At 52.0% G+C, this 114,453-nt stretch carries 114 protein-coding genes, 2 tRNA genes, 3 rRNA genes, 3 pseudogenes and 1 riboswitch (1 of these 123 only partly in view); of the genes and pseudogenes, 81 read left to right on the top strand and 41 right to left on the bottom strand.

Going from position 1 to position 114,453, the window contains the following annotated elements:
• From mrcB to fhuB, 4 genes are all read left to right on the top strand, one after another.
• On the top strand, positions 1–1,549 hold the 3' portion of the coding sequence (gene mrcB / locus AC3RPL_RS16685; RefSeq protein WP_490740872.1) for a bifunctional glycosyl transferase/transpeptidase. Its footprint begins 968 nt before the window's first position; only the last 1,549 of its 2,517 coding nucleotides appear in the window; its start codon lies beyond the left edge, outside the window; its stop codon occupies positions 1,547–1,549.
• Between the two features lie 328 nt (positions 1,550–1,877).
• Entirely contained in the window at positions 1,878–2,672 is a 795-nt protein-coding gene (gene fhuC / locus AC3RPL_RS16680; protein WP_379891646.1) for a Fe3+-hydroxamate ABC transporter ATP-binding protein FhuC, read from the top strand.
• Between the two features lie 15 nt (positions 2,673–2,687).
• Positions 2,688–3,569 (top strand): Fe(3+)-hydroxamate ABC transporter substrate-binding protein FhuD, encoded by an 882-nt coding sequence (gene fhuD / locus AC3RPL_RS16675; RefSeq protein ID WP_490740871.1) that lies wholly within the window; start codon positions 2,688–2,690, stop codon positions 3,567–3,569.
• Positions 3,566–5,545, top strand: coding sequence for a Fe(3+)-hydroxamate ABC transporter permease FhuB (gene fhuB / locus AC3RPL_RS16670; protein WP_490740870.1), 1,980 nt, complete (start codon positions 3,566–3,568; stop codon positions 5,543–5,545). The genes fhuD and fhuB overlap by 4 nt, the downstream gene beginning before the upstream one ends.
• 70 nt (positions 5,546–5,615) lie before the next feature.
• Here the strand turns inward: fhuB and hemL are convergent, their stop codons facing one another.
• Positions 5,616–6,899 (bottom strand): glutamate-1-semialdehyde 2,1-aminomutase, encoded by a 1,284-nt coding sequence (gene hemL, locus AC3RPL_RS16665; RefSeq protein WP_490740869.1) that lies wholly within the window; start codon positions 6,897–6,899, stop codon positions 5,616–5,618.
• A gap of 410 nt (positions 6,900–7,309) precedes the next feature.
• Here hemL and AC3RPL_RS16660 point away from each other — a divergent pair, with 410 nt between their 5' ends.
• The 3 genes from AC3RPL_RS16660 (at position 7,310) to erpA (ending at position 9,828) form a co-directional block, all read left to right on the top strand.
• Positions 7,310–7,759 (top strand): cupin domain-containing protein, encoded by a 450-nt coding sequence (locus AC3RPL_RS16660; protein ID WP_490740868.1) that lies wholly within the window; start codon positions 7,310–7,312, stop codon positions 7,757–7,759.
• A gap of 202 nt (positions 7,760–7,961) precedes the next feature.
• Positions 7,962–9,395, top strand: a complete 1,434-nt coding sequence (gene clcA / locus AC3RPL_RS16655) for a H(+)/Cl(-) exchange transporter ClcA (RefSeq protein WP_490740867.1) — start codon at positions 7,962–7,964, stop codon at positions 9,393–9,395.
• Positions 9,396–9,483: 88 nt separating this feature from the next.
• Positions 9,484–9,828 carry an iron-sulfur cluster insertion protein ErpA gene (erpA, locus tag AC3RPL_RS16650; protein ID WP_034937268.1) on the top strand — a complete coding sequence of 115 codons (345 nt, stop codon included), beginning with the start codon at positions 9,484–9,486 and terminating at the stop codon, positions 9,826–9,828.
• A gap of 130 nt (positions 9,829–9,958) precedes the next feature.
• Here the strand turns inward: erpA and btuF are convergent, their stop codons facing one another.
• Entirely contained in the window at positions 9,959–10,762 is an 804-nt protein-coding gene (btuF, locus tag AC3RPL_RS16645; RefSeq protein WP_490742071.1) for a vitamin B12 ABC transporter substrate-binding protein BtuF, read from the bottom strand.
• Positions 10,746–11,444, bottom strand: coding sequence for a 5'-methylthioadenosine/S-adenosylhomocysteine nucleosidase (mtnN, locus tag AC3RPL_RS16640; RefSeq protein WP_490740866.1), 699 nt, complete (start codon positions 11,442–11,444; stop codon positions 10,746–10,748). The genes btuF and mtnN overlap by 17 nt, the downstream gene beginning before the upstream one ends.
• Before the next feature lie 176 nt (positions 11,445–11,620).
• On the opposite strand from mtnN, the gene dgt reads away from it, so the two are divergent.
• The 3 genes from dgt to AC3RPL_RS16625 all read left to right on the top strand — a co-directional run bounded on the left by dgt (position 11,621) and on the right by AC3RPL_RS16625 (position 16,111).
• A complete protein-coding gene (gene dgt, locus AC3RPL_RS16635) occupies positions 11,621–13,135 on the top strand; it encodes a dGTPase (protein WP_490740865.1) in 1,515 nt (504 codons plus the stop codon).
• A 146-nt stretch (positions 13,136–13,281) separates the two neighbouring features.
• The gene (gene degP / locus AC3RPL_RS16630) at positions 13,282–14,715 is read left to right on the top strand and encodes a serine endoprotease DegP (RefSeq protein ID WP_490740864.1); all 1,434 of its coding nucleotides are present in this window, start codon (positions 13,282–13,284) and stop codon (positions 14,713–14,715) included.
• Between the two features lie 238 nt (positions 14,716–14,953).
• Entirely contained in the window at positions 14,954–16,111 is a 1,158-nt protein-coding gene (locus tag AC3RPL_RS16625) for a CdaR family transcriptional regulator (RefSeq protein ID WP_490740863.1), read from the top strand.
• 127 nt (positions 16,112–16,238) lie between these two features.
• On the opposite strand, the gene AC3RPL_RS16620 is transcribed toward AC3RPL_RS16625, so the two are convergent.
• The 4 genes from AC3RPL_RS16620 to map form a co-directional block, all read right to left on the bottom strand.
• Positions 16,239–16,631, bottom strand: coding sequence for a DUF3461 family protein (locus tag AC3RPL_RS16620; RefSeq protein WP_034937276.1), 393 nt, complete (start codon positions 16,629–16,631; stop codon positions 16,239–16,241).
• Between the two features lie 318 nt (positions 16,632–16,949).
• Entirely contained in the window at positions 16,950–17,774 is an 825-nt protein-coding gene (dapD, locus tag AC3RPL_RS16615; RefSeq protein WP_034937278.1) for a 2,3,4,5-tetrahydropyridine-2,6-dicarboxylate N-succinyltransferase, read from the bottom strand.
• Positions 17,775–17,885: 111 nt separating this feature from the next.
• Positions 17,886–20,531: a bifunctional uridylyltransferase/uridylyl-removing protein GlnD gene (glnD, locus tag AC3RPL_RS16610; RefSeq protein WP_490740862.1), complete on the bottom strand. Its 2,646-nt coding sequence runs from the start codon at positions 20,529–20,531 to the stop codon at positions 17,886–17,888.
• A gap of 208 nt (positions 20,532–20,739) precedes the next feature.
• Positions 20,740–21,534: a type I methionyl aminopeptidase gene (gene map / locus AC3RPL_RS16605; protein ID WP_490740861.1), complete on the bottom strand. Its 795-nt coding sequence runs from the start codon at positions 21,532–21,534 to the stop codon at positions 20,740–20,742.
• Between the two features lie 319 nt (positions 21,535–21,853).
• Between map and rpsB the strand changes: the two genes are divergently transcribed.
• From rpsB to AC3RPL_RS16515, 18 genes are all read left to right on the top strand, one after another.
• The gene (gene rpsB, locus AC3RPL_RS16600; protein ID WP_034937284.1) at positions 21,854–22,579 is read left to right on the top strand and encodes a 30S ribosomal protein S2; all 726 of its coding nucleotides are present in this window, start codon (positions 21,854–21,856) and stop codon (positions 22,577–22,579) included.
• A gap of 316 nt (positions 22,580–22,895) precedes the next feature.
• Complete coding sequence (gene tsf / locus AC3RPL_RS16595) at positions 22,896–23,747, top strand: translation elongation factor Ts (protein ID WP_034937286.1); 852 nt, start codon at positions 22,896–22,898, stop codon at positions 23,745–23,747.
• 151 nt (positions 23,748–23,898) lie between these two features.
• The gene (gene pyrH / locus AC3RPL_RS16590; RefSeq protein ID WP_034937288.1) at positions 23,899–24,624 is read left to right on the top strand and encodes a UMP kinase; all 726 of its coding nucleotides are present in this window, start codon (positions 23,899–23,901) and stop codon (positions 24,622–24,624) included.
• 135 nt (positions 24,625–24,759) lie between these two features.
• Positions 24,760–25,317, top strand: a complete 558-nt coding sequence (gene frr / locus AC3RPL_RS16585) for a ribosome recycling factor (RefSeq protein WP_034937424.1) — start codon at positions 24,760–24,762, stop codon at positions 25,315–25,317.
• Positions 25,318–25,451: 134 nt separating this feature from the next.
• Positions 25,452–26,654, top strand: a complete 1,203-nt coding sequence (gene ispC / locus AC3RPL_RS16580; RefSeq protein ID WP_490740860.1) for a 1-deoxy-D-xylulose-5-phosphate reductoisomerase — start codon at positions 25,452–25,454, stop codon at positions 26,652–26,654.
• A gap of 178 nt (positions 26,655–26,832) precedes the next feature.
• Positions 26,833–27,588, top strand: a complete 756-nt coding sequence (gene ispU / locus AC3RPL_RS16575; protein WP_490740859.1) for a (2E,6E)-farnesyl-diphosphate-specific ditrans,polycis-undecaprenyl-diphosphate synthase — start codon at positions 26,833–26,835, stop codon at positions 27,586–27,588.
• A gap of 18 nt (positions 27,589–27,606) precedes the next feature.
• A complete protein-coding gene (gene cdsA, locus AC3RPL_RS16570; protein WP_490740858.1) occupies positions 27,607–28,464 on the top strand; it encodes a phosphatidate cytidylyltransferase in 858 nt (285 codons plus the stop codon).
• Between the two features lie 9 nt (positions 28,465–28,473).
• The gene (gene rseP, locus AC3RPL_RS16565) at positions 28,474–29,823 is read left to right on the top strand and encodes a sigma E protease regulator RseP (RefSeq protein ID WP_490740857.1); all 1,350 of its coding nucleotides are present in this window, start codon (positions 28,474–28,476) and stop codon (positions 29,821–29,823) included.
• A 55-nt stretch (positions 29,824–29,878) separates the two neighbouring features.
• Complete coding sequence (bamA, locus tag AC3RPL_RS16560; RefSeq protein WP_367167094.1) at positions 29,879–32,281, top strand: outer membrane protein assembly factor BamA; 2,403 nt, start codon at positions 29,879–29,881, stop codon at positions 32,279–32,281.
• Between the two features lie 161 nt (positions 32,282–32,442).
• A complete protein-coding gene (skp, locus tag AC3RPL_RS16555; protein WP_034937304.1) occupies positions 32,443–32,940 on the top strand; it encodes a molecular chaperone Skp in 498 nt (165 codons plus the stop codon).
• A gap of 3 nt (positions 32,941–32,943) precedes the next feature.
• Positions 32,944–33,966, top strand: coding sequence for a UDP-3-O-(3-hydroxymyristoyl)glucosamine N-acyltransferase (gene lpxD, locus AC3RPL_RS16550; RefSeq protein WP_490740856.1), 1,023 nt, complete (start codon positions 32,944–32,946; stop codon positions 33,964–33,966).
• A gap of 218 nt (positions 33,967–34,184) precedes the next feature.
• Entirely contained in the window at positions 34,185–34,640 is a 456-nt protein-coding gene (gene fabZ / locus AC3RPL_RS16545) for a 3-hydroxyacyl-ACP dehydratase FabZ (RefSeq protein WP_034937310.1), read from the top strand.
• A gap of 3 nt (positions 34,641–34,643) precedes the next feature.
• Complete coding sequence (gene lpxA / locus AC3RPL_RS16540; protein ID WP_490740855.1) at positions 34,644–35,432, top strand: acyl-ACP--UDP-N-acetylglucosamine O-acyltransferase; 789 nt, start codon at positions 34,644–34,646, stop codon at positions 35,430–35,432.
• A 1-nt stretch (position 35,433) separates the two neighbouring features.
• Positions 35,434–36,633, top strand: coding sequence for a lipid-A-disaccharide synthase (gene lpxB, locus AC3RPL_RS16535; RefSeq protein WP_490740854.1), 1,200 nt, complete (start codon positions 35,434–35,436; stop codon positions 36,631–36,633).
• A complete protein-coding gene (gene rnhB / locus AC3RPL_RS16530) occupies positions 36,630–37,253 on the top strand; it encodes a ribonuclease HII (RefSeq protein WP_490740853.1) in 624 nt (207 codons plus the stop codon). Before lpxB ends, rnhB begins: the two co-directional genes overlap by 4 nt.
• 32 nt (positions 37,254–37,285) lie before the next feature.
• Positions 37,286–40,768 (top strand): DNA polymerase III subunit alpha, encoded by a 3,483-nt coding sequence (gene dnaE, locus AC3RPL_RS16525; RefSeq protein WP_490740852.1) that lies wholly within the window; start codon positions 37,286–37,288, stop codon positions 40,766–40,768.
• Positions 40,769–40,779: 11 nt separating this feature from the next.
• On the top strand, positions 40,780–41,739 hold the full coding sequence (gene accA / locus AC3RPL_RS16520; protein ID WP_490740851.1) for an acetyl-CoA carboxylase carboxyl transferase subunit alpha: 960 nt from the start codon (positions 40,780–40,782) through the stop codon (positions 41,737–41,739).
• Between the two features lie 652 nt (positions 41,740–42,391).
• On the top strand, positions 42,392–43,216 hold the full coding sequence (locus AC3RPL_RS16515; RefSeq protein ID WP_490740850.1) for a prepilin peptidase: 825 nt from the start codon (positions 42,392–42,394) through the stop codon (positions 43,214–43,216).
• Here AC3RPL_RS16515 and AC3RPL_RS16510 read toward each other — a convergent pair.
• A complete protein-coding gene (locus AC3RPL_RS16510; protein ID WP_490740849.1) occupies positions 43,194–43,562 on the bottom strand; it encodes a hypothetical protein in 369 nt (122 codons plus the stop codon). The two genes, AC3RPL_RS16515 and AC3RPL_RS16510, sit on opposite strands and share 23 nt — an antisense overlap.
• 893 nt (positions 43,563–44,455) lie before the next feature.
• Between AC3RPL_RS16510 and AC3RPL_RS16505 the strand changes: the two genes are divergently transcribed.
• From AC3RPL_RS16505 to tilS, 6 genes and pseudogenes are all read left to right on the top strand, one after another.
• Positions 44,456–44,788: a hypothetical protein gene (locus AC3RPL_RS16505; RefSeq protein ID WP_490740848.1), complete on the top strand. Its 333-nt coding sequence runs from the start codon at positions 44,456–44,458 to the stop codon at positions 44,786–44,788.
• Positions 44,760–44,831: pseudogene (locus AC3RPL_RS16500) on the top strand (hypothetical protein); the annotation flags it as partial. The gene AC3RPL_RS16505 and the pseudogene AC3RPL_RS16500, both read left to right, overlap by 29 nt.
• A gap of 33 nt (positions 44,832–44,864) precedes the next feature.
• On the top strand, positions 44,865–45,011 hold the full coding sequence (locus tag AC3RPL_RS16495) for a hypothetical protein (protein ID WP_490742142.1): 147 nt from the start codon (positions 44,865–44,867) through the stop codon (positions 45,009–45,011).
• 194 nt (positions 45,012–45,205) lie between these two features.
• Positions 45,206–47,344: a lysine decarboxylase LdcC gene (locus tag AC3RPL_RS16490; RefSeq protein WP_490740847.1), complete on the top strand. Its 2,139-nt coding sequence runs from the start codon at positions 45,206–45,208 to the stop codon at positions 47,342–47,344.
• Between the two features lie 68 nt (positions 47,345–47,412).
• Entirely contained in the window at positions 47,413–47,802 is a 390-nt protein-coding gene (locus tag AC3RPL_RS16485) for a VOC family protein (RefSeq protein WP_261643904.1), read from the top strand.
• 60 nt (positions 47,803–47,862) lie between these two features.
• Positions 47,863–49,254 carry a tRNA lysidine(34) synthetase TilS gene (gene tilS, locus AC3RPL_RS16480; RefSeq protein ID WP_490740846.1) on the top strand — a complete coding sequence of 464 codons (1,392 nt, stop codon included), beginning with the start codon at positions 47,863–47,865 and terminating at the stop codon, positions 49,252–49,254.
• Positions 49,255–49,357: 103 nt separating this feature from the next.
• Here tilS and rof read toward each other — a convergent pair whose 3' ends face one another.
• Both rof and AC3RPL_RS16470 read right to left on the bottom strand, forming a co-directional pair.
• A complete protein-coding gene (gene rof, locus AC3RPL_RS16475; protein WP_261643902.1) occupies positions 49,358–49,621 on the bottom strand; it encodes a Rho-binding antiterminator in 264 nt (87 codons plus the stop codon).
• The gene (locus AC3RPL_RS16470) at positions 49,608–49,808 is read right to left on the bottom strand and encodes a YaeP family protein (protein ID WP_034937331.1); all 201 of its coding nucleotides are present in this window, start codon (positions 49,806–49,808) and stop codon (positions 49,608–49,610) included. The genes rof and AC3RPL_RS16470 overlap by 14 nt, the downstream gene beginning before the upstream one ends.
• A gap of 130 nt (positions 49,809–49,938) precedes the next feature.
• On the opposite strand from AC3RPL_RS16470, the pseudogene AC3RPL_RS16465 reads away from it, so the two are divergent.
• The 3 genes and pseudogenes from AC3RPL_RS16465 (at position 49,939) to AC3RPL_RS16455 (ending at position 51,316) form a co-directional block, all read left to right on the top strand.
• A pseudogene (locus AC3RPL_RS16465) lies at positions 49,939–50,480 on the top strand (YaeQ family protein).
• Positions 50,477–50,899, top strand: a complete 423-nt coding sequence (gene arfB / locus AC3RPL_RS16460) for an alternative ribosome rescue aminoacyl-tRNA hydrolase ArfB (protein WP_490740845.1) — start codon at positions 50,477–50,479, stop codon at positions 50,897–50,899. Before AC3RPL_RS16465 ends, arfB begins: the two are co-directional and overlap by 4 nt.
• Positions 50,900–50,914: 15 nt before the next feature.
• Positions 50,915–51,316: a copper resistance protein NlpE N-terminal domain-containing protein gene (locus AC3RPL_RS16455; protein WP_490740844.1), complete on the top strand. Its 402-nt coding sequence runs from the start codon at positions 50,915–50,917 to the stop codon at positions 51,314–51,316.
• A 69-nt stretch (positions 51,317–51,385) separates the two neighbouring features.
• Here the strand turns inward: AC3RPL_RS16455 and proS are convergent, their stop codons facing one another.
• The 6 genes from proS to metN form a co-directional block, all read right to left on the bottom strand.
• A complete protein-coding gene (proS, locus tag AC3RPL_RS16450) occupies positions 51,386–53,104 on the bottom strand; it encodes a proline--tRNA ligase (protein ID WP_490740843.1) in 1,719 nt (572 codons plus the stop codon).
• A gap of 110 nt (positions 53,105–53,214) precedes the next feature.
• Positions 53,215–53,922 carry a tRNA (N6-threonylcarbamoyladenosine(37)-N6)-methyltransferase TrmO gene (gene tsaA, locus AC3RPL_RS16445; RefSeq protein ID WP_490740842.1) on the bottom strand — a complete coding sequence of 236 codons (708 nt, stop codon included), beginning with the start codon at positions 53,920–53,922 and terminating at the stop codon, positions 53,215–53,217.
• On the bottom strand, positions 53,919–54,323 hold the full coding sequence (rcsF, locus tag AC3RPL_RS16440) for an envelope stress sensor lipoprotein RcsF (RefSeq protein WP_034937346.1): 405 nt from the start codon (positions 54,321–54,323) through the stop codon (positions 53,919–53,921). Before rcsF ends, tsaA begins: the two co-directional genes overlap by 4 nt.
• 142 nt (positions 54,324–54,465) lie before the next feature.
• The gene (locus AC3RPL_RS16435) at positions 54,466–55,281 is read right to left on the bottom strand and encodes a MetQ/NlpA family lipoprotein (protein ID WP_034937350.1); all 816 of its coding nucleotides are present in this window, start codon (positions 55,279–55,281) and stop codon (positions 54,466–54,468) included.
• Positions 55,282–55,312: 31 nt separating this feature from the next.
• Positions 55,313–55,966 (bottom strand): methionine ABC transporter permease MetI, encoded by a 654-nt coding sequence (locus tag AC3RPL_RS16430; RefSeq protein ID WP_490740841.1) that lies wholly within the window; start codon positions 55,964–55,966, stop codon positions 55,313–55,315.
• Complete coding sequence (metN, locus tag AC3RPL_RS16425) at positions 55,959–56,990, bottom strand: methionine ABC transporter ATP-binding protein MetN (RefSeq protein WP_490740840.1); 1,032 nt, start codon at positions 56,988–56,990, stop codon at positions 55,959–55,961. The genes AC3RPL_RS16430 and metN overlap by 8 nt, the downstream gene beginning before the upstream one ends.
• 181 nt (positions 56,991–57,171) lie before the next feature.
• On the opposite strand from metN, the gene gmhB reads away from it, so the two are divergent.
• From gmhB to rrf, 6 genes are all read left to right on the top strand, one after another.
• A complete protein-coding gene (gmhB, locus tag AC3RPL_RS16420; RefSeq protein WP_034937355.1) occupies positions 57,172–57,732 on the top strand; it encodes a D-glycero-beta-D-manno-heptose 1,7-bisphosphate 7-phosphatase in 561 nt (186 codons plus the stop codon).
• Positions 57,733–58,110: 378 nt separating this feature from the next.
• Positions 58,111–59,652, top strand: a 16S ribosomal RNA gene (locus tag AC3RPL_RS16415).
• Between the two features lie 74 nt (positions 59,653–59,726).
• Positions 59,727–59,803: transfer RNA gene (locus AC3RPL_RS16410), tRNA-Ile, on the top strand.
• Positions 59,804–59,943: 140 nt separating this feature from the next.
• A tRNA-Ala gene (locus AC3RPL_RS16405) sits at positions 59,944–60,019 on the top strand.
• A 336-nt stretch (positions 60,020–60,355) separates the two neighbouring features.
• Positions 60,356–63,259: ribosomal RNA gene (locus tag AC3RPL_RS16400) — 23S ribosomal RNA — on the top strand.
• A gap of 205 nt (positions 63,260–63,464) precedes the next feature.
• Positions 63,465–63,580 (top strand): 5S ribosomal RNA (rrf, locus tag AC3RPL_RS16395).
• The 16S, 23S and 5S rRNA genes sit together here with 2 tRNA genes alongside, the layout of an rRNA operon.
• Before the next feature lie 106 nt (positions 63,581–63,686).
• Here the strand turns inward: rrf and AC3RPL_RS16390 are convergent.
• Positions 63,687–63,800: pseudogene (locus AC3RPL_RS16390) on the bottom strand (molybdopterin-guanine dinucleotide biosynthesis protein B); the annotation flags it as partial.
• 292 nt (positions 63,801–64,092) lie between these two features.
• On the opposite strand from AC3RPL_RS16390, the gene metA reads away from it, so the two are divergent.
• The gene (gene metA, locus AC3RPL_RS16385; protein ID WP_490740839.1) at positions 64,093–65,022 is read left to right on the top strand and encodes a homoserine O-succinyltransferase MetA; all 930 of its coding nucleotides are present in this window, start codon (positions 64,093–64,095) and stop codon (positions 65,020–65,022) included.
• 136 nt (positions 65,023–65,158) lie between these two features.
• Here metA and AC3RPL_RS16380 read toward each other — a convergent pair whose 3' ends face one another.
• Positions 65,159–65,893, bottom strand: coding sequence for a UTRA domain-containing protein (locus AC3RPL_RS16380; protein ID WP_034935065.1), 735 nt, complete (start codon positions 65,891–65,893; stop codon positions 65,159–65,161).
• A 208-nt stretch (positions 65,894–66,101) separates the two neighbouring features.
• On the opposite strand from AC3RPL_RS16380, the gene AC3RPL_RS16375 reads away from it, so the two are divergent.
• The 6 genes from AC3RPL_RS16375 to AC3RPL_RS16350 all read left to right on the top strand — a co-directional run bounded on the left by AC3RPL_RS16375 (position 66,102) and on the right by AC3RPL_RS16350 (position 72,370).
• Entirely contained in the window at positions 66,102–67,163 is a 1,062-nt protein-coding gene (locus AC3RPL_RS16375) for an ABC transporter substrate-binding protein (RefSeq protein WP_490740838.1), read from the top strand.
• A gap of 9 nt (positions 67,164–67,172) precedes the next feature.
• On the top strand, positions 67,173–67,985 hold the full coding sequence (locus AC3RPL_RS16370) for an alkaline phosphatase family protein (protein WP_490740837.1): 813 nt from the start codon (positions 67,173–67,175) through the stop codon (positions 67,983–67,985).
• Positions 67,985–68,824 (top strand): ABC transporter permease, encoded by an 840-nt coding sequence (locus AC3RPL_RS16365; protein WP_490742070.1) that lies wholly within the window; start codon positions 67,985–67,987, stop codon positions 68,822–68,824. Before AC3RPL_RS16370 ends, AC3RPL_RS16365 begins: the two co-directional genes overlap by 1 nt.
• A gap of 12 nt (positions 68,825–68,836) precedes the next feature.
• Positions 68,837–69,622: an ABC transporter permease gene (locus tag AC3RPL_RS16360; protein ID WP_490740836.1), complete on the top strand. Its 786-nt coding sequence runs from the start codon at positions 68,837–68,839 to the stop codon at positions 69,620–69,622.
• Positions 69,623–69,624: 2 nt separating this feature from the next.
• Positions 69,625–70,620, top strand: coding sequence for an ABC transporter ATP-binding protein (locus AC3RPL_RS16355; RefSeq protein ID WP_261644241.1), 996 nt, complete (start codon positions 69,625–69,627; stop codon positions 70,618–70,620).
• 124 nt (positions 70,621–70,744) lie between these two features.
• On the top strand, positions 70,745–72,370 hold the full coding sequence (locus AC3RPL_RS16350; protein WP_490740835.1) for a Na/Pi cotransporter family protein: 1,626 nt from the start codon (positions 70,745–70,747) through the stop codon (positions 72,368–72,370).
• Positions 72,371–72,401: 31 nt separating this feature from the next.
• On the opposite strand, the gene panS is transcribed toward AC3RPL_RS16350, so the two are convergent.
• From panS to AC3RPL_RS16330, 4 genes are all read right to left on the bottom strand, one after another.
• Entirely contained in the window at positions 72,402–73,319 is a 918-nt protein-coding gene (gene panS / locus AC3RPL_RS16345; protein WP_490740834.1) for a ketopantoate/pantoate/pantothenate transporter PanS, read from the bottom strand.
• Positions 73,320–73,458: 139 nt separating this feature from the next.
• The gene (gene aqpZ, locus AC3RPL_RS16340; protein ID WP_490740833.1) at positions 73,459–74,151 is read right to left on the bottom strand and encodes an aquaporin Z; all 693 of its coding nucleotides are present in this window, start codon (positions 74,149–74,151) and stop codon (positions 73,459–73,461) included.
• Between the two features lie 249 nt (positions 74,152–74,400).
• On the bottom strand, positions 74,401–75,756 hold the full coding sequence (gene lysC / locus AC3RPL_RS16335; RefSeq protein WP_490740832.1) for a lysine-sensitive aspartokinase 3: 1,356 nt from the start codon (positions 75,754–75,756) through the stop codon (positions 74,401–74,403).
• Positions 75,757–75,851: 95 nt separating this feature from the next.
• A riboswitch (Lysine riboswitch) is annotated at positions 75,852–76,100 on the bottom strand.
• Positions 76,101–76,154: 54 nt separating this feature from the next.
• Positions 76,155–77,957 (bottom strand): cation:proton antiporter, encoded by a 1,803-nt coding sequence (locus AC3RPL_RS16330; RefSeq protein ID WP_490740831.1) that lies wholly within the window; start codon positions 77,955–77,957, stop codon positions 76,155–76,157.
• A 217-nt stretch (positions 77,958–78,174) separates the two neighbouring features.
• On the opposite strand from AC3RPL_RS16330, the gene pgi reads away from it, so the two are divergent.
• The 9 genes from pgi (at position 78,175) to ubiA (ending at position 87,184) form a co-directional block, all read left to right on the top strand.
• Complete coding sequence (gene pgi, locus AC3RPL_RS16325; protein ID WP_034935040.1) at positions 78,175–79,824, top strand: glucose-6-phosphate isomerase; 1,650 nt, start codon at positions 78,175–78,177, stop codon at positions 79,822–79,824.
• Positions 79,825–80,365: 541 nt separating this feature from the next.
• Positions 80,366–80,614 carry an exopolysaccharide production protein YjbE gene (gene yjbE / locus AC3RPL_RS16320; protein WP_034935035.1) on the top strand — a complete coding sequence of 83 codons (249 nt, stop codon included), beginning with the start codon at positions 80,366–80,368 and terminating at the stop codon, positions 80,612–80,614.
• A gap of 79 nt (positions 80,615–80,693) precedes the next feature.
• Positions 80,694–81,341, top strand: a complete 648-nt coding sequence (locus tag AC3RPL_RS16315) for a YjbF family lipoprotein (protein WP_490740830.1) — start codon at positions 80,694–80,696, stop codon at positions 81,339–81,341.
• Complete coding sequence (locus tag AC3RPL_RS16310; protein WP_490740829.1) at positions 81,338–82,090, top strand: capsule biosynthesis GfcC family protein; 753 nt, start codon at positions 81,338–81,340, stop codon at positions 82,088–82,090. Before AC3RPL_RS16315 ends, AC3RPL_RS16310 begins: the two co-directional genes overlap by 4 nt.
• Positions 82,090–84,186: a YjbH domain-containing protein gene (locus tag AC3RPL_RS16305; protein WP_490740828.1), complete on the top strand. Its 2,097-nt coding sequence runs from the start codon at positions 82,090–82,092 to the stop codon at positions 84,184–84,186. Before AC3RPL_RS16310 ends, AC3RPL_RS16305 begins: the two co-directional genes overlap by 1 nt.
• Before the next feature lie 250 nt (positions 84,187–84,436).
• Entirely contained in the window at positions 84,437–84,835 is a 399-nt protein-coding gene (psiE, locus tag AC3RPL_RS16300) for a phosphate-starvation-inducible protein PsiE (RefSeq protein ID WP_034935027.1), read from the top strand.
• Positions 84,836–84,992: 157 nt separating this feature from the next.
• Positions 84,993–85,580, top strand: coding sequence for a nucleoside deaminase (locus tag AC3RPL_RS16295; RefSeq protein WP_490740827.1), 588 nt, complete (start codon positions 84,993–84,995; stop codon positions 85,578–85,580).
• A 190-nt stretch (positions 85,581–85,770) separates the two neighbouring features.
• Positions 85,771–86,298 carry a chorismate lyase gene (ubiC, locus tag AC3RPL_RS16290; RefSeq protein ID WP_490740826.1) on the top strand — a complete coding sequence of 176 codons (528 nt, stop codon included), beginning with the start codon at positions 85,771–85,773 and terminating at the stop codon, positions 86,296–86,298.
• A 19-nt stretch (positions 86,299–86,317) separates the two neighbouring features.
• The gene (gene ubiA / locus AC3RPL_RS16285; RefSeq protein ID WP_490742069.1) at positions 86,318–87,184 is read left to right on the top strand and encodes a 4-hydroxybenzoate octaprenyltransferase; all 867 of its coding nucleotides are present in this window, start codon (positions 86,318–86,320) and stop codon (positions 87,182–87,184) included.
• A gap of 134 nt (positions 87,185–87,318) precedes the next feature.
• Here ubiA and plsB read toward each other — a convergent pair whose 3' ends face one another.
• Positions 87,319–89,742: a glycerol-3-phosphate 1-O-acyltransferase PlsB gene (plsB, locus tag AC3RPL_RS16280; protein WP_490742068.1), complete on the bottom strand. Its 2,424-nt coding sequence runs from the start codon at positions 89,740–89,742 to the stop codon at positions 87,319–87,321.
• Positions 89,743–89,870: 128 nt separating this feature from the next.
• Between plsB and AC3RPL_RS16275 the strand changes: the two genes are divergently transcribed.
• The 4 genes from AC3RPL_RS16275 to AC3RPL_RS16260 all read left to right on the top strand — a co-directional run bounded on the left by AC3RPL_RS16275 (position 89,871) and on the right by AC3RPL_RS16260 (position 92,809).
• Positions 89,871–90,239 carry a diacylglycerol kinase gene (locus tag AC3RPL_RS16275; protein WP_490740825.1) on the top strand — a complete coding sequence of 123 codons (369 nt, stop codon included), beginning with the start codon at positions 89,871–89,873 and terminating at the stop codon, positions 90,237–90,239.
• A gap of 107 nt (positions 90,240–90,346) precedes the next feature.
• A complete protein-coding gene (gene lexA, locus AC3RPL_RS16270; protein WP_034935016.1) occupies positions 90,347–90,955 on the top strand; it encodes a transcriptional repressor LexA in 609 nt (202 codons plus the stop codon).
• Between the two features lie 92 nt (positions 90,956–91,047).
• Positions 91,048–92,367: an MATE family efflux transporter DinF gene (gene dinF, locus AC3RPL_RS16265; protein WP_490742067.1), complete on the top strand. Its 1,320-nt coding sequence runs from the start codon at positions 91,048–91,050 to the stop codon at positions 92,365–92,367.
• 232 nt (positions 92,368–92,599) lie between these two features.
• Positions 92,600–92,809 carry a CsbD family protein gene (locus tag AC3RPL_RS16260; RefSeq protein WP_034935013.1) on the top strand — a complete coding sequence of 70 codons (210 nt, stop codon included), beginning with the start codon at positions 92,600–92,602 and terminating at the stop codon, positions 92,807–92,809.
• Between the two features lie 101 nt (positions 92,810–92,910).
• Here AC3RPL_RS16260 and zur read toward each other — a convergent pair whose 3' ends face one another.
• Positions 92,911–93,429, bottom strand: coding sequence for a zinc uptake transcriptional repressor Zur (gene zur, locus AC3RPL_RS16255; protein ID WP_261644224.1), 519 nt, complete (start codon positions 93,427–93,429; stop codon positions 92,911–92,913).
• A gap of 475 nt (positions 93,430–93,904) precedes the next feature.
• On the opposite strand from zur, the gene AC3RPL_RS16250 reads away from it, so the two are divergent.
• Positions 93,905–95,179 (top strand): conjugal transfer protein TraF, encoded by a 1,275-nt coding sequence (locus tag AC3RPL_RS16250; protein WP_490740824.1) that lies wholly within the window; start codon positions 93,905–93,907, stop codon positions 95,177–95,179.
• Positions 95,180–95,317: 138 nt separating this feature from the next.
• Here AC3RPL_RS16250 and AC3RPL_RS16245 read toward each other — a convergent pair whose 3' ends face one another.
• The 14 genes from AC3RPL_RS16245 to AC3RPL_RS16180 all read right to left on the bottom strand — a co-directional run bounded on the left by AC3RPL_RS16245 (position 95,318) and on the right by AC3RPL_RS16180 (position 103,100).
• Entirely contained in the window at positions 95,318–95,659 is a 342-nt protein-coding gene (locus tag AC3RPL_RS16245) for a hypothetical protein (RefSeq protein WP_490740823.1), read from the bottom strand.
• A 344-nt stretch (positions 95,660–96,003) separates the two neighbouring features.
• Positions 96,004–96,339: a hypothetical protein gene (locus AC3RPL_RS16240; protein ID WP_490740822.1), complete on the bottom strand. Its 336-nt coding sequence runs from the start codon at positions 96,337–96,339 to the stop codon at positions 96,004–96,006.
• A gap of 525 nt (positions 96,340–96,864) precedes the next feature.
• Positions 96,865–97,116, bottom strand: a complete 252-nt coding sequence (locus AC3RPL_RS16235) for a pyocin activator PrtN family protein (protein WP_490740718.1) — start codon at positions 97,114–97,116, stop codon at positions 96,865–96,867.
• 50 nt (positions 97,117–97,166) lie between these two features.
• Positions 97,167–97,505 carry a hypothetical protein gene (locus AC3RPL_RS16230; RefSeq protein WP_490740719.1) on the bottom strand — a complete coding sequence of 113 codons (339 nt, stop codon included), beginning with the start codon at positions 97,503–97,505 and terminating at the stop codon, positions 97,167–97,169.
• A complete protein-coding gene (locus AC3RPL_RS16225) occupies positions 97,498–97,914 on the bottom strand; it encodes a hypothetical protein (protein ID WP_490740720.1) in 417 nt (138 codons plus the stop codon). Before AC3RPL_RS16225 ends, AC3RPL_RS16230 begins: the two co-directional genes overlap by 8 nt.
• Positions 97,907–98,317: a hypothetical protein gene (locus AC3RPL_RS16220; RefSeq protein ID WP_490740721.1), complete on the bottom strand. Its 411-nt coding sequence runs from the start codon at positions 98,315–98,317 to the stop codon at positions 97,907–97,909. Before AC3RPL_RS16220 ends, AC3RPL_RS16225 begins: the two co-directional genes overlap by 8 nt.
• Positions 98,307–98,855, bottom strand: coding sequence for a YfdS family phage-associated protein (locus AC3RPL_RS16215; RefSeq protein WP_490740722.1), 549 nt, complete (start codon positions 98,853–98,855; stop codon positions 98,307–98,309). Before AC3RPL_RS16215 ends, AC3RPL_RS16220 begins: the two co-directional genes overlap by 11 nt.
• Positions 98,856–98,931: 76 nt before the next feature.
• Complete coding sequence (locus tag AC3RPL_RS16210; RefSeq protein WP_490740723.1) at positions 98,932–99,414, bottom strand: class I SAM-dependent methyltransferase; 483 nt, start codon at positions 99,412–99,414, stop codon at positions 98,932–98,934.
• Positions 99,411–99,602: a diguanylate phosphodiesterase gene (locus AC3RPL_RS16205; RefSeq protein ID WP_490740724.1), complete on the bottom strand. Its 192-nt coding sequence runs from the start codon at positions 99,600–99,602 to the stop codon at positions 99,411–99,413. The genes AC3RPL_RS16210 and AC3RPL_RS16205 overlap by 4 nt, the downstream gene beginning before the upstream one ends.
• On the bottom strand, positions 99,599–100,255 hold the full coding sequence (locus AC3RPL_RS16200) for a hypothetical protein (protein ID WP_490740725.1): 657 nt from the start codon (positions 100,253–100,255) through the stop codon (positions 99,599–99,601). Before AC3RPL_RS16200 ends, AC3RPL_RS16205 begins: the two co-directional genes overlap by 4 nt.
• Entirely contained in the window at positions 100,248–100,685 is a 438-nt protein-coding gene (locus AC3RPL_RS16195) for a hypothetical protein (protein ID WP_490740726.1), read from the bottom strand. Before AC3RPL_RS16195 ends, AC3RPL_RS16200 begins: the two co-directional genes overlap by 8 nt.
• A 260-nt stretch (positions 100,686–100,945) precedes the next feature.
• Positions 100,946–101,377 carry a LysR family transcriptional regulator gene (locus AC3RPL_RS16190; RefSeq protein WP_490740727.1) on the bottom strand — a complete coding sequence of 144 codons (432 nt, stop codon included), beginning with the start codon at positions 101,375–101,377 and terminating at the stop codon, positions 100,946–100,948.
• A complete protein-coding gene (locus AC3RPL_RS16185; RefSeq protein WP_490740728.1) occupies positions 101,374–101,961 on the bottom strand; it encodes a 3'-5' exonuclease in 588 nt (195 codons plus the stop codon). Before AC3RPL_RS16185 ends, AC3RPL_RS16190 begins: the two co-directional genes overlap by 4 nt.
• Before the next feature lie 479 nt (positions 101,962–102,440).
• A complete protein-coding gene (locus AC3RPL_RS16180) occupies positions 102,441–103,100 on the bottom strand; it encodes a LexA family protein (RefSeq protein WP_490740776.1) in 660 nt (219 codons plus the stop codon).
• Positions 103,101–103,192: 92 nt separating this feature from the next.
• On the opposite strand from AC3RPL_RS16180, the gene AC3RPL_RS16175 reads away from it, so the two are divergent.
• From AC3RPL_RS16175 to AC3RPL_RS16110, 14 genes are all read left to right on the top strand, one after another.
• Positions 103,193–103,396, top strand: a complete 204-nt coding sequence (locus AC3RPL_RS16175; RefSeq protein ID WP_490740729.1) for a Cro/CI family transcriptional regulator — start codon at positions 103,193–103,195, stop codon at positions 103,394–103,396.
• A gap of 22 nt (positions 103,397–103,418) precedes the next feature.
• A complete protein-coding gene (locus tag AC3RPL_RS16170) occupies positions 103,419–103,943 on the top strand; it encodes a YmfL family putative regulatory protein (protein ID WP_490740730.1) in 525 nt (174 codons plus the stop codon).
• A gap of 23 nt (positions 103,944–103,966) precedes the next feature.
• Complete coding sequence (locus AC3RPL_RS16165) at positions 103,967–104,152, top strand: hypothetical protein (protein ID WP_490740731.1); 186 nt, start codon at positions 103,967–103,969, stop codon at positions 104,150–104,152.
• Positions 104,149–104,418: a hypothetical protein gene (locus tag AC3RPL_RS16160; protein WP_490740732.1), complete on the top strand. Its 270-nt coding sequence runs from the start codon at positions 104,149–104,151 to the stop codon at positions 104,416–104,418. Before AC3RPL_RS16165 ends, AC3RPL_RS16160 begins: the two co-directional genes overlap by 4 nt.
• Positions 104,411–104,593: a DUF4222 domain-containing protein gene (locus AC3RPL_RS16155; RefSeq protein WP_490740733.1), complete on the top strand. Its 183-nt coding sequence runs from the start codon at positions 104,411–104,413 to the stop codon at positions 104,591–104,593. Before AC3RPL_RS16160 ends, AC3RPL_RS16155 begins: the two co-directional genes overlap by 8 nt.
• Positions 104,590–105,651, top strand: coding sequence for a conserved phage C-terminal domain-containing protein (locus tag AC3RPL_RS16150; protein WP_490740734.1), 1,062 nt, complete (start codon positions 104,590–104,592; stop codon positions 105,649–105,651). Before AC3RPL_RS16155 ends, AC3RPL_RS16150 begins: the two co-directional genes overlap by 4 nt.
• Complete coding sequence (locus tag AC3RPL_RS16145) at positions 105,648–106,091, top strand: PerC family transcriptional regulator (RefSeq protein WP_490740735.1); 444 nt, start codon at positions 105,648–105,650, stop codon at positions 106,089–106,091. The genes AC3RPL_RS16150 and AC3RPL_RS16145 overlap by 4 nt, the downstream gene beginning before the upstream one ends.
• Entirely contained in the window at positions 106,091–106,213 is a 123-nt protein-coding gene (locus AC3RPL_RS16140; protein WP_490740736.1) for a hypothetical protein, read from the top strand. Before AC3RPL_RS16145 ends, AC3RPL_RS16140 begins: the two co-directional genes overlap by 1 nt.
• A complete protein-coding gene (locus AC3RPL_RS16135; RefSeq protein ID WP_490740737.1) occupies positions 106,210–107,037 on the top strand; it encodes a ParB/RepB/Spo0J family partition protein in 828 nt (275 codons plus the stop codon). The genes AC3RPL_RS16140 and AC3RPL_RS16135 overlap by 4 nt, the downstream gene beginning before the upstream one ends.
• Positions 107,034–107,660: an MT-A70 family methyltransferase gene (locus AC3RPL_RS16130; protein WP_490740738.1), complete on the top strand. Its 627-nt coding sequence runs from the start codon at positions 107,034–107,036 to the stop codon at positions 107,658–107,660. The genes AC3RPL_RS16135 and AC3RPL_RS16130 overlap by 4 nt, the downstream gene beginning before the upstream one ends.
• A complete protein-coding gene (locus AC3RPL_RS16125) occupies positions 107,657–108,037 on the top strand; it encodes a RusA family crossover junction endodeoxyribonuclease (protein ID WP_490740739.1) in 381 nt (126 codons plus the stop codon). The genes AC3RPL_RS16130 and AC3RPL_RS16125 overlap by 4 nt, the downstream gene beginning before the upstream one ends.
• 80 nt (positions 108,038–108,117) lie before the next feature.
• A complete protein-coding gene (locus AC3RPL_RS16120; protein WP_490740740.1) occupies positions 108,118–108,921 on the top strand; it encodes a KilA-N domain-containing protein in 804 nt (267 codons plus the stop codon).
• 9 nt (positions 108,922–108,930) lie between these two features.
• Positions 108,931–109,956 carry a DUF968 domain-containing protein gene (locus tag AC3RPL_RS16115; protein WP_490740741.1) on the top strand — a complete coding sequence of 342 codons (1,026 nt, stop codon included), beginning with the start codon at positions 108,931–108,933 and terminating at the stop codon, positions 109,954–109,956.
• The gene (locus AC3RPL_RS16110; protein WP_490740742.1) at positions 109,949–110,320 is read left to right on the top strand and encodes an antiterminator Q family protein; all 372 of its coding nucleotides are present in this window, start codon (positions 109,949–109,951) and stop codon (positions 110,318–110,320) included. Before AC3RPL_RS16115 ends, AC3RPL_RS16110 begins: the two co-directional genes overlap by 8 nt.
• Before the next feature lie 410 nt (positions 110,321–110,730).
• On the opposite strand, the gene AC3RPL_RS16105 is transcribed toward AC3RPL_RS16110, so the two are convergent.
• From AC3RPL_RS16105 to AC3RPL_RS16095, 3 genes are all read right to left on the bottom strand, one after another.
• Positions 110,731–111,741 (bottom strand): hypothetical protein, encoded by a 1,011-nt coding sequence (locus tag AC3RPL_RS16105; protein WP_490740744.1) that lies wholly within the window; start codon positions 111,739–111,741, stop codon positions 110,731–110,733.
• A gap of 586 nt (positions 111,742–112,327) precedes the next feature.
• A complete protein-coding gene (locus tag AC3RPL_RS16100; protein ID WP_490740745.1) occupies positions 112,328–112,486 on the bottom strand; it encodes a hypothetical protein in 159 nt (52 codons plus the stop codon).
• A gap of 4 nt (positions 112,487–112,490) precedes the next feature.
• A complete protein-coding gene (locus tag AC3RPL_RS16095; RefSeq protein WP_490740746.1) occupies positions 112,491–112,943 on the bottom strand; it encodes an AcrIF11 family anti-CRISPR ADP-ribosyltransferase in 453 nt (150 codons plus the stop codon).
• A 194-nt stretch (positions 112,944–113,137) separates the two neighbouring features.
• On the opposite strand from AC3RPL_RS16095, the gene AC3RPL_RS16090 reads away from it, so the two are divergent.
• The 3 genes from AC3RPL_RS16090 to lysC (AC3RPL_RS16080) form a co-directional block, all read left to right on the top strand.
• Entirely contained in the window at positions 113,138–113,488 is a 351-nt protein-coding gene (locus AC3RPL_RS16090) for a phage holin, lambda family (RefSeq protein ID WP_261666908.1), read from the top strand.
• Positions 113,475–113,891 carry a structural protein gene (locus AC3RPL_RS16085; RefSeq protein ID WP_490740747.1) on the top strand — a complete coding sequence of 139 codons (417 nt, stop codon included), beginning with the start codon at positions 113,475–113,477 and terminating at the stop codon, positions 113,889–113,891. Before AC3RPL_RS16090 ends, AC3RPL_RS16085 begins: the two co-directional genes overlap by 14 nt.
• 306 nt (positions 113,892–114,197) lie before the next feature.
• Positions 114,198–114,453, top strand: a 256-nt coding sequence (gene lysC / locus AC3RPL_RS16080) for an Rz1-like lysis system protein LysC (protein ID WP_490740821.1), incomplete at its 3' end; no start/stop codon positions are given.

Genomic DNA, 114,453 nt, shown 5'->3' with positions numbered 1-114,453 from the left:
TGGCTTCCCGCTGGCCAGTCTCTATTATTTTGGGCGTCCGGTGGATGAGCTGAGTCTCGACCAGCAGGCGCTGCTGGTGGGGATGGTAAAAGGCGCTTCACTGTACAATCCGTGGCGTAATCCAAAGCTGGCACTGGAACGTCGCAACCTGGTGCTGCGTCTGCTGCAACAACAAAAAGTGATCGATCAGGAGCTGTACGATATGCTCAGCGCCCGTCCTTTGGGCGTGCAGCCTAAAGGTGGGGTGATCACCCCGCAGCCAGCCTTTATGCAGATGGTGCGCAACGAGTTGCAGGCGAAACTGGGCGATAAGGTGAAAGACCTGTCGGGGGTGAAGATCTTCACCACCCTGGATCCACTCTCCCAGGACGCGGCAGAAAAAGCGGTTGAAGAGGGCATCCCGGCGCTGCGTAAGCAGCGTGGCCTTAATGATCTGGAAACGGCGATGGTGATCGTTGACCGCTTTAGCGGTGAAGTCCGTGGAATGGTCGGCGGCGCAGACCCGCAGTTCGCCGGTTACAACCGTGCGTTGCAGGCGCGTCGCTCCATTGGTTCACTGGCGAAACCGGCTACCTATCTGACCGCCCTCAGCCAGCCGGATAAATACCGTCTGAACACCTGGATTGCTGACAATCCGATTGCGCTGAAGCAGCCCAATGGACAGGTCTGGAAACCTCAGAACGACGACCGTCGCTTCAGCGGCCAGGTGATGCTGGTGGATGCGCTGGCGCACTCGATGAACGTGCCAACGGTTAACCTGGGAATGACGCTGGGCCTGCCGCAGGTGGTCGATACCTGGACACGACTGGGTGTGGCAAAAGAACAGTTGCAGCCGGTTCCGGCGATGCTGCTGGGTGCACTTAACCTGACGCCGGTCGAAGTGGCGCAGGCCTTCCAGACTATCGCCAGCGGCGGTAATCGCGCCCCGCTTTCTGCGGTGCGCTCGGTCATCGCTGAAGATGGCACCGTGCTGTATCAGAGCTTCCCGCAGGCTGAACGGGCCGTTCCGGCTCAGGCGGCGTATCTGACGCTTTATGCCATGCAGCAGGTGGCGGAAGAGGGAACCGCCCGTGCGTTGGGTGCCCGCTATGCGAAAGCGCATCTGGCAGGTAAAACCGGTACCACCAATAACCAGGTAGACAGCTGGTTCGCGGGTGTCGATGGTAAGGAAGTGGCGATCACCTGGATTGGTCGGGACAATAACCAGCCGACCAAACTCTATGGTGCCAGCGGTGCGATGCAGATCTATCGTCGCTATCTGGATAATCAGGCGCCGATGCCGCTGTTACCGACTCCGCCGGAGGACATTGCGCCGATGAATATCGACTCTGCCGGTAATTTCGTTTGCGGCGGCGGCAGCAGCAGCTGGCGGACGTTGCCGGTGTGGACCACCGATGCGAATGCCCTGTGTCAACAACAGCAACAGCAGGTGCAGCAACAGCAGCAGTTACTGCAACAGCAACAGCAGCAGTCGCAACAGCCCGCTGGCGAACAGAAAGACAGCAATGGCGTGGCCGGTTGGATAAGGGATATGTTTGGCAGTAAATAACCGGGCGGGCCACTGTTAACCGTGGCCCGTGGCGTTATCGGGCATCAGGCTGGAGCCAAAGGGATATCCCGCTGAGAGCCGGAGGGGGTATTAAGCCTGAAGCCCTCTCCGTTACCTCTCTCTCACTGCAATACACTATTTTTCCATACTTTTTATCAGGTTAATCCGGCGCAGTCAGCGTCGGTGAGGCCTGATTTCTGCTTGCAGACCCTTCGACGATTCGCATATCATTTAATTGTGATAATAATTCTCGTTTATATTTACATTCGCGCTCTGCTACTTCCTGTATCGGGCACGTTGCAATCATGCCCCCAATCAGAAGAACGTTATGCACTCTTTGCAGGTAACCGAAAGCACCTTTTCTCTTCAGCAGGCGACCTTTGCCGTGCCCGGCAGGACCCTGCTGCAACCGCTGTCGCTGACTTTTCCTGCCGGTAAGGTCTGTGGCCTGATCGGCCATAACGGCTCCGGTAAATCTACGCTGTTGAAAATACTGGGCAGGCACCACGCTGCGACGGCAGGTGAGGTGCGACTCAATGGCAAAGCGGTCGCAGAGTGGTCCGGCAGGCTGTTCGCCCGTGAAGTGGCTTACCTTCCTCAGCAGTTACCGCCTGCGGAAGGGATGACTGTGCGGGAGCTGGTGTCAATGGGGCGCTATCCGTGGCACGGTGCGCTGGGACGTTTTGCCGCTGAAGACCGCCAGCGCGTTGAAGAAGCGATAGCGCTGGTGGGCCTGGAGCCGTTTGCTCAGCGCCTGGTGGACAGTCTCTCTGGGGGGGAGCGTCAGCGGGCGTGGATAGCGATGCTGGTGGCGCAAAACAGCCGCTGCCTGCTGCTGGATGAACCTACCTCGGCGCTGGATATTGCCCATCAGGTTGAGGTGCTGGCGTTGATCCAGCGACTGAGCCGTCAGCGTGGCCTGACGGTTATTGCGGTCCTGCATGATATCAACATGGCGGCCCGTTACTGCGATACCCTGGTGGCATTGCGTGATGGCGGGATGATTGCCCAGGGCGATGCCGCAGCGATTATGCAGCCCGATGTGCTCCAGCATATTTACGGGATCCCGATGGGGACCCTGCCTCACCCTGACGGCGGAACGCCGGTGAGTTTTGTTTACTGATGGAGTGGGGTATTGATGCCTGATTATTACCGTCGTCGCCTGCTGATGGCGCTGGCGCTTTCTCCGCTGTTACCGGCGTTGGCTGCGCGCGCGGCTTCCCCGATTGATACACAACGCATTATTGCGCTGGAGTGGCTCCCTGTTGAGCTGCTGATGGCGCTTGGGGTGACGCCGATGGGCGCGGCGGAGATGTACCAGTACAAACTGTGGGTGGGAGAACCGGCATTGCCCGCCTCCACGGTGGATGTAGGACTGCGTACGGAGCCCAATCTGGAGCTGCTGATCCAGATGAAACCGTCACTGATTCTATACTCTTCCGGCTATGGTCCCTCTGCGGGAAAAATTGCACAGATTGCACCGGGCATAGGCTTTCCCTTCAGCGATGCCAGTGGTAAACCGCTGACGATGGCGCGTAAATCGCTGATGCAGCTGGCTGAACCTCTGGATCGCGTCCCGCAGGCGCAACACCACCTTGCCTCTTTTGACGCCTTTATCGCTGCATCCAGAGCACGTATTGCCGCCAGGGTGCAGCGGCCCCTGTTGCTGATGTCGATTCTCGATCCGCGCCACGCACTGGTGTTTGGTAAGGGCAGTCTGTTCCTGGAAGTCATGACCTTGTTGGGTATTGAAAATGCCTGGCAGGGGGAAACCAACTTCTGGGGAAGTGCGATTGTTGGGCTGGAGCGGCTGGCCGCAATGCAGGATGTGGATGCGGTCTGTTTCGACCACGGTGATGACGCGCTGGTGGCCCAGGTTACCGCCACACCGCTCTGGCGCTCATTGCCTTTCGTCCGTCAGAACCGCTTCAGGCGCGTGCCACAGGTCTGGTTCTATGGCGCGACGCTCTCTGCGATGCGTTTTTGCCGTGAACTTGACGGCGCGTTGGGGGCAGCATGAAAACAGCCCTGCGTTTTCCGCTTGCCCTGCTGACGCTACTGCTGGCAGCGGCGGTCAGCCTGACAGGCTACAACTTCAGCCAGGCGTTGCCGCCGTCGCAATGGCTCGCTGTGCTGCATACTGCCAGCCCGGAGCAGGTGGATCAGATGGTATTTCATTACAGTCTGCTGCCCCGGCTGGCGCTCTCCTTACTGGTGGGGGCAGGGCTGGGACTGGTGGGAGTGCTGTTTCAGCAGGTGCTGCGTAATCCGCTTGCCGAACCGACCACGCTGGGGGTGGCGACAGGGGCACAGCTGGGGCTGACCGTTGCCACGCTGTGGAGCCTGCCTGGCGGGCTGGTAACCCAGCAGATGGCGGCGATGACGGGGGCGATACTGGTCGGGCTGATTGTCTTTGGCATTGCCTGGGGTAAACGTTTGTCACCGGTGACCCTGATCCTCGCGGGGCTGGTGATGTCGCTCTACTGCGGGGCGGTCAATCAACTGATTGGCCTGTTTAACCACGACCGTCTGCAAAACATCTTTCTCTGGAGCACCGGCACACTGAACCAGATGGACTGGAGTAACGTCAGCTTTCTCTGGCCGAAACTGTTGACAGGGCTGGTCTTGTCTCTGTTTTTGCTGCGTCCGATGACCTTAATGGGGCTGGATGACGGCGTGGCAAAAAACCTCGGTCTGGCGCTGTCGCTGACGCGACTGGCGGTGCTGTTACTGGCCATCGTGCTCAGCGCACAGCTGGTAAACGCCGCCGGGATCATCAGTTTCATAGGTCTGTTTGCCCCGCTGCTGACGAAGATGCTTGGAGCCAGACGATTGCTCAGTCGGCTGCTGCTGGCTCCGCTTATCGGGATGCTGTTGCTGTGGCTGGCTGATCAGTGCGTGATCTGGCTGACGGCTAACTGGCGTGAAGTGTCAACCGGGACGGCGACGGCGATTATTGGCGCACCTCTGTTGCTGTGGCTGTTACCGCGACTGAAAACCACTGCGGTGATGCCACCAATGGATCAGGGAGATAACGTACCGACTGAGCGCCATCAACTGCTGATGTGGGGAAGTCTGGCCCTGTTGCTGCTGCTGATACTAAGTGTTGTCGCCCTGAGTTTCGGTCGTGATGCGCACGGCTGGCAGTGGGCGACGGGCGAACTCTGGCAGCAGCTGCTGCCGTGGCGTTTACCACGTCTGGCCGCCGCCGTTGCGACCGGGATGATGCTGGGCGTGGCGGGCTGCATTGTACAGCGTCTTACCGGTAACCCGATGGCCAGCCCGGAAGTGTTGGGGATCAGCTCCGGGGCGGCCTTTGGCGTGGTGGTGATGTTGTTTATCGTACCCGGTGATGCTTTTGGCTGGCTGCTGCCTGCCGGTTGTATCGGCGCCACGCTGACGCTGATGATTATCACTTTTGTTGGTGGTCGGGGTGGGTTTTCGCCGGAAAGAATGCTGCTGGCGGGGATGGCGCTCAGCACCGCGTTTGCCACGCTGCTGCTGCTGCTGATGGCCAGTGGCGATCCCCGGATGGCAGAGCTGATGACGTGGATTGCCGGTTCCACCTATCACGTTGACGCCGCCCAGGCCTGGCGGACGGTGGTGGTGGCCGCCGTGCTGCTGGCGTTGGCACCGCTTTGTCATCGCGCCCTGACTCTGCTGCCGCTGGGTGGTGAAACGGCCCGTTCTGTCGGGCTGGCGTTGAAACCCGCGCGCATGACCTTGCTGCTGCTGGCGGCAGCACTGACCGCCGCCGCTACGCTGACCATTGGCCCCCTGAGTTTTATTGGCCTGATGGCACCGCATATTGCCCGGATGCTGGGTTTCCGCCGGGCGCTGCCACAATTGATGATTGCCACGTTGCTGGGCGGTGGCATGATGGCGGTGGCTGACTGGTGTGGACGAATGGTTGCTTTTCCGGCCCAGGTGCCGGCCGGACTGCTGGCAACCTTTATCGGCGCGCCTTACTTTGTCTGGCTGTTGCGCAGAGCGTAGCGTCTGGCCGCCTCAGGGGGGATTGTCTGCCGGGCAGCCCCTTGCAGGAGCCGCCCGGCATCAGCGGTAATCAGTTCAGCTGAGCAAAACAGCGGCGGGCAGCATCAATGGTGCGTTGAATCTCTTCCTGACTGTGTGCCAGCGACATAAAGCCTGCTTCGAATGCGGAAGGTGCCAGATACACGCCCTCTTTAAGCATCAGATGAAAGAACTGTTTAAAGCGTCCCGTGTCACAGCGGGTCACGTCAGCGTAACAGGTCACCGCAGGGGCATCGGTAAAGAACAGGCCAAACATGCCGCCAACGTGATTCACCACCAGCGGAATATTTTCTGCTTGTGCTGCGGCCAGCAGGCCCTCAGCCAGCCGGGTGGTCAGCGCGGCCAGCGTGCTGTGTACGCCCGGTTTAGCTATTTCGTTCAGGCAGGCGAAACCGGCAGCCATCGCCACCGGATTACCGGACAGGGTGCCAGCCTGGTAAACCGGACCGCCAGGGGCCAGCGCTTCCATAACGTCTCGACGGCCACCAAATGCGCCAACCGGCATCCCGCCACCAATAATTTTGCCAAGACAGGTCAGATCCGGCACCACGTTGTAGTAGTCCTGCGCGCCCGCCAGAGCAACGCGAAAGCCGGTCATCACTTCGTCGATAATCAACAGCGCGCCGAATTCATCACAAAGCGCTCGCAGATCGGGCAGGAAATCCGGCTGAGGCGGGATGCAATTCATATTGCCCGCCACCGGTTCGACGATAATGCAGGCGACGTCCTGCGGATACTGCTCAAAAGCGGCTCGTACAGAATGGAGATCGTTATAAGTGCAGGTCAGGGTATGCTTCGCAAAATCTGCCGGGACCCCTGGTGAGTTTGGCTGACCGAGCGTCAGCGCGCCGGAACCGGCTTTCACCAGCAGGCAGTCGGCATGTCCGTGATAGCAGCCCTCAAATTTGATGATTTTGTCACGGTGGGTGAAACCACGCGCCAGACGTATGGCGCTCATGGTGGCTTCGGTGCCCGAGTTGACCATCCGCACCATATCCATGGTGGGCACCAGCGTGGTGACCAGCTCCGCCATTTTGACTTCCATCTCGGTGGGCGCGCCAAAGCTTAATCCCCGTTGCGCCGCATCAATCACCGCATTACGGATAGCGGGGTGATTATGGCCCAGCACCATCGGTCCCCAGGAACCCACGTAGTCGATATAAGCCTTGCCATCTGCGTCGTACAGACAGGCTCCGTCAGCACGTTCAATAAACAGTGGCACACCGCCTACGCCGGTGAAGGCGCGTACCGGCGAGTTAACTCCGCCGGGAATAACTTGTTGCGCCTGAGCATACAGATTTTCAGACTTACTCATGGTTTGGCTCCTGAGGATGCATAAAGAAAAACGTGCCATTCTAAGGGAACATGGTGGCAGGTTAAATATTCGTGTCCAGTAAACTGAAATCCTCCCTCTCGCGGTTTCAGCCTGCTTAAGGGTAAAAGCAACCTGCTCTTCGGTATAGCGCGTCTTTTTCATCTCCGATGACCTCTTTTCTCAGAGAAGAAAGCCCGAAAACTCGACTTCATCCCGAAACGAAAAAAAGGAAGAGGTTACTTTCGCGCTGGGATGCCGTGAATGGTGGTACGAAAAGGGGATCTCCACGCCAATGCCGTGGACAATAATTATGTAACTATTTTTTTCTGAGGGTTTCTGTTGAAGTGATTTAGTGTATTGCCTGATTTTTAATCAAAAAAGACACTTTATAATCAACTTCGGATAACATCTTGAAAAAATTGATACATTTATTTCTGGCTACAGCGAGTTTGTTTGTTTCTGTGACCGCAGATGCACAAACCCTTAAAACCACAGCCGACCAGCATCGTATTCCCGCAATAAAGCTGATCAACACGGCGGGCAATCACTCCGCTTTTATTAAGGGCTCAATTCCTTCTCTGGCGAAGTTGTCTTCCGACGGGCTCTATTTCAGCAATACTTTTGAACAATGGCAAAAAGGGGTACATCCCGCGCCGAAAAAGCAGTATGTGGTCACCCTCAAAGGGAAACTCAGATTTAGGGTCAGCGATGGCTCGACCTTTATTATCCAGCCGGGCACGGTGCTGCTGGCGGCGGATACGCAGGGAGAAGGGCACAGTTGGGACATTCTTGATGGTGAGGAATGGATGCGTGTTTATATTCCGGTCGGGGATAACGACCATTTTATTGCCGACAGATAAACAGACGTTTTTTCATATTAAAACCCCCGGTCACCAAAGCCGGGGGCATTCCACGCTAAATTATCAGGCTGTTTTACAGAAATGGCTGGCACGCATGCAGATGCGCTGATACCCGTGTCAGGAAAAGAGGTTATTTTCCTGCGGGACTTCTGCGCTCAGCGGCGTAAGATACCCACCTTTCCCAAAAGAATAATTCCGGCATATGACTGAGCCAACCTCTTCGACTGATACGTTAAATGTCGTCCCGGCAAGACGCAGTGATTTTCTCCGTCTGCTACTGCGACGTGATAAAACCCCGGCAATGGTGCTGGTGATGGCAGGTATCGTGGGTATTCTGGCGGGGCTGACAGGCGTTGCCTTTGAAAAAGCCGTTACTGCGGTGAGCACCTGGCGACTGGCAATTCTCTCCCATGTGCAAAACCACTGGCTGTTGGCTTTTCCCCTGGCATTTATTCTCTCTGCCACACTGGCGCTTATCGGCTATTACCTGGTGCGTCGTTTTGCGCCTGAGGCTTCCGGCTCAGGAATTCCTGAGATTGAAGGGGCGCTGGAAGAGCTGCGGCCAGTGCGCTGGTGGCGTGTCATTCCGGTAAAATTTATTGGTGGGATGGGAACGCTGGGCGCAGGGATGGTGCTGGGGCGTGAAGGGCCGACGGTTCAACTGGGCGGAAACGTCGGGCGTATGGTGCTGGATATTTTCCGCATGAAAGGGGCTGAGGCTCGCCACTCCCTTCTGGCGACCGGGGCTGCTGCTGGCCTTTCCGCTGCGTTCAATGCGCCGCTGGCCGGCATCCTGTTCATCATTGAAGAGATGCGCCTGCAATTTCGCTACAGCCTGATCTCAATTAAGGCAGTATTTATTGGCGTCATCATGTCCAGCATTGTGTTTCGCTATTTCAATGGCGAACATGCGGTAATCGCCGTGGGTAAACTGGCTGACTCGCCGGTCAACACGCTGTGGCTGTATCTGCTGCTGGGCATGATTTTTGGTGTGGTGGGCGTGGCGTTTAATGCACTGATTTTTAAGGCTCAGGATATGTTTCAGCATCTGCATGGTGGCAACCTGCGTAAGGTACTGATTATGGGCGGTTTGCTCGGCGGAATATGTGGCGTGCTGGGGATGATCGAGCCTGAAGCGGCCGGGGGCGGCTTCAATCTGATTCCGATTGCCGTTGCGGGCCATTATACCGTAGGGATGCTGCTGTTTATTTTTATTGCCAGGGTCATAACCACCTTGCTGTGCTTCGGGTCGGGCGCACCCGGTGGGATTTTTGCCCCCATGCTGGCGCTGGGAACCCTGTTAGGGACGGCGTTTGGCATGGCCAGCGCTTCGCTGTTCCCGGCTTATCACCTTGAGGCAGGAACCTTTGCCATTGCCGGGATGGGGGCATTGTTTGCCGCATCAGTCAGGGCTCCGCTGACGGGTATCGTGCTGGTGCTGGAGATGACCGACAATTATCAGCTGATTTTGCCGATGATTATTACCTGTCTGGGTGCCACCCTGCTGGCTCAGTTTCTTGGTGGCAAGCCGCTTTACTCTTCCCTGCTTGCCCGCCTGCTGGCAAAACAGCAACGGGCAGATGATGCCGCCGCACAGAAAGCTGTGCATCCTCACGCTGTGCAGGCTGATACTTGATTGCTGCACTACGCTGTAAGATAATAACGCCATTAATGGTCGAAATATGACCTGCCGGGCGAAGGCCCGTATGTAACCGGAGTAATACATGAGTGACAATCCAGCTCTGCCTCTGCAATTTACCGAAGCTGCGGCCAGTAAAGTCAAAAATCTGATTTCAGATGAAGACAATCCCGATTTGAAACTGCGCGTTTATATTACCGGTGGTGGCTGTAGCGGTTTCCAGTATGGCTTTACCTTTGATGATAAGGTCAACGACGGCGATATGACTATCGAGAAAGCCGGTGTTGCGCTGGTGGTTGATCCGATGAGCCTGCAATATCTGGTGGGTGGCTCGGTCGATTACACCGAAGGTCTTGAAGGCTCGCGTTTTGTGGTGACCAACCCTAACGCCAAAACCACCTGCGGTTGTGGATCGTCCTTCAGTATCTGAATAACCTCGCCCCAAAGCATTCGCTGCGGGGTTTTGCTGTTTCCGCCGTAATATCCCTCTTCGTAAACTCTGTTCAGATATCGACACCTCACCTCATCCGGTCGCATTGTCTGGTTTGTCCAGCCACAAATTACTTTGCTGTCTCAGGATGCAGTGCATGACATAACTGTTGCGCGGCAAGCAGGATGCGCGGGCCGGGCCGACTGAACCAGTCATCTTTTAATGCTATCGCCGTGACGTTAAGTTGCGGTTGCCAGAATGCTTCCACCGATGAAACGCGTTGTGGCTCACCGACGAATACGATCACCTGCGGATGGCGTATCAGTACCTGTTCGCGGCTGACCTGTGGCCAGGGGATGCGACTGTTGGCAAAAATGTTCTCGCCTCCACAAAGTTGCAGGATTTCATTTTGCAGGGTATGACGCGATGCGGTAAATAAAGGCTGATGACTGAATTGCAGAAACACGGTTTTTTTTGCCAGTCCGGCGTAACGTTGCTGTAAAAGATCACGGTATTGTTGCAGTCTGTGGGCTTCCTGTTCCGCTTTTTCAGGTTGCAGGCTCCACTTTTTTAAACTGAGCAAGCTGGCGATCATCTCGCTGAACGTTGTTGCATCGATCCATTCCACCCGGATGCCAAAGGCTTTCAGTTGATCCACCTGGCGCTGTGGATTACCCCCTCGCCATGCCAGAACCACATCAGGTTTAAGCCCGATAATCCGTTCCGTGTTGATCCCCTGCCAGCTGGCAACCTGCTGAATGCCGCCAGCCTCCGGCGGGTAGTCTGAATAGCTGCTAACCCCGACCGGGGTGATCCCGGCAGCAAAGGCCAGCTCGGTCAGGGCCGGGGAGAGTGTGATTACCCGTGGAGCGGAGTTGGCTGCCGCCGTGCAACAGAGCAGCAGCAGCCAGAGGGCTTTAATCACCTTTGAGATGTGCCAGCAGCGTTTCAACCAGCAGTGAGGACTGAGCAGCCGCGACGGTAAGGAACTCTTCGAAGCTCAGATGGGAGGACTGGTCGGCGACATCAGAGATAGCACGGACCACAACAAAAGGTGTACCAAACTGGTGACAGACGTGGGCAATCGCCGTCGCTTCCATCTCTACCCCAACTGCCTGTGGGAAGGTGGCACGAATGCGGGCCAGAGGTTCTGCGCCATTGATAAAAGCATCGCCACTCACCACCAGGCCACGCACTGCATGCAGGCCAAGTTGCTGAATGCAGCGCTCAGTTGCAGCGATGAGATCCGCATCCGCTGCAAAAGCCGCCGGACAACCTGCCATCTGGCCCGGCTGATAACCAAAGGCGGTGACATCAGCATCGTGATAACGAACTTCGTCAGAAACCACGATATCACCCACTTTCAGGGTTGCGGCAAGACCGCCGGCAGAGCCGGTATTGATAATCACATCCGGTTTGCACATTTCCAGCAGCAGCGTGGTTCCCAGCGCAGCGGACACTTTACCGATACCCGACTTTAACAGCGCCACCTCCACGCCATTAAGTGTACCTGTATAAATTTCGCAGCCTGCCCGCGTAATTGTCTGGCGATTTTCTATTTTGTCACGCAGCAGCACAACTTCCTGCTCCATCGCACCAATAATGCCTGCTTTCATAGGGATACTCGCTAATGTTGTGGAACAACTCGTCAGATATGGTGCATAGTTTACCATGATTAACCAGGGCTGACTCCTCGCTGGCGGTGTGAGCCAGTCAGTAGCAGAGTTGGCCGGATCATCTGCGGTTAAGACATTACTCAACTCACCCAGGCAGCCTGTTCGGGGGGACGACTATGCCCGTTGTCGATTTCAGGAAGAAATTCAGTTTTGAAAGACCGTTTAATAACCGCGAACAGCCCCAGGGTGAATATCGCATCACCCGGCATTTTGAAAGCGATCGCGGCAGGATCATTAACTCTGCGGCCATCCGCCGCCTGCAACAGAAAACCCAGGTTTTTCCGCTGGAAAGAAATGCTGCCGTCCGCTCCCGCCTGACACATTCGCTGGAAGTTCAGCAGACCGGTCGCTACATTGCCAAAGAAATTATTCAGCAGTTAAAAGCCCAGCCTGGCGGTCTGGAGCAATTTGGTCTTGCCGATTTTGCCGGCGCATTTGAAAGTCTGGTTGAAATGTCGTGCCTGCTGCATGACGTGGGTAATCCCCCCTTTGGTCATTTTGGCGAAGCGGCTATTAATGACTGGTTTAAATTGAATCTGCCCGGATTACTGATTGAACCGTCAGACGTGGGGGTGAAAAACAGTGAACAAAATGAAGCATTTCTGGCGATGAATGCAAAGCTACGCCAGGATCTCTGCCATTTTGAAGGCAATGCTCAGGCTATCCGGTTGGTTCACACGCTTTTACAGCTCAATCTCTCTTATGTGCAGGTCGCCTGTATTCTGAAATATACTGCGCCTGCCTGGTACAGCGGCGAAAAACCTGAACGCTTTGCTACCCTGATGAAAAAGCCGGGTTATTATCTTTCGGAAGAGAAGTTTGTCTCAGAATTGCTTCGGGCCACGTCGACAGAACAATATCATCGTTTTCCTCTGACCTATATTATGGAAGCCGCAGATGATATTTCTTATTGTATTGCCGACCTTGATGATGCTGTCGAAAAAGCTATTTTTAGCGTTGATCAGCTTTATGGCTATCTCCAGGCTGAGTGGCAATTGCTGAAGACGAAGAAAAAAGTCAATTCGGATGCGCTGTTTGTAAAGATAATCGACTTTGCTTACAGTGAAGTGCAAAGCAAAGAGCGTTACCGTAGCCGTAGTGACACCTTTTTTATGAAGCTCAGGGTGGGCGTACAATCCGTATTGGTTGAACATGCGGTCAGACGTTTTATTGATAATATTGCCGCAATATATCAGGGAGATTTCAACCATTCGCTGCTGGAAGATGAAAGTAATGAAAGCCAGCTACTGGCCTTATTTAAAGTGGTGGCAAGGAAACATGTATTTAATCATGCTGAAGTTGAACAGCTTGAATTACAGGGTTATCAGGTTATAAGAGGACTTCTGAATATTTATCAGCCGTTGTGGGCGATGTCATATTCTGATTTTAACATTCTGATTAATGAAGATTTTCATAAAGATTACCCTATTGAAACGCGTTTATTTCATAAACTCTCAGGAAAACACAGGAAAGCCTACTCCGTACATATGCGTAGTTTGAAAGTGAGTTATCCTTTCGAGCGATTTCTGTGGGAAAAGTATTATCGGGCACGCCTGTTACAGGATTATGTCAGTGGCATGACCGATTTGTATGCGTGGGATGAATATCGTCGTCTGATGGCAGTAGAGTAAATTTCACCTGACCAGAATTTTGTAAAGATGCAGAATATTTTTTTACCTTTAGCTGAGACTTACTCATGAACTTAGCGCTAAAAATTGAATCTTATCCGGACAACCACTGCATGGTTGAATAATTGGACACTTTGAGAAACAGACGCATGAAAAAAACACTTTTAGCTAGCGCATTGGTTCTGAGCCTGGGAATGGCCATGAACCCAATCACTGTTTTGGCCGCAGAAACCGCTTCTTCCTCCAGCCAGCAACTGCCAAGCCTGGCACCTATGTTAGAAAAAGTGATGCCTTCAGTAGTGAGTATTAATGTTGAAGGGAGCACAACAGTACGCACACCTCGTTTACCCCAGCAGTTCCAGCAGTTCTTTGGTGGCAACTCGCCATTCTGCCAGGACGGTTCGCCTTTCCAGAGGTCGCCGATGTGCCAGGGGGGAAGCGATCAGGGACAGGGTGAGGGCAATACTCAGCAGGAGAAATTTCGTGCTCTGGGTTCCGGTGTGGTGATTGATGCCGCAAAAGGCTATGTCGTCACCAATAACCATGTGGTCAATAACGCCACCAAAATTCAGGTTCAACTGAGTGACGGGCGGAAATACGATGCGAAAGTCATTGGTAAAGATCCCCGTTCCGATATCGCTCTGATCCAGCTGGAAGAGGCGAAAAACCTCACAGCGATTAAGATTGCGGATTCCGACAACCTGCGTGTGGGGGATTACACCGTGGCTATCGGTAACCCTTACGGTTTAGGTGAAACGGTTACCTCCGGTATTGTCTCTGCGCTGGGACGCAGTGGCCTGAACGTGGAAAATTACGAAAACTTTATTCAGACCGATGCGGCAATTAACCGGGGCAACTCTGGTGGTGCGCTGGTCGACCTTAATGGTGAGCTGATCGGTATTAATACGGCGATCCTCGCACCTGACGGTGGCAACATCGGTATTGGTTTCGCCATCCCCAGTAATATGGTTAAAAACCTTACCGCACAGATGGTTGAGTATGGCCAGGTCAAACGCGGTGAGCTGGGTATCATGGGCACTGAACTGAACTCTGAACTGGCGAAAGCGATGAAAGTCGATGCGCAACGCGGTGCTTTTGTCAGCCAGGTTTTGCCAAACTCCTCCGCCGCAAAAGCGGGAATTAAAGCCGGGGACGTGGTGGTTTCCATCAACGGCAAGGCGATTGCCAGCTTCGCTGCCTTGCGTGCTCAGGTAGGGACTATGCCTGTGGGAAGTAAACTGGCGCTGGGCCTGATCCGTGACGGTAAACCCGTTACGGTTAACGTAGAGTTGCAGCAAAGCACCCAGACCAAAGTCGATTCCGGCACGATTTATACCGGCATCGAAGGGGCGGACTTCAGCAACTATGATGCCAAAGGCATAAAGGGCGTCAAAGTTGATAGCGTCAAGCCGGGTTCTGCTGCTGAACGTATCGGGCTGAAGAAGGATGATGTGATTCTGGGGGTTAACCAACAGGCCATCGCCAACCTGGGTGAACTGCGTAAGATCCTTGATACCAAACCATCGGTACTGGCGCTGAATATTCAACGTGGCGACAGCACTATTTATCTGTTGATGCAATAACCGTTCGTCGATGGCCAGGGCGCTGTAATCTTACCGCTCAGCGCACTGGCCCTCGAGCCCCTGTTACTCCGTATTAAATTTCCCGCTGTTGCTTTCCGCCTGCTGACATTTCTCCTGACTATCTTTTCTGCTATTGGCCATAATTTTTCGGTCTGGATCACGCTTGATGCATATGCACAATGTTTCGCTATCTTCCAGCGGGTATGCTGGCGGAATGATGCTTTTCAGGAGTTGATGGATGGCGACTTATCATCTCGATGCCCGCCTTGCCCAGGACATTGTTGCCCGGACCATGAAAATTATTGACAGTAATGTCAATGTGATGGACGCGCGAGGTCGCATCATCGGCAGTGGCGATTCAGAGCGAATTGGTGAAATGCACGAAGGAGCTTTACTGGCACTGTCTCAGGCGCGGGTGGTGGATATTGACGACGCTGTGGCGAGGCACCTGCATGGGGTAAGGCCGGGTATCAATCTGCCGCTGCGCATCGACGGAGAAATTGTTGGCGTAATCGGCCTGACCGGGGAACCTGTTGCACTGCGGCATTATGGCGAGCTGGTGTGTATGACTGCCGAAATGATGCTGGAGCAGGCGCGACTGTTGCATTTGCTGGCGCAGGACAGTCGCCTGCGGGAAGAGCTGGTGCTGAACCTGATCCGAAGCGATACGCTGTCTCCGGCGTTGACGGAGTGGGCACAGCGACTGCGGATCGATCTGAATCAGCCGCGTGTGGTAGCGGTGGTGGAGGTTGACAGTGGTCAGTTGGGAGTGGACAGCGCCATGTCCGAGTTACAACAGTTGCAAACCCTGTTGACCACACCCGAACGGGATAACCTGATTGCTATCGTCTCGCTCACTGAAATGGTGGTGCTGAAACCGGCCTTCAACGCTTATGGCCGCTTTGATGCGGAAGATCATCGCAAGCGGGTTGAGCTTTTACAGGCGCGGATGAAAGAGAGCGGTCATTTACGTATGCGTATCGCGCTGGGCAATTTTTTCACCGGGCCGGGCAGTATTGCCCGTTCTTACCGAACAGCCCGAACCACCATGCTGGTTGGCAAGCAGAGAATGCCGGAATTACGCAGCTATTTTTACCAGGATTTAGTGTTGCCGGTACTGCTGGACAGTTTGCGCGGTGGCTGGCAGGCCGGTGAGTTATCTCGCCCGCTGGCCAGACTGAAATCGATGGACAATAACGGCCTGCTCAAACGCACCCTGATCGCATGGTTTAGTAATAATGTGCAGCCTTCTGCTACAGCAAAGGCGTTGTACATCCACCGTAATACCCTTGAATATCGCCTTAATCGTATTTCAGAGCTGACGGGCCTTAATCTGAGTAATTTTGACGATCGGCTGTTGCTCTATGTCGCTTTGCAGCTTGACGAAGAAGTCTGAGGCCTGGCGGAGCAAAGGATTATCTGTCGTGGATGCTAATACTCATTATCATCACGACCGTATGGCAGAAGAAAGGCTCCATAAGCTTGCAGGTTAATTATCTGCAATGGAGCCATCAAAGAAGCGATTAACGACTACCGTTGGTGAGTTTTTCCAGGTCAGACTCAATTTCTTTGATTTTGTTGGTCACCACGCTTTCGAGGTGACGCAGATCGTCAAGGATCTTACGTTTTAAGTCCACTTCGGCCTGATCGCGTTGGCAAATCTGGTCCAGCTCATCAATAACGTAACGCAGGTTCGGGCTGATTTCCTGAATTTCTTTATAACCCTGGCTGACATTATCTGCCACCACGGTTTTGCGTTGACGTGGATATTTGAACTTGACGCTTTTAGCAAAAAATTCGCCTTTATCTTTGCGGAAGTAGATTTTCAGAATATCGTTGTTGGCTTCCTGACGCAGACTGTAACGGTCAATATCATCGGGATTAGAGATGCCGAGGCCTTTCAGATTGTCGTACATAGTTTTTTATTCCTTAACGGGAGAGTGTTGTTCTGGATGCGCCTGGCAAACCCTGTGCTCGTCATGGTGCTGAAGATGAAATCTGCCGCACCGACGGCTGAGAGATACCTCGAGTTTGCTTAGTCCGCTCATCCCGTACTTGTGATTCTGAATAAAAATCTGAAAAGCGATCGGGGGAGCGTCTGTGCGCCTGACGGCGCGGATTATCGCCTGGTTATTACCCAATAGCATCAGTTGTTTTGCTACGCGAACCCGGTTTTTTACGGTCAGAAGTGTAAAGTTAAGATTACGGGCCACGAAGGTGGCCCGCAGAATCAGTTAATCAATGGTACGCAGCAGTTCGTTGATACCTACTTTACCGCGGGTTTTTGCATCCACTTTTTTCACGATAACCGCACAGTAGAGGCTGTAGCTACCGTCTTTAGACGGCAGATTGCCTGACACCACCACCGAGCCTGCCGGCACGCGGCCATAATGCACTTCGCCGGTTTCACGATCGTAGATTTTGGTGCTCTGACCGATGTAAACGCCCATTGAGATGACCGCGCCTTCTTCAACAATAACGCCCTCAACAATTTCTGAACGCGCACCGATAAAGCAGTTGTCTTCAATAATGGTCGGATTGGCCTGCAACGGTTCAAGAACGCCACCAATACCTACGCCACCGGACAGGTGAACGTTTTTACCAATCTGGGCGCAGGAACCCACGGTTGCCCAGGTATCCACCATTGAGCCTTCATCAACCCACGCGCCGATATTAACGTAGGAAGGCATCAACACCGTATTACGTGCAATGTAGGCACCCTGACGAACGGCGGCAGGTGGAACCACGCGGAAACCCTCTTTTTTGAAACGGGCATCGTCGTAGTCTGCGAATTTCATTGGTACTTTGTCGTAAAAGCGGCTTTCTGCGCCGTCAATCACCTGATTGTCATTGAGTCGGAACGACAGCAGCACGGCTTTTTTCAGCCACTGATGGGTGACCCACTGACCATCAATTTTTTCGGCCACGCGCAGGGCACCACTGTCCAGCAGGCTGATAACCTGGCTGACTGCTTCACGGGTGACCGTGTCGGCGTTGGTTGGCGTCAGCTCGGCGCGACGTTCAAAGGCGCTTTCAATAACATTCTGTAATTGTTGCATTAATCTGATTTCCTGTATCAAAACATCATTCCCGGACTGGCCTGATTCAGGGGCATATCACCACGTTATCTGCCATGCCAGCCCTGGAAGGCGGTAAAAAATAAATCCGGGTCACACTTTATCGTTTGGATTAAGGGCCGCTGTCAACCGTTCTCGTATCAGGTCACATAATTCCGCACTGAGCGCATGACGCTCGCTGTCGGCAAGAATAAAGAGATCTTCTACCCGTTCACCAATGGTGCTGATACGCGCACCATGCAATGACACGCCCAAATCAGCGAAAACTTCGCCGACTCGTGCCAGCAGACCGGGTTGATCCAGTGCGATCAGTTCCATGTAGGTCCGGTTATCCGTGTGTGTGGGCAAAAACTTGGTTTCAGTTTCCACATTAAAATGTTTTAACCTGGCCGACTGACGTCGGGTTCTGGGGGGCTGCCAGTCAGTCTGGCCGATAGCCTGCTTCAGCGCTTCACTGATCATTTTGTGACGATCGGGCGCCAGCGGGCTGCCATCCGGCTCCAGTACGATAAAGGTATCCATCGCCATGCCATCCCGGCTGGTAAAAATCTGGGCGTCATGCACGCTCAGATTACGCCTGTCCAGCTCACCGGCCACGGTGGCAAAGAGATAAGGCCGGTCACGGCTCCAGATAAAAATCTCTGTACCGCCGCGTGTCGCCTGCGGGCTGACCAGCACCAGGGGTTCGCTCAGGTTATGGTTCATCAGATGGCGGGCGTGCCAGGCCAGCTGATTTGGCGTGTGACGCAGGAAATAGTCTGCCCGGCAGCGTCGCCAGATGTTGTGTAGCGCCCGTTCGTCAATATTGTCCATACGCAGCAGTGCCAGTGCCTGAAGTCGATGATGGCGAACACGTTCACGCAGGTCCGGGCTGTTTTCCATGCCGCGGCGGAGCTGTTTTTCGGCGGCAAAGAACAGTTCACGCAGCAGACTCTGCTTCCAGCTGTTCCACAACGTTTCATTGGTGGCACAGATATCGGCCACCGTCAGGCAGACCAGATAACGCAGACGATTCTCGTTTTGCATGACTTCTGCAAATTGCTGGATCTCCGTCGGGTCCTGAATATCGCGTCGTTGTGCCGTTACTGACATCAGTAAATGATGGCGCACCAGCCAGGCGACCAGCTGCGTCTCGCGGGAGTTCAGACCGTGTAGCCCGGCAAATTCCAGTGCATCCTCTGCGCCGAGAATGGAGTGATCCCCGCCCCGGCCTTTGGCGATGTCGTGGAACAACGCCGCCATCAGCAGGAGTTCAGGTTGCGGTAATCTTGGCCAGATTTCCACGCAGAGCGGATGACGTGGGCGGGTTGCCTCGTCGGCAAAACTCTCCAGTTTTTGCAGTACGCGGATGGTATGTTCATCAACGGTGTAAGCATGAAACAGATCGAACTGCATCTGTCCGACAATGTTGCCCCACTGCGGCATATAGGCCCATAACACGCTGTGGCGATGCATTGGCACCAGCGCCCGGCTGACCGCACCGGGATGACGCAAAATGGCCAGGAACAGCTGGCGAGCTTCGGGGATATGGCAGAGTGGCTGTTGCAGATGGCGGCGGGCGTGGCGCAGCTGGCGCAGGGTGGTGGAGTAAATGCCTTTAATATTTGGCGTGCGCACCATGGTGTAGAACATGCGCATAATCGCTTCTGGCTGGCGGGCAAACAGCGTCTCATCAATCAGGTCGATTAGCGGACCGCGCAACTGGAATTCTTCATCAATAGCGCGCGGTTTTTCATCTTCGCCCAGTGCCAGGATGGCTTCGTCAAAAAGTTGCAGCAGCATCTGATTCAGCTCGCTGACGCGGCCGGTCACGCGGTAGAAATCTTTCATCATCCGTTCGACAGACTGGTTGCCTTCACCCTGATAATTCAGGCGCTGGGCCACGTTCAACTGGCGATCGAACAGCAGGCGGTTATCGTAGCGTGGTAACGAAAGGTGCAGGGCAAAACGGATACGCCAGAGAAATATCTGGCACTCGTTCAGCTCATTACGTTCGGCCTGAGTCAGAAAACCAAAACCCACCATCTCTTCCAGCGAGGTGGCACCAAAATGACGGCGTGCGACCCACATCAGCGTGTGAATATCACGCAGCCCACCTGGGCTGCTTTTGATGTCGGGTTCCAGGTTATAACTGGTACCGTGATAGCGCAGATGACGCTCCTGCTGCTCGGTAATTTTGGCGGCAAAGAAACGATCGGAAGGCCAGAAGCCGTCGCTGAAAACGTTTTTCTGCAATTCCAGAAACAGCGCGACATCCCCGGTAAGCATACGGGATTCAATCAGATTGGTGGCGACGGTCAGGTCTGACAGCCCCTCCAGCAGGCACTCTTCCAGCGTCCTGACGCTGTGGCCTACTTCCAGTTTTAAATCCCACATCAACGTCAGCAGTTCGCTGGCACGTCGGGCGTCTTCCGCAGAGAGAGGGGCGCGGCTGAGGATGAGCACATCAATATCGGACAGGGGGTGCAGCTCCCCCCGGCCGTAGCCTCCGACGGCAACCAGAGCGATATCATCCTGCTGCGGAAAACCAAAAAAGCGCCAGAGACGACGTAGCAGGCGATCGATAAACAGGGTGCGGGCACCGATCAGTTTTTCCACTTCCACGCCATGGTCAAAAGCCTGCGCCAGTTGCTGTTGGAAATGCTCCAGATGTTGCCTGAGCGCCTCACGCGTCAGTTCACTGTCATCCCACTTTGCCGCAGAGTCCGCCAGCCCATATTTTTTTAGTCTCTCAGTCACGCCAGTGCTCCAGTGTTGCTTAGCCAGGGAATATCGGATGGTGCACAGGACAATAGCGCCAGAATGCGGTCGAGATCAAAAAAATTGGGCAGGCACGGGGCAGTAAGAAAGGTAAGGTGTTGTAAAATCAGGGGCGGTAGCGAGTGTAGAACTGAAATGAATACAGGAACGGACGCTTGCGCAGCACATTCCTGTAAGGACACGAATATTACATTGAATGTGTCAGGATAGCCGGTATGGTGTCGTCCTTGCGTAATGTCATGATTTCACATCCATTTTCTGTCACCACAATGGTGTGTTCATACTGTGCAGACAGGCTGCGGTCTTTGGTTTTCACCGTCCAACCATCTTTCATACTGCGAATACGATAATCTCCGGCGTTAACCATCGGCTCAATGGTAAAAGCCATCCCGGCCTGCAATACCACCCCGCCATCGTCCGCATCGTAATGCAGTACCTGAGGCTCTTCATGGAATCCTTTGCCGATGCCATGCCCGCAGTATTCACGCACAACAGAGAAATCCTGAGCCTCAACAAATTTTTGGATCTCGCGACCAAGGCTGCGCAAGCGAATGCCAGGCCTGACCATACGCAGTGCCAGATAGAGGCTCTCCTGGGTGACACGACACAGACGTTCGCCCTGGATAGTGGCTTTACCGACCAGATACATTTTAGACGTATCACCGTGGTATTCATCTTTGATGACGGTCACGTCGATATTGACGATATCGCCATCTTTCAGGATTTTGTCGTCGCTGGGAATGCCGTGGCACACCACCTCGTTAACCGATATACAGACTGATTTCGGGAAGCCGTGATAACCCAGGCTTGCCGAAATCGCCTTCTGAGTATTCACGATGTAATCGTTACACAGGCGGTCCAGTTCACCCGTGCTGACGCCGGGTTTCACGTGATCTTCGATCATTTCCAGCACTTCAGCAGCCAGACGGCCCGCGACGCGCATTTTCTGTATTTCTTCAGGAGTTTTGATTGTAATTGCCATTCAACTTAGTCCGCAGTTGCCGATATTTTCAGCAATAATAAAGGAAGTGCTGCAATGTTAGCAGCCCACTTTGCCGCTGCCAATTATCCTTTATTACGCTGGTCGCGTGGTGAACAAAAATTGGCGTCGTATGGCGCTTTGTGATATAAAGCGCGCCGACGATTCTCTGTGCAGATAGTTTCACAGGGGAGCGCATAATTCTCCCGTGTATATAACACACATGTATCGACACATACGCCGGGGTGCCTTGAACGTAGTGAGAGGTCGGTTGTATGGGATACATGGAGGCTTAACCCCAAATCATTCTATAGAGGTAATCATGGCAACTGTTTCCATGCGCGACATGCTCAAGGCCGGTGTACACTTCGGTCACCAGACCCGTTACTGGAACCCGAAAATGAAGCCATTCATCTTCGGCGCACGTAACAAAGTTCACATCATCAACCTTGAGCAGACTGTACCAATGTTCAACGACGCTCTGGCTGAACTGAACAAAATCGCATCCCGTAAAGGTAAGATTCTGTTCGTTGGTACTAAGCGCGCTGCAAGCGAAGCGGTAAAAGAGCATGCTCTGAGCTGCGATCAGTTCTTCGTTAACCATCGCTGGTTGGGCGGTATGCTGACCAACTGGAAAACCGTTCGTCAGTCCATCAAGCGTCTGAAAGATCTGGAAACTCAGTCTCAGGACGGCACCTTCGATAAGCTGACTAAAAAAGAAGCGCTGATGCGTGATCGTGAGCTGGCCAAGCTGGAAAACAGCCTGGGTGGTATCAAAGACATGGGCGGCCTGCCTGACGCACTGTTTGTTATCGATGCCGATCACGAACATATCGCGATCAAAGAAGCTAACAACCTGGGTATCCCGGTTTTTGCCGTTGTCGATACTAACTCTGATCCAGACGGTGTTGATTTCATTATCCCTGGTAATGACGATGCAATCCGTGCAGTAACCCTGTACCTGGCCGCAGTAGCGACCACCGTGCGTGAAGGTCGCTCTCAGGACCTGGCTCAGCAGGCAGAAGAAAGCTTCGCTGAAGCTGAGTAATAAGGACTGCTCCTCAGAGAGCCCTTATACCCGTCATCCTTGAAGCTGTAGCTGCGTTGTCTGCGTGCACTTACCCCGGTCACTTATTCAATAAGCTCCCGAGGATTTATGCACTTGCCGCCTTGCTATAGCGTCAATGATTCAGGGTAAGAACAGATTTAAAATCTGTAAGGGGCCGGCATGGCCCCTTTATTTTTTCGACTTTGCTTTGCCGTTAACGATCATCGGCGAGGCAGAATGTTTCTCCCGAGACCAGGCATCTGTCGCGCCGTCTGAAGAGGCCGTGGGCAGATGCGAGCTAACCGAGGATTAGAGAATGGCTGATATTACTGCTGCTCTGGTAAAAGAGCTGCGCGAGCGCACCGGCGCTGGCATGATGGATTGTAAAAAAGCGCTGACTGAAGCGAACGGCGACATCGAGCTGGCAATTGAAAACATGCGTAAGTCCGGCGCAATCAAAGCTGCCAAGAAAGCGGGCAACGTGGCTGCTGACGGCGTGATCAAAACTAAAATCGAAGGCAACTACGGTGTGATTCTGGAAGTAAACTGCCAGACTGACTTCGTTGCTAAAGATGGCGGTTTCCAGGCTTTCGCTGACAAAGTGCTGAACGCTGCGGTTGCTGGCAAGATTACCGATGTTGAAGTACTGAAAGCGCAATTCGAAGAAGAGCGTGTGGCGCTGGTGGCCAAAATCGGTGAGAACATCAATATCCGTCGCGTTTCTTCTCTGGAAGGCGATGTGCTGGGCAGCTACCTGCACGGCGCGCGTATCGGTGTGCTGATTTCTGCGAAAAACGCGGATGAAGAACTGGTTAAGCAGATCGCCATGCACGTTGCGGCCAGCAAACCAGAATTCGTTAAGCCAGAAGATGTTTCTGCTGATGTGGTTGAGAAAGAGTACCAGGTTCAGCTGGACATCGCTATGCAGTCTGGTAAGCCAAAAGAGATCGCAGAGAAAATGGTTGAAGGCCGCATGAAGAAATTCACCGGCGAAGTTTCCCTGACGGGCCAGCCTTTTGTTATCGACCCATCTAAAACAGTTGGTCAGGTTCTGAAAGAGAAGAGTGCTGACGTTGTTAACTTCATCCGTTTCGAAGTAGGCGAAGGTATCGAAAAAGCTGAAACCGATTTCGCTGCTGAAGTCGCAGCGATGTCTAAACAGTCTTAATTGCCTGAAAAGAACCGCCAACCGGCGGTTCTTTTTTGCCCGTTTTCGCGGCGCTTTTCAGTCTCATCCCAATAGCATTTCTTTGATGTTATTGGGATGATTGACAAGAATTAACTTCTCACTCCGATAAATATCTTCCAGGAAAAAGACCATGGCGACCAATGCAAAACCTGTTTATCAACGTATCCTGCTGAAACTGAGTGGCGAAGCCCTGCAAGGTGCTGAAGGCTTTGGTATTGATGCCAGCGTGCTGGATCGTATGGCTCAGGAAGTGAAAGAGCTGGTGGAACTGGGTATTCAGGTAGGTGTGGTAATTGGCGGCGGAAATCTGTTCCGTGGCGCGGGGCTGGCGCAGGCCGGTATGAATCGCGTAGTCGGCGACCATATGGGGATGCTGGCAACGGTGATGAATGGTCTGGCGATGCGCGATGCGCTGCATCGTGCCTATGTTAATGCCCGTCTGATGTCTGCTATTCCGCTGAATGGCGTATGTGACAACTACAGTTGGGCGGAGGCCATCAGCCTGCTGCGCAATAACCGCGTAGTGATCTTCTCAGCCGGAACGGGTAATCCCTTTTTCACCACCGATTCAGCGGCCTGCCTGCGCGGCATTGAGATTGAAGCAGATGTGGTGCTGAAAGCCACCAAAGTAGATGGTGTTTATTCTGCCGATCCGGTTAAAAATCCTGAGGCAACGCTGTTTGAGCGTATCAGCTATGCTGACGTGCTGGAAAAAGAACTGAAAGTGATGGACCTGGCTGCCTTTACGCTTGCCCGTGACCACAAGCTGCCGATTCGCGTATTCAATATGAACAAGCCAGGCGCTCTGCGTCGGGTCGTAATGGGTGAAAAAGAAGGTACCCTGATTACGCAATAATATCAGTCAGCGGATAAAATAAGGTATATTCTGCTTTCGGGGTGCCTTGCGCACTACAGAATCATAACGATCACTTTGTTGCAGCAGGCTTTCGTTGAAAGCCTGGCAGGTCAACCAGAATTCAAGGGTTTCAACGTGATTAACGAAATCAAAAAAGATGCAGAAACGCGCATGGATAAATGCGTGGAAGCATTCAAAAACAACATTAGCAAAATTCGCACCGGTCGTGCGTCACCAAGTATTCTTGACGGTATCATGGTCGAGTACTACGGTGCAGCCACCCCGCTGCGCCAGCTGGCCAGCGTAACGGTAGAAGACTCGCGCACGCTGAAAGTAAATGTTTTTGATCGCTCCATCAGTGCTGCTGTTGAAAAGGCGATCATGACCTCCGATCTGGGTCTGAATCCCAGCTCTGCCGGTAGCGATATTCGCGTCCCATTGCCTGCACTGACGGAAGAGCGTCGTAAGGATTTGATCAAAATCGTGCGTGGTGAAGCAGAGCAGGGCCGTGTATCGGTGCGTAACGTGCGTCGTGACGCTAACGATAAAGTTAAGGCACTGCTGAAAGACAAAGAAATCAGCGAAGATGAAGAGCGCCGTTCTCAGGACGATATTCAGAAGATGACCGATATCTGCATTAAAAAGGTGGATGCGGCACTGGCTGAAAAAGAAGCAGAACTGATGGAATTCTGATTTTCTGTCAGCAGTGTTGAAACGCCGTACAGATTGCCGTTCTTGCGCGGACCAGTCTTACGGCGTTTTGCATTTGTTTGCCTGGCTGTCCAACTGGTCAGATCGTTTTATGCGTCACCACACAGAGCAATTTCATGAAGCAATTAACCATCCTCGGCTCTACCGGATCAATTGGCACCAGTACGCTGTCGGTAATTGGGGCAAATCCGCATCTGTTTGCCGTTAAGGCACTGGTGGCAGGCCACAACGTTGAACTGATGGCAGAGCAATGTTTAGCCTTCAGGCCAGCCTGGGCTGCTATGGCGGATGAGCGTGCTGCCAGCGCCCTGCGAACGCGGCTGAAGAGCCTGAATGTGGCAACAGAAGTCCTGAGTGGTGAACAGGCAGCCTGTGACCTAGCTGCGCTGGATGACGTGGATCAGGTGATGGCGGCAATTGTCGGCGCGGCGGGGTTAATGCCTACGCTTGCGGCCATCCGTGCCGGAAAACAGGTTCTTCTGGCCAACAAAGAGTCGCTGGTCACCTGCGGGCGGCTTTTTATGCAGGCGGTAAGCAGCTCAAAAGCCCAACTGCTGCCGGTTGACAGTGAACACAACGCTATTTTTCAGAGTTTGCCTGCTTCCCTCCAGCAGCAGTTAGGATACGCTTCTCTTGAGGATAACGGCATAGACAGCATTATCCTCACAGGGTCAGGTGGGCCTTTTCGTGAAGCACAACTGAGGGATCTGGTGCATATGACACCGGATCAGGCTTGTGCCCATCCGAACTGGTCAATGGGTCGTAAAATTTCTGTCGACTCAGCCACCATGATGAACAAAGGGCTGGAATACATTGAAGCCCGCTGGCTGTTTAATGCAACAGATGCGCAAATGGAAGTCATTTTGCATCCTCAGTCGGTCATCCATTCAATGGTCCGTTATCGTGATGGCAGTGTACTGGCACAGCTCGGTTCACCTGATATGCGTACACCTATTGCGCATGTTATGGCCTGGCCGCAGCGTGTGGATTCCGGTGCAAAACCGCTGGATTTTGCCCGGATGGGCGCGATGACCTTTGCCGAGCCAGATTATGCGCGCTATCCCTGTCTGAAACTGGCAATCGATGCCTGCAAGGCCGGACAGGCGGCGACCACCGCGTTAAATGCAGCTAATGAAGTGGCTGTCGCAGCATTTCTGGCTAACCGGATACGCTTTACAGACATTGCTGCTGTTAATGCCGCCGTTATGGAAGGGTTGAACTGTGCAGAGCCAGAAAGCGTTGAAGCCGTGCTGGAGATTGATCGTCAGGCGCGTGAAGCTGCAATGACGCGTCTTTCTCTTTCCAGCCTGAAGTGCTGATGCAGCCTGCCGCCATTTGTGACCTCGTGGCGGAGATGGTATAGTCACCGCCCGCTGAATGAGAATGCTGTTGTATTAAGCGGTATCGCTGGCCGTGTGAATCACGGCTTTTTTGCGTAGAGCGGGTAGATATTTCAGAAACCGTCGTATTTCTGATTAAAGGAAATAATTACGCGTTATGTCGTCCGAAAATCAATTAAAAGCCGATGACCTCCCTGGGGAGGATTATCCCCGCCATGTGGCCATCATTATGGATGGCAATGGTCGTTGGGCTAAAAACCAGGGAAAACTGCGCATTAGTGGCCACAAAGCTGGCGTAAAATCGGTCCGTCGTGCAATCAGTTTTGCTGTCAGCAACAAACTGGAAGCGCTGACTCTCTATGCGTTCAGTAGTGAAAACTGGAATCGTCCGCCACAGGAAGTCATGGCGCTGATGGAGCTTTTTGCCTGGGCGCTCGACAATGAAGTTAAAAGTCTGCACAAGCATAATGTCCGGTTGCGAATTATTGGCGATATCAGTCGCTTCAATGCCCGTTTGCAGGAACGCATTCGTCGTTCAGAGGAACTGACTCAACAAAATAATGGACTTACCCTGAACATTGCCGCGAATTATGGCGGACGTTGGGATATCATTCATGGCGTCAGAAAAATAGCTGAGCAAGTACAGGAAGGCCTGATCCGTCCGGAGCAGATTGAGGAGGAAACCCTTAATCAGCAGCTGTGTCTCAATGAACTGGTGCCGGTGGATCTGGTAATAAGGACGGGCGGAGAACATCGAATCAGTAATTTCTTGTTATGGCAAGTTGCCTACGCAGAGTTCTTTTTCACCGATATTCTCTGGCCTGATTTTGATGAACAAGTTTTTGAAGGTGCACTGAATGCGTTTGCACAACGAGAGCGCCGCTTTGGCGGTGCAGCACCCGGTAGCGTCTGAACGCACTGGGGGTAATCTTTGCTGAAGTCTCGCCTGATTACCGCATTTATACTCATTCCTGTTGTGATTGCAGCACTTTTTTTGCTGCCGCCTCCGGGTTTTGCAATCGTTGTTATGGCCGTCTGTATGCTTGCTGCCTGGGAATGGGGGCAGTTTGCTGGTCTGGCTTCACGTTCACAACGCATCTGGCTGGCAGTGCTCTGTGGATTACTACTGGCCTTCATGATGTTTACCCTTCCTGCTTATCATCATTCTGTTCATCAACCGCAGGTTGCCGGCTCACTCTGGGCCGCTTTGTGCTGGTGGATAATTGCGCTGTTACTGGTGCTGTTTTACCCTTCTTCCGCCCGGTGGTGGCGAGCTTCCCGGATACTACGGCTGGTCTTTGGCATTCTGACCATTGGGCCATTTTTCTGGAGCATGCTGACGCTGCGCCAGTACAATTATGAAGCGGACCATTTTGCCGGTGCATGGTGGCTGCTATACGTCATGTTTCTGGTCTGGGGCGCTGATTCAGGCGCTTATCTCTTTGGTCGTTTGTTTGGCAGGCACAAGCTGGCGCCTAAAGTCTCTCCAGGTAAGACGTGGGAGGGATTCTTTGGCGGACTGGCGGCCTCTGCACTTATCGCCTGGCTGTTCAGCCTGTGGGCACCGTTGATGGTGCCGACCAGTACATTATTAGTCTGTTCAGTGGGCGCGGCACTGGCTTCGGTACTCGGCGACCTGAGTGAAAGTATGTTCAAGCGGGAGGCCGGAATCAAAGACAGCGGCAATCTTATTCCTGGTCACGGCGGTATCATGGATCGTATCGACAGCCTGACCGCCGCTGTGCCGGTATTTTCCTGCCTGTTACTGCTGGTTTTCGGGATGCGATAAGGGACTGCTATGCTGAGCATACTCTGGAGCTTTGGCGCATTTATCGTCGCGCTGGGCGTACTGATCACCGTTCATGAATTCGGCCACTTCTGGGTGGCCCGCAGGTGTGGCGTTAAAGTTGAGCGCTTCTCAGTTGGATTCGGTAAAGCCTTGTGGCGGCGCCGTGACCAGCATGGAACAGAATATGTCATCGCGCTGATCCCGCTTGGCGGCTACGTCAAAATGCTGGATGAGCGGGTGGAAACCGTTGCGCCGGAACTGCGACATCAGGCTTTCAATAACAAAACAGTATTACAGCGCGCGGCAATCATTGCTGCCGGCCCTCTTGCTAATTTCATTTTCGCTGTTTTCGCCTGGTGGCTGGTTTTTATCATTGGTGTCCCTGGTATTCGTCCGGTTGTTGGCGAAATAGTGAGCGACTCGCCCGCAGCCGTGGCGCAAATTACTCCTGGTATGGAACTTAAGGCGATTGATGGTATCGAAACGCCTGACTGGGATGCTGTGCGTATGGCTCTGGTGTCGAAGATTGGCGACCAGCAAACTGTCCTCAGCGTGGTGCCTTTTGGGACTAACCAGCTCAGTGAAAAACGGGTCGATTTGCGTCACTGGCAATTTGACCCCGGTAAGCAGGACCCGGTTACTTCGCTTGGTATCCGTCCCCGGGGGCCACAGATTGAAACTGTGCTCGCGGAAGTGCAGGCCAAATCAGCGGCCAGCAAGGCGGGTTTGCAAGCAGGTGACAGGATCGTTAAAGTCGATGGTCAGCCTTTAGAAAGTTGGGCGCGTTTCGTTACCCTTGTCCGGGATAATCCCGGTAAAGCGCTGGCGATAGAGGTGGAACGACAGGGCAACCCGGTTGCGCTGACGCTCACGCCAGACGTGAAACCTGGCAGTAAGCCAGAAGGGTTTGCCGGCGTCGTCCCGCGTATTATTCCTTTGCCGGATGAATATAAAACGGTACGTCAGTATGGACCGTTTGCGGCAGTGGGCGAGGCGGGCGCCAAAACCTGGCAACTGATGAAGTTAACGGTAAACATGCTGGGCAAACTGATTACCGGTGAAGTGAAGTTAAACAATCTCAGTGGGCCGATTTCTATCGCCCAGGGTGCTGGGATGTCGGCGGAATATGGCTTGATTTACTACCTGATGTTCCTGGCTCTGATTAGCGTGAACCTCGGTATTATCAATCTGTTCCCCTTGCCGGTATTAGATGGTGGGCATTTGCTGTTCCTTGCGATCGAAAAGATCAAGGGTGGGCCGGTGTCTGAGCGAGTTCAGGACTTCAGTTATCGCATTGGCTCAATATTGCTGGTGTTGTTAATGGGGCTTGCACTATTCAATGATTTCTCGCGTCTTTAGTCTGCTTAAGAGCAGCAACGGCGCGGGAACCAGTTAGGAAGAATGCATAACAACGATGGCGATGAAAAAGTTGCTCATAGCATCGCTGCTGTTTAGCAGCGCTACCGTATACGCGGCAGACGGCTTCGTGGTGAAGGATATTCATTTTGAAGGCCTGCAACGGGTCGCCGTCGGGGCGGCATTGCTCAGTATGCCTGTCCGCGTGGGAGATACCGTTTCTGATGACGATATCAGTAACACCATCCGTGCGCTGTTTGCGACCGGGAACTTCGAAGATGTTCAGGTGTTGCGTGATGGCAACACGCTGATCGTTCAGGTTAAGGAGCGTCCAACTATTGCCAGCATTACTTTCTCCGGTAATAAAGCGGTGAAAGATGACATGCTTAAGCAGAACCTGGAGGCATCAGGCGTTCGCGTGGGTGAAGCCCTTGACCGGACGACCATCACCTCAATCGAAAAGGGGCTGGAAGACTTTTACTACAGCGTGGGTAAATACAGTGCCAGCGTTAAGGCGGTGGTTACGCCGCTGCCGCGTAACCGTGTTGACCTGAAGCTGGTATTTACCGAAGGCGTCTCTGCCAAAATTCAGCAGATCAACGTGGTGGGTAACAAAGCCTTCAGCTCTGACGAACTGATCTCCCGTTTCCAGCTGCGAGATGAAGTGCCCTGGTGGAATGTGGTGGGCGATCGTAAATATCAGAAGCAAAAACTGGCGGGTGATCTTGAAACCCTGCGCAGCTTCTATCTTGATCGTGGTTATGCCCGCTTTAACATCGATTCTACTCAGGTCAGCCTGACGCCGGACAAGAAGGGTATCTATATCACCATCAACATTACCGAAGGCGATCAATATAAGCTTTCTGGCGTGGTGGTGAATGGCAGTATGGCGGGGCACTCTGCGGAAGTGGAAAGCCTGACCAAAGTGAAGCCAGGCGAACTCTACAATGGTGCTAAAGTCACCAAAATGGAAGATGACATCAAGAAGATGTTTGGTCGCTATGGCTATGCCTACCCACGTGTGATGACGCAGCCAGAAATCAACGATGCGGATAAAACCGTTAAGCTGCACGTTAATGTGGATGCCGGAAATCGCTATTACGTGCGCAAGGTGCGTTTCGAAGGTAATGACACCTCAAAAGATTCTGTTCTGCGTCGCGAAATGCGCCAGATGGAAGGCGCGTGGTTGGGTAGCGATCTGGTCGAACAGGGTAAAGAGCGCCTGAATCGTACCGGCTACTTTGAAACGGTCGAAACGGACACTCAGCGTGTGCCTGGTTCACCGGATCAGGTCGATGTGGTCTACAAGGTGAAGGAGCGCAACACCGGCACCTTTAACTTCGGCGTCGGTTACGGTACGGAAAGCGGCGTCAGTTTCCAGGTCGGCGTTACCCAGGATAACTGGCTGGGTACCGGAAATACAGTAGGAATCAGTGGTACCAAGAATGACTACCAGACCTATGCTGAGTTCTCACTGACCGATCCGTACTTTACGGTGGATGGCGTCAGTCTGGGCGGTCGTATTTTCTATAACGACTTTAAAGCTGACGACGCTGACCTGTCTGACTATACCAATAAAAGTTATGGTCTGGATGGCACGCTTGGCTTCCCGGTTAATGAGAATAACACCCTGCGCGTGGGGCTGGGTTACGTTCATAACGACCTCTCCAACATGCAGCCACAGATTGCGATGTTCCGCTATCTGCGCTCCGTAGGTCAGAATCCGGACCTCTCCGGTCGTGCGGAATATTCTGCCGATGATTTCACGTTTAACTACGGTTGGACCTACAACAATCTTGACCGGGGCTTCTTCCCAACCTCAGGTAACCGCACCAATCTGAACGGAAAAGTGACGATTCCAGGCTCAGATAACGCCTTCTACAAGGCGACGCTGGATACGCAACAATATATGCCGTTAAACCAGGACCGGACATGGGTGCTGTTGGGCCGGGGTAAAGTGGGTTACGGCGCAGGTTTAAGTGGTAAAGAATTGCCGTTCTATGAGAACTTTTATGCCGGTGGTTCCAGCACCGTGCGTGGTTTCCGCTCGAATACCATCGGTCCGAAAGCGGCTTACTACAATAATGGTTCCAGCACCTGTTCAACGGGTACCTATTGCGATTCCAGTGATGCAGTGGGAGGCAATGCCATGGCAACAGCCAGCGCTGAGTTGATTACCCCAACTCCATTCCTGAGTGAGAAATACGCCAACTCAGTGCGCACCTCGCTGTTTGTTGATGCGGGTACAGTGTGGGATACCAACTGGGAAAATACTGCCGAAACCCGTGCTGCGGGTATTCCGGATTACAGCGATCCAGGTAATATCCGTATGTCGGCAGGCCTGGCGTTACAGTGGATGTCTCCACTGGGACCGCTAGTGTTCTCATACGCCCAGCCGTTTAAAAAGTATGATGGAGATAAAGCCGAGCAGTTCCAGTTTAACATTGGTAAAACCTGGTAAGCCGGTTCAGCAAGGAAGCTGAGAGAAAGAAGCGTGATTTTCTTTCTCATCACTTACGGCCTTAATCCGTAAGTCTCGCGCCGTTCACTGGCAGCTTCAGGCTGCCTTAACGCGCAACACCTGTGTCAAAGACACAAACGTTGATGGTAAGGAGTTTTATAGTGAAAAAGTTGTTGTGTGCCGCAGGCCTTTCTCTTGCTCTGGCAGTTTCCGCCGGTGCTCAGGCTGCTGATAAAATTGCAGTGGTGAACGTTTCCAGCATTTTCCAACAGTTACCAGCGCGTGCGACCGTTGCGAAACAGCTTGAAAATGAGTTTAAAGGCCGTGCAACTGAATTGCAGGGAATGGAGCGCGATCTGCAAACCAAAATGCAGAAATTACAGCGTGACGGCTCGACCATGAAGGCCAGCGAGCGCAGCCGTATGGAAAAAGACCTGATGGCTCAGCGTGAAACCTTCCAGACTAAAGCGCAGGCTTTTGAGCAGGATAATCGCCGTCGTCAGGCTGAAGAGCGTAACAAAATCCTGAGCCGTATTCAGGATGCCGTTCAGAAAGTGGCTGATGATGAAGGTTATGACGTGGTTATCGATGCTAACGCCGTAGCTTACGCAGGTAAATCCAAAGACATCACTGCTGATGTACTGAAACAGGTTAAATAATTGATGCCTTCAATTCGACTGGCTGATTTAGCCCAGCAGTTGGATGCAGAATTGCACGGAGATGGCGATCTGGTCATCTCCGGCATTGCTTCTGTGCAATCCGCCCAGGCAGGACAAATCACCTTTCTCTCTAACAGCCGCCATCGTGAACAGCTTGCAGATTGCAAGGCGTCAGCCGTTGTGCTGACGGAAGCGGACCGCGACTGTTTCCAGGGTGCCGTACTGGTGGTTAACAATCCTTATCTGACCTATGCCCGCATGGCTCAGATCCTCGACAGTACTCCGCAACCGGCCAGCGATATCGCGCCCAGTGCAGTCATTGATCCCAGCGCCACGCTTGGAAAAAATGTCTCTGTAGGGGCCAATGCTGTCATCGAGTCTGATGTGACACTGGGTGACAACGTAGTGATTGGCGCAGGCTGCTTTGTCGGTAAAAAGGCCTGCATCGGCAGCGGAAGTCGCCTTTGGGCTAATGTTACCGTTTATCATGAAGTGCGGATTGGTGAGCGTTGTCTGATCCAGTCCGGCACGGTAATCGGTGCCGATGGATTTGGCTATGCTAATGACCGTGGTAACTGGGTGAAAATTCCACAGTTGGGCACGGTAGTGATTGGCGATGGTGTGGAAATCGGTGCCTGTACCACAATCGATCGTGGTGCGCTGGATAACACTCAAATTGGCAATGGTGTTATCATCGACAACCAGTGCCAGATTGCGCACAACGTGGTGATTGGTGACAATACGGCGGTTGCTGGCGGTGTCATCATGGCAGGCAGCCTGAAAATCGGGCGGTACTGTATGATTGGCGGTGCAAGCGTAATTAACGGTCACATGGAGATTTGTGACAAAGTTACCGTCACCGGAATGGGAATGGTGATGCGACCAATTACTGAACCTGGGGTATACTCTTCCGGGATTCCGCTGCAAGCCAACAAAACCTGGCGCAAAACGGCCGCGCTGGTAATGAACATTGATGAAATGAGCAAGCGCTTAAAGAACATCGAGCGCAAAGTCGGCAAAGACTGATCTTGCGTCAGTTACCAGCCTGAAAACCCGCTTTCATAATTACAATGTTAAGCATGTGACAATATAACAACTATTGTTAACAGCGTTCCCTGTATCGGTGGGGACAAACTGCATGGAAGTTTGCGCACGGAAACTGATTTGCGGCCTGCGAAGAGTCCTGGGACCTTTGCAGGCCGTGTTATTGATGCCATCAGAATTTTTAGGACAGGAAGAGTATTTTGACTACTGAAACTCATACTCTGAAAATTGAAGAGATTATTGAATTATTGCCGCACCGCTATCCGTTTCTGCTGGTTGATCGTGTGCTGGAGTTTGAAGAGCATAAATTTCTGCGCGCAGTGAAAAACGTATCGGTAAATGAACCGTTTTTCCAGGGGCACTTCCCCGGCAAACCGATTTTTCCAGGCGTGTTGATCTTAGAAGCGATGGCGCAGGCAACCGGTATTCTGGCGTTTAAAAGCGTTGGCAAACTGGAGCCGGGAGAGCTGTACTACTTTGCCGGAATTGATGAGGCTCGCTTTAAGCGCCCGGTGGTGCCTGGCGACCAGATGATCATGGAAGTAACCTTTGAGAAAACACGCCGTGGCCTGACCCGCTTTAAAGGTGTGGCAACCGTTGACGGTAAAATTGTCTGCGAAGCAACAATGATGTGTGCCCGCAGCCGGGAGACATAATCTGTGATTGATGAATCTGCTGTTATTCACGCAAGTTCCGTGATTGAAGAGGGTGCCATCATTGGCGCCCACGTTCAGATTGGTCCTTTTTGTTTCATTGGCGCAAACGTTGAGATTGGTGAAGGCACTGTGCTGAAATCTCACGTGGTCATCAATGGGCATACGCGGATTGGTAAAGAAAATACCATTTACCAGTTTGCCACCATTGGCGAAGCGAACCAGGACTTGAAATATGCCGGTGAACCGACGCGGGTTGAAGTTGGCGATCGCAACAGCATTCGTGAGAGCGTTACCATTCACCGTGGTACGGCACAGGCGGACGGGATCACCAGAGTCGGCAGTGATAACCTGCTGATGGTGAATGCTCACGTTGCCCACGACTGTGTGATTGGCGATCACTGCATTCTTGCCAACAACGCGACGCTGGCCGGACACGTAACCGTGGATGATTTCGCCATCATTGGTGGCATGACAGCCATTCATCAGTTCTGCACCATTGGTGCGCACGTCATGGTGGGCGGTTGTTCCGGCGTCGCTCAGGATGTGCCGCCTTATGTTATTGCTCAGGGCAACCATGCCACGCCGTTCGGCATTAATCTGATTGGGCTACAGCGTCGGGGCTTCAGCAAACCTGCTCTCCAGGCGATTCGTAATGTTTACAAGATACTTTATCGTAGCGGTAAAACGCTGGATGAAGCGAAGCCAGAAATTGCTGAAATTGCGCGTGAATACCCGGAAGTACAGCCTTTCTACGATTTCTTTGCCCGTTCGACACGTGGCCTGATTCGCTAATATGTCTTTACCGTCAGTCAATACCGTTCAGGCTTCTGCTCCCCGCAGCTGCGGGGAGCTGTCCCGACCTCTGACAATTGCGCTGGTCGCCGGAGAAACATCCGGTGATATTCTCGGCGCCGGACTGATTCGTGCGCTGAAAGAAAAGCATCCTGATACCCGCTTCGTTGGCGTTGCCGGACCGCTGATGCAGGCTGAAGGTTGTGAAGCCTGGTATGAAATGGAAGAGCTGGCGGTGATGGGCATCGTTGAAGTGTTTGGTCGTCTGCCTCGCCTGTTAAAAATTCGCCGCGACCTGACAAAACGTTTTGCACAGCTGCAACCCGATGTCTTTGTCGGTATTGATGCGCCGGATTTTAATATTACTCTGGAAGGTCGTCTCAAACAGCGTGGTATTCGCACCATTCACTATGTCAGCCCATCGGTGTGGGCATGGCGTCAAAAGCGCGTGTTCAAAATTGGTCGGGCCACCGATCTGGTGCTGGCGTTTCTGCCGTTTGAAAAGGCGTTTTACGATCGCTACAACGTTCCCTGCCGCTTTATCGGCCACACGATGGCAGATGCCATGCCCATTACCCCTGACAAGCGTGCAGCTCGTCAGGAACTGGGGATTGCTGATTCGGCACTCTGTCTGGCTCTGCTGCCTGGCAGTCGCGGTGCTGAAGTGGAAATGCTCAGCGCAGACTTTCTTCATGCGGCTGCTCTGCTGCGCCAAAAATGGCCTGATCTCGAGATTCTGGTGCCGTTGGTGAATTCACGTCGTCGTCAGCAGTTTGAACAGATTAAACAACAGGTGGCACCCGATTTGCCGGTGCACCTGCTTGATGGCAACGCGCGCGCCGCGATGATTGCCAGCGATGCTGCGCTGCTGGCCTCTGGCACGGCAGCACTGGAATGTATGCTGGCAAAATGTCCGATGGTGGTTGGTTATCGTATGAAACCTTTTACCTTCTGGCTGGCAAAGCGTCTGGTAAAAACCGATTATGTATCACTGCCGAATCTGCTGGCAGGCGGTGAGCTGGTGAAAGAGCTGTTGCAGGAACAGTGCCAGCCTGAGCAACTGGCTTCGGCACTTGAGCCTTTGCTGACCAGAAATGAGGCCAGAGAAAACCTGTTAACAACCTTTGCTGAGTTGCATCACCAGATCCGCTGGAATGCGGACGAGCAGGCGGCTTCAGCAGTACTGGAACTTTGTCAGTGAGTCACTTTATTTACCCGGTCGCCGCCTGTATTGCCGGGGTGGACGAAGTTGGCCGTGGGCCTCTGGTGGGTGCGGTGGTAACCGCAGCGGTTATTCTCGATCCGCTGAAGCCCATTTTTGGGCTGGCTGATTCCAAAAAGCTGTCCGAGAAACGCCGCAATGCGCTGTTTGATGAGATCAAAGAAAAGGCATTATGCTGGAGTCTCGGGCGGGCAGAGCCGGAAGAAATTGATCAGCTTAATATCCTGCATGCCACTATGCTGGCGATGCAGCGTGCGGTGGCTAATCTTGCGCTCAGGCCCGATCTGGTGCTGATTGATGGCAACCGCTGTCCGGCGCTGCCCATGCCGTCGCAGGCGGTGGTGAAAGGCGACAGCCTGGTGGCGGAAATCAGCGCGGCTTCCATTCTCGCCAAGGTGACCCGCGATCGCGAGATGGCCGAGCTGGATCGGCTGTTTCCACAATATGGCTTTGCCCAACATAAAGGCTACCCGACGGCGTTACATCTGGAAAGGCTGGCGCAGCACGGCGTGACGCCACAACATCGTCGTAGTTTTGCGCCTGTCCGCAATGCGTTACTGGATGCCGACGTTGCGGCAGCAATCCGAACGGCACGGTAGTTTTCACTTCACGGTTTTGAGCGGAATCAGAGATGGCTGAACCTCGTTTTATTCATTTGCGTGTCCACAGCGACTATTCCATGATTGATGGACTGGCCAAGACTGCGCCGCTGGTGAAAAAGGCTGCCTCGCTGGGTATGCCCGCTCTGGCGATAACTGATTTCACCAACCTCTGTGGCCTGGTCAAGTTTTATGGCACCGCGCATGGACAGGGTATCAAGCCGATAATTGGTGCAGACTTTAACGTTGCCAGTGCTGCAATGGGCGACGAACTGTCACAGCTTACGTTACTGGCTGCTGATGATAAGGGTTATCAGAATCTGACATTACTGATTTCCCGTGCATACCAGCGGGGCTACGGGGCCGCTGGCCCGGTTATCGATCGCGACTGGCTGATCGAGATGAATGAAGGATTGATTGCCCTTTCTGGCGGTCGCCGTGGTGATGTTGGCAGGATGTATCTGCGGGGAAACTCCGCACTGGTCAACGAATGTTTGTCATTTTATCAGCACTATTTTCCCAACCGCTACTATCTGGAGTTGACCCGCACAGGGCGCCCTGATGAAGAAACCTGGGTTCATGCGGCGGTTGATCTGGCTATTGCCGCAGGCATCCCCGTTGTTGCGACCAATGACGTCTGTTTTCTTGAAGAGGGCGACTTTGATGCTCACGAAATTCGGGTTGCCATTCATGATGGCTTCACGCTGGACGATCCAAAACGTCCGCGTCTTTATAGTTCTCAGCAATATCTCCGCAGCAGTGATGAAATGTGCGAGCTGTTTTCTGACATTCCTGAAGCGCTGCAAAACAGCGTAGAAATTGCTAAGCGCTGTAACGTAACTATTCGTCTTGGTGAGTATTTCCTGCCGCAGTTCCCGACCGGCGAGATGACCACTGAAGACTTCCTGGTGATGAAATCACGCGAAGGACTGGAAGAGCGTCTGGAATTTCTTTTTCCCAATGCTGAAGTGCGAGCGGAGAAGCGTGGGGAATATGACGCGCGTCTGGAGGTTGAACTAAACGTTATCAACCAGATGGGCTTTCCGGGTTACTTCCTGATTGTGATGGAGTTTATCCAGTGGTCGAAGGATAACAACGTGCCGGTGGGCCCGGGACGTGGTTCCGGTGCGGGTTCGCTGGTGGCCTACGCGCTGAAGATCACCGATCTTGACCCACTGGAATTCGACCTGCTGTTCGAACGTTTTCTTAATCCTGAGCGTGTGTCGATGCCTGACTTTGACGTCGACTTCTGCATGGAAAAACGTGATCTGGTCATTGAGCACGTGGCCGAAATGTATGGCCGTAAAGCCGTATCACAGATTATTACGTTCGGTACGATGGCAGCCAAAGCGGTAATCCGCGACGTGGGCCGTGTCCTGGGTCATCCTTACGGCTTTGTTGATCGTATTTCTAAATTAGTGCCGCCCGATCCGGGCATGACGCTGGAAAAAGCCTTTGCGGCGGAACCTCAATTGCCCGAAATTTACGAGGCAGATGAAGAAGTCAAAGCCCTGATTGATATGGCGCGCAAGCTGGAAGGCGTGACACGCAACGCCGGTAAACATGCCGGTGGTGTGGTGATCGCGCCGACGCAAATCACCGATTTTGCGCCGCTTTACTGCGATGAGAACGGCAATCATCCGGTCACCCAGTTCGATAAAAACGATGTGGAATATGCGGGCCTGGTCAAATTTGACTTTCTGGGGCTACGCACGCTGACCATCATTGACTGGGCGCTGGCGATGATCAACGCCAGACGGGAAAAGCAGGGCGAGCCACCGCTTGATATTGCGGCTATCCCGCTTGATGACAAAAAAAGCTTCGATATGCTCCAGCGTTCAGAAACCACGGCGGTATTCCAGCTTGAATCGCGTGGCATGAAGGATCTGATCAAGCGTCTGAAGCCGGACTGCTTCGAAGATATGATAGCCCTGGTGGCGCTATTCCGTCCCGGCCCCTTACAGTCAGGGATGGTAGACAACTTTATCGATCGCAAGCATGGCCGTGAAGAGATCTCCTATCCCGACATTCAGTGGCAGCACGAGTCGTTGCAGCCTGTGCTGGAGCCGACCTACGGCATCATTCTCTATCAGGAACAGGTGATGCAGATTGCTCAGGTGCTGGCTGGCTACAGTCTGGGTGGTGCTGACATGCTACGTCGGGCGATGGGTAAAAAGAATCCGGTGGAGATGGCGAAGCAGCGTGGCGGATTTGAGGATGGAGCAAAAGAGCGCGGCGTGGATGGCGAGCTGGCAATTAAAATCTTCGACCTGGTGGAAAAATTTGCCGGCTACGGTTTTAACAAATCGCACTCTGCGGCCTATGCGCTGGTTTCCTATCAGACGCTGTGGCTGAAAGCGCATTATCCGGCTGAATTTATGGCTGCGGTCATGACCGCCGATATGGACAACACTGAGAAGGTGGTCGGTCTGGTCGACGAGTGCTGGCGTATGGGGCTGAAGGTGCTGCCACCGGATATCAATTCCGGTTTGTATCCGTTCCATGTCAACGATGAGGGCGAAATTGTCTACGGTATCGGCGCGATTAAAGGCGTCGGAGAAGGGCCGATTGAAGCAATTCTGGAAGCCCGTAATCAGGGCGGCTATTTTCGTGAGCTGTTCGATCTCTGCGCCCGTACGGATACTAAAAAACTGAACCGTCGCGTGCTGGAAAAGCTGATCATGTCCGGTGCCTTTGATCGCCTTGGACCGCATCGTGCGGCGCTGATGAGCGCGCTCAGTGATGCACTTAAAGCTGCTGACCAGCACGCAAAAGCAGAGGCGACAGGCCAGGCCGATATGTTTGGTGTGCTGGCAGAAGCGCCTGAACAGATTGAGCAATCCTATGCTGACGTTACCCGCTGGCCGGAGCAGGTGCAGCTGGATGGTGAACGAGAAACCTTAGGACTCTACCTGACAGGGCATCCGATTAATCAGTACCTTAAGGAGATCGAGCGCTACGTCGGGGGAATGCGTCTGAAAGACATGCATCCGACCCGGCGGGGTGAGGTGATCATGGCGGTTGGGCTGGTGGTCGCGGCACGCGTTATGGTCACTAAACGCGGCAACCGGATTGGTATTTGTACCCTGGACGACCGCTCTGGTCGTCTGGAAGTGATGCTGTTTACCGATGCGCTGGATAAGTACCAACATTTGCTGGAGAAAGACAGGATCCTGATCGTCAGTGGACAGGTCAGCTTTGATGACTTTAGCGGGGGGCTTAAAATGACCGCCCGCGAGGTGATGGATATTGACGAAGCCCGTGAAAAATATGCTCGCGGGCTTGCTATATCGCTGACGGACAGGCAAATTGATGACCAGCTTTTAAGCCGTCTCCGTCAGTCCCTTGAACCTCATCGTTCGGGGACGATTCCGGTACATCTCTACTATCAGAGAGAGGATGCACGGGCGAGGTTGCGCTTTGGTGCAGCATGGCGCGTGTCTCCAAGCGATCGCTTGTTAAACGAACTGCGATTGCTGATAGGAACGGAGCAGGTGGAACTTGAGTTTGACTAAACAGGAATATTATGAGTCTTAATTACCTGGATTTTGAGCAGCCAATCGCTGAGCTGGAGGCGAAAATTGATTCGCTGAAGTCGGTTGGCCGTCAGGATGAAAAACTGGATATCAATCTGGATGAAGAGGTGCAGCGCCTGCGTGAGAAAAGCGTAGAGTTGACCCGCAAAATCTTCTCCGATTTGGGGGTGTGGCAAATCGCACAGCTGGCACGCCACCCGCTACGTCCTTATACGCTGGACTACGTCCGCAACGTATTCACGGATTTTGACGAGCTGGCAGGCGATCGCGCCTACGCGGATGATAAAGCCATAGTAGGTGGCACGGCTCGTCTGGATGGTCGTCCGGTGATGATTATTGGTCACCAGAAAGGCCGTGAAACCAAGGAAAAAATACGTCGTAACTTTGGTATGCCAGCCCCGGAAGGGTATCGTAAAGCGTTGCGTCTGATGGAGATGGCTGAACGTTTCAATATGCCAATCATCACCTTTATTGATACGCCGGGGGCTTATCCGGGTGTGGGCGCTGAGGAGCGCGGACAAAGTGAAGCGATTGCCCGTAACCTGCGTGAAATGTCCGGACTGAAAGTCCCGGTCATTTGCACCGTTATCGGTGAGGGTGGCTCTGGCGGTGCGCTGGCAATCGGCGTGGGCGATAAAGTTAATATGATGCAGTACAGCACCTATTCGGTTATTTCACCGGAGGGTTGTGCTTCTATCCTGTGGAAAAGCGCCGATAAAGCACCGCTGGCTGCTGAAGCGATGGGGATCATTGCTCCACGTCTGAAAGAGCTGAAGCTGATTGATACCGTGATCCCGGAACCGCTGGGCGGCGCTCATCGTAACCCTCTGGTGGCTGGTGAATCATTAAAGGCACAGCTGCTGGCCGATCTGGCCGATCTGGATGGCCTGAGTAAAGATGAACTGTTGGATCGTCGCTATCAGCGCCTGATGAACTACGGTTACGCCTGATCAAATAAGGCGGGTGTTGACGGATAACGGCGGGTTACCCATCGGATATCCTGACAGCCCGCCTTGTTGTTATCTCTTCCCTCGTTTTCTTAATTTTCCCAACATCCTAACCAGACTGGCCGGAAGCGGTTTTCTGTCTGTCATCCTGCCGATTGCCGCTTTCTGAACGCAGATTATATTCAGCACCAGATTCAGCTTCCGAAGATATCCGTGAGTTTTGCCAGCTGCGCCTGTCCGCACGGAGTTTTCGCATTAAAAGCGTGCAGCAACTGTCACGACAGAGAGCAGATGGTGGTTCAGGGCATGACTTCGCATCCGGTGGATAAAAAGCTGACTAAGAAGATTGCCACATAATCCATTTTCTTTTTTACGATCTGCCTTCCTGAGTTTTGTATTTGCAAACCACTTCTGTCTGTTATTTACGATTTACATCGCATTCGGTTCGCCGGGTTGTTTTAAACCGACATCAGATATGATCTGATGGGTATTCGTTACTCACGGCAAAGCGATATGAGCGAAATTTGCTGACTAGCTGACAGGCCCACGGGCATTTAAATGGCAGGCTGCCGCATAGCAACCGGCCGCATGGTATTCACGGGCGCTCTTCTTTGCTGTGGCGAAGATGAGAAGACAGCACCAGGGAGGAAATGAAGTGACAACGGAACTGTGGATAGTGTTAATGAGTGCGTTGGGAGCCGTGGCGGGTAGCGTAATAAGCTGCGTGGCCTGGCGTTTGCCTCAGATATTGCAAAGAGAGGCGCTTGCAGAATCCTGCCTGCCTCCAGGGTTACCTTCTGAGTATAAGAACGGATCGATGCCAGTGAATCTGTTTTTTCCCGGCTCGTTATGCCCACGGTGTCAGCAGCGGCTGGCGTTTTATCACAATATCCCGTTGCTCAGCTGGCTGCTATTATGTGGACGCTGCCATTACTGCCAACAACCCATCAGCTGGCACTATCTCCTGACTGAGCTTGCAGCAACCATCACTGGCGGATGGATTGCCTTTAACTGGTCCCCAGGGGGGACGGCGTTGCTTTTCGCGTTATGCGGCTGGTGGTTGATTTTGCTGTCTGCTATTGATCTCCGCTGCCTGCTGCTACCAGACTGCCTGACATTGTCGCTTCTTTGGCTGGGACTGCTGGTCAATTTGCATCACACCATCATACCGCTCAATGATGCGGTAGCTGGCGCGGCAGCAGGATATTTGATTCTCTGGGCGGTTAACCGGGTATTCAGGCTGATTAGCGGTAAAGAAGGCTTAGGCCACGGTGACTTCAAATTGCTGGCTGCGCTGGGGGCATGGTGTGGCTGGCAACCTTTGCCTTGGTTATTGTTGCTCGCGGCACTGATGGGATGCACTGTTTATTTGTTGTTGTGGCTGGCAGGACGGCGTCGCTATGCTCAGCCGCTGCCCTTTGGCCCCTGCCTGGCATTATCAGGTTGGTGGATCCTGACTACGCCGGTGGCAATGTTGTGAGAAATGGTTGCAGTGCCTCCCGCAGCTCCGCATATTGCTCAGCGGGTGCCAGGCTGTTTTGTTGCAACTGCTGATAAAATGCTTCACTCAGAGGGAGGAGATCATCAGCAAGCTGCCAGCCACGCTGACAGGCTTCGGCCCTGGCCGCCTCTTCTGTCTCTTTGTCGGAAGGGATCGCCGTATCTCCACACTGATATTTAAGATATCTTGTGCCAGCAATAACGGCAGCAACCTGTCTGGAGTGTGTATCTGAGGCGGCTGAACTGACTCCTTGCGGTGCCTTGTTCTGGCAGCCAGTGATAAGTAACGGCAGCAATATTAATGCGGATATGGAAGCAACATTCATCCTGAATCCTTTTTGTTTTCATTCCATAAAGCCGCAAGGTTATCAAAATCCAGTCAGGCGGACAAATGTGTATAAGGTTTTCTACTGACTATTTGACAGGCTGGAATAGTGCGGGTGTCAAAGTAATGCTACAGGCAGATGAATATTATTAAATTTACTCTATTTTGGTATGTTGCTTTGACTGTCTCTGATGCAATATTTTTCCTTTTTTATTTTCTATAAGGGTATTAATGTCAGGTGTAAATGAGTGGATGGGCCGAGTTTGACATTATCTGTGGGTTAATGAGGTTGTAGTTTGAATTGTTTTATGAAACATTCATTTTCAACTTACATATATCATGTTGACCTTTATGTTATAGGGGTTCATATCAAATGAAAATAGCAGAAAACAACACTGGAAAGACGGGGTTGCAACGGAATATCGATGTTCGCCCGGATAGTTAAAGTGGTCCTTCCATATTTGTCATGCAACAAATGCACTCTGTTGAAAATAATTCTGAAAAATTAAAATTTCCGATTTATTTTTCTGATGGGCATAAAGTGGTGCGGGGATTTATCAAAAATAACCATGGGCAATCAGTCAGTTTATACAATTCACAACATCTGGAATTTAAGGAGGGCAATTCTCTAATCTTAAAAAAAATCAGGGGGTTGGTAATTATATCTTTCATGTGGAAGAGCGTAAAATCAGGGAAGGTAACATATCAATAAATACCCTTTCTGCATTAAAATCTAGTGAAAAATTAAGGGTTTTTTCTGGGTAAATATGGATTTTCATCTAATGTGATTACTCTGAAGTCATCAGGTGAAAATTCAGATAAAAATTAAATCAACATCAGCTTAGTGCTTTATTACATGTTTTAAATGCTGACGTAAGTGAAAGAAATACATCAATGCTGATGGAATTGGGTATTTTGATGAGAGAGTCTGTGATTGATGACGTGCAAAGTGCCGAAGAAGATGCAGAGTATGTGATAAAAAATAATGTGATTAATAATGCGATCGGCGGTAAGGAAAATGATAGGGGTAATAAATTTAAGAAAAAATCAGGAGTAGTATTTTCTAAAATAAAAAATGATGAATTCATTTTTGAGTGGATTGTTCATGGCTATCCTAAAGACAGGGGGTTTATAGACTGCATCGATTTTTTTTGTTCCATATATCAATTTAAAATATGCCGGTATGACGTTCTCAGACCTGTCAGGCTACAACTTCAAACATTGTGATTTAACCGGTTCTTCCCTCAAATTCGCTTCACTGTCTGAGGCTAATATAAAAAATACAATACTTAAAGATGTCGATATGGAAGGCGTTGATATCAGAGATATTGTTTCTGATAAAACCAAGGTTTTTAATTTTATGAGATACCCTGGAGCAGCGGGCGTTAGGGTATTGCCAGATTATCAAATAGCAAGTCAGGAGTATGATATGCCATTTGACTCCCTGTAGTAAGATAAAGACTGAATTTCAGGTCAGCGCTGGGAAAGATTAAATTCGTCAGCATTGTAATTGATACCCGTAGGTCTTTGTCACAAATCGCTGTAAGCCCGCCATCATGGCGGGCGGATAATGTCATCCTGACCAGTTTCGTGGGCAGACTATACTTATAAGACAGTCGTTTACGCAAAATCAGGAGATGTGCATTGAATATTATCGCGATAATGGGACCGCATAACGCATTTTATAAAGATGAACCCATCCGGGAGCTGGACCAGGCGTTACAACTTCAGGGATTTCAGACCATCTACCCGAAAGATGCTAATGACCTGCTGAAACTGATTGAACATAATCCACGTATCTGCGGCGTCATTTTTGACTGGGACGAGTACAGCCTCGATCTCTGTAGTGAAATCAATCAGCTCAATGAATATCTTCCGCTGTATGCTTTTATTAACACCCACTCGACGATGGATGTCAGCATTAATGAAATGCGTATGACTATCTGGTTCTTCGAATATGCGCTGGGTGCATCAGAAGAGATTGCTCAGCGTATCCGCCAGTATACCGATGAATACACGGATACCATTACCCCACCGCTGACCAAAGCGTTGTTTACCTACGTGAAAGAAGGCAAATATACCTTTTGCACCCCCGGACATATGGCCGGTACTGCTTTTCAGAAAAGCCCGGTCGGAACGCTGTTTTATGATTTTTTTGGCGCAAATACTCTTAAGGCAGATGTTTCCATCTCCGTGACTGAGCTTGGGTCGCTGCTGGACCACACCGGTCCTCATCTTGAGGCGGAGGAGTATGTGGCCCGAACCTTTGGCGCAGAGCAGAGCTACATGGTGACCAACGGCACCTCAACGTCTAACAAGATTGTCGGCATGTATGCCGCGCCTGCGGGAAGCACCGTGCTAATCGACCGCAACTGCCATAAATCACTGACTCATCTGTTGATGATGAGCGATATTATTCCTGTCTGGCTGAAGCCAACCCGCAACGCACTGGGGATCCTCGGCGGTATTCCTAAACAGGAGTTCACCAGAGAGAGCATCGCGCTGAAAGTTGCGCAGACCGAGCGGGCCAGTTGGCCAGTGCATGCGGTGATCACCAACTCTACCTATGACGGCCTGCTGTATAACACCCAGTACATCAAAGAGACGCTGGATGTTCCGTCAATTCACTTTGATTCTGCCTGGGTACCCTACACCAATTTTCACCCGATCTACTGCGGGCTTAGCGGAATGAGCGGTGAACGCACGCCAGGCAAAGTTATTTATGAAACACAGTCCACTCATAAGCTGTTGGCGGCGTTTTCCCAGGCCTCGTTGATCCACATTAAAGGTGACTACGACGAACAAACCTTTAATGAAGCCTACATGATGCACACTACCACCTCACCTAACTATTCCATTGTGGCATCGATTGAAACCGCCGCCGCAATGCTTCGCGGTAATCCCGGTAAGAGGTTGATCAATCGCTCGGTGGAGCGTGCTTTACATTTTCGTCGCGAAATCCAGCGTCTGCGTGAAGAGGCTGACGGTTGGTTCTTTGATATCTGGCAACCAGAGGGTATCGACCAACCTGAATGCTGGCCAATCCAGCCGGGAGAGGAGCACTGGCATGGTTTTATCAATGCGGATGCCGATCATATGTACCTTGATCCTATCAAGGTCACTATTCTGACGCCGGGAATGAGTGAACAGGGGGAAATGGCGCCAGAGGGTATTCCTGCTGCGCTGGTGGCGAAATATCTTGACGATCGCGGTGTCGTGGTGGAGAAGACCGGGCCATATAATCTGCTGTTTCTGTTCAGTATTGGTATCGACAAAACTAAAGCAATGAGCGTTTTGCGGGGCCTGATTGACTTTAAACGGGCTTATGATCTTAATCTGCGGGTGAGAAATATGTTGCCGGATCTCTACGCAGAGGACCCTGATTTTTACCGCGACATGCGCATTCAGACGCTGGCTCAGGGGATCCATTCGCTCATCCGTCAACACGATCTTCCCCGGCTGATGCTTCAGGCTTTTGCAACCCTGCCGGAAATGAAAATGACCCCGCACCAGATGTTTCAGCAGCAGGTGAAAGGGAATGTGGAAACGGTAGAAATAGCCGATCTGGTGGGCCGTGTTTCGGCCAATATGATCCTGCCTTATCCACCCGGTGTGCCGCTGGTCATGCCCGGAGAGATGATCACGGAGGAGAGTCGTGCCGTTCTCGATTTCCTGCTGATGTTGTGCACCATCGGCAGACATTACCCTGGTTTTGAGACGGATATACACGGTGCAAAACTCACCGACGAAGGTCAGTACAGGGTGCGGGTGTTAAAAGCGTAATCGCGGGTCGACAGCAACAGGGTTAACAGGATACAAAGCATCAGCGTGCACAAGATAAAGGAATTACTATGTTGAATATTAAGCAAATCCACCATATCGCCATCATCGCCAGTCAGTATCAGGTCAGTAAAGATTTTTACTGCGACCTGCTGGGCTTTACTTTGATTGGTGAAGTCTACCGGGAAGCGCGTGATTCGTGGAAGGGGGATTTGGCGCTGCACGGTCAGTACGTTATCGAACTGTTTTCGTTTCCGCAGCCGCCAGCACGTACCAACCGGCCAGAGGCCTGTGGCTTGCGCCATCTGGCCTTCAGTGTGGCAGACATTGATGCTGCCAGTCAGTATCTGACCGAAAAGGGGGTTATTTGCGAGCCCATTCGTGTGGACCCAATCAGCGGTAAACGCTACACCTTTTTCTGCGATCCGGATGGTTTGCCGCTGGAACTTTATCAGGCGTAAAATAGCCGCTCACTGGCCCGGTGTGATATCACCGGGTTATCAACTCTTGCCGGAAAGCCCATGTCACTGCGTTATCTTCAACAGCAACTTGATGGACATCAGCACCTGCTGGTGGCGTACAGCGGCGGGCTGGACTCCAGTGTATTGCTGCATCAGCTGGTCTGCCTACGCCAGCAGTTACCCGAGCTGCATCTGCGGGCGATACATGTTCATCATGGTCTGAATCCGCAGGCAGACAGCTGGGTAAAGCATTGCCGGAAGCAGTGTGCTGAATGGGAGGTTGAGCTGGAGGTGGTAAAGGTGCAGGTGGATGCCAGGGGCAAAGGTATCGAAGCAGCGGCGCGGGCGGTGCGCTATCAGGCTTTTGTTGAGCATCTCCGCCCTGAAGACGCATTGCTGACTGCTCAGCATCAGGACGATCAGTGTGAAACATTGTTACTGGCCCTCAAGCGGGGCAGCGGCCCCGCCGGGCTCTCTGCGATGCCTGCGCGCGGTGTCACGGGGGGGCATGTTCACCTTCGTCCATTACTTAGCTGTTCCCGGCTGCAACTGGAAAACTGGGCGGCAGAGAATCATCTGCAATGGATTGAGGATGACAGCAATCAGGACTGCCGCTATGACCGCAATTTTCTGCGTCAGGCTGTTATCCCTCTGCTGAATGCACGCTGGCCGCATTTTTCTCAGGCGACGGCCCGAAGCGCCAGCCTGTGTGCAGAGCAGGAACAGCTGCTGGATGAACTACTGGCAGAATCACTCGACGCTTTAATTGACCAGCAGGGATCGCTGGCCGTTGCACCACTGGCGGCGATGAGTGATTCCCGACGCAGTGCCTTAATCAGGCGATGGATCGCCCGGCAGCAGGGGCAGATGCCTTCCCGCGATGCGCTCCGACGTATCTGGCTGGAGGTGGCATGCAGTCGTGAAGATGCGGAGCCGCGTCTGTTACTGGGACAGCATGAGATTCGTCGTTATCGCAACCGCCTTTACTGGCTTGCGCTCTGTGAACCTGTACGACATGTGGTGATTGAATGGCCTGCCAGTGTACGGTCTGTTGCTCTCCCTGCCCGGATGGGCTGGCTGGTAAGGCGTGAGTCAGAAGAGAACAATGACGGCCAAAGAAGGGTGGCCGGGCATAATATTTATGAAAAAGAAGCCGGATGCTGTGCGCCATCGGCAGAGGCAATGGTCACCATTCGTCCACCAGCCGGGCATGAGAGGGTAACGGTGCGTTTTCAGGCTCGGGGAAAATTTCATTTTGTTGGTCGGGCAGGCAGCCGCTCACTAAAAAAACTCTGGCAGGATCTGGGAGTGCCGCCGTGGCAGCGTGAGCGTATACCCATGATTTTTTATGATGATCAGTTAATCGCAGCTCCCGGCATTTTTGTCACCCGCGAAGGTCAGGCCGGTACGGGCACCTTCTGGCAGACAGTCTGGCAGAATACGTCAGTATGACTGGCATAAACATTATACAGGTGACAGGGGAGTTGTAGCTGTGCGTTGTAGCAGGTGGGGGGTGATGAAAGAAACAGGGGCGGGAAGCTCCCGCCCGCAGGCGTTAATCAGACTCGCTAACCACGACGGTACCCAGGTCCGGGTGACTGAAACTGGCAATGTGATCCAGGCGCAGCTCACGGACTTCGCCGGAAAGATCGACAGCGAGATATTCGACGTTTTTACGTGACACCATGTCTGTCGCTTTGGCCTTCAGCTGTTCACCATTCTTCAGCGACAGCGCCAGCATCCAGTGGTTCTGGCAGGCGAGTTCCAGGTTATCGTAGTCATCGCAGTTGATCGGTTTATAGGCTTCATTCGTCAACATAATCGCTCACCAATAAGTTTGCAGCAGCATAAGCTGCCTGTTCCCTGATGGAAGAGGGTAGCTCAGCGTTTGCGGCTACCTCATCAAGTGCTTTCAGCACGCAATCCAGCGCATCCGGCACGTATCCCAGGTCGCCACTGCCAATTTCGGCATATTTCTGGCGAACTAATTCACAATACTTTTGCACAATGCACCTCAAGAGTTTTCTCTGGTGTTTTGACGACTATAACACAGGATTTTACGTGAAATCAGCCCGACGGCGGGTGATTTACTGTCTTAACCGGTTACAATAGCAGCCGATAAAGATAAGGAACCTCATGGCACTCAAAGCGACTATTTACAAAGCGGTAATTAATGTTGCCGATATGGACAGAAATGTTTTTATCGACAGCAATCTGACGCTGGCCCGTCACCCTTCCGAAACGGAAGAACGACTGATGCTTCGCCTGCTTGCCTGGTTAGTGCATGCTGACGAAAGATTAATGTTCACCCGTGGCCTGAGCGCAGAGGATGAGCCTGAAATCTGGCTGATGAATGACCATAACGGTATTGAAGTCTGGGTTGAACTGGGCCTTCCGGACGAACGCCGAATCAAAAAAGCCTGCAACCGGGCTTATACACTTACAACGCCCGTGCGGCGCAGATCTGGTGGCAGCAGAATCAACAGAAGCTGACACAGCAGGAGAATCTCAGCATTCGTTTTCTGGATGATCATCAAATGAAGGCGCTGGCCGGGCTTGCTTCTCGCTCGATGACGCTTCAGGCCACGCTACAGGACGGCACCATCTGGCTGTCTGATGAGCATAACCATCTTGAACTCCGCTTCACCGACTGGCTGACAAACGGCAAAATTGTATGATTGTTCTGTCACGCAACGCGACCATCACCAGTGCTGAACTGGAGCTGACGGCGATCAGAGCGCAGGGCAATGGCGGCCAGCATGTTAATAAAAGCGCCACGGCAATCCATCTGCGTTTTGACATCCGCGCCTCAAATTTGCCGGTATGCTTTAAAGAGCGTCTGCTGGCGGCCAGCCATCATCTGATCACCGCAGAAGGTGTGGTGGTGATTAAAGCTCAGGAATACCGTAGCCAGGAGATGAACCGGGAAGCGGCGTTAAAGCGGCTGGAAAATCTCATTCAGGAATTGATGGTGGTTGAGAAAGCGCGACGACCGACGAAGCCCACCCGAGCCTCAGCCCAGCGTCGACTGGTCAGCAAGGCCCGCAAAGCCAGTACCAAATTGCTGCGGGGAAAACCAGGCCGCAGCCAGGATTGATATTCAGGAGGACAGGTGAAAAAAATTGTTGTGGCTGTTCTGACTACACTCTTCTTAGGTTCGTTACTGGGTTGCCAGAACCATCAAAAGGTCATTCCGCCTGCGGCGGAAACGATGGCGCAGGATTATCAGGGGGTGATTCCCTGTGCTGATTGCGAAGGCATTACGGTTTCACTGTCGCTGCAACAGGGAGGACGCTATCGCATCAGCGAACGTTATCAGGGAACCGCAAATCTCAGCGATGTGCAGCAGGGACGCTGGAGCCGCACCGCAGAGAAGCTGGTGCTGATTTCCGATGCGGGGGAAAAACGCTACTTCCGACCTGTACCGGATGGTCTTGAAATGATGGATATGCAGGGTAACCCGATATCGTCAGCAAATAATTACCGTCTGCAAAGGGTGAAGTCTGGAGGCTGAATGCAGCCGGCGTGCTGGTTATTCGCATCCACGTTATGAGCGGCGGGCTGATTAGCCCGCCGCTTTGGATCAGGCTTTCACTTCTCGCACAAGAAAATCCAGGATTTCGCTGGTTTTGATCATGCGTTTTTCGCCTTCGCGACGAGATTTATACTCAATCTCTTCGCTGTCAAGATTACGCTCTCCAATCACGATGGTATGCGGAATGCCAATCAGTTCCATATCGGCAAACATCACACCCGGACGTTCTTTGCGATCGTCCAGAATGACTTCAATGCCTTTGGCGCGTAGCTGCTGATACAGCTCTTCAGCCAGGTCTTGCACGCGGAAGGACTTATGCATGTTCATCGGCAGGATAGCCACCTGGAAAGGGGCCAGCGCGTCTGGCCAGATGATCCCCCGTTCATCATGATTCTGCTCGATAGCGGCGGCAACGATTCGGGTGATACCAATGCCATAGCAGCCCATTGTCAGGGTCTGGTTACGGCCATCTTCGCCCTGTACTGCTGCTTTCATCGCTTCAGAATATTTGCAGCCCAGCTGGAAAATGTGCCCCACCTCGATACCGCGTTTAATCAGCAGCGTACCCTTTCCATCCGGACTGGCATCACCTTCCACCACGTTGCGGATATCTTCCACGCGCGCCAGTGGCAGGTCGCGCTGCCAGTTGATGCCGGTAAAATGTTTACCGTCTTTATTCGCTCCGGCAGCAAAATCGCTCATCACCGCAACGGTGCGGTCTGCGATGACGGGCAGCGTCAGGCCTACGGGTCCCAGCGATCCCGGACCTGCACCGACGGCAGCACGAATCTCTTCTTCGGTAGCAAACGTCAGCGGTGCCGCGATGATGTTAATTTTTTCCGCTTTGACTTCATTGAGTTGGTGATCGCCACGCAGCAGCAGTGCCACCAGCGTGTGGCCACTCTCCTCGCTGGCTTTGACCATGAGAGTTTTGATGGTTTTTTCCACCGGCAGACCAAACTGTTCAACCAGTTCGGCGATGGTTTTTGCGTTCGGGGTGTCGATTTCAATCAGTTCTTGAGTGGCCCCGGCACGGTTTTCCGTCGGGGCTAAGGCTTCTGCCAGCTCCATATTGGCTGCGTAGTCAGACTCCGTTGAAAAAATAATGTCGTCTTCACCACTTTGTGCCAGCACCTGAAACTCGTGAGATGCGCTGCCGCCAATCGAGCCGGTATCAGCCTGCACAGCGCGGAAATCCAGCCCCATACGGGTAAAACTCTGGCTGTATGCGCGGTACATATCATCATAAGTTGCCTGAAGCGACTCCTGCGACGTGTGGAACGAGTAAGCATCTTTCATGATGAATTCCCGGGAACGCATCACGCCAAAACGAGGTCGTACTTCATCGCGAAATTTGGTCTGGATCTGAAAGACATTCAGCGGCAGCTGTTTATATGAACTGAGTTCGTTACGGATCAGGTCAGTAACCACTTCCTCATGCGTTGGACCAAGAACGAAAGGGCGCTCCCCCCGATCCACAAAGCGCAGCAGTTCAGGGCCATACTGTTCCCAACGCCCACTTTCCTGCCATAAATCGGCGGGCTGCACCACTGGCATGGAAATTTCGATCGCACCGGCATTGTTCATCTCTTCACGCACGATGTTTTCGACTTTTTTCAACACGCGCAGGCCGGTTGGTAACCAGGTATACAAACCAGAGGCCAGCTTGCGGATCATACCGGCGCGCAGCATCAACTGATGGCTGATCACTTCGGCGTCGGCTGGCGTCTCCTTCAGAGTGGAGAGCAGATATTGAGTAGTACGCATGAGTTTCGATTCCAGTTAAGCAGAAAGCTTACGAATTAAGCCCGGCAGAAAAATTGCTGGCGGCTAGTGTAACAGCGTGATCAAAGAGTCAAAAGATGCCGGAAGATAAATTAGCGATTGTCGATAGCGGTCACCAGCGTGCCGCTGGCGGTCACGCACCAGCGAACATTGAAATCCAGCAGCAAGGCGGCGTATTCCCGACCCGGGACTTCATTTTTGCGGTAGGCCGGGCGGGGATCCTGCGCAAGGGTCTGGCGGATAAAGCGCTCAAGATGAGGATATCGGGTTTGCTGCCTGGCAATCTGCTGCCGTGCATTGTCTGAGAAGGATACCGGCATATCCATCGCGGGTGGCTCTGAGGCAAAGCCCGCACGGGCCTGAGGTAAAGATTCAGCAAACGGCAGATAAGGCTTGATATCCACTATCGGGGTGCCGTCAACCAGGTCCAGACTACCCAGCTCAAGCACTACCGTTCCTTTTTCCGTGCGAATACCGGTCAGTTCAACCAGTGATATCCCCACGGGATTGGGACGAAAGGTGGAGCGGGTGGCGAAAACGCCCATGCGGGCATTGCCACCCAGTCGGGGAGGAGGAACGGTAGGCCGCCATCCTCCCGACATTGTCTGATGAAAGATAAACAGCAACCAGAGGTGGCTGAATGCCTCCAGTCCCCGCACGGCTTCCGGCTGATTATAGGGGGGCTGTAAATGCAGTTCACCACCGCCGTCCTCAATCAGTCCCGGTTGACGGGGAACGGCAAACTTCTCCTTCCAGGGAGAACGGATGGTGCCAATTTGCTGGAAGGAAAAAGAACTCATTGTTTTGTGACTTTCAGCGCTGAACCTTCACAGACGGCCTGACGGAAACAGCCTTGTGTATTGCTGACAATCTCACAGCGATGCAGCAGAACGGCATTGGCCTTCATGTTGGCTGCATGTGCCTGTAACCGCTTACGTGCCGTACTGATGTTCGGTGGCGAACTTTGTCGGCTGCTCTGGCAATCTTCACCATAAACTTCACCCAAATCGCGGAAAGGGCTGCTCACCAGATCGCTGGCATTCGTGTACAGTTTTACCGGTGCCGGGCGGGAAGCAGGTTTAGCCTGTCCTGACACAGTTTGCGCGGGCTGCCTGAATGGCTCTACAGGTTTATAGGGTTTTTGCAGCAATGAACACCCTGTCAGCGAAAGGGCTAACAAACAGAGCGGTAAAACACGCATGGGAAAATCCTCATGTTCGGTTTTGAAAGTGGCGTTATTGAAACAAGCCTGGTGGCAAATAACAAGCGCTCAGGATGCAACAAAGCGGGCTTTTGCCCGCTTTGATAAAATAATGACAAAAGCACGGTATTTCAGAAGGGATTTACCAACCCTTAACAGCGCCGCCGTTGAAGGTTTTATTTGCCGCTTCGTTTACTTCATCAGACTGGTAAGCCTGCACGAATTTCTTAACGTTTTCAGCATCTTTATTATCTTCGCGCGCCACAATCAGATTGACGTAGGGTGAATTTTTATCTTCGACAAAAATCCCGTCTTTCGCGGGTGTCAGATTGATCTGGCTGGCGTAGGTGGTGTTGATCACAGCCAGTGCAATTTGCTGATCGTCAAGAGAGCGGGGCAATTGTGGTGCTTCCAGCTCGACCAGTTTGATGTTTTTGGGGTTCTCTACCACATCCAGCGAGGTGGGTAACAGACCAACGCCATCTTTTAATTTAATCAAACCGACCTTTTGCAGCAGCAGCAAGGAACGACCAAGGTTGGTGGGATCATTAGGGATAGCAATCTGAGCGCCGTTCTGAAGCTCATCCAGCGATTTGATTTTTCTGGAGTAGCCCGCGATCGGATAGACAAAGGTATTGCCGACCGGCACCAGCTTGTAACCCCGATCTTTAATCTGTTGATCCAGATAAGGCTTATGCTGGAAAGCATTGACATCAATGTCACCTTTACTCAGCGCTTCGTTGGGCAGTACGTAATCGTTAAAGGTGACCAGTTCAACATCCAGCCCGTATTTATCTTTGGCGACTTTCTTCGCTACTTCCGCAACCTGTTGCTCGGCACCGACAATCACGCCGACTTTAATATGGTTAGGATCTTTTTCTTTTTGATCGCAACCAACCAGCGCCAGCGTACCAATCAGCGCGCCCACAGCGGCAAATGTTTTAAAATTAAAAGACATATCCCTTCCTTTCATCAGAACTTATGGTTGTTTATTTGTGAGTGACTGCACGCACGATGCGCTCGCCACAGAACTGGATCAAATACACTAAAACCACTAACAACACTAATACCGTATTCATCACCGTAGCGTTATAACCGATATAACCATATTGAATGCCAATCTGGCCAAGACCTCCGGCTCCGACGGCTCCCCCCATGGCGGAATAGCCGACAAGTGTTATCAGGGTGATGGTCGCAGCATTGATTAAACCTGGCAGCGCTTCCGGTAGCAGAACTTTTTGCACAATCTGCATCGGTGTCGCTCCCATTGCGCGTGAAGCCTCAATCAGACCCGCAGGCAGTTCAAGTAAGGTATTTTCAACCATGCGGGCGATAAATGGCGCTGCGCCAAGAGTCAAAGGCACAATAGCGGCCTGTAAGCCAATCGAAGTACCGACAATCATGCGGGTGAACGGAATCATCCATACCAGTAAAATGATAAAAGGAATGGCGCGAAAAATATTTACCAGTGCTGACAGCGAACGATAAAGCAGACGATTTTCAATAATCTGTTTTGGCCGACTGACATACAGCAGCACGCCTAGTGGCAGGCCGAGTACAAAACCGAAGAGTCCGGAGACAAACGTCATCACCAGTGTTTCCCAGACACCACGGCAGAGCAGCATAATCATTGCTTCAGACATACCCTAACACCTCCACTTTGACATGATGCTCTTTCAGAAAATTGATGGCTGCCTGGGTATCCGCATCTTCACCATGCATCTCTGTCAGCATAATGCCGAACTTCACGCCGCCGGCATAATCCATCTGCGCACTGATAATATTATTATTAATGTTGAACTTGCGTGCCGACTCTGAAAGTAGCGGTGCATCAACTGACTGGCCGGTAAATTCCAGACGTAGCAGCGGTACATTATGCGGGCTGGCTTCCGTAGACAGGCGATCTGCATAATCATCGGGAATGTCCAGATGCAGCGTTGACTGAATAAATTGCTGTGCCAGAGGCGTCTTGGGATGGGAGAAGACTTCACTCACCGTATCATGTTCGATTAACTCACCGTGACTGATCACCGCGACCCGATCACAAATGCGTTTGACCACATCCATTTCATGCGTAATCAGAAGAATGGTGATGCTGAGCCGACGGTTAATGTCTTTCAGCAATTCAAGGATAGAGCGCGTGGTCGCCGGATCAAGGGCGCTGGTGGCCTCATCACTGAGCAAAACTTTTGGATTGCTCGCCAGTGCACGAGCGATAGCAACACGCTGTTTCTGCCCACCTGAAAGATTGGCAGGCCATGAATCATGTTTGTCTGCAAGGCCGACCAGTTCCAGTAGTTCAGTCACTCTGGCCTTGATTTCGGACCTGGAAAGTTTACCCAGTTCCAGCGGCAGGGCGACATTGCCTGCAACCGTTCTGGAATTTAACAGGTTGAAGTGTTGAAAGATCATACCAATCTGACGACGTGCCTGAGTCAGCTGACTTTCTGATAACTTAGTCAAATCCTGATTATCAACCAGCACGGTACCGGATGTTGGACGCTCAAGCAGATTTACGCAGCGAATCAGGGTGCTTTTACCCGCGCCTGAAGCGCCAATGACGCCGTATATCTGTCCCGCAGGGACGTCGAGGCTGACATCAGACAGCGCAGTAATGCTGCGAGTGCCCTGGCGGAACACTTTGGAAATGTGGGAGAGTTTTATCATTTTTCTGGGCAGTACCATTATCCGTGGTGTTTGATTTTAGCGCACTCCAGACAGGGATGTGAGCGAGTGGATGGTAAGGCATCCAGACGTCTGAATCAATCAAAGTGATCCAAACTGGCATTCTCGTTCCAGGTGCAATCATGCGATACTCTCTGGCAATTTTAGTAGCAGGAGTTTCTACGTGGCAGACAAAGTTCCCGCAATCTTTCTTGATCGTGACGGCACGATTAATGTCGATCATGGTTATGTCCATGAGATCGACAACTTTCAGTTTATTGATGGCGTGATTGATGCGCTGCGTGAGCTGAAAAAAATGGGCTATGCGCTGGTCATGGTGACGAATCAGTCGGGTATTGCACGCGGTATTTTTACCGAAGATACCTTCATGCAACTTACCGAATGGATGGACTGGTCGCTGGCGGACCGGGATGTGGATCTTGATGGCATTTATTTCTGTCCTCATCATCCTGATGCCGTGGAGGATGCATATCGTCAACAATGTGATTGCCGTAAGCCGCAGCCCGGGATGCTGCTGTCAGCACAGAAAGAGCTGAACATTGATATGGCAGCTTCTTATATGGTTGGTGACAAAATTGATGACATGCTGGCGGGGCAATCAGCAGGAGTAGGGACAAAGGTTCTGGTTCGTACCGGCAAACCGGTCACCGGGGAGAGTGAAAAAGCGGCAGACTGGGTGATAAACAGTCTGGCAGACCTGCCTTCCAGAATTAAACAGGGCTAAAAAGCAGCGTTTTGCACGAAGTTTCTCCGAACGATAAAAAAGTTCACTTTTGTACTTGCCTTCCTGCGGCGCATCCCTATAATGCGCCTCCATCGAACGGCAGCTGATGAATATTCAGCAGGCTTTAAGATAAAGAGAATTCCTTTAAAGTTAAGGTTGACTCTGTAAGAGGAATGCGTAATATACGCCACCTCGCAACAGCAGCAGCGCTGCCGGTTGCACCGCTCTTTAACAATTTATCAGACAATCTGTGTGGGCACTCACAGGATTGATATCCGCATCTTAGGATGCAAAAAAATATCAAGCCTCAGAGTGAACACGTAATTCATTACGGTTTTTCCTGAGCACCGCTTCACGAGTTGAAGCAAATCAGACTTTTAATTGAAGAGTTTGATCATGGCTCAGATTGAACGCTGGCGGCAGGCCTAACACATGCAAGTCGAACGGTAGCACAGGGGAGCTTGCTCCCCGGGTGACGAGTGGCGGACGGGTGAGTAATGTCTGGGAAACTGCCCGATGGAGGGGGATAACTACTGGAAACGGTAGCTAATACCGCATAACGTCGCAAGACCAAAGTGGGGGACCTTCGGGCCTCACACCATCGGATGTGCCCAGATGGGATTAGCTAGTTGGTGAGGTAACGGCTCACCAAGGCGACGATCCCTAGCTGGTCTGAGAGGATGACCAGCCACACTGGAACTGAGACACGGTCCAGACTCCTACGGGAGGCAGCAGTGGGGAATATTGCACAATGGGCGCAAGCCTGATGCAGCCATGCCGCGTGTATGAAGAAGGCCTTCGGGTTGTAAAGTACTTTCAGCGGGGAGGAAGGGAGTGGAGTTAATAACTTCATTCATTGACGTTACCCGCAGAAGAAGCACCGGCTAACTCCGTGCCAGCAGCCGCGGTAATACGGAGGGTGCAAGCGTTAATCGGAATTACTGGGCGTAAAGCGCACGCAGGCGGTCTGTTAAGTCAGATGTGAAATCCCCGGGCTTAACCTGGGAACTGCATTTGAAACTGGCAGGCTTGAGTCTTGTAGAGGGGGGTAGAATTCCAGGTGTAGCGGTGAAATGCGTAGAGATCTGGAGGAATACCGGTGGCGAAGGCGGCCCCCTGGACAAAGACTGACGCTCAGGTGCGAAAGCGTGGGGAGCAAACAGGATTAGATACCCTGGTAGTCCACGCCGTAAACGATGTCGATTTGGAGGTTGTGCCCTTGAGGCGTGGCTTCCGTAGCTAACGCGTTAAATCGACCGCCTGGGGAGTACGGCCGCAAGGTTAAAACTCAAATGAATTGACGGGGGCCCGCACAAGCGGTGGAGCATGTGGTTTAATTCGATGCAACGCGAAGAACCTTACCTGGCCTTGACATCCACGGAAGACCTCAGAGATGGGGTTGTGCCTTCGGGAACCGTGAGACAGGTGCTGCATGGCTGTCGTCAGCTCGTGTTGTGAAATGTTGGGTTAAGTCCCGCAACGAGCGCAACCCTTATCCTTTGTTGCCATCGGTTCGGCCGGGAACTCAAAGGAGACTGCCGGTGATAAACCGGAGGAAGGTGGGGATGACGTCAAGTCATCATGGCCCTTACGGCCAGGGCTACACACGTGCTACAATGGCGCATACAAAGAGAAGCGACCTCGCGAGAGCAAGCGGACCTCATAAAGTGCGTCGTAGTCCGGATCGGAGTCTGCAACTCGACTCCGTGAAGTCGGAATCGCTAGTAATCGTGGATCAGAATGCCACGGTGAATACGTTCCCGGGCCTTGTACACACCGCCCGTCACACCATGGGAGTGGGTTGCAAAAGAAGTAGGTAGCTTAACCTTCGGGAGGGCGCTTACCACTTTGTGATTCATGACTGGGGTGAAGTCGTAACAAGGTAACCGTAGGGGAACCTGCGGTTGGATCACCTCCTTACCTGAAGATACCTTCCCGTGCAGTGCTCACACAGATTGTCTGATAGAAAAGTAACGAGCAGAAAAAACCTCTACAGGCTTGTAGCTCAGGTGGTTAGAGCGCACCCCTGATAAGGGTGAGGTCGGTGGTTCAAGTCCACTCAGGCCTACCAGATTTTCCCTCATGCCGCGTTGTGACGATAACTCGCATAGCAAACTATGCTTCGCATCGCCACGCCTTGCCTGAGAAAAAATTGCCTTTCTCAATCGGGAGAAAAGCTGAGTGGTAGTAGACGGTCTCTGCACACTGTATGGGGCTATAGCTCAGCTGGGAGAGCGCCTGCCTTGCACGCAGGAGGTCAGCGGTTCGATCCCGCTTAGCTCCACCATGCAGTTGTCAACAGTACGTCAGAGCATGCCGGAAACGGTGTGCTGCGACGTATTATGCTCTTTAACAATCCGGAACAAGCTGAAAATTTGAAACGACATGTTGTGGTCATTCTCCGTAATAAGAATGGCATAACGACATGTTCGGGTCTCTCAAATGCTTACAACATGCAGCGTGACTCTGTCGGAGTAACGAACGAGCAAGGTCGTGGCAAGGCGTCAGCGCGCAGCAGGGCGGAGTGGACTGATGTCCATGAGCACTGCAAGCACTGCATAACGCGGCCATGACGACGCGCAGTCGTTACGAAACCAGAAGAAAGGACGCCTGTGGGTTGTGAGGTTAAGTGACTAAGCGTACACGGTGGATGCCCTGGCAGTCAGAGGCGATGAAGGGCGTGCTAATCTGCGATAAGCGTCGGTAAGGTGATATGAACCGCGATACCCGACGATACCCGAATGGGGAAACCCGGTGCACTCAGTGCATCATTGCAGCATGAATACATAGTGCTGCAAGGCGAACCGGGGGAACTGAAACATCTAAGTACCCCGAGGAAAAGAAATCAACCGAGATTCCCCCAGTAGCGGCGAGCGAACGGGGAGGAGCCCGGAACCATCATCGGCTTGTGCATCAGTGGAAGCGTCTGGAAAGTCGCAGGATACAGGGTGATACTCCCGTACACGAAGAGGCACAGGTCGTGAGTTCGAAGAGTAGGGCGGGACACGTGGTATCCTGTCTGAATATGGGGGGACCATCCTCCAAGGCTAAATACTCCTGACTGACCGATAGTGAACCAGTACCGTGAGGGAAAGGCGAAAAGAACCCCGGCGAGGGGAGTGAAACAGAACCTGAAACCGTGTACGTACAAGCAGTGGGAGCACCTTCGTGGTGTGACTGCGTACCTTTTGTATAATGGGTCAGCGACTTGTATTCTGTAGCAAGGTTAACCGTATAGGGGAGCCGAAGGGAAACCGAGTCTTAACCGGGCGTTAAGTTGCAGGGTACAGACCCGAAACCCGGTGATCTAGCCATGGGCAGGTTGAAGGTTGGGTAACACTAACTGGAGGACCGAACCGACTGATGTTGAAAAATCAGCGGATGACCTGTGGCTGGGGGTGAAAGGCCAATCAAACCGGGAGATAGCTGGTTCTCCCCGAAAGCTATTTAGGTAGCGCCTCGTGAACTCATCTCCGGGGGTAGAGCACTGTTTCGGCCAGGGGGCCATCCCGGCTTACCGATCCGATGCAAACTGCGAATACCGGAGAATGTTATCACGGGAGACACACGGCGGGTGCTAACGTCCGTCGTGAAGAGGGAAACAACCCAGACCGCCAGCTAAGGTCCCAAAGTCATGGTTAAGTGGGAAACGATGTGGGAAGGCCCAGACAGCCAGGATGTTGGCTTAGAAGCAGCCATCATTTAAAGAAAGCGTAATAGCTCACTGGTCGAGTCGGCCTGCGCGGAAGATGTAACGGGGCTAAACCATGCACCGAAGCTGCGGCAGCGGCGCGCAAGCGTTGTTGGGTAGGGGAGCGTTCTGTAAGCCTGCGAAGGTGGCCTGTGAGGGCTGCTGGAGGTATCAGAAGTGCGAATGCTGACATAAGTAACGATAAAGCGGGTGAAAAGCCCGCTCGCCGGAAGACCAAGGGTTCCTGTCCAACGTTAATCGGGGCAGGGTGAGTCGACCCCTAAGGCGAGGCCGAAAGGCGTAGTCGATGGGAAACGGGTTAATATTCCCGTACTTGGTGTTGCTGCGAAGGGGGGACGGAGAAGGCTGTGTCAGCCGGGCGACGGTCGTCCCGGTTTAAGCGTGTAGGCTGGTTTTCCAGGCAAATCCGGAAAATCAAGGCTGAGGCGTGATGACGAGGCACCACGGTGCTGAAGTGACAGATGCCCTGCTTCCAGGAAAAGCCTCTAAGCATCAGGCAACACGAAATCGTACCCGAAACCGACACAGGTGGTCAGGTAGAGAATACCAAGGCGCTTGAGAGAACCCGGGTGAAGGAACTAGGCAAAATGGTGCCGTAACTTCGGGAGAAGGCACGCTGGCGCGTAGGTGGAGGGACTTGCTCCCCGAGCCGAGGCCAGTCGAAGATACCAGCTGGCTGCAACTGTTTATTAAAAACACAGCACTGTGCAAACACGAAAGTGGACGTATACGGTGTGACGCCTGCCCGGTGCCGGAAGGTTAATTGATGGGGTTATGGGTAACCAGAAGCTCCTGATCGAAGCCCCGGTAAACGGCGGCCGTAACTATAACGGTCCTAAGGTAGCGAAATTCCTTGTCGGGTAAGTTCCGACCTGCACGAATGGCGTAATGATGGCCAGGCTGTCTCCACCCGGGACTCAGTGAAATTGAACTCGCTGTGAAGATGCAGTGTACCCGCGGCAAGACGGAAAGACCCCGTGAACCTTTACTACAGCTTGACACTGAACGCTGAGCCTTGATGTGCAGGATAGGTGGGAGGCTTTGAAGCGTGGACGCCAGTCTGCGCGGAGCCATCCTTGAAATACCACCCTTTAACGTTTGGCGTTCTAACCTTGCGCCGTGATCCGGCGCGGGGACAGTGTCTGGTGGGTAGTTTGACTGGGGCGGTCTCCTCCCAAAGCGTAACGGAGGAGCACGAAGGTTGGCTAATCCTGGTCGGACATCAGGAGGTTAGTGCAATGGCATAAGCCAGCTTGACTGCGAGCGTGACGGCGCGAGCAGGTGCGAAAGCAGGTCATAGTGATCCGGTGGTTCTGAATGGAAGGGCCATCGCTCAACGGATAAAAGGTACTCCGGGGATAACAGGCTGATACCGCCCAAGAGTTCATATCGACGGCGGTGTTTGGCACCTCGATGTCGGCTCATCACATCCTGGGGCTGAAGCAGGTCCCAAGGGTACGGCTGTTCGCCGTTTAAAGTGGTACGCGAGCTGGGTTTAGAACGTCGTGAGACAGTTCGGTCCCTATCTGCCGTGGGCGCTGGAGAATTGAGGGGGTTTGCTCCCAGTACGAGAGGACCGGAGTGAACGCACCGCTGGTGTTCGGGTTGTCACGCCAGTGGCACTGCCCGGTAGCTAAGTGCGGAAAAGATAAGCGCTGAAAGCATCTAAGCGCGAAACTTGCCCCGAGATGAGTTCTCCCTGTGGCTTTAAGCCACCCGAAGGGACGTTGAAGACGACGACGTTGATAGGCCGGATGTGTAAGCGCAGCGATGCGTTGAGCTGACCGGTACTAATGACCCGAGAGGCTTAACCTTACAACGCCAGAGGCGTTCTGTTGAGAGACAGTGAATAATTTTCAGCTTGTGACGGATAAGTAATTTGCAGGGAACGTGAGATTTTGTGCTGAGAGAAGGCGGCAGGCGAAGGAAAGGAAAGAGCATACATAAGTATGCGACTGACTTTACGAGCGCAGGCAACGCGGTATCAGGGCAAAAGAAGCGTTTTGTGCACCAAGATTTGCCTGGCGGCCGTAGCGCGGTGGTCCCACCTGACCCCATGCCGAACTCAGAAGTGAAACGCCGTAGCGCCGATGGTAGTGTGGGGTCTCCCCATGCGAGAGTAGGGAACTGCCAGGCATCAACTAAAGCGAAGACCCCGACCGTAAGGCCGGGGTTTTTTGCGTTTTTCCCCAATAAAAAAAGCGGATACCCCCTCCCGGGCCGACTTTTACCTCTGAAGACCTCAGCGCCGGGTGCGCAGCCATGCGGCAATAAAATCAGCAATCTGCGGCGGGTCATTGAGATCCAGCAGGGGGCACGTCACCGGGATGCTACGGTCGCTGGCCTGTCCGGCAGTACGTCACCGGCCCGGCACCGCCCCTGTACACGCCTGCCAGCCACGTTCCTTTCGTTTCTTGCCCAGATATCCCGCCTTATTACCATCCCCCCTGCTGTCAGAGAAAATCCCCAGTTTTTCAGGGACAAACCTCGCTTTTGCATCAAAAAATCGCTTCTGTATCTGGCTCATTTTTCTGCCTGAGATGAAACATTTTCAACTATCAGATGAGGCCTCGACATTTGTCGGGTGCCACGCTATCTTCGGCTGTCTGGATGTCTGAACGTTTAAATGGTTAGTTGAGGAAAAGGTTATGCCAATCAGGGTGCCTGATGAATTACCAGCAGTGAATTTCCTGCGCAACGAGAATGTCTTTGTGATGACGTCTTCGCGCGCCAGTATTCAGGAAATTCGCCCGTTAAAAGTGCTGGTGCTGAATCTGATGCCGAAAAAGATCGAAACTGAAAACCAGTTTCTTCGCCTGCTTTCCTACTCGCCGCTTCAAATCGATATCCAGTTGCTGAGAATTGACAATCGTGAATCGCGCAATACTCCTATGGATCATCTGAATAATTTCTACTGTAATTTTGATGATATACAGCATGATAATTTTGACGGCCTGATCGTCACTGGCGCACCGCTGGGACTGATCGATTTTAATGATGTCGCTTACTGGCCGCAGATCCAGAGCGTGTTGCACTGGGCAAAAGAGCATGTTACTTCCACACTGTTTGTATGCTGGGCAGTACAGGCAGCACTGAATATTCTTTACGGTATCCCTAAGCACACCCGTGATAAGAAACTCTCTGGCGTCTTCGAACATCAAATCCTGCACCCTCACGCGTTGCTCACCAGGGGCTTCGATGACAGTTTCCTGGCACCGCATTCACGCTATGCTGATTTTCCTGCTGAACTAATACGTGATTACACCGACCTGGATATCTTCGCGGAGTCAGAAGAAACGGGAGCATACCTGTTCGCCAGCAAGGATAAGCGTCTGGCTTTTGTTACCGGCCATCCTGAATATGATGCTCTGACGTTATCTGGTGAGTACCATCGTGACTGTGAAGCCGGACTGAATCCTGAAGTGCCCCACAACTATTTCCCACACAACAATCCGGCATTGCCCCCGCGCGCCAGCTGGCGTAGCCACGGCAACCTGCTGTTTTCTAACTGGCTCAACTATTACGTTTACCAGATTACTCCATATGATCTGCGGCATATGAATCCTACGCTTGAGTAGCCTGTAGCTATATCCGTGTAATTATTATTTCCGTCAGATATGGCCGGTTTGCCTGTCACCCGGCTAGTGCAATATCGAACGCTGGCCGGCGTCGGAACTGCACTGATTGCCGATGTAAACCGACAGCCCGCTATTTTCAGGCCGACGGCGTTTCGGCCTGCTGCTCCTCTCTGACCTCAACGGCAATATACAACGCATCGTAGCGCCAGTACTCAATGTCACAGTCGATGATCCGGTCATCCCGGTCACGGTTAATGCGGGTAATAAACAGTGCCGGACTGCCTGCTGCCACCTTCAACGCTGGCGCGGCAGATTTAGGTAACGGCATAGGCAGCATGTTAAACCCTACCCGCCCATAACGAATCCCGTACTCCTGCTGATACAAACAGGTAAGCGAACGGGTCAAATCAAAGCTCAGCAGATCAGGAAAATAGTGGGGATTGAGATAGTGCTCGACATAGAGCACGGCACGCCCATCAATACGCCGCAGTCGACAGATGCGATACACATCATCCCCTTCGTGCATTTCCAGTTTCGCCGCGACGTCAAGACTGACTTTTACCTTGCGGGCATCCAGCACCTCGGTCTGCGCCGTGCGCCCTTGCTGTTCAGCCATGGCGTGAAAGTGGCTGCGCAACAGGGGATCATAGGCCAGTCGTGGTGGGGCAATAAACCAGCCACGCCGCAGTTCACGGTAGATCATTCCCTGTGATTCCAGCTGTCCCAGCGCTTCACGTAAAGTGATGCGGGTCGTGGAGAACTGCTCGCTCAGCTCACGCTCGGAAGGCAGTCGGCCACTGGCGGCAAAATCGCCTTCTCTGATACGTACGGCCAGCGTCTGACAAATCACATCCACAGTTAATGCTTTCATCACATCAATGCCTCAGTTTGGTGCGAAGCTGCACAGAATCAGAACGCCCGAAACATCTCCTCACCAGACTGATATCGTGCCCTCTTTCTGGACTAGTCCAGTGGGAATCAGCGCTGACATAAAACTGTCATCGGATCAGGCTAGATTGGCTCGGTTCTTGCTGGACTAGTCCAGTAAGCCATTCAACTTATCACCTGGAGCAGCAGTTATGAAATCTTTGTTCGCATCTGTGTTAGCCAGTGCCATTTTCCTTGCCCTACCGGGTGCTCATGCCGCAGGTAACGACCTTGCCATGCTGGAAAAGGCGGCGAAGAGTGAAGGACAGGTCAACAGCGTCGGTATGCCGGACAGCTGGGCGAACTGGAAAGATACCTGGGCCGACATCACCAGTAAATATGGTATTCAGCACAGTGATACTGACATGTCCAGCGCCCAGGAACTGGCGAAATTTGCTGCTGAGAAAAGCAATGCCAGCGCCGATATTGGTGATGTGGGCGCGGCTTTTGGTCCTGTTGCCGTACAGAAAGACCTGGCTCAGCCTTACAAACCCACGAACTGGGATCAGGTGCCTGCCTGGGCAAAAGATCCGGAAGGTAACTGGATGCTGGCTTACACCGGCACCATTGCATTTATCGTTAATAAAGATCAGGTGAAAGATGTGCCGCACAGCTGGGCCGATCTTAAAAAAGGTAAATATGTGGTGACTATTGGTGATGTGGGCGTGGCGGCGCAGGCAGCAAACGGTGTGCTGGCGGCAGCTTATGCCATGGGTGGTAGCGAAAAGAACCTTAAGCCTGCTCTGAATTTCTTTAGCGATCTGGCGAAAGAAGGTCGTCTTGGCGTCACCGATCCGGTAATTGCCAATATTGAGAAGGGCGAGATTCAGGTGGCGGTGGTGTGGGACTTTAATGGTCTGAACTACCGCGATCAGATTGATAAAAATCGTTTTGCCGTGGTGATCCCCTCTGATGGCAGTATCACCTCCGGCTATACCACCATCATTAACAAATATGCGAAGCATCCTAACGCCGCCAAACTGGCGCGTGAATACATCTTTTCTGATGCCGGTCAGATTAACCTGGCTCGCGGCTATGCTCGCCCGATCCGCGCCGAACATCTGACCCTGCCTGCTGACGTTCAGGCAAAGCTGCTGCCCAACTCTGAGTATAAAAATGCGCACCCAATTGCGGATACCCAGGCCTGGGATAAAGCCAGCAAAATGCTGCCGCGTCTGTGGCAGGAAAACGTCATTATCAACATGAAGCAATAAGGACCGGCGATGAAAACGATTCTGGTGGTGCTGGACGGTCTGAGTTACACCGTGGCACAACATGCGATGGGCTATTTGCAGGCGGAATGTGCTCAGGGAAACGGACAGCTCTACCAGATGACATGTGAGCTGCCCTCGCTTTCCCGCCCGTTATACGAATGCATTTTTACCGGGGTGACGCCGGTGAACAGCGGTATTATTCACAACGGTGTCAACCGGTTAAGTAAAGAACGCAGTATTTTTCACTACGCCCGCGCCTGCGGTCTGACGACGGCCGCTGCCGCATACTACTGGGTTAGTGAGCTGTATAATCGTTCACCCTGGCTGTCTGTTCGCGATCGTCACACGACAGACACGGAACTGCCGATTCAGTACGGTCATTTTTACCACGATGACAGCTATCCGGATTCACACCTGTTTGAAGATGCGGAAAGTTTGCGCCTGCGTGTTGATCCACATTTTCTGCTGATCCACCCGATGAATATTGATGATGCCGGCCATCAGTTTGGCCTCTCGACGGCACAGTACCGGAATCGTGCGCGGATGGCTGACGGCTATCTTTCGCACTGGATGCCGGGATGGCTGGCGGAGGGCTACCAGGTGGTGGTGACTTCCGACCACGGAATGAACGACGATCGCAGCCACGGCGGTACGCTGCCGGAAGAGACACAGGTGCCGCTGTTTGTCTTTGGTAAATCCTTCTCTCTGCAAACGTCGGTGGTTCCATTGCAGACCGAACTCTGTGGCACCCTGTGCGAGATTCTGGGTGTGGCGCACGATAAGCCGGTCTGCACGGTGCTACTCAATCAGGAGCGCGCATGATGAAAGGAAAAGGAATCGCGCTGCTGTGTCTGCTGCCCTTTGCGCTGTTTTATCTTGCTTTTCAGGTCGCTCCGCTGGTGTGGATTGCCATCAACAGTTTCTACAGCGAAATGAACGAAGCCTGGGGTTGGGGAAATTACATTGATATTCTCACCTCCGGTTTCTATCAGCAGGCCATCCGTTTCTCGCTGGAGATCTCTTTCTGGTCGAGCCTCTACGGACTGATTATTGCGTTGCTGGGGGGATACTCACTGCATCAACTGGGGGGAGGTAAGCTACACCGTTTTTTCATCTCCTTCACCAACATGACCAGTAACTTCGCGGGTGTACCTCTGGCATTTGCCTTTGTGATCCTGCTGGGACTGAATGGCTGCCTGACGATGCTGATGCGCAGCCACGGGCTGATGGAAAGTTTTAAGCTTTACTCTGGCAGTGGATTGATTGTGGTTTACACCTGGTTCCAGATTCCCCTGGGGCTTCTCCTTCTCTATCCCGCCTTTGACGGGCTGAAAAAAGACTGGCAGGAGTCAGCGGCACTCCTCGGTGCCAGCCGCTGGCGCTACTGGTGGCACATCGGGCTGCCCATCCTCACGCCAGCGCTACTCGGTACTTTCGTTATTTTGCTGGCTAACGCCCTGGGCGCTTACGCCACCATTTATGCCCTGACCACCGGAAACTTCAATGTGGTGCCGGTACGAATTGCGGCGCTGGTTTCGGGAGATATTTCCCTCGACCCCAATATGGGCAGCGCGTTGGCGATGTTGCTGGTGGTGCTGATGTCGGCAATCACCGTGGTTCATCAGTGGCTGGTTCGTCGCAGCTACCAGAATGCACGCTGACAGGAGAGGACAATGTCGAGAAGTGAATATATTTATCATCGGGTGATTATCTGGCTGGTATTGCTGATTCTGGCGCTGCCGCTGGTGGCGACCCTGCTGTACGCGCTGGCAACGGAATGGGGGGCCACCATCCTGCCGGACGGTTTCACCCTGAAATGGATGGCGCAACTTTGGCAGGATCCGCGCTTTTTGCTGGCCCTGTGGCACTCACTGCTGATTTGCTTTGGTGCGTTGCTGTTTTCCCTGGTGCTGGTGCTGCCCGTAATGTTTGTGATCGCTTACTACTTTCCTAAACTCGGTGTGGTAATGAATGTATTGATCCTGCTGCCCTTTGCTATCCCGCCTGTGGTGTCATCGGTCGGGCTGTTGCAGCTCTATTCAGCCCCTCCGCTGATGCTGACCGGTTCGCCGTGGATCCTGGTTGGTTGTTATTTCACTATCGCACTGCCGTTTATCTGGCGCGCCATCAGCAACAATATGCAGGCGATTAATATAAGAGAGTTGATCGATGCGGCTCATCTGCTGGGAGCCACCACCTGGCAGGCGGCGTTGATGGTGGTGCTACCCAATCTGCGCAAAGGGGCATTGATTGCGGTGTTGCTTTCGTTCTCATTCCTGGTTGGTGAGTTTGTATTCGCTAACCTGCTGGTTGGCACCAACTATGAAACCTTACAGGTTTATCTCTATAACGTGCGCAATGCCAGTGGGCATTTCAGTAGCGCACTGGTTATCTCCTATTTCTTTGTTGTGCTGCTGGTCACCTGGCTGGCAAATGCCCTGAACCGCGAGAGAGGCTGAAGATGAATTCATGGCTGAATGTGACCCAACTGAATAAAAGCTACGGCCCGACCGCGATATTTGAAGATATTAATTTCAGTGCGGGTGAAGGGGAATTTGTCACCTTACTGGGGCCGAGCGGCTGCGGAAAATCGACCCTGTTACGCTGTCTTGCCGGACTGACCCCGGTCGACAGCGGGCAAATTCTGTTGCAGGGACAGGATATCGTGCCGCTGACGCCGCAGAAACGTGCAATCGGCATGGTGTTTCAAAGCTACGCACTGTTTCCAAACATGACTGTAGAGCGCAACGTGGCATTTGGCCTGAAAATGCAGAAGCTGAAGCCAGCCGATATCCAGCGGCGGGTGGCAGAAGCACTGGAGCTGGTGGAGCTGAACGATTACGCCAGACGTTACCCGCATCAGCTTTCCGGCGGCCAGTGTCAGCGGGTGGCACTGGCGCGTTCGCTGGTCACCCGGCCCCGCCTGCTGCTGCTGGATGAGCCGCTCTCGGCGCTGGATGCGCGTATCCGTCGCCACCTGCGCGATCAGATCCGCCGTATTCAGAAAGAGCTGAATCTGACCACGCTGTTTGTCACCCACGATCAGGAAGAGGCGCTGTCGCTTTCAGACCGTATTGTACTGATGAACAAAGGAAAAATCGTACAGAACGGTAACGCGGAATCACTCTACACTCAGCCTGCGAATCTGTTCGCGGCCGGATTTATCGGTAATTATAACCTGCTGACGGCCGAGCAGGCCCACCGCCTGACCGGAGACACTTTTACACAACAGGTGGCGCTGCGTCCTGAATCGGTGACGTTCTGTGCATTGTCGCAGGGGATCCCTGCAGAAATTCTCAGTCACAGCCTGTTGGGTAACGTCATTCGCTATCATGTGCGTGCGCGGGAAGTTGAGCTGTGGGTTGATGTTCTGAACCGTTCTCCGGACGATTTGCACCCGGCGGGATATCAGGTGGGGCTGCTGTTGGATAAGCTTACTTTGCGTGAGGTTGCCTGATAGCTACGAACTATCACGCTGATTAAAAACATTTTTTCAGCGGATCGGCTAAACTTAACCGGGTCAGCAGGCAAATTGCCTGCCCTGAATCTGTTATGTTTGCCTGGCTGTGAGGTCGATATCAGTGTTAACCCTGCTAAACCTTCTTTCCGCCGTAGCGCTGCTGGTCTGGGGAGCGCACATCGTGCGAACCGGGATTATGCGCGTCTACGGCGCTGACTTGCGCCGCGTGCTGAGTCGCAGCGTGTCTAAAAAACCTATGGCCTTTGTCGCCGGAATTGGCGTGACGGCGTTGGTGCAAAGCAGCAATGCCACCACGCTGCTGGTCACCTCGTTTGTCGCTCAGGAACTGGTGGGACTGACGCCCGCGCTGGTGATTATTCTGGGGGCGGATGTGGGTACGGCGCTGATGGCGCGTCTGCTGACATTTGATCTCTCCTGGCTGTCACCGTTATTTATTTTCTTTGGCGTGGTGTTCTTTCTTGGCCGTAAGCAGACCCGCGCCGGGCAACTGGGCAGAACCAGCATCGGACTGGGGCTGATCCTGCTGGCGTTGCAGCTGATTGTCGCCGCCGCCACGCCCATCACCCAGGCTGCCGGGGTGAAAGTGCTGTTCTCTTCACTTACCGGCGATGTGATGCTGGATGCGCTGCTGGGTGCCGTATTCGCCATCATCAGTTACTCCAGCCTGGCGGCGGTGCTGCTGACCGCCACCCTCACCGCCACCGGGGTTATCTCTTTTAAAGTGGCGCTGTGTCTGGTGATTGGCGCAAATCTTGGCAGCGGCTTGCTGGCAATGCTTAACAACAGCACCTCGAACGCGGCCGGTAAAAGGGTGGCGCTGGGCAGCCTGCTGTTTAAGTTTATTGGTTCACTGATCGTACTGCCTTTTATCGATCCCCTGTCCGAGCTGCTGCATAAACTGCCGGTCAATGACGAAGAGTTGGTGATTTTCTTTCACGTCTTCTACAACCTGATCCGCTGTCTGATTATGGTGCCCTTCACCGGTGCGATGGCCACGCTGTGCTGTAAGTTAATTCGTGAGGAGCCTGAAACCGACCAGCGGTTAAAACCCCGGCACCTTGATCCCAGTGCGCTGGATACGCCGGCGCTGGCGCTGGTTAATGCCTCGCGTGAGACGTTGCGTATCGGTGACGTTGTGGAACAGATGCTGGCGGCTTTTGGCAAAGTGGTCCACGGTGAACTGCGCGAAGAGCGCGAGATCCGTAAGCTGGATGATGATGTGGATGTGCTGTATACCGCGATCAAACTCTACCTGGCGCAGATGCCTAAGGAAGACCTGCCGGAAGAGGATTCCCGCCGCTGGGCGGAGATTATTGAAATGGCGCTAAACCTTGAGATGGCGGGGGATATCCTGGAAAGAATGAGTGGCGAGGTGGCCGACAAATCGCTGGCGGCTCGCCGTGCGTTCTCCGTCGAAGGAAGAGAAGAGTTGGACAGCCTGCTGGAACAGCTTTCTGCCAACCTGCGTCTCAGCCTGTCGGTCTTTTTATCCCGAGATATCACCACGGCCAAACGGTTACGCCGTTCCAAGCATCGCTTTCGTATTCTGAACCGGCGCTACTCCCATAAACATGTTGATCGCCTGCATCAGCATAATGTGCAAAGTATTGAAACCAGCTCATTACACCTGGGTCTGCTTGGCGATATGAAACGACTTAACTCGTTGTTTTGTGCAGTAGCCTACAGCGTGCTTGAACAGCCGGATGACGACCGTATTGAAGAGTGAATGGCCCCTGGCTGGCAGGGGCGTTGATCAATTACTTTTTATCAACCGCTTTGCCTGACCAGTAACCCGCCAGCAGAGAGCCGGAAAGGTTGTGCCAGACAGAGAACAGCGCGCCCGGCAGAGCCGCCAGCGGGGAGAAGTAAAGTTTACCCAGTGTGGCGGCCAGACCGGAGTTCTGCATCCCGACCTCCAACGCCAGCGTCCGGCAGGTTGACTCGTCAAAGCCAAACAACCTGCCACCCCAGTAGCCGCCAAGCAGCCCGATGGCGTTATGCAGCATCACCGCCACAATCACCATCAGGCCCACCGAGCTAATAAAGCTTTGGCTGCCTGCCACTACCGCACTGATAATCAGCAGAATACAGACCATCGAAAAGGCGGGCAGATAAGGCTCCACGCGCTTTACCAGCCCGGGCAGTGAGTGATGAATGATCAGTCCAATCGTGATGGGCACCACCACGATTTTCACAATACTCAGCAACATGCCCACCACGTCAACCTGGATATGCGTATCGACATAGAGTTTGGTCAACAGCGGCGTGGCAAACACCCCGACCAGTGCGGAAACAGAAGAGATGGTGACGGAGAGCGCCACATCGCCCTTCGCCAGATAGATCATCACATTTGATGCGGTTCCACTGGCCACGCTGCCTACCAGAATCATGCCTGCGGCGAGATCTGGCGGCATATTAAACAGCTTTGCCAGGCCCCAGGCGGCCAGCGGCATCACCAGATAGTGCAGGAAGGTCCCCGCCAGCACCGGAGCAGGGCGGGTCAGTACCCGTCGGAAATCGTTGATGTTCAACGTGACACCCATGCCGAACATAATCAGCATCAGCAGATATGTCACCCACGGGCCAATGCTGAGAACCGGCGTCGGCGCGTAGTAAGCGATGGCAGAAAGTAGTAGCGCCCATAGTGGAAACAGGCGGGTGAAAGTGGCGAGCATAGCCAGATTTCCTCTGTACGAGTGGTTGCCAGCAAAGGTTGCTGCTGAAGTGGACGCAGAATCATAGCATTAAAACGGGAAGGAAAAAGAAGGGATGAGCAACGCAGGCGGGTGCAGTGTGAACCCGCCTTATGGACTGTTACTCTTTGGTTTCCAGCAGCGTGCGATAGATCATGCCACCTGCGACACCGCCGACAATGGGCATCAACCAGAACATCCACAGCTGGCTAAGCGCCCAGCCTCCCTGGAAGATGGCCACGGCGGTGCTGCGCGCCGGATTGACCGAGGTGTTGGTGACCGGAATGCTGATCAGATGGATTAACGTCAGCGCGAGGCCAATGGCGATGGGTGCAAAACCCGCTGCCGCACGTTTATCGGTTGCGCCATGAATGACAATCAGGAATACGGCGGTCAATATCCCTTCGGTCACCATGCCGGAGAACAGTGAGAAACCGCCTGGTGAGTGCTCACCATAGCCGTTTGCCGCAAAACCACTAGCGCTGGCATCAAATCCTGCCTGGCCACTTGCAATCACATAAAGCACACCCGCAGCCGCCAGACCACCCAGCACCTGCGCGGCCACATAGCCAATAATCTGCGACGTCGGGAAGCGACCACCGGCCCAAAGTCCCAGGGTGACGGCCGGATTAAAATGACCGCCTGAAATATGGCCGACGGCATAAGCCATTGTTAATACGGTCAGTCCGAATGCCAGCGCCACGCCAACAAAACCAATTCCCAGCTGAGGGAAAGCAGCAGCCAGCACCGCACTGCCACATCCGCCAAATACCAGAACAAAGGTCCCTGTAAATTCCGCAAAAAGTTTTTTCATCCTTAACCTCACAGTTTTATTCTTAAGCGCGTAATTATTACCGTAATAAGCTGTATTTCAATGCAATGGATCAAGTGTAATACGGTAAAAAAAGGACTTGTGTGAATTAAGGATTATTCGATGTGAAGATAAGATTATTTATTGCAACAACTGGTCTTGTTATTAACAAAATAATAAAGAAGCGGCGGCGGGAATATTACAAAATTAATAAAAAAACCGGGCCAGGCCCGGTCAGAATAATTTTTGACGCTATTCAAATAAATTATGATGTAGCGTCTGCACCACCTGTTCAGCATCATTACCCGGAACAAGAAAACACAAATTATAACTGCTGGCACCGTAACAAATCAGCCGCAAATTAAAAGGTTCCAGTACGCCAAACACTTCTTTTCCGACACCGCAGGCTTTGGAGAGGTTGTTGCCAATAATAGCAATCAACGCCAGGTTCTCTTCCACCTCAACCCGGCAAAGCGACGAGAGTTCGGTCAGCAGTGCCTGAGTCAGCAGGCTATCACCGGTTGAGGTAGAGCCAGTGGTATCCAGCGTTAAGGCGACGCTGACCTCTGAGGTGGTAATCAGGTCCACAGAAATATTGTGGCGCGCCAGGATATCGAACACTTCAACCAGGAAGCCACGCGCGTGGAGCATATTCAGGCTGTGCAGCGTCAACAGCGTCTGCTTGCGGCGCAGGGCCAGCGCCCGGAACAGCGGTGGATTCTGCATCTGATTACAGACGCGGGTGCCGCCTGCGGCAGGATCTTTGCTGGAGCCGACAAAAACCGGAATATTGCAGCGCACCGCAGGCAGCAGCGTCGCCGGGTGCAGTACTTTTGCCCCAAAGGTGGCCATCTCCGCCGCTTCTTCAAAGGTGATTTCGTCAATGCGCTTAGCGGCGGGGACCACCCGAGGATCGGTGGTGTAAATGCCCGCCACATCGGTCCAGATATCGATACGGCTGGCATGCAGTGCTTCACCCAGCAGTGCCGCCGTATAGTCGCTGCCGCCACGGCCCAGGGTGGTGGTGCGGCCTTTCGCTTCGCTGCCGATAAAGCCCTGCGTCACAATCAGTTCTTGCGCAAGGCGTGGAGCCAACTGGGTGCGTGCCAGCTCTGCCAGCTGTGACACATCGGGTTCAGCACGACCAAAACGGTCGCTGGTGCGCATCACTTTACGCACATCGAACCATCCGGAAGCGACCTTGCGCTGCCGCAATACCTCGACGAACAGCAGGCTGGACATCAGCTCACCGTGGCTGACCAGTTCGTCAGTCAGCGCGGTGGATGTCGCCAGCGCAGCGGCTTCGGAGAGCATGGTGATGTTTTCCAGCAGGCGATCGATTTCTTCGCGGATGACATCCGGCTGCGTCAGCTGGTCAATGATTGCGTACTGGATACGGCGAATTTCGTCCAGCAGATAAGCACGTTGCTCCTGCTCCTGTCCATCCGCCAGCGATACCAGCAAATTGGTGACCCCGGCGGAAGCTGAAAGCACCACCAGGCGTACATTCGGGTCCATCAGCACCACATCGGCGCTGCGATTCATCGCGGCAAAATCGGCAACGCTGGTACCGCCAAATTTCGCCACGATTAATGAAGATTGGGACATGTGTTGACATACCTCGTGTCAGGTTAGATTCCATCAGCCTTGGCACAAGGAAAGAGCAGAAACGGGGTAGACGTAGAAAAGGGTTTTACTACGAGTCACCCAGAAGCGCCCCACCTTGTTGACCCGAACACCCGCGGCGGCAACGTTGAGCTGCGACCCAGGTGAATCAGGTAGGGATCGTCCAACTGTTGAACCGATCCTGGTGACAACCCAGGGGATTCAGCCCCTGTAGCCGATACTTACCACCCGCGTGGTTTGTACCTCGGCGTCGCACCCCCTGATGTGTTATCTGCGGATTCGGTTCCTCCAACACACTGCCTGGGCGACGCGCCTCTTCTGGCATGCGCATCCAGGATGCGCAACAAGCCGACTACAAATAGCCGTTTATGCTGCCGCTGTCAATTACTGTCGTCTGTATGGGGTTCATTTTGCACCAGAGCGACCAGCGTACAGGGAAGCGTTGGCGTACTTTCACCGCGTACCATTTTCAGCACACCCTTCTCCTCTACAAACAGCGGAATGACACCCTGATTTTTTTCCAGATACGCCAGCCAGCCGAAATTTTCGTTCAACTGAGTGGCTTTGATCACCGCGCCTTTCGCCAGCAGGCTGCTGAGTTGGGCATAACTTTGCTCCTGGCCAAACAGCACCTCATGACGATGAAAGCGCGGGCTTTCAGTATCCCGGCGTCCCTTTAATGGTGCGCCGGAACGGATAGCAGCCACGTTTTCATCACCAAAGATATGGCTGAAATGGTACACCGCCAGGGCATTCTGATGACGATCAGGTGAAAGGGCAATCACCTGTGACGTTTCGCTCAGGTCGAGAAAATTCTCCGCATGATCTGACCAGGCGTTGCCATAATAAGCGGGAATCCCCTCCATTCTCGCCAGCCGGTACTGTTCCCAGCTACTGTCAGTCAGCAGCACCGGGATATCCAGCTTTTGCAGCGCGGCTGCCAATGCCCGCGCAACGCTGTTAGCGCCAGTAATCAATATGCCGCGAGGTTCACGCTGTTGTACCCGCAACAGGCGGGCCAGCACAGAACTGGTCAGGCTTTGCAGCACCACGGTGCCGATAATCACTGCAAACACCACCGTAACCAGCCTGTCCGCCCCGGCATAGCCGGTTTTCTCCAGCGTCAGAGCAAACAGAGAGCTGACTGCGGCTGCCACAATGCCACGTGGCGCGATCCAACTGAGCAGCAAGCGTTCGCGCCAGTGTAGTGACGATCGAAAGGTTGAAACGGCAATACACAACGGGCGGGCTACAAACTGCACCATCAGCAGCAGGCCTGCCAGCGGCCAGCCCATCGCCACCAGTGCGTTCAAATCCAGGCGGGCTGCCAGAATAATAAACAGGGCCGAGATCAGCAGAGCGGAGAGTTCTTCTTTGAAGGCGATGATTTCGCTGAGATCGACACCACGCATATTTGCCAGCCAGATCCCCATCACCGTCACCGTCAGCAGGCCGGACTCGTCCGCCAGCTCGTTCGACAGGCCAAAAGCGGTGAGCATCACCGCCAGCACCGCGAAGTTTCGCAGATAGCCGGGCAGCCAGACCCTTTTCAACGCCAGGCCCATCAGCCAGCCGAACAGCGCGCCTGTGATAAGGCCGGTTGCAGTGGTCAGACTTAAGGTCCACAGTAAATGCGTTAACGATTCAGCTTTTTGCTGAAGCACAATGAATTCGAATACCAAAAGCGTAAAAATGGCCCCTACCGGATCGATGACGATGCCTTCCCAACGCAACACCTGATTGATCGCTTTCTTTGGTCGAACCACACGCATCAGGGGCGCGATAACGGTAGGGCCGGTCACCACGGTGACGGCACCCACCAGGGCTGCGAGTTCCGCAGGAAAATCCAGCAATATCCGGCAAGCCAGACCAATGATCAGAAAGGTTATCAGCATCCCGATGGAAACCAGATTACGCACGACCTTTCCCAGACCGCGTATTTCTTCGAAGCGTAATGTCAGCGCGCCCTCAAACAGAATGATCGCCACCGACAAGGAGACCAGCGGAAACAGCAGCGAGCCAAACAGGGCATCGGGTTGCAGAATATGTCCGACCGGTCCCAGGACAATGCCGAAAACCAGCAGAGGTAAAATAGCCGGAAGACGCAGCAGCCACGCCAGCCACTGGGCTACCAGCGAACTTAATCCAATGATTATCAACAGCAGTGGGGCAGACATCGCCATAAAATTTTTCCTTTCGACAGTAAGTGTGGTCATACTGAAACGCTGAGCGGATCGTCTCCACGCCGACTGAATTATAAATAGCCCCGGACAAAACGAGAGAAATTCTCTCGTCTGATAGCTGTAACCTGTTGCAGGAAAAGGGGAGCTAATGGCTCGCAACAGGTAACATGGCGTCCGGTTTGACTTACGGTTCTCAATTGAAAAAGAGTGTGTTGCTATGAAAAGTATTAATCCGACACAAACCGCTGCCTGGCAGGCCCTGGAGCAGCATTTTGAGCAGATGAAAGATGTGCAGATAGCCGATCTCTTCGCCAGCGACAGCGATCGATTCAGCACCTTCTCTGCCACCTTCGACGACCAGATGCTGGTGGACTACTCGAAAAACCGTATCACCCGCGAAACGCTCAGTAAGTTACAGGATCTGGCGAAAGAAACTGATTTACAGGGTGCCATCAGGTCAATGTTTTCCGGCGAAAAAATTAACCGTACTGAAGACCGGGCCGTGCTGCATGTTGCTCTGCGCAATCGCAGCAACACGCCGATTAAGGTGGATGGCAAAGATGTGATGCCAGAGGTGAATGCGGTTCTGGAGAAAATGAAGTCGTTTTCTCAGCGCATCATCAGCGGCGAGTGGAAAGGCTACACCGGCAAAGCAATCACCGACGTGGTGAACATTGGTATTGGGGGTTCCGATCTGGGCCCCTTTATGGTCACCGAGGCGTTGCGGCCCTATAAAAATCACCTGAACATGCATTTTGTCTCTAACGTGGACGGCACGCACATTGCTGAAACGGTTAAGGATCTCAGTCCGGAAACCACGCTGTTCCTGGTTGCGTCGAAAACCTTTACCACGCAGGAGACCATGACCAATGCGCACAGCGCCCGCGACTGGTTCCTGCAAACGGCCGGTGATGAAAAGCATGTGGCAAAGCATTTTGCGGCACTCTCCACCAATGGCAAAGCTGTCGGTGAGTTTGGTATCGACACCGCAAACATGTTCGAATTCTGGGACTGGGTGGGTGGACGTTATTCCTTGTGGTCCGCTATTGGCCTGTCGATCATTCTGTCAATTGGCTTTGACAATTTCGAGCAGTTGCTCGGCGGCGCACATGCGATGGACAAGCACTTCTCCAGCACGCCAGTGGAGCAGAATCTGCCGGTAACCCTCGCGCTGATTGGCATCTGGTATAACAATTTCTTTGGTGCTGAAACCGAAGCCATTCTGCCCTACGACCAGTATATGCACCGCTTCGCGGCTTATTTCCAGCAGGGAAATATGGAGTCCAACGGTAAATACGTTGACCGCAATGGCTCTCCGGTAACCTGGCAGACCGGCCCGATTATCTGGGGAGAACCCGGCACCAACGGACAGCATGCGTTTTACCAACTTATCCATCAGGGCACCAAGCTGGTTCCCTGTGACTTTATTGCCCCGGCGATTAGCCATAATCAGTTGGGCGATCATCATGACAAGCTGCTGTCAAACTTCTTTGCGCAAACCGAAGCGCTGGCCTTTGGTAAATCACGCGAAGTGGTGGAGAAAGAGTTTGCCGATGCTGGTAAAGATGCGAAGTCGGTTGAACATGTGGTGCCATTTAAAGTCTTTGAAGGCAACCGCCCAACTAACTCGATCCTGCTGCGTGATATCACGCCATACAGCTTGGGCGCGTTAATCGCCCTGTATGAGCATAAAATCTTCACCCAGGGGGCCATCCTTAACATCTTTACTTTTGATCAGTGGGGTGTCGAATTAGGTAAACAGCTGGCTAACCGCATTCTGCCAGAGCTTTCTGGTGGTGAGCAGGTGACCAGCCACGACAGCTCGACTAATGGTCTGATCAATCGTTACAAAAACTGGCGCGCATAATCTTTTGCCAGAGATGAATTAATTATTTTCAGGGCCGGATGCGATAGCAACGGCCCTTTTTGATGCGCAGAAAAAAATCGCCAATATATCTGAATGCTGATAAATTCATCTGATGACTTATTCCTGAGAAAAATCTTAAAATTTATTGCAATAGCTGGATTTATAACAAGATAATTCTGAAACATTACCCTTTTCGGACCGATCTTATTACGATATTACGATGGGTTAATGGTTTGATATATATGATTTTTTTATTGTTTTTGCGCGGATTTCCTCCATAATTAATATATTTTGCACACTAAGTAAGGTTATTAGTCGGTGTGACTGGTATACCAGCTCATTACAGTAATTCATGCTATTACATTGCCGTAATTATTATGAATACGCTTAAAACTGCCAAAAAAACTTTATTTTAATCAGAATTAATCCGCTTCCAACCTTCATTGTTCTGCCATGAATTCTGGTAATTTATTGCCTTATACTGAACGCGCCTGAAACCCTTCAGGTTGAGTATCCATTCATTTAATGAAGGGAAAATGTTATGAAAAAAGTCATATGTGCTGTTGCAGCCATAGTGTACTTAGCGGGAGCTTCTGCTGCGTTCGCCGCGCCTGAAGAGGCAGGAAGTGCAGCAGGCGCAACGGCGGGAACGCTTTCCGCCGGCACCTCAACCGCGGTGGGTGTGGGTGCGCTTGGCGCACTGGTCGGTGTAGCGCTGGCAGCAAGCAGCGGCGGTAACGGTTCTAATACCGGAACCACTACCACAACCACCACGGGCACGACTCGTTAAGTTCGGTAAATTAATCATAACCACACAATTGTGTGGTTATTTTTTGACATTGTCAGACTTTGCTCAGGGATCCACTCCGGTGCGCTATATACCACTGTTGCTTTTATGCCTGTGTTTGCAGGCCTGTACTCAGACGCAAAAAGGACTTACCGATACTGTCGAACTCGCGCTGCTCGGGCCAGATGATGTTGAAGTGAGCAGCGAACAGATAGATAACCTTCCTTATGCCAGCATGTATCTGCGCCTGAATGACGGGCAGCGTATCTTTGTGGTGCTGGGCTTCGATGAAAATGGTCAGCAAAAATGGATCACCCGTGACCAGTCAGTGCTGGTCACCCAGCATGGCCGCGTGGTGAAAACGCTGGGACTCAATGACAATCTGGTCAGCATAACTAACGCCGGTCAGGACCCGCTGTCTGCTCCATTGCAGCTACGTGAGGGAGCCAGCTGGACCAGCACACTGAGCTGGACCGAGGCCGGACACTTCCGCTCTGCCACCGCCGTATCACATTTCACCCGCAAGGATGATCAGGTGCTGGATCTGGCCGGTAAAAAAGTCGCCTGCCGCGTCTGGCAGGAGCAGGTCACACTACCGGAGAGTGGCAAGTCCTGGAGCAATACCTTCTGGTTCGATACCACTACAGGACAGGTTCGTCAGTCGCAGCAGATGCTGGGTGGGGCTGATTTCTCCGTTGAAACCATCATCTTGAAGCCCGCGAAATCATGAAAAAAATAACCTATCTTCTCGCAGGAATGGTGCTTGGTGCGTCGTCGCAGGTGTCTGCCGAAAGCCAGGTGACCGTCTTTTATCCGGGACAAACCCAAACCGCCGTGGTCAGCCATGCCCAGAATCTTGCGCAACTGGTGACCAGCCCAGCGCTGATGGGCAGAACCTGGTGGCCGGGAACGGTGATCGCAGAAAAACTGGCAACGGCGGTGGCGGTGCAGCAGCAGCAACTGCTGGCCCGGCTGCAAGGCTGGAGCGCTGAATTACGGGCAGATGATGATGCCGATAAAGCCGCGATTGTCGATAACGTCCGGCAGCAGGTAGCCGCAGTGAAAGTCACCGGGCGGCAGATTGCTAATCTCGACCCTGACTGGGTGCGGGTGCGCGCGGCGGACAATCGCCGTCTGGAAGGGGAATACAGCGTCTACACCCTGCAAAAACCGACCACCCTGATGGTTGCCGGACTGGTCAGCGGCAGTGGCAAAGCGCCGTGGTTACCGGGGCGTACGGTGGTTGACTATCTTGATGAGCATCAGCGGCTTAGCGGTGCGGAGCGTAATGTCGCCACGGTCATTGCGCCTTCAGGTGAAGTGTCGCAGGTGCCGGTCGCTTACTGGAACCATCGCCACACAGAGCCAGAAGCTGGCAGCATCATTTACCTTGGTTTCTCTTCCTGGTCGCTGCCCAGCCAGTATGAAGATCTTAACCAGCAGATTATTTCTGTTCTGACGCACCGGATCCCTGACTGATGAAAAAAACCTATCTTTTCAGCCTGCTGGCGATTTCCGTGGCTTGCGCGTGCCAGGCTCATGCCGACACCTTTGCCGATCCTGTTGGTCCTTCGCAGTCTGATTTTGGCGGCGTGGGGCTGCTACAGGTGCCCACTGCGAGAATGGCGAAGGATGGCGAATTCAGCCTGAACTACCGTTACAACGATCAGTACCGTTTTTACTCCTCATCGGTGCAGCTGTTTCCCTGGCTTGAAGCCACCATCCGCTATACCGATGTCAAAACCCGTCGCTACAGTGCAGTAGAAAGCTTCAGCGGTAGTCAGACCTATAAAGATAAGGCTTTCGACCTGAAAGTCCGTCTGTGGCAGGAAGGGTACTGGCTGCCGGAGGTGTCGGTAGGGGCGCGTGATCTGGGCGGTACTGGCCTGTTTGACAGCGAATATTTTGTGGCAACCAAAGCCTGGGGACCGTTTGATTTCACCCTCGGACTGGGATTTGGCTACCTTGGCAACAGCGGCACGGTGAAAAACCCATTCTGCCAGGCTGACAGCAGCTACTGTTACCGTTCAGACAGCAGTGGCACGGCAGGATCGGTCAACGGCAAAGATATGTTCAAAGGCCCGGCAGCGTTATTTGGCGGAATTGAGTATCAGACGCCGTGGCAGCCGCTGCGTCTGAAAGTGGAATATGAAGGCAATAACTACCAGGATGACTTTGCCGGTCGTCTTGAGCAAAAAAGCAAAGTTAACGTTGGGGCAATTTATCGTCTGACTGACTGGGCGGACGTGAATGTCAGCTACGAGCGCGGGAACACCTTTATGGCTGGCTTCACGCTGCGTTCAAACTTTAACGATTTGCGCTCTGCATCGGCCGATTTAGCTAAACCTGCTTACAAGCCGCAGCCACAGGATAATTTCCTTCAGCCCACGGTGGCCGCAGAGCAACTGACCGATTTGAAGTACAACGCCGGTCTTAACGCGCCAAATATGCAGGTGAAAGGCAACACCCTGTATGTCACCGGGCAACAGTCGAAGTATCGCAATACTCAGGAAGGCATCGATCGTGCGAATGTGATCCTGATGAATCATCTGCCGCAGAACATCGATACGCTGAACGTGACCGAAACCCGAAACCGTATGCCGCAGGTGACCACCGTCACCCGCGTTGACAGCCTGCGTCAGCAGCTGGAAGGTTATCCGCTCGGCAAAGAGAAAACGTTGGATCAGCAGCGGGTGGAGCCGGTCGACCCGGGCCGCACCGAGCAGGAATATCATATTGATCCTGACGATTTTAACTACGGCCTTTCTCCGGTGCTCAACCAGTCTGTGGGTGGTCCGGAAAGTTTCTACCTGTATCAGCTGGGTGTGATGGGGAATGCCAACTACTGGGTAACTAATCATCTGCTGCTGGACGGCAGCGTATTCGCCAACCTGGCGAACAACTACGATAAGTTCAGCTATAACGGTACGCCAACCGATTCAACGCTGCCGCGTGTGCGAACCCATATCCGCGACTACGTCGAGAACAACGTCTACGTCAATAACCTCCAGGCCAATTACATGCACGAGCTGGGTAACGGCTTCTATGGTCAGGTTTATGGCGGCTATCTGGAAACGATGTACGGTGGTGTGGGTGGCGAGGTGCTGTATCGTCCGCTTGATTCTGACTGGGCGTTGGGTGTTGATGCCAACTACGTCAAGCAGCGTGACTGGGACAATATGATGCAGTTCACCGACTATACGGCCAAAGTCGGTAACCTGACCGCTTACTGGCGGCCTTCGTTCTTCAACCATCAGGTATTGGTGAAGGCCAGCGTCGGCCAGTATCTGGCGGAAGATAAAGGGGTGACGATTGATGTCTCACGCCAGTTTGACAGCGGCATTATGGTCGGCGCTTATGCGACTAAAACCAATGTTTCCGCGCAGGAGTACGGCGAGGGCGATTTCACCAAAGGCTTCTACATCTCGATTCCAATGGATCTGTTTACCACCACGCCAACCCGTGGACGTGCGCAGGTCAACTGGACGCCGCTGACGCGTGACGGTGGTCAGATGTTGGGTCGCAAATACCAGCTGTATGATATGACCAGCGATCGGGATAAGAACTTCCGTTAAAGTGCTAAAAGTGCGCTGCCAGCACATTGCTTGCTGGAATAATTAAGGCAGGCTTTCGCCGCCGTGACCAACCCCATGTTTTTACATGGGGTTTTTCTTTATTTGTCAGCCCTTTTTATGGGCTGAGGATGCCGCCAGTGGCTACACCGCCGGGCATCTCGCAAAAACTTGTGAACTTCATCACGCTAAAGCATAGTGTACGGGTCGGGAGAATCCTGACGATTACCGTGACTTCTGAGGATTGTTTTGCATGATTACCGCCACGCGAATTGCCTGGGTTTTACAGATGGTGCTGAATATTGGCCTGATTATTCTGGCCTGTATTCTGGCTGTTTTTCTGGGCAAAGAAACTTACCATCTGGCTAATGTATTACTGAATACCGGTGAGCAGACCTCGTCTTATCTGCTGATTGAAGGAATCGTCATCTATTTCCTCTATTTCGAATTCATCGCCTTGATTGTTAAATATTTTCAGTCAGGCTATCACTTCCCGCTGCGCTATTTTGTCTACATTGGCATTACCGCTATTATCCGGTTGATTATCGTCGATCATAAGAATCCCTTTGATACGCTGGCCTACTCCATCGCCATCCTCATCCTGGTCTTTACGCTCTGGCTGGCGAACAGCAACCGACTGAAGCGCGAATAATTCTCTCTTTCCTTCGAGCTGAACTGTTAAACAGTGTCAGCCCGGCTATGCGGCTCAGTAAGCCGGTTAACGGCGTGCTGAGCAATCAGGCTGTTCACACTTCAGTGCTATATTTATCTTCCGCAGACAGCCCTGCCTGACATCAACGGAGCAACCGATGCGTGATTTCTCCCGCCGAAATTTTGTGACGCTGTTTAGTGGATTATGTTGCTCATTACCTTTGCTGGCTCAGGCTAAAAGCGTCACCGTGTCTTCGGTGCGTAAGGCGGAAGAGCTGTCGGCGAAAGAGCGGCAACAGCATGAGTTTTTTATGCAAAAGGCGATCGCTCAGGCGGCTAAAAATCCTGCTTATCCCTTTGGCGCAATCATTGCCGATCTTCAGTCAGGAAAAATCTTCAGCGAAGGGGTAAATACCGGTGCTGAGAATCCGACATTTCACGGCGAAATGGTGGCAATTAACGACTATGTCCACAAACACGGTAACCAGGGATGGCAGCAGATGACGCTTTACACTACGGGAGAACCCTGTTATATGTGCATGTCTGCCATTGCATGGGCAGGGATAAAGCGGGTTGTCTGGGCCAGTTCGGTGCAAAAAATTCGCGCATCAGGTATTGGGCAGATTGATATCCCGGCAGCTGAAGTTGCTTTCAGGGCGCGAGAGTTTTATCAACCCGTGGCGCTGATTAGTGGTGTACTGGCGACACAGACAGACAATCTGTTTGATCAACGGACGCGGTCCTGATAATCCTCCCGGTTATCGCGGCGAAATAACGCCTGCTTAGCGGCGTTATACCTGCCAGCGCGGATGTAATGGGGGAAGCAACGAGCCGTTGGCAGAAAAATCCACGCCTTAAAATTCTGTTTAACGCCAGGTGTTCTCGGCTGCGCACTACGCTACACTGTGACCCCCTGTCTATTTTCCGGAGAAGCCAATGAACGATAACGCGCTGTTGCAACTGCGCGCCCTCGCATGGCTACCCGTATCCTCCCCCCTGTTGACCACGGCGCTACTTGAATGGCTGCTGGAGGAGGATTCCATGACCCGTCGCTTCGAAAACCATTGCCAGCAGGTTTCGGTAAAGGTACAGCATGAGGGATTTATCAGTGCCGTCCAGTTGGGGGAAGAAGGGGCGCTGCTGCCGCAGGAGCCGCGTTACTGGCTGCGGGAAATCCTTCTCTGTGGCGACGATGTGCCGTGGCTGGCTGGTCGCACCGTCGTGCCAGAATCGACGCTCAATGGCCCGGAGCAGATGCTGCAACGACTGGGAACACGTCCCCTGGGCCGCTATCTGTTTGCTTCATCAACGCTGACGCGCGATTTTATTGAGCCGGGTCAGGTGGAGGGGCTGTGGGGGCGTCGTTCGCGTTTACGTCTTTCCGGCAAGCCTTTATTACTGACCGAACTGTTTTTACCGCCTGCGCCGTTGTACTGGCCGGAGCTGGCGGAAGGGAGCCTGTAGCGTGGAAAGAAGTCTGCCAATAAATAAATTTCAGGCATACAGCCGTCTGATGCGTATCGATAAGCCTATCGGCTCGCTGCTGCTGCTGTGGCCGACACTGTGGGCGCTGTGGCTGGCAGGGGGGAAAATCCCGCCGCTAAACATACTGCTGGTCTTTGTGCTGGGCGTTTTTTTTATGCGTGCCGCTGGTTGCGTGGTGAATGATTTTGCCGACCGTAAAATTGATGGTCATGTTAAACGCACCCGCTCACGCCCGCTGCCCAGCGGTGCCGTCACCTCCAGAGAGGCCCGCTGGTTATTTGCCGGGCTGGTACTGATTTCATTCTGTCTGGTGTTGACCATGAATGCGATGACCATCTGGTTATCGTTTGGTGGTCTGGCTCTGGCCTGGATGTATCCTTTTATGAAGCGTTACACCCACCTGCCACAGGTGGTGCTGGGCGCGGCGTTCGGCTGGGCTATTCCAATGGGCTGGGCGGCGGTGAGTGAGTCTGTGCCACTTGCCTGCTGGCTGTTATTCTTCGCCAATATCTGCTGGACGGTGGCGTATGACACTCAGTATGCGATGGTGGACCGTGATGATGATTTACGTATTGGCGTAAAATCCACCGCCATTTTATTTGGTCGTTTTGACAAGCTGATTATTGGCTTACTGCAATTTGCCACACTGATGCTGATGGCGCTGACGGGCTGGATGATGCAGCTGGGTGGGGCGTTTTACTGGTCAGTTTTGCTGGCTGGCACCTTGTTTATTCACCAACAAAGGCTGATCGTCGGTCGGGATCGGGATGCCTGTTTCCAGGCTTTTCTCAATAATAATTACGTCGGACTGGTGCTGTTTGTTGGCATTGCACTGAGTACAGGGCCTGTTGCAGGCTGGCTGTGAGTAGCCACGGTTAAGGGAGGGTTAACGTCGGATGAAAAAGAATTGTCCGTCGATGGTGCCGTCCCTGGCGTGCGAGCCTCAGCTTGATGTACTGGCCGGGCTGAGGCACTGCGCGCTCAGCCTGCGCTCAACGCCTATTCGTGTGCCACCGCACTCTCAATGGTCATTCTGACTTCCTGAGTAATCAAATCTGCCAGCATCTGGTAAACCTTTTGCGTCTGTTCAACCAACGCATCACCGGTATCACTGATATAACCCTCATCACGCAGCGTCAGTACCAGCGTGGAAAACACCGCTTTGTCGAAGAATTCAGGCGCATTAATCCCGTGCAGCACCGATAAACGCTGAGCCATAGTGCGGCTCTCTTTTTCCAGCGTGCCACGATTAATGGATGGATTAGCGCTGAGGATTGAAAAGGTAATAGCGTAGCGTTGCAGCGTCTCCCGCACTCCGGCGGCGAGGAGTTGCAACGTATGGAAACGCAAGGTGCTCAGACGCAGGGTATGTTCATCGGCATTCAGCAGATTCTGTCGGGCCATCTCACTGACCAGCGCATCCAGTAAGGATGGCAGCGCTTCTTTTTCCCAACGCAGGAACAGCTCAGTTTTCAGCATCGGATAAATGACGCTGACCTGACGGAGCAGTTCGGCACGGGTTATCTCGCGATGTTGCATCAGGATCACGGCGATGACCGAAGGCATCACCAGCATATGGTGAATATTGTTACGGTAGTAGGTCATCAGTACCGCCTGCTCGCGTGGCAATACAATGATTTCACCAATGTTATCCTGCTCAATTTCGAACTTATTCATCCCCAGAGCATGATCCAGCAGCTTCTCTGGCGTCATCTCTGGCACCGTTGCATCTGGCGAATAAGGCACATTGCGCATCAGCTGGGTATAGCAGCTTAATTGATCGATCATCTGCTCGCGGGTCAGTGAGCGCTGACGTGAAGAGAGCAGTGCCGTTACACACAGGTTCATGGCGTTGGCTGCCCCGGCATTGTTGATCCGCACCATCACCCGCTGAGCGATATCGTTTACCGCTGGCGTCAGCCACGCCGGACGTTGTGACTCCAGCGGGTCAATGGCCTCACGCCATTCCGGAACATGCTTGTTCAGATAACTTACCAGCGGCAGAGGTTCACCGAAGTTGACATAGCCCTGGCCGAGATTGCGCAACTTACGCAAGCCGTGCACCATCTGCACAAAGCCTTCTTTCTCCTTGGTCGCACCACGCAGCTCTTTGGCGTAGGTTCCCACCTCCATCACATGCTCATAACCAATATAAATCGGCACCAGGGTAATAGGACGATTACCCCCACGAAGCATGGCCTGGATAGTCATCGACAGCGTGCCGGTTTTTGGATCCAACAGGCGGCCAGTGCGGGAGCGCCCGCCTTCAACGAAGTATTCAACGGAATAGCCACGGGTAAACAGTTCGCCGAGATATTCGCGAAATACGGTGGAATAGAGCTTATTACCCTTGAAGGTGCGGCGAATAAAGAAAGCACCAAGGCGGCGGAAAATGGGCCCGGCGGGCCAGAAGTTAAGGTTGATCCCGGCGGCAATGTGCGGCGGCACCAGTCCCTGATGATAGAGCACGTAGGAGAGCAGCAGATAATCCATGTGGCTGCGGTGGCAGGGGACGTAGACGATTTCATGTCCGTCCTGCGCCAGCTGAAGCACGCGTTCACCGCCGTTGACGTTAATGCCCTGATAGAGCTTGCTCCACAGCCAGCCCATCACACGGTCGGTCAGGCGGATAGCTTCATAAGAAAAATCGGCCGCGATCTCTTCCATCAGTTCGACGGCATTTTGCTGTGCTTTCTCGCGGGAGATTTTTTTACTGCGCGCTTCATCTTCTATTGCTTTAGCAATCGCTTTGGACTGCAACAGCTTGTTGAATAAATCCTGACGTACGGGCAGACGAGGCCCGATGGCGGCCAGTCGCTGGCGGGCGAAGTGCATACTCGCGACTCTTGCCAGCTTCTGGGCAATAGTTTTGTCGGTGCCGTGCTCCGTGGCCATCCGGCGCAAAGAGACAATGGGAGAAAAACGCACAAAGCTGTCCCGGCCCAGCCAGAGTACGGCAAAAAATTTCTGAATGCCGTTCAGCACCCGCAAATGGGGCTGTTCTTCACCCTGGACTTCACGGCCCGGCGCCCGGCCAAACATCACCGAAACAGGCACCATTTGCACGTCAAGACGCGGGTTACTGCGGTGTAAATCCAGATAATCGTGAAACAGCTTCACCGATTCAAGATTTGGTACAAAGTAGGGGAATACGCGGGGACCATCATGAATAAATACGTGGCGTGGCAGTACCGTACCATCGATTTCCAGAGGTTCCAGCGGGTCGGGGAGTTCCTGCTTGCGGCACTGCTCGCGCAGGGCCAGTAGATCGGCCTTTGAATCGTATGGCAGCACATACATAATAGGACGTGAGGTGTCCAGCCCCAGTTCAGCAATCGGCTCAGCAGGGATTGCTTTACTCTTTACCAGAAATTTAACCGGTAAATTCAGTATGTTATAATAAAACTTACGCCAACCTGACATAGACAATATGAAGCCTCTTGTTAGCAAAACGCCGCAAGCATACCAGAAAGCGCCATTGAGATCTTTGGTGTTACAAAATGTGCTATCTCCAGTTAATGACGTCATTATCACATAAAGGTTTTACCCCTATGGCAAACCGTGTCAGCGGATTGACCCGCATCATAAAAGCAGCAGGCTACTCATGGAAAGGTCTTCGCGCCGCATGGCAGAACGAGGCTGCTTTTCGTCAGGAGGCCGTAGTGGCTGTCGTGGCGGTTATCGTTGCCTGCTGGCTGAACGTCGACGCCGTCACGCGTGTTTTACTGATAGGCTCTGTCGTGCTGGTGATGATCGTTGAGATGATCAACAGCGCGATTGAAGCCGTGGTGGATCGGACGGGCAGCAACTTCCATCTGCTATCTGGCCGGGCCAAGGATATGGGCTCCGCCGCAGTGTTGCTGGCTATCATGCTGGCGATTTTCGTCTGGGTCACCTTGTTAGTCAGCTATTTTCGTTAGCGCTCGCATAATCTGACAAATGACTGTTTTTTGCCTGAATTTTGGTTTCCAACGCGCAAATACCTGTATATAATCACAGTCGACTGTATAAACAACCAGGGGGCGGGATGAAAGCATTAACGGCAAGGCAGCAACAGGTTTATGACCTGATACGTGATCACATTAACCAGACCGGCATGCCACCCACGCGGGCAGAAATTGCCACCCGGCTTGGTTTCCGCTCCCCCAATGCGGCGGAAGAACACCTCAAGGCTCTGGCGCGTAAAGGCGTGATTGAAATTGTCTCCGGAGCCTCACGGGGAATCCGTTTGATGATGGAAGAAGAAGAAGGTCTGCCACTGATAGGCCGTGTGGCCGCCGGTGAGCCGCTGTTAGCCGAACAGCATATTGAAGGGCACTATCAGGTTGATCCTGGCCTGTTTAAACCGGGGGCGGATTTTCTCCTGCGTGTCAGCGGTATGTCGATGAAAGATATCGGTATTATGGATGGCGATCTGCTGGCGGTACATAAAACGCAGGATGTGCGTAACGGCCAGGTTGTGGTGGCACGGATTGACGATGAAGTTACCGTCAAGCGTCTGAAAAAACAGGGCAACGTGGTCCATCTTTTGCCGGAAAATAACGAATTCCAACCGATTGTTGTCGATCTTAATAAGCAAAGCCTGTCCATCGAAGGTCTGGCAGTGGGCGTCATCCGTAACGGCAACTGGTTGTAATGCCTCGCGCAACAATAATCATGCAGCTTGACTGGTCACCGTTCCGTCTGGAGTGAGGGCTGAATGGTGAATCCGTTACGCAGTGGGCGATGATGCGATTATTCAGCTCCTCTGATAAGCACCTCTGGCGGCTGGCATTGCCGATGATCCTTTCCAATGTCAGCGTGCCGCTGCTGGGTCTGGTTGATACCGCTGTGACAGGCCACCTTGATAATTCCAGCTATCTTGGCGGTGTGGCCGTCGGCACCACCATTACCAGCTTTCTGTTTATGTTGTTTCTTTTTCTGCGGATGAGTACCACCGGACTGACAGCTCAGGCGTTTGGCGCGAGAGATAAAACTGTGCTGGCTCGTGCGCTGATTCAGCCGCTACTTATCGCGCTGATGGCCGGAACCATCCTGATCCTGTTCAAATCACCGCTTAATCATCTTGCCCTGACGGTTATCGGTGGCGACCCTGCGGTATTGCATCAGGCCGTGCAGTTCCTGAATATTCGCTGGCTGAGCGCCCCTGCCACCCTCGCCAACCTGGTGCTGTTGGGCTGGCTGCTGGGCGTACAGTATGCCCGTGCTCCGGTTATCCTGCTGGTGGTGGGAAACCTGGTCAATATCGTACTGGATGTGTGGCTGGTTATCGGCCTGAAGTGGGGGGTGCAGGGGGCTGCTATGGCAACCGTGATTGCTGAATACTGCTCACTGATAATCGGGTTATACATGGCAGGGCGGGTGATCCGGTTACGTGGCATCACACTGGCTATGTTACTGACAGCATGGCAGGGCGATCTGTCACGGCTACTGCGGCTGAATCGTGACATTATGCTGCGCTCGCTGATGCTTCAACTGTGTTTTCTGTCAATGACCATTCTTGGGGCACGCCTCGGTAGTGAGGTGGTGGCGGTCAACGCCGTACTGCTGATGTTCCTGACCTTTACCGCCTATGCACTGGACGGATTTGCTTACGCCGTCGAGGCCTGTTCGGGTGAGGCATATGGTGCCCGCGACGGCAAGGATCTGCTGCGTGTATGGCATGCAGCCTGCCGTCAGGCAGGACTGGTGGCGCTATTTTTTTCGCTGATATATGCCATTGCCGGCCCGCATATTGTGGCTTTACTGACTTCAATTGCTGAATTGCGGCAGCAGGCAGATGCTTACCTGTTCTGGCAAATATTAATGCCTGTTTGCGGTGTCTGGTGCTATCTGCTTGATGGCATGTTTATTGGGGCAACACGAGCCAGAGAGATGCGTAACGGTATGGTGGTGGCAGCGGCTGGCTTCGGTCTGACGCTGTTTAGTGTACCGCTGCTGGGAAATCATGGTCTGTGGCTGGCGGTAACGGTTTTCCTGCTTTTACGTGGTCTGACGTTATGGCTAATCTGGCGACGACACTGGCAGAACAGCAGCTGGTTTGCCTGATGACATATCTTGTTACCCTATGCGGCACTGATGCAAGTCTTTTATTTTCATGATTTTTTCCCCAATTTATTTTTCAGGTTATTCCTCCGGAAGTTTTGCGCAGGAAGTTTGCCAGATTCCAGCTAGAATTAACCATAAGTTCAGCATTTTTGTAGCGTTTCATTTTGTTGTTAAGCGTTTTGCTGGGACGATATCACTAAATCCGTTAAGATCTGATTGAAGGAATAATGCCATGAATAAAGATGAAGCCAGCGGTAACTGGAAACAGATTAAAGGTAAAGTGAAAGAGAAATGGGGCAAGCTGACTGACGACGATATGACGGTTGTGGAAGGTAAACGCGATCAGCTTGTGGGAAAAATTCAGGAACGCTATGGCTATGCGAAAGACCAGGCAGAGAAAGAGGTTAGCGACTGGGAAAGCCATAATAACCACCGCTTCTGAAATAGTCTGACTCTCTCATCAACGGCACAGGGAAGGTGCCGCCCTCATCGTTCCGCTCCGTCCCCACCCACTCCAGCTGGTTATTATTACCAGTATGAAAGCTACTGACGTCCACGCTTGCGGCTGGTTACCGTATGATCATGCTGACACACATCCTGATGGGTGCAGGCTTCCACCTCCACGCATTCCCGACACAACCCATGCGCCTCGATAACACTGTTGGTCAGAATAAATCCTGAAGGCAGGGCCAGCGACTTGAGGATTTTTTCGACACCATCGGCATGTTGCTCCGCCACGGCACCACAGCGATCGCAAATCAACATGGCAGAGGTGTGGGATGGCTGCTCAAAATGATGGCAAACCACATAGCTGTTAGTGGATTCAACCCGATGCACAAATCCCTGCTCCAGAAGAAAATCCAACGCACGATAGACGGTGGGCGGTTTTGCCTGCGGTTCACTGGCGCGGAGCAAATCGAGCAGGTCATAAGCGCTAATCGCCCCCTGATGCTGGCACATCAGACGCAGTACCTCCAGGCGTTGAGGAGTGAGCCTGACATTGCGTTGCTGGCAGAGTGTCTCTGCCTGCGCCAGGATTTTTTCAGCACTACTGATGTTCATGGTTTTCCCCCAGGCCAGATCGGAATGTTATGTTATCACGCCCACTGTGAAACACCGAATGCCCGCCATCGGGCCATCTTAAGCCACCTGATTAAAACTAACCCTCCGATTAAACAACAGAAATGCAGGGTATTTGCGTTATGTGTTGATGGTGAAATTTTGTTAATGTGTCGGCGCGGGTAATTCAGTGCCATATGATTTCTGTAAAACGTTGCTAATGTAATTTGCAGCCTGAGACCATCCTGACTACCTTTTGTTAATTATCTGAGGCGATTACCTGCGTGGCAGGCTTTGTTGTTATGGCTGACTCGCCTCTCTGTTAACAGATAAATAAAACAACAATAAGCAGATAAACCACTGCATTCTTACTTAATTCACAGCAATGAATTGCTGCCTTTGTGTTCAAAATACAGGCAGTCTCCTGTGCAGGCCTCCGCTGAGCACTTATTCCTTCTCTGGACGGGTTTAAAGTAAAATGGCAAAAAAATACAGTACGTTAAGCAGGTCTGTTCGTCCTGTTGTCTGGCCGGTTCTCTTTTTTGCTCCCCTCAGTGCGCTGGCTGCGGGCAATTATTACGATGCGCGTAATGATGCCATGGGCGGCACGGGTGTGGCCTCTTCAACATATGGTACTGCGGTGCTGGCGAACCCGGCGCTGATGACCAAAGCGAAACCTGAAGATGATGTCAGCATTATTTTTCCTGCGGTAGGTGCTCAGCTAACGGATAAGAATAATCTGATTGATAAAGTCGATAATCTGACTGACAGCGTTAATCATTACGAGGACGTTTATGATAACCTGGCATCCACGCCGTTTACTTTAGCTGGTTTAAACGCATTGTCTGCAAATCTGGCCACTGTCCGCGCAGCAGCGGGCGATCTGGCCAGCCAGTTGCGGGCTATCAAGGGGTCTAAGGCAAGCGCCACGGCGGGTGCCGCATTTGCTGTCACCATCCCTAATGATACGCTGTCAGCGGCTTTTGTTGCCAAAGCCTATGGCACGGCAAATGTCGCGACTGATGTGACGCAGAGCGATATTGACTATTTGCAGGCCGTGGCTGACGGGGGCGCAATACCTACCTCCAACCCGAAGGATACGTTAACTTCTTCTGCCACGGGGCTTGGCGCGATTGTTTATGATTATGGTATCGCTCTGGCGCATGAGTTTGAGATTGCCGGACATCCGGTCTCCTTCGGCGTCACACCTAAATTACAAAAGGTTTATCTGTATAACTACAATGCCTCTGTTTACGACTACGACAAATCAGACTTCACCAATGGCAACTATAAAAACAGTGACTCCGGTTTTAACCTTGATGCCGGAATGGCGACCGACCTGGGAGATTACTGGACGCTGGGTGTCAGCGCCCAAAATCTGATCTCGCGTGATATCGAGACCAAAGAGGTCAATGGCTTCAAGGATACTTACCAGATTAATCCGGTGGTCACGCCGGGTATCTCTTTCCATACCGAGCGTTTCACCGCAGCGTTAGATGTGGATGCCACGCCAACAAAAGGCTTTAAAACTGTCGGTGACAGTCAGTATGCCGGAATTGGTGCGGAATACCGTCTGCTCAGCTGGCTGCAATTGCGTGCCGGTTATCGGGCAGATATGAAATCTAATCAGACGAATGTGGCTACGGCTGGCTTTGGTATATCACCCTTTAACAAGGTACATCTGGATCTTGCTGGTATGGAGGGTGATGACAGGACATGGGGCGCGGTTGCCCAGATGACATTTACCTTCTGAACAATGGGGGCGCGTTTCGCCCCCACTATTAAAGAGATCCTGACGCTCAACGAGTGAGCAGCATATTTCCATCAGTTGAAACTACGTAAGAGTTTTTTTTGAGCAGGATAATAAATTTATCGCTGCCGAAAAAATACCTTAAGGAAAAAACTCGTAGAGCATTTTTTCCTTGCCTGAGGTAAATACCAGAAAGTCACTTTCTTTAAATTTATTTTCTTTAATTAATTTTAATTTCAGAGGCTCAAACCGTTGATCATCTGAGAAAAAAAGTGCACTTATATAATCTGAGTCGACTATGTTATCTTTCTCGGAAAGGAAAATAACCTCCCTATAGCAGTTTTCATCTTTAATTCCCAGTTTTTCTCTCAACATGCATTCAGTAAGTAAATCAGTGCGCGTTATATTCTCTTTGTTAATGGCATTGAGATTATCCAATCCTTCCTGATAATGTTTTGCAGCAATAAGATTATTTATATACATATTCTTAATAATACTGCTGTCGGGATTTTTAATGGTTAGTATTCTGAACTCTTCGAGAATTTTGTCTTTGTCTTATTTCTCTGCCATCACCAGACTCATTGTAAGCCTGGAGGCCTTCCGAATAATTTCTTTTTCGTGTAAATTTTTATCTGCAATCAGCTCAGGGTAAGGAAAAGCGTATGTTCTTATACAGAAAAAAAGAGCGATAACAGTTAATAAGTTTGCTGTCTTTTTCATAATGGTTTAATTAAATTTGTGTAATAAAATGGTTTGAGTTAATGCTGATGGGAGCGGCACTATTGTTCCGATTTATCCCGTATCGAAAATGTATCCCGCCTGAACTTTTACAGAGGGAATGACATTTTTTTACGAGGTATAATAAAAACAGCATTCCCAATGAGTGTTTTATTATGACTAAGGAGAAATGATTTTCCTGTTGCATCAAATATGTATTCTTTATTGTCAATGTTATTTCTTACTTTACACCAGGGTACAACTTTTCCTGAACCGTATGCTCTGGCCGCATTACATATCAGCGATGCCGACAGGTTTAATTTTTTTCCTTCTTTTACATCATCCTCTTTTATATTGAGAAGCAAGATAAAAGAGGCATGTAAAGAGCCGACGCCTTCCTGACGTAAATCTGCGAGCCGGGTAAAGCGAAATGATTGAATTGGCATTTGTATCCCTTACACCCTGTTTTTCCATTAAGAGGTTATCGTGAGCAGTATTTATTCAGATGTCAAACTGAGCGCTACTGCCCAAGGCACCCCCTGCCATACCCGCACCCGATCACGCCCTTTTAACCTTTATCAGCCTAGCTTGCTTACTGAAGGTCCGGCAGTGAACAGGTTTGCCGCTGAATTTAACACTGATGATGCAGCACTGGCGCATCGTCCCATCCGCGTTTACAGGCTTTATTGTGTTATAGTCAGCCGTAATTCAGACAGTTCCGGCATTCCGGGACACCCTGTTGCAGCTGTTTTCTGTCGTGTCATAGAAAGCAGGAACAGAAGAATATCAAAAACATGCACGATACTATGACCAATACTGAATGCCAGAAAACCCACGCTACAGCTCATAAAACAGATAATGAGTGTCCCGGACGCTTCAGCGTCGCCCCGATGCTCGATGGGGCATACTACAAATAAAAATCAATAAGTTATATTTTTTAGGGGTGCTATTGGGGTGCCGGGCAGCTAAACTTATTGCATCCTTTTAAGTTCTTGCTTTGCCTCTTTCCTCTTTATATCAATGAAATCTGCCAGATCACTGACGTGAACCATGCGTGGGGATTTTTGGCTATCACCTATGCGGAAAGTTGGAAGTGGCAAATCACCGCATCCGGCCTTTTTATCTGCTGTCGCAGGTTTCATTCCAAGATAGCGCTCAGCCACAACTGCAAGCGGAATGGTTGATGTTTCGAATTCGGCCATGAGAAGAAAGATTGTATTCATTCGTTTTACCCTAAGTTTCACCGCTGCAACGGTATTTATATCGTGACGTGTCACACAGATAATTTGGTTTCGTGCCAACCCAGAGTTACCCAGCATTCTGACTCTTTTTTAAAGCAACAATCCTGAACGGGTAATGATTCATTACATTTTTTGCATTTCCGTTTGCTTAGTTCCTCATGAGAATTCAGTAATTCGGCATGATATTTACGGATCATTAATGCGATTAATTCCGTCCTGTCATAAGGTTCACGTCCAGGGCGTCTGGCCACACAGTCATAATCAAGCATTGCCAGTTCCTGAGAGTCGAGCATGACCTCTAACTTATATTCACCGGCAGCGGTTTGTCTGGCCCGTTGTGCGGCTTTTCTTTCTGCGGGTGATTTAGTCATTGTCTTTCTCCGCACGGTAGATTGCAGTGTTGATATCATTTAGCTTGAACTGAGCGTTTTTTATACGTGCACGACAATTAATATCTTCCCTTTTTAGTTTTTCCAGGCCTTCCCTGTGGTCCTTAATTTCTTGCCTAAGACTTTTCAGCTCCCAATCAACCTTATCCTCACCATCCGTAACCTTGCTAATCCAGTCAAAGGCATCTACCACTGCACCACACCTGCGGCAAGTCAGCATTCGATGGGGATCATCAACTAAAATATTCATGTGGCTACAATGGCGTGGCAAGTTTGCTGGATTGGGTTCTCTGACAAAATTACGCATTTCCCTGATATCTGAATTGCTATCGAACCTCTTTGTAAACGCCAGTACGTTTTCTGAATCATCTGGTGCATCAACATCACTCATCATCACCTCCCGGCTCCGGCGCTGCTGCCAGCAACCGCTCAACTTCTTGCCGCGCATCTGAACATTCAATCGCGCTGAAAGTACCGCAAGAGCCATCGCTATCAAGCAGCCTGTTTATGGCACATATCAGATCGCTATCTGCTGGCGTGGGCGGGGTGGTGTAGAATTGCAAGCCGATCGGCCAAACGCAATTAACATGGTCGCTGACCTGGACATCACCTATTTGCTGTTGGCATCCATCATCAACAATGCGATCAACTGGCTCAGCCTGCAGCGAGGCGAGAGCTATCTCCATTAGCTCAACCATGTATACCTTCTCTGGCACAGATTCAGAGGCAACCTTCCAGCGTTCAATCTCAATGCGGCAAAGTCCGATCAGCGCCAGCCGTTCTTCATTCGTCATCGCTCTTACTCCCGCTGTTGAGGCGCAGCACTTCAGCGCGCATCCAGTTAGCGCCTCGCATCCATGCATGGAGTTCATAGGCATTTCCTGCTGTGTGCTTATTTGCTTCAGTAATGTCAGCGACACTACCCGGCACAGCAACCCGGGCGGGCATGGGGTTGGCATATAGTTTATTAACTCCATCTGGAAGACCTGTGAAATCAGCGTCGTCAACTGGACCAGCGTTTAGCCAGTGATTGCCTGAGACCTCTATTTGAAAAACTGCCTCCTGTTCCCGCAGCGCCGCCAGCTCGTTCTCTGCTGTTATGGCCCTGTCAAAATTGATCCCGACACGCTCAGTTGCGACACTTAGTTCCGTTATAAGTCTGGCGCACTCTCCATTGCGTTGGTCGATAACCGCCTGCTGCTCAGCAATTCGCGCCGCCTGTATAGCAAACTTACGGGCCAGATAATCTGGTATTTCCTCATTCACACGCAGGTCACCCGGCAGGCATTTACCCTTCAAAATCCCGCGCATTTCATTAGCTGTAATTGTCATGCTGGCTTCCTCCCCGGGTTACTGAACAGCCACGGCTGCTGGCTGAGCGGTAGTGTTTTGTCGTATGGGCGCTGGTTCATGAATCTGACCCCTTCAGAAATAGAATCCAGTGAGTTTTGTCGGCCTTGCCGGTACGTTGCCAGACTGTCGGCTCTTGGTCCGTCAGGGCAATTATCTGGCTGGCTGGTATCTGCGTTTCGTTCCACTTAAAGATGAGAGTTCCTTGTGGCCGCAGTACACGAAACGCCTCAACAAATCCTTGTCTGATATCTTCCTGCCATGTCGAGCGGTTCAGGCGTCCATATTTTTTACCCATCCAGGCGTTTTCACCGACTCGAACGAGATGAGGAGGGTCAAAAACAACCTGAGAGAATGAATCGTCAGGGAATGGCAGAGCGCGAAAATCAGCAATAACGTCCGGCGTAATATGTAGCGGACGTCCGTCGCAAAGAGTGTGTGACTCACTGCGAATGTCAGCAAAAACGGTGCGAGGATCCGTTTTATTAAGCCAAAACATTCGACTACCGCAGCACATGTCGAGAATAGGGCGCTGGTTCATGAGGCACCGCCACTTATTTGAATAGATATGTTGAAATCGGGTGTCGAAATCTGGCCTTCTGTGCACTCAATGCCGAGCATATATTCAGCAATAACCAGTGCCAGGAGTTTGATCGACTCGTCTGGATTACCGCCCGTGATATGGTTAACCTCATCGACAACAGGTTGCATTTGCTCACCCATATTCATGAATCACCTTCCGTGCGCCGGAATTCAACCACCCATACCCACGGGTTAGCCACCCAGCTGTCAGCCCCATAGATGGATTGCCAGACATGATGAAAGTGCTCATGTGGCGTGGCGCTGTAATGATATCCGGGTATCGAGTTGTGGCCTCCAATGCAGCCCTCGGCAATAGCATCTCGCTCCGTCATGCTGTTTAGCCGCTCCACACGAACACCAGTAATCTCCAGCTTTATACGGGATGCCCAGCGCGGCATGTGGATTGATGGCGTCCACTTATCGACCACAGCTGGTTTATGGCATTTCTCAATTGGCACACGGTGCGTCTGCTGGGTCCAACTTTGCTGCTCACTGGCTTTATAAACCAGTGTGGCCACGTCAGTTGCCCGGCTGTGCACACGGAAAGTCTCACGCACCCATAGGCGATCACCTACTGCACCGAACGGGCAACGAACACGGATTGGCTTATTCAGGATCGGTGATTTACCAATGGCCCAGCAGGCCTTACTTTCATCTTTCGGGCAGGTGCTACTTAAAACCCAGCCTTGGAAATCATGGGCTGATGGGACACCTTTGACGATCCGGCGCGTCTGCGTCTTTCGACCGTCAAGAACTGCACGGACCATTTCAGCGTTGAAGATAATAGGGCGCTCACGCATGGTCGCCTCCCGCGATCAATGACATTAACCAGTTTCGGATAACGCGATATTCATCATTACGATACGAACCATCGGCATAGATGAACGGAAGTCTCAGGTTGTGCCCATTGCGTCGCAGATATTCCTTGCACCCTGACTCTGTAAAACATGCCGTGACAAACACGTCGATTTCCTGCATTGCGTACCGGTCATATCCGCGAGTATCCCGCCCATCTTGATAAAGCAGTTCCAGTCTAAGGGCTTTGAGGGGGGCAACCTCTTCGCCTTCCCAGACCCATGCAATGCGGCTAGGCGAATGCTCATCACTGCCGATGATTTCCTGTTTTTGGAAGACGACAAACATTGGCTGTTCAGTACAGCGGTTATCCTGCTCACGCAGGTGTTTGGCTATCTGGTAAAACTCTGTTGGGATGGCTATTGAATCACGCATGGTCGCCTCCCACGCACTCGCACAGACCGCACATCGCCAGGCTAATCGGGCTGGGGTCATCTGGATGGGCGATCACATCACACCGATAAACATTTTTACGGTAGCTAACTGAATAACCCCAATCACCTGTTTGCAATAATCGTCCTGTTGCCACACGGTGGCGTGTACTGCGCCCATTGGTTGTTGTGATTGTGAAGTTACATTTATCACCGATAGCGACAGGCTTCGGCTCTCCGGCGTATTTACCGCATTGTTGACACTTATGCATGGTCGCCTCCCTGCTCACCGGCGCGGAGTTGGGCGGCTACACCTTCTGCAATAAGTTCGCATTCGTGAACGATATCAATTGACTCTTGAGGGAATTCATCTTCGCAAGCCTTAAGCGCCACCACTACATTGCGGGCACCTTCAGCCATCCACTGTCGTTGCATTGAGTCAGTGCTGGGGTTTTTAATTTCGTCTGCCAGGTCAATAATCGCTTCCGCAATTTTGTATACCCGCAGCCCTTCATCATTCAGAACCTTATTCCGTCCTTTTCTGATAAAGAGAGGCTTACCAAGCTGTTCTTCAAATAGCGCCATCTGCTGTGACAGTGCGGACTGTGTGCGATTGAGTTCAGTTGCAGCAGCAAGGAAAGTTCCCCTTTTGTGGATGAGCAGAAGCCCCCGCAAAACACTGGTATCAATGTTCATTTCGCAGCACCTTCATTGAGTTGAGAAAGTTCCATAGCATCAATGTGTTGGAAAATCGTGGAAACGTATTGGACCTGATGAAGCGCATCTGCAAGGGCATTGTGCCGTTCACCGGTAAAGGGGATTTCTCGCTTAGGGTCAATACCTAAACGGCGACCGATTTCAACAATGGTTCTGACGTCTAAATCGTCGTAAAAATTCCAGAATGGTTGGATATTGGCGCGATGATATGCAGCGCGGAGAATGACGTTATCGAATGAAGCTCCGTTACCCCATACCTTGACCGACTTACCCACGCGGTTAGCTTTAATGAAAGCATTCAATTCGTGCAGGGCTACCAGAATACTTTTGGCTTCGCTGTCACATATAGCTGCGCGGGCTTCAGTACTCTGCATCATCCACCAAATTATTGTGGATGCATCAGGAACGGCACCGAGGGCCATTTCGCTATTGAGAAGAACAATTACTGAGAAAGTTGCACCGACATTACCGGTTGCCGGGTCAAAGAAAGCAGCTCCAATGGCTACAATGGGGGCGGTTGGTTTATTGCCCAATGTTTCTAAGTCAATCATCACGTTGTGCATATAATTTCCTGTTTTCAGGCTGCACGAATCCCTTACCAGAATTGGTAATAATTCGTTCAGCTCAAGCGTATTAAATTGGCTGGTGGGCGCTGCAACGCACCACAGCCAGACTCTCCCTTCAGACTGAAGGAGCGGCAGGAGTCGAACCTGCATCAGGGGGATCGGACCTGACTATCACCGGATACGTTCACATCGGTAAGAGCGTTCATCGCCTCTTTGGTGCGCCAGACACACCCGACAAGCGCTCTTACCTGATATGAAAAAGGACGGTTAGCAGGGCTATTGATCTCCCTGGTGAGGCGTACCCTGTAACCGTCAAGACAACACAGCATTCGTTTCGTGGGTTATAGGTGTAAACTTTTTTATCTGTAACTCACAATTGAAATGTAATAAAAGTTACCTTTGGTGTCAATAGGCGTGGTAACAAAAGTTACAGAAAGGATTTAGGGGTATAACCCCTTAGAACAAGGGGGGTGGGATTAAAGCTCTTGAAGTACCTGTACTACTTTGCCAAGAATGCGGCAAGTGTTATCACACTGAATTGGCTTAAATTGAGGGTTTAGAGGCATTAAATAACGGTAGGGACCGTCAACGACCATTTTTTTTACAGTGGCGTCAGAACTGCCATCAATGACAGCCACAACTATTTTCCCGTTTAAATCATCAAAAGACCCATAACTCGGTTCAACTATAACGGTTGACCCTTCTGGGATACTTGGGTATCCGTTTGGGTTTGTCATAGATTCGCCTCTTACATCCAGTGCAAACGCTTCTTCAGTAACCTTCACAGTAGTAGAGCACCATCTTATTACATCAACTAGCCTTGCAGCGGCATATGAATCAGTCCACCCCCCAGCTTGAACTGACGATATGACAGGAACCGTTATTATGGGGGGGGTAATAGGTTTTAGCTTTGTGTCATCCTGGACACGATCACCTGTACCGTAGAGCAGCCACTCAGGAGTACATGAAAGGGCTTTAGCCAGATGGTGCAGATTTTCACCAGCCGGTTTAACAGCCCCGCTCTCCCATTTGGTTACAGATACACGGCTAACACTAAGCAGATTAGCTAGCGCTTGTTGGCTGTATTCCATTTGGATTCGCCGTTGTCTTATACGGTCTTTCATATCTGTTTTCATGTAACCAATGTTACGCGAATCTAGAGTAAAAGATGTTTGCGTAATGATGTAACTTTTGTTACCTTCATTCAATTCTAAAAGAGGAACCATAAATGTATAAAGACCTTGTCATTAAGTACTTCGGTGGAGTTGTAAAAACTGCCGAAGCTTTGGGTATCAGGCACCCCGCAATTTCTCGGTGGGGTGTCGTAATCCCAGAAAAGCAGGCGATGCGTCTTGAGCGCATTACAAAGGGTGTGTTGCGTTATGAGCCTAAGCTTTACGCTGAACACCATAAACGATCAGTTAAAGCCTGATAACTACCAGCTGGTGATTAAAATGGTGGATCTAAAAAAATTAGTTATCCGTGTGTGCAGAGATAGTCAATTCACGAATACGCAAATTGCAGATCAGTTGGGAATGACTTTCTCGGAGTTCAATAACCGTCTGCACATGAAAAATGGCACCAGGTTTTTTGATATTCAGCATATGTCCGCTTTGCAGCTTATCGTTGGCTATCCGTTCCTGGCGGATTATTTTGCAGGGCAATTTGGAATGCTGGTGGTCAACAATCCGATACCTGAAGAAATCGACAACGTTGAACTGTTTAGCATTCAGTTAAGAGCTGACGCTGCACAAGGGAAGGTTGCACAGGCAAAAATCGATGCGGAGGAAGATGGCGTTATTGATAAGCAGGAGCTGAAGCACATCAGTCAGCAGGTAATGAATTCTGTCCGCTACACGATAAAGGGTTTTCTGGCGTGGGCTGCATTACATGGCGTTCAGGCAGATGCGATTGATTTGGTAGCTAACAGAAAAGTTGAGGGCCAGCAGGTTGCAGCCTCTGGCCCTCGTGGGTTGTGATGAAACTTAGGGAGAATCAACACTTGAACAGTTTACTCGTAAAAGCTGGTATTCCGCAATTGCGCGTCTTTGTGTTGCCTGGCGGCGCGTTTGTCTATGTAGAAAATATACCCGGTTCGCCGCTGCCTAACAACTACCAGCGCGATCTGCCCAGGGTAGATGTCGAGTCCCGTTGGAGCGAATTTAACAAGCTGGGGGGGCAGCAATGAACCCCACTGAATTTATTCATCAAAACATCGAAAAGCAGCTTATCAATGATGGTTATCCAAAGGATTTAGCCGTCATCGGAGCCAGAAAAGGCGTCGATCATTACCGTACCTGTTCGCAGGCGTCAAGAAAGGGCGCGATGTATGACGATTGTCTGTATATGGCCCGACAATATGCCTATATGCACACAGTTAAACGTGATCAGGTCAGCAAGCCAGTGAAGACAACTCGCAGCCGCAAAAAGCAGGCAGGGGGCTTGATTGGATGAGGAACACATCGAACCCTGGCAGGCAACCTATCGTGAGCGCTATCACGGCACCATCGTTGAAACTATTGGCATTGATACGGTTAACCAGCGCGTTATCTATCGCCGGAAAGGTTATGAGTATGAATGTGTATGCCCTCGCAGGGACTGGAAGAAGAAATTTGAGAGGGTGCTATGAGCGTTAAGTTATCTGCTTACGTATGGGATGGCTGCGCGTCATCAGGGATGAAGATCACCAGCGTGGCGATTATGGCGCGGCTTGCTGATTTTTCCAGTGATGAGGGGCTGTGCTGGCCGTCTGTAGCCACAATTGCGCGTCAGATTGGCGCTGGTTCCAGCACTGTCAGCAAGGCTATTGCAGGTCTTGAGCAGGATGGATGGTTGATCCGAACGGCACGAAGAAAGGGCAACCGTAATGCATCAAACATGTATCAGCTGAACGTCAAAAAGTTGAGAGATGCGGCTTTATCTCACACTCCAGATTCTGAAGCATCAAAATCTGACGTATCAAATTCTGACTATTCAGATTCCGAAGCATCAAAATCTGATGCATCAAATTTTGACCCGTCAGAAAACGCAGATAAAACCCGTTTTGACCCTCCAGAATCTGGATACGATCCGTCAGTAAATTCAAAACATGATCCATCAGATAAAAAAACTATTTGTCAGCCTGCTGCGCAGTCCGACCCTGAAGTGATTTTGACTGACATGGCTAAACAGGTTCTGGCCCATCTGAATCAGGTAACAGGTCAGCGTTATCAGGTCAGCAGGACATCGCTGGAAAATATGCGGGCCAGGCTGGCAGAAGGTTTTACCGCTGATGAACTGATCCTGACGACAGATTATCTCAACGCGAAGTGGCGCGGCGATCTGCAAATGGCTGAGTATCTCAGGCCGGTGACAATGTTCCAGCCGACAAAATTTCAGGGATATCTGACCGGGGCAAAAAACTGGCAATCAGCCGGTCGCCCAGCCTGCGTAAACGGGGAATGGGTGCGGGGAAATGGTGAAAGCATCAGTGGCAGACGCGAGGATCACACAGAACGTGATGCCGCCTGGCGTCGTTTCATCGGTAGCGCAAAGCCATTGAGAAATCCCAGCAATCTGGAGCAGACCGTCAAAGCTGAGGCCAGCAAGGCCGGTGTACGCAGCATGAATACCAGTTTCGCGGTAAGCCGCTGGAACAGCATATGGAAAGACTGCTCCCAGCGCCTGAATGGAGGGAATGCCGCGTGAATATTCGTGAGAAGGTTATCGAATTTATTCGTTTAAACCCTGGTTGTACCTCTGCACAAATTGCTGATGGATCGGGTGTGCCGCGTCGTCTGGTTCAGCCGCTGATGAGTGAATTATCCGTTGAGGAAGTTGTGGTTCGTAGCGTTTTTAAAACGCATCCGTTTTTCTACCGGCTGGCTGAAGAATCTGACCGCGCGACCCTGGGCGAGAAATACCGGCAGCATCGCTGTATCGCTGAAGACCTGGAAAAGAGGAATCTGTGGCGTCGTGCTGCGCGTGAGTGGCTGATGGCGATGGACGCGACGAAGGATGAGGCAGCGAGGGACAAGGCAACAGCCCGCCGTGAACACTGCATCATGCGTGGTCACTATGGCGTCAGCTATGAGACGTCAGGGGTGCGTGTTTACAGCGCCCCGGTAACAGATATGTGGAGGGACTGATGCAACAGAAACTGAAAGCGCATTTCCTCAGAAACGAAATTTTTTATCACAGCATTCGCACTTCAATAGTGCTGATCGCGCTGGTGGTATTTACCCTGGCTATGGAGATGGTAATCGCATGAGTTCACTGTCAATAGTTCATAAAAATCGCGATGACTCAAATACCGATATTGTTCCACGTAAAACTTATTTTGCCGGGTTGAAAGAATTTTATGTGGAGCCGGGTTACAACGTCCGAGAGATTGACCAACAGCACGTTCAGGAGTTTTGCGAGGCATTTATTGCGGGTGAAGAAATTCCTGCGCTGGTTGTCCAGGTAACGGAAAAGGGACTGAAAATCATTGATGGTCACCACCGTTACTACGGTGCAGTTATGGCAACCGAAAGGGGCCATGAAGTGGCGAGGCTTGAGTGTAAAGATGCGAAAGGCACGGAGGCTGATCGCATTGCACTGATGGTGACAAGTTCACAAGGGAAGGCCTTGTCCCCACTGGAACGCGCAGCGGCTTATCAGCGCCTGATGAATCAGGGCTTTACTGAAGGGGAAGTGGCGAAAAAGGTCAAGCGGTCTGTAGCTGATGTTGAGCATCATTTGCAGCTGCTGGAATGTGGTGACGAACTAATCAGCATGGTCAGGACAGGAGAGGTGGCCGCAACCACAGCGGTATCAATGTCGCGAGAGTTTGGGGTTAAGGCGGGAACGGTCGCCACACACGAACTGGCAAAAGCTAAAGCCGCAGGGAAAAAGAGGCTCACCAGAGCTTCTGCTATTCCTCAGTTTAACGCCATTAAGGCGAGGCGACTGGTGGAGCTGATGGCTGCATTCGAATTTGATGATGATGGTTACACTGCGGCTGATGATATTTATCTGGAGGCTATGGGGATTATTGCCGAATTCCGTGATTTTCAGGGGAAGTCGGAAAAAGCGGAAGGGGCTGAATCATGAAATACAGCGTGATATACGCCGATCCTCCCTGGCAGTATGGCAACACGGTAAGCCGTGGCGCGGCAGATAACCATTACAGCACGATGACACTGACTGAACTGAAGCGGCTCCCTGTGTGGGAGCTGTCAGCAGAAAACGCAGTGCTGGTTATGTGGTATACCGGCACACATGATGAGGAGGCAAGAGAACTTGCCGAGGCATGGGGGTTTGACGTCCGTCAGATGTTCCTTTTCACCTGGGTAAAGTTTAACGCAAGGGCAGAGGAGCGTTTCAACAAAGCGTTGAATGAGCAAACGGTTTACGACTTCACAGAACTGCTTGATATGCTCAACGCAGAAACCCGCATGAATCCCGGAAATTATACGCGGGGAAATCAGGAATCTGCGCTGGTGGCCGTCTGCGGAAATGGTCTGGAACGTGCCAGCAAATCGGTAAAGCAGGTGATCTATTCCTGCCAGGGTGAACACAGCACTAAACCGGCAGAGGCCAGATTCAGGCTTGAGCAGCTTTACGGGGATGTTCCACGCATTGAACTGTTCGCCCGCCGTCCTGCTGATGGCTGGCACATATGGGGTAATGAGTGTGATAACAGCATTCAACTGGTGCCTGGGAGAGTGGTTTGAAGCTGACTTTACCATTCCCGCCCAGCGTAAATGGTTACTGGCGTTCCACAGGGAAGGGAACGCTAATCAGCGCAAGAGGGCGCACATACCGAACGAATGCGATAGCATCAGTGTATGCACAGCTAAAGCGTCGTCCACAGCCAATAACCCACGATATTGATGTTCATGTCATCCTGTACCCGCCGACCCGCGCTAAACGTGATTTAGATAATTTTCAGAAGGCGCTGTTTGATGGTCTGACCCACGCTGGCGTGTGGGCTGACGACAGTCAAATCAAGCGGATGCTGGTGGAGTGGGGCAGCGTGACATGTCACGGCAAGGTGGAAGTAACGATCAACGAATTTCATCAACAACAGGAGTCGCCAGGGTTGCTCTGACAGAACACAACATGTACATTTGATCAGTGAATTGCCACTCGTTTGCAGACGGTGGCAGTCTGAAAACAAGGGAGAAAACAATGCATCAGTTACTCGTAATTGACGGCGTTTCTGTCCGTCTGGATAAATCAGGTCGCTATTGCCTGAATGATTTACACCGCGCTTCAGGAGGAGAGGAACGGCATAAGCCCGGAAACTTCTTTCGCCAGGACAATATTAAAGAGCTTTGTGCAGAAATTGACCGTTGCTCAGATATGAGCATCGCTTCGGTAGAGTCAATTCGTGGTGGGGCAGGTCAGGGTACATACGTATGTAAAGAACTGGTCTTTGCCTACGCTATGTGGATCAGCCCATCATTCAATCTGAAAGTCATCCGGACATTTGACGCTGTTGCATCTGGTCAGGCTATCAGTCAAAAAACAGACCAGGTTCAGGCTGGCGTCATTCTGCTCGAATCAGCAGCCCGCATGCTTAACTTCTCAAACTCTTCCAAACTTGGCGCATACCAGAAACTTCAGGATTTTGCCGGTCTGCCAGATATGATGCCTGTGTACGCCATCGATGCACCAGCAGGATCACAGGATGGCTCCAGCAGGCCAACAACCTCGTTAACCACTCTCCTTCGTGATAAGCGCCTGGATGTAACCACCAGTGAAGCGTATCGGCGGCTCGAACGTCTTGGACTGGTAGAACGTCTGACGCGGCCAAGCAATTCTCGCAACGCCAGCAACGGGCAAAAAAGTTTCTGGTGTGTCACTGCCAGAGGTTTGCTTTACGCGAAGAACGTGACCAATCCGAAAAGCCCGCGTGAAACACAGCCGCATTTTTACACATCGAAATCGGATGAACTTATCCGTCTGATGCTTACTTCGACAGCTGTTTAAGGGGTAGGCATGAGAGCAATATTAACCCCGTTTCGTGTGAATGAATTGGGGATGGTTCTGCTGAAGCCTGGCCGGGATTTGTGGCCGGTGTTCAGCCATCGTCGCATTCTGGTCAGTTCCGTACCAGAATTTATGGCGGACCTGCCGGTAGGTGCTGTTTCTGATGCTGACCAGCCGCTGATGGATGATCCCGCGATTTTCGAATTTCTGTGCAATGAAAAAGTGATACTGGCTGCGGGTAGTAAATCAGCTATGGAATTCTGGTTGATGACTCAGCGGGGTTGTCAGTGGAAAGATGATTATCACAGCAAAGATGATACCTCCCTGATTACACAACATGGCGTTGTGCGTTTGTGTTTCCATCATGATAACCAGCTCCGCGAGATGGTTTCTGCTGATGGCGTGGTAAAGCTTTCCAGGAAGAATGCTGCTGAGTGGGTGATGCATACAGTACGACTGGCTCTGTCATTGCCGGAAGGTCATCAGTTATCGCTGCCCGAACTCTGCTGGTGGGCAACGCTCAACAACGTTATTGATTTGATGCCAGAATCCCCGGCACGGCGGGTGCTGAAACTGCCGAAGCCTGCACCGTTAGTGGGTGTTTTGAAAGAGTCTGCAATAGCACCATACAGACCTGCCAGCGATATTTTGCAGGAAGTGGCTAAACAGGTTGTTGAATTAGCCATTGACCCGGAAACACCTGAATCGTTCATGTTGCGTCCCAAACGCAGGCGATGGGTAAATGAGCCGTACACCCGTTGGGTTAAGGCTCAGCCCTGTTTATGTTGCGGGAAGCAGGCTGACGATCCTCATCACCTGATCGGATACGGGCAGGGCGGAATGGCAACCAAAACCCATGACCTTTTCACACTGCCGCTGTGCAGAAAACACCACGATGAATTGCATGCTGATACTAACGCATTCGAACGGCGTTATGGTACTCAGCCAGAATTGCTGCTGCGCATTCTCGACAGAGCGCTGGCTATCGGGGTTATCGCTACGGGTAGAAAGAATTCAGGAGGTAAGGATGCGTAATATTCAGCTTGTGCTTGAGCGCTGGGGAAACTGGTCAAAACATCGGATTGAGAGCGAGGTTGGGTACTCAGCGATAGCGGGTGGATTCAAAGGATTGCTGCCTGAGAATGCCAGCAGCATTAGTTGCACAGACAATGATGCGATGATTGTTGATACCTGTGTGGGCAGACTGAAACAAAAGCGCCCTGATGAATATGCGTTGCTGGTGGACCATTACATAAGGGATATTTCAAAGCGGGCGTTGGGCAGAAAGCTGAAGCTGTCAGAGGGCATGATCCGCATAAAGTTTCAGATGGCTGAGGGATTTATCGACGGGTGTCTGTCAATGCTGGATGTTGAGCTGGAGATGGATCACTCGTTCTGAAAATGTGGCCCACATAAGGGCCACTCTAATAATTATGGTAAAAGCAGACCGAAAAAAGCAAATAAGAGATAGCATGCTGTAGCAGCAAACCACAGGAAAGAATAAACCTTCATCCAGTTATGTATTTTTATGTTCTTATCATCAAAGAAAGCATATCCGGGATCGTTGTTTGCCATGAAGCTTATTTTTTTTCTGTGACTTAATTTTATGAAGAACCTTAAGACCGGAAATACCCCAAAGAATCCAGTCGTATAAAAAAAGATGCAGGGGCCGGGAAAATCGTATTTTTCTCTATAGGCAGATACTAATTCGTAATAATCGTATCGTTTTAATGCATAAATTATAAGTGACACAATAAGAAGACAGCAGCCCATCCCCCGAAAAATAACGATGTACCAGCCAATAATTTGTTAGTTATCATAATATTCAATTACTTTGTTAACTATTGTCTCTACGCCTGAGCTACCAGCATATCCCCCTGCAACTGACCCCACAACAGCACATGCGACACCCCCGGTGCCTGCTGTCACTATTCCAATAGCAGCACAACCAGCTAACGCGGCAGAGCTACCCCATGCACCACCCAGCATTCCGCCGCCTGTAGTAAGAGCAAATTTTGAATAGTCTCTCACTGCGATTTTACCACAATCGCCTTCACGCCCTTTCGCGCAGGCTTCTGCTATATCATTTGTCGTTCCGGCGAAACCGAATCCAATCCCAATTAGCCCTCCATTTTTCATGTAACGCGCTGCTCTGGCCGCATTACCCACATAATAGGAATAACCGGGAATACCACTCAGCCCTGACGTTGACCACTCATGCACAATGGATTTACTCGACAGGTTTAACGCCCGCTTCAGATTTTCATACTGGCGGAATTTAACTGTATAGCGGGCCAGCGATTTTAACAGCGGCTTGTTGACCAGCTCCTTTAGCTGATTCAACAGCTGATTGCGCTCGACAAAAAACTGCTGGCTGATAAGCGTCCCCTGAGTGCGGAACTGATTCTGATAGCTGACCTCAATTTTTTTCAGTGTCTGCTCAATGGCCCTGAAATAGCGTTCACCCGCATCACCTGCGGTGCTGAAAATCTTGTCTCCGGCACCGGTCAGCGCGGCAATCATCCCATAATGTTTATGCATAAAACTGGCGGCCTCTGTGTCCACACCAATAAATGCGGAATTGGTTTGATTCTTTGCCTGCCGAAGCGTGTTGAGCATATGCATTGTGAGCTGAGTAGGTGTATCAGGATCAGCCACAATCAGTATTTGTCCGGGCTTCAGATACTGTGTATCCGCATTGAGTTTCATAAAAAGCTGGGTAGCAGGGGAGCGAATATCCCTGAACAGTTCCCGCGCCTGGTAATCCAGCGTACCGGGCCTTTCCACCACACAATATCCGGGGGCTATATTACGCGCCATGATTCCATTCTCCGTTCGTTGTTAACTGGACATGATGATTGCCACAAGGGGCAGTACCAGATTTGTCAAAAAACCGCGATAAATATAAATAATTCTACTGCGTTACGCAAAAAGTGTTGTAACCTGCTAAGAGTGGTTACTTTGACACACCGCTTAACATTGAAACCTCGCCAATCGGCGGGGTTTTTGCTTTCTGCACAACAGATAAGCTGCCTGACGTGGTATCGCGGTGCGATGTACTCGTGTTGTGAAAAAGGCGGCTTTTCGTTGTGGTGAATGCGTAGACTGATGCGTTTGTCGTGAAGGGCGTATTTCAAACCAGATGGGTCACTGATTTACTACGATGAGATGCGGGATTATGCGACCCTCAGGAGTTCCGCACAAAGCCGGAGATCAGCACTGGCCGCCACACATTAATCAGCTCGGTAAGCAGGATAGACCGGGGTTCGATTCCTCGTACTGAGCACCATGATTGAGCCGCAACCATAACTGTCAACTCGTCTGTACGTGGTTGTCACGTTGCGGACATCTAATTCACCCCGGCATCGACAAATGCGGAAATTAGCTTAAGGCGCGGGGTGTTTTATTAGCTTATATCCCTACGGGGGCTATACAGCGTACCGTTTACGACGATGAATCCTTTCTTGATCCACTGCGTAACTTGCTGGCTCATTACGCCTGCATGCCGGGCAAATTCGGCTTGATTGCCGTCAAACTTCTCTTCAATGTATTGCAGTAACGGCATGGGATTACTCCGCAATAATTTTTGGGTTTACGATCAGATATGAACTGCCGTGTTCGTCTTCCATTTCGACCGCATCAAATCCGAGATGAGCAGCTACACGACCGCGTAAGCGCTGCATTTCCCAGCTTGCATCATTTGTGCAAGAGCGAGGGGAAAGGATATCAGCAAAAGAATCGTCGCATTTATCGTCAACGATGGCTTCAGCCAGATCTTCAACCTCATCAATTTCTAATTCAGTGCGCAGGAATTCAACAACATCATTAATTCGCTCGTTGAGAGATGAGTTGTCAGCAATGCTCGAAACATCATAAGAATGCACATGCTCTCCGTGAGAGCCAGCAATTTCACTATCCTGTGATGCAAACACGCCGTCAAAAACATTATCGCCAGTCATTGCGAAAGCGCCAACTTTGATAACCGGTGCTGCTTTGCTGTGTGAGCCGTGAAAGAGTTTCATGTTGATTATCCAGTTTGTCGTCGATGTATGTATAGTAAAACGCTTTATGCTTAGTGTAAAGCATTTTACTATATATTCTTTATTTTTTTCTTTTGCGCCCCCGAATCACACTCAGATATCTCCTGTCATTTTTCGGGACGGCGCAATTTCTTTCCAACAGCAAGCCGCCATCATCCCGGTGGCGGGGTAACAGCATGTCTTCAGATAACGATCCGGGCTTTTGGGCCAGCGTGGTGTTGTGGCTCTATGCCCATAAAACAGAATGGGGATATGCGGGAGTAGCCGGTATGTTTTCATTACTGCGCAGTGCCTATGCAAAAAGCCCCTGGTCAAAACGAGTTCTCGACGCTGTGTCATGCAGCGCACTTGCCTTTTTCGCAGCGCCAACACTTCAGGTTATCGGTGCTCTCATGAACTGGACAATTCCCGACGCTGCCGCACAGGTTTTCGCTGTGTATATCGGCTACGTGGGTAATGACTATATCAGTGAAAAATTGCGTGGCTGGATCAGCCGCAAATCAGGAGATGCTAATGACGGGCAGTGATAAAACTCGCGGGATCCGCAACAACAATCCAGGAAATATTCGCTGGGGCGATGACTGGAAAGGTTTAGTCCCACAGGCTCAGCGCACAGATAAGTCGTTCTGCCAGTTTACAAAGCCTGAGTACGGTATCAGGGCGATGATTATCATTTTGCGAAATTACCAGAGCAAATACGGTCTGAAAACTATCACTGGCATCATTACGCGCTGGGCACCACCGAATGAGAATGACACTCCGGCTTATATCAAAAGCGTGGCTACGGCGACAGGCACTGATGCTGATAAACCAATCGACCTGACCGACTCACGAAAACTCTTTCCGCTTTTACAGGCGATTATCAAACACGAGAACGGCAGTCAGCCCTACGCATTTGACGTATTTGTGCGGGCGCTCGACCTCGTCTGAAAACAGGAGGCGTCATGGCTGTTATCAACTTCTTCAGAAACTATTCACACCTCATTGTTATAGCGCTTATCTGCGGAGCGCTCTGGATGCTGAATGCCAGAAATCTCCAGCTTGAGGCAACAAATCACAGGCTTGAACAACTGACGGACAGTAAAGACAACCAGATAAACGATCTGCGCTCAAAGAATGACGGTTTGGCCGACAGCGTCAACGACCTCGCCAAAGCAGTGCAGCAGCAAAACGGGGTTATGTCTCAGGTTGCAGAACAACGGGCTGTCACAGCACAGCAGAACAGGAAGCTCCAGAATGAAATCAAGCGTTATCTCGCGGCTGACAAGTGCGCTGTTGCTCCTGTTCCCGCTGATGCTGTTGACAGGTTGCGGGACGCAGCAAAAGCCGCAGGTGGAGTACAGGACAATAAAGCAGCCGCATCTCAGCCTGCCAGCCCAGCTGACAAGCCCAATTGATTTACCGGAGATTGCGCCCGTCCTGACATACGGCGACAGCGTTGCACTGAATGCTGACCTGATCGCGCTGGTGGGCCAGTGCAATATTGACAGGG

This window comes from Erwinia papayae (assembly GCF_058241465.1).
The sequence above is the reverse complement of the archived record's forward strand: the minus strand, read 5'-3'. Positions and strand labels throughout refer to the sequence as shown.

Excerpts from the sequence above, each read along its gene's own strand:
- AC3RPL_RS16380 (WP_034935065.1), bottom strand. The coding sequence starts at position 65,893 with ATGAAAGCATTAACTGTGGATGTGATTTGTCAGACGCTGGCCGTACGT.
- AC3RPL_RS16235 (WP_490740718.1), bottom strand. The coding sequence starts at position 97,116 with ATGAATACAATCTTTCTTCTCATGGCCGAATTCGAAACATCAACCATT.
- AC3RPL_RS16295 (WP_490740827.1), top strand. The coding sequence starts at position 84,993 with ATGCGTGATTTCTCCCGCCGAAATTTTGTGACGCTGTTTAGTGGATTA.
- rcsF (WP_034937346.1), bottom strand. The coding sequence starts at position 54,323 with ATGCGTGTTTTACCGCTCTGTTTGTTAGCCCTTTCGCTGACAGGGTGT.
- dnaE (WP_490740852.1), top strand. The coding sequence starts at position 37,286 with ATGGCTGAACCTCGTTTTATTCATTTGCGTGTCCACAGCGACTATTCC.
- degP (WP_490740864.1), top strand. The coding sequence starts at position 13,282 with ATGAAAAAAACACTTTTAGCTAGCGCATTGGTTCTGAGCCTGGGAATG.
- mtnN (WP_490740866.1), bottom strand. The coding sequence starts at position 11,444 with ATGAAAGCAGGCATTATTGGTGCGATGGAGCAGGAAGTTGTGCTGCTG.
- map (WP_490740861.1), bottom strand. The coding sequence starts at position 21,534 with ATGGCAATTACAATCAAAACTCCTGAAGAAATACAGAAAATGCGCGTC.
- metA (WP_490740839.1), top strand. The coding sequence starts at position 64,093 with ATGCCAATCAGGGTGCCTGATGAATTACCAGCAGTGAATTTCCTGCGC.
- AC3RPL_RS16180 (WP_490740776.1), bottom strand. The coding sequence starts at position 103,100 with ATGAAAACAGATATGAAAGACCGTATAAGACAACGGCGAATCCAAATG.
- AC3RPL_RS16190 (WP_490740727.1), bottom strand. The coding sequence starts at position 101,377 with ATGAACATTGATACCAGTGTTTTGCGGGGGCTTCTGCTCATCCACAAA.
- AC3RPL_RS16435 (WP_034937350.1), bottom strand. The coding sequence starts at position 55,281 with ATGTCTTTTAATTTTAAAACATTTGCCGCTGTGGGCGCGCTGATTGGT.
- AC3RPL_RS16135 (WP_490740737.1), top strand. The coding sequence starts at position 106,210 with ATGAGTTCACTGTCAATAGTTCATAAAAATCGCGATGACTCAAATACC.
- AC3RPL_RS16330 (WP_490740831.1), bottom strand. The coding sequence starts at position 77,957 with ATGGCGATGTCTGCCCCACTGCTGTTGATAATCATTGGATTAAGTTCG.
- AC3RPL_RS16105 (WP_490740744.1), bottom strand. The coding sequence starts at position 111,741 with ATGGCGCGTAATATAGCCCCCGGATATTGTGTGGTGGAAAGGCCCGGT.
- ispC (WP_490740860.1), top strand. The coding sequence starts at position 25,452 with ATGAAGCAATTAACCATCCTCGGCTCTACCGGATCAATTGGCACCAGT.
- AC3RPL_RS16305 (WP_490740828.1), top strand. The coding sequence starts at position 82,090 with ATGAAAAAAACCTATCTTTTCAGCCTGCTGGCGATTTCCGTGGCTTGC.
- AC3RPL_RS16150 (WP_490740734.1), top strand. The coding sequence starts at position 104,590 with ATGAGCGTTAAGTTATCTGCTTACGTATGGGATGGCTGCGCGTCATCA.
- AC3RPL_RS16160 (WP_490740732.1), top strand. The coding sequence starts at position 104,149 with ATGAACCCCACTGAATTTATTCATCAAAACATCGAAAAGCAGCTTATC.
- AC3RPL_RS16625 (WP_490740863.1), top strand. The coding sequence starts at position 14,954 with ATGGCGACTTATCATCTCGATGCCCGCCTTGCCCAGGACATTGTTGCC.
- AC3RPL_RS16240 (WP_490740822.1), bottom strand. The coding sequence starts at position 96,339 with ATGCCAATTCAATCATTTCGCTTTACCCGGCTCGCAGATTTACGTCAG.
- AC3RPL_RS16200 (WP_490740725.1), bottom strand. The coding sequence starts at position 100,255 with ATGCGTGAGCGCCCTATTATCTTCAACGCTGAAATGGTCCGTGCAGTT.
- aqpZ (WP_490740833.1), bottom strand. The coding sequence starts at position 74,151 with ATGAAAAAACTTTTTGCGGAATTTACAGGGACCTTTGTTCTGGTATTT.
- dinF (WP_490742067.1), top strand. The coding sequence starts at position 91,048 with ATGCGATTATTCAGCTCCTCTGATAAGCACCTCTGGCGGCTGGCATTG.
- fhuB (WP_490740870.1), top strand. The coding sequence starts at position 3,566 with ATGAAAACAGCCCTGCGTTTTCCGCTTGCCCTGCTGACGCTACTGCTG.
- AC3RPL_RS16250 (WP_490740824.1), top strand. The coding sequence starts at position 93,905 with ATGGCAAAAAAATACAGTACGTTAAGCAGGTCTGTTCGTCCTGTTGTC.
- rpsB (WP_034937284.1), top strand. The coding sequence starts at position 21,854 with ATGGCAACTGTTTCCATGCGCGACATGCTCAAGGCCGGTGTACACTTC.
- ispU (WP_490740859.1), top strand. The coding sequence starts at position 26,833 with ATGTCGTCCGAAAATCAATTAAAAGCCGATGACCTCCCTGGGGAGGAT.
- AC3RPL_RS16090 (WP_261666908.1), top strand. The coding sequence starts at position 113,138 with ATGTCTTCAGATAACGATCCGGGCTTTTGGGCCAGCGTGGTGTTGTGG.
- AC3RPL_RS16210 (WP_490740723.1), bottom strand. The coding sequence starts at position 99,414 with ATGAACCAGCGCCCTATTCTCGACATGTGCTGCGGTAGTCGAATGTTT.
- rseP (WP_490740857.1), top strand. The coding sequence starts at position 28,474 with ATGCTGAGCATACTCTGGAGCTTTGGCGCATTTATCGTCGCGCTGGGC.
- hemL (WP_490740869.1), bottom strand. The coding sequence starts at position 6,899 with ATGAGTAAGTCTGAAAATCTGTATGCTCAGGCGCAACAAGTTATTCCC.
- arfB (WP_490740845.1), top strand. The coding sequence starts at position 50,477 with ATGATTGTTCTGTCACGCAACGCGACCATCACCAGTGCTGAACTGGAG.
- erpA (WP_034937268.1), top strand. The coding sequence starts at position 9,484 with ATGAGTGACAATCCAGCTCTGCCTCTGCAATTTACCGAAGCTGCGGCC.
- yjbE (WP_034935035.1), top strand. The coding sequence starts at position 80,366 with ATGAAAAAAGTCATATGTGCTGTTGCAGCCATAGTGTACTTAGCGGGA.
- ubiC (WP_490740826.1), top strand. The coding sequence starts at position 85,771 with ATGAACGATAACGCGCTGTTGCAACTGCGCGCCCTCGCATGGCTACCC.
- AC3RPL_RS16485 (WP_261643904.1), top strand. The coding sequence starts at position 47,413 with ATGTTGAATATTAAGCAAATCCACCATATCGCCATCATCGCCAGTCAG.
- AC3RPL_RS16100 (WP_490740745.1), bottom strand. The coding sequence starts at position 112,486 with ATGCCGTTACTGCAATACATTGAAGAGAAGTTTGACGGCAATCAAGCC.
- psiE (WP_034935027.1), top strand. The coding sequence starts at position 84,437 with ATGATTACCGCCACGCGAATTGCCTGGGTTTTACAGATGGTGCTGAAT.
- AC3RPL_RS16260 (WP_034935013.1), top strand. The coding sequence starts at position 92,600 with ATGAATAAAGATGAAGCCAGCGGTAACTGGAAACAGATTAAAGGTAAA.
- panS (WP_490740834.1), bottom strand. The coding sequence starts at position 73,319 with ATGCTCGCCACTTTCACCCGCCTGTTTCCACTATGGGCGCTACTACTT.
- zur (WP_261644224.1), bottom strand. The coding sequence starts at position 93,429 with ATGAACATCAGTAGTGCTGAAAAAATCCTGGCGCAGGCAGAGACACTC.
- bamA (WP_367167094.1), top strand. The coding sequence starts at position 29,879 with ATGGCGATGAAAAAGTTGCTCATAGCATCGCTGCTGTTTAGCAGCGCT.
- pyrH (WP_034937288.1), top strand. The coding sequence starts at position 23,899 with ATGGCGACCAATGCAAAACCTGTTTATCAACGTATCCTGCTGAAACTG.
- AC3RPL_RS16310 (WP_490740829.1), top strand. The coding sequence starts at position 81,338 with ATGAAAAAAATAACCTATCTTCTCGCAGGAATGGTGCTTGGTGCGTCG.
- plsB (WP_490742068.1), bottom strand. The coding sequence starts at position 89,742 with ATGTCAGGTTGGCGTAAGTTTTATTATAACATACTGAATTTACCGGTT.
- tsaA (WP_490740842.1), bottom strand. The coding sequence starts at position 53,922 with ATGAGTTCTTTTTCCTTCCAGCAAATTGGCACCATCCGTTCTCCCTGG.
- dgt (WP_490740865.1), top strand. The coding sequence starts at position 11,621 with ATGCCCGTTGTCGATTTCAGGAAGAAATTCAGTTTTGAAAGACCGTTT.
- dapD (WP_034937278.1), bottom strand. The coding sequence starts at position 17,774 with ATGCAACAATTACAGAATGTTATTGAAAGCGCCTTTGAACGTCGCGCC.
- AC3RPL_RS16220 (WP_490740721.1), bottom strand. The coding sequence starts at position 98,317 with ATGACGAATGAAGAACGGCTGGCGCTGATCGGACTTTGCCGCATTGAG.
- accA (WP_490740851.1), top strand. The coding sequence starts at position 40,780 with ATGAGTCTTAATTACCTGGATTTTGAGCAGCCAATCGCTGAGCTGGAG.
- AC3RPL_RS16205 (WP_490740724.1), bottom strand. The coding sequence starts at position 99,602 with ATGAATATGGGTGAGCAAATGCAACCTGTTGTCGATGAGGTTAACCAT.
- fhuD (WP_490740871.1), top strand. The coding sequence starts at position 2,688 with ATGCCTGATTATTACCGTCGTCGCCTGCTGATGGCGCTGGCGCTTTCT.
- AC3RPL_RS16275 (WP_490740825.1), top strand. The coding sequence starts at position 89,871 with ATGGCAAACCGTGTCAGCGGATTGACCCGCATCATAAAAGCAGCAGGC.
- metN (WP_490740840.1), bottom strand. The coding sequence starts at position 56,990 with ATGATAAAACTCTCCCACATTTCCAAAGTGTTCCGCCAGGGCACTCGC.
- AC3RPL_RS16130 (WP_490740738.1), top strand. The coding sequence starts at position 107,034 with ATGAAATACAGCGTGATATACGCCGATCCTCCCTGGCAGTATGGCAAC.
- tilS (WP_490740846.1), top strand. The coding sequence starts at position 47,863 with ATGTCACTGCGTTATCTTCAACAGCAACTTGATGGACATCAGCACCTG.
- AC3RPL_RS16355 (WP_261644241.1), top strand. The coding sequence starts at position 69,625 with ATGAATTCATGGCTGAATGTGACCCAACTGAATAAAAGCTACGGCCCG.
- AC3RPL_RS16365 (WP_490742070.1), top strand. The coding sequence starts at position 67,985 with ATGAAAGGAAAAGGAATCGCGCTGCTGTGTCTGCTGCCCTTTGCGCTG.
- AC3RPL_RS16095 (WP_490740746.1), bottom strand. The coding sequence starts at position 112,943 with ATGAAACTCTTTCACGGCTCACACAGCAAAGCAGCACCGGTTATCAAA.
- AC3RPL_RS16360 (WP_490740836.1), top strand. The coding sequence starts at position 68,837 with ATGTCGAGAAGTGAATATATTTATCATCGGGTGATTATCTGGCTGGTA.
- AC3RPL_RS16120 (WP_490740740.1), top strand. The coding sequence starts at position 108,118 with ATGCATCAGTTACTCGTAATTGACGGCGTTTCTGTCCGTCTGGATAAA.
- AC3RPL_RS16110 (WP_490740742.1), top strand. The coding sequence starts at position 109,949 with ATGCGTAATATTCAGCTTGTGCTTGAGCGCTGGGGAAACTGGTCAAAA.
- AC3RPL_RS16175 (WP_490740729.1), top strand. The coding sequence starts at position 103,193 with ATGTATAAAGACCTTGTCATTAAGTACTTCGGTGGAGTTGTAAAAACT.
- lysC (WP_490740832.1), bottom strand. The coding sequence starts at position 75,756 with ATGTCCCAATCTTCATTAATCGTGGCGAAATTTGGCGGTACCAGCGTT.
- AC3RPL_RS16620 (WP_034937276.1), bottom strand. The coding sequence starts at position 16,631 with ATGTACGACAATCTGAAAGGCCTCGGCATCTCTAATCCCGATGATATT.
- AC3RPL_RS16505 (WP_490740848.1), top strand. The coding sequence starts at position 44,456 with ATGCTGATGGAATTGGGTATTTTGATGAGAGAGTCTGTGATTGATGAC.
- AC3RPL_RS16140 (WP_490740736.1), top strand. The coding sequence starts at position 106,091 with ATGCAACAGAAACTGAAAGCGCATTTCCTCAGAAACGAAATTTTTTAT.
- AC3RPL_RS16375 (WP_490740838.1), top strand. The coding sequence starts at position 66,102 with ATGAAATCTTTGTTCGCATCTGTGTTAGCCAGTGCCATTTTCCTTGCC.
- AC3RPL_RS16430 (WP_490740841.1), bottom strand. The coding sequence starts at position 55,966 with ATGTCTGAAGCAATGATTATGCTGCTCTGCCGTGGTGTCTGGGAAACA.
- AC3RPL_RS16245 (WP_490740823.1), bottom strand. The coding sequence starts at position 95,659 with ATGTATATAAATAATCTTATTGCTGCAAAACATTATCAGGAAGGATTG.
- lexA (WP_034935016.1), top strand. The coding sequence starts at position 90,347 with ATGAAAGCATTAACGGCAAGGCAGCAACAGGTTTATGACCTGATACGT.
- AC3RPL_RS16230 (WP_490740719.1), bottom strand. The coding sequence starts at position 97,505 with ATGACTAAATCACCCGCAGAAAGAAAAGCCGCACAACGGGCCAGACAA.
- AC3RPL_RS16495 (WP_490742142.1), top strand. The coding sequence starts at position 44,865 with ATGGAAGGCGTTGATATCAGAGATATTGTTTCTGATAAAACCAAGGTT.
- lpxD (WP_490740856.1), top strand. The coding sequence starts at position 32,944 with ATGCCTTCAATTCGACTGGCTGATTTAGCCCAGCAGTTGGATGCAGAA.
- AC3RPL_RS16195 (WP_490740726.1), bottom strand. The coding sequence starts at position 100,685 with ATGCGTGATTCAATAGCCATCCCAACAGAGTTTTACCAGATAGCCAAA.
- AC3RPL_RS16085 (WP_490740747.1), top strand. The coding sequence starts at position 113,475 with ATGACGGGCAGTGATAAAACTCGCGGGATCCGCAACAACAATCCAGGA.
- AC3RPL_RS16225 (WP_490740720.1), bottom strand. The coding sequence starts at position 97,914 with ATGAGTGATGTTGATGCACCAGATGATTCAGAAAACGTACTGGCGTTT.
- AC3RPL_RS16370 (WP_490740837.1), top strand. The coding sequence starts at position 67,173 with ATGAAAACGATTCTGGTGGTGCTGGACGGTCTGAGTTACACCGTGGCA.
- AC3RPL_RS16510 (WP_490740849.1), bottom strand. The coding sequence starts at position 43,562 with ATGAATGTTGCTTCCATATCCGCATTAATATTGCTGCCGTTACTTATC.
- clcA (WP_490740867.1), top strand. The coding sequence starts at position 7,962 with ATGACTGAGCCAACCTCTTCGACTGATACGTTAAATGTCGTCCCGGCA.
- AC3RPL_RS16215 (WP_490740722.1), bottom strand. The coding sequence starts at position 98,855 with ATGACAATTACAGCTAATGAAATGCGCGGGATTTTGAAGGGTAAATGC.
- AC3RPL_RS16185 (WP_490740728.1), bottom strand. The coding sequence starts at position 101,961 with ATGCACAACGTGATGATTGACTTAGAAACATTGGGCAATAAACCAACC.
- fhuC (WP_379891646.1), top strand. The coding sequence starts at position 1,878 with ATGCACTCTTTGCAGGTAACCGAAAGCACCTTTTCTCTTCAGCAGGCG.
- lpxB (WP_490740854.1), top strand. The coding sequence starts at position 35,434 with ATGTCTTTACCGTCAGTCAATACCGTTCAGGCTTCTGCTCCCCGCAGC.
- tsf (WP_034937286.1), top strand. The coding sequence starts at position 22,896 with ATGGCTGATATTACTGCTGCTCTGGTAAAAGAGCTGCGCGAGCGCACC.
- AC3RPL_RS16170 (WP_490740730.1), top strand. The coding sequence starts at position 103,419 with ATGGTGGATCTAAAAAAATTAGTTATCCGTGTGTGCAGAGATAGTCAA.
- pgi (WP_034935040.1), top strand. The coding sequence starts at position 78,175 with ATGAAAAGTATTAATCCGACACAAACCGCTGCCTGGCAGGCCCTGGAG.
- AC3RPL_RS16115 (WP_490740741.1), top strand. The coding sequence starts at position 108,931 with ATGAGAGCAATATTAACCCCGTTTCGTGTGAATGAATTGGGGATGGTT.
- proS (WP_490740843.1), bottom strand. The coding sequence starts at position 53,104 with ATGCGTACTACTCAATATCTGCTCTCCACTCTGAAGGAGACGCCAGCC.
- rof (WP_261643902.1), bottom strand. The coding sequence starts at position 49,621 with ATGTTGACGAATGAAGCCTATAAACCGATCAACTGCGATGACTACGAT.